Source organism: Ruegeria halocynthiae (assembly GCF_000743705.1).
Lineage (GTDB): Bacteria > Pseudomonadota > Alphaproteobacteria > Rhodobacterales > Rhodobacteraceae > Ruegeria > Ruegeria halocynthiae_B.
This window is the reverse complement of record NZ_JQEZ01000001.1, coordinates 457,688-571,047: the sequence shown is the minus strand read 5'-3', so window position 1 is coordinate 571,047 and position 113,360 is coordinate 457,688. Positions and strand designations below refer to the sequence as shown.

Sequence of the window (113,360 nt, the reverse complement as noted above, 5' to 3'; positions counted from 1 at the left end):
GATGCTGTCGAACAGATTGCCAAGGGGCACGTGCCCGATATTGACGCCGTACTGGCTGAGTTTGATCAGTCCGCGTTGCTGTGTGTTCGGCCCAGCTCTGAAGATCCTGACTGGGGTGGTCCCGGCGCAATCCTGAACATCGGTATGAATGACGCGCGCTATGTGGACTTGTCGGATTCGATGGGGGCCGAGGCCGCCGCCGCGCTGTATCTGCGTTTTGTGCAAAGCTATGCAGTTCATGTGGCGCGGCTGGATGCCGATGTTTTCGACGATATCGAAGCGGATGGCCAAGAAGGATTGCAGATTTCCTTGCGGGCCTATGAGGATGAAACCGACGAGGCCTTTCCACAGGATCGTGGCGAGCAGTTGATCGCCGTTCTGCGGTCGATGGCGCGTGCGTGGGACGGAACATCGGCCCGGCTGCTGCGGCAGGCCAAAGGCGCACCGGCGGATGCAGGGCTGGGACTGGTGGTTCAGGAAATGATCCCCGGTGTCGGGCAGGGCGAATGCGGGTCTGGCGTGTTGCAACTGATTGACCCCGCGACGGGGCTGCCGCAGCTGACCGGGCGTTATCTGAGCCAGAGCCAGGGACGTGACGCCCTGGGCGAGGGCGTGGCCGCACTGTATCTTGAGAAAGACCCGCGCGGAAAGTCGCTGGAAGACGTCGCGCCCGAGGCGTTTGAGGACCTCAAGACCCATGCCGCGCTGATGCGCGTCAAGCTGCGCGAGGAAATGCAGGTCGAATTCGTCATCGAAAACGGCCGCGTTCATATCCTGGACGGGGTGCGGGTGCAGCGCAGCGCGCGGGCCGCAATGCGCATCGCCGTACGCCTGGCCGAGGACGGGATCATCCCGGCACCGGATGCTGTGATGCGGGTCGATCCGCATTCCCTGAACGAATTGCTACACCGGCAGGTCCACCCCGAGGCACGCCGGGACGTGCTGACCACTGGTATTGCGGCCAGCCCGGGGGCCGCGACCGGCAAGATCGTGTTCACCGCCGCTGAAGCGCAAGCCAGCGCCGCGCGGGGGGAGCCTTGTATTCTGGTGCGGCGCGAGACGTCTCCGGAAGATGTGCGCGGGATGCATGCCGCGGTTGCCGTGCTGACGGAAAAGGGCGGCATGACCAGCCACGCCGCGGTGATCGGGCGCGGTCTGGGACTGCCTTGTATCGTTAGCGCGTCTGAAATGCGATTCCAGACCAAGAAAAGGATGCTGACTGCGGCGGATGGCCGTGTGTTCAAAACCGGTGACACGCTGACGATTGACGGGACATCCGGGCAAGTGCTGGCCGGGCAACCTGAGATGTTGGAGGCCACGCTGGACGATTGTTTCCAGACCCTGATGGGCTGGGCCGATGCCGAGCGTGACATTGCCATCCGCGCCAATGCCGATACACCGGCAGACGCGCAGACCGCACGCAATTTCCTGGCGCAGGGGATCGGCCTGTGCCGGACAGAGCATATGTTCTTTGACCCCGGCCGCCTGATCGTGATGCGCGAGATGATCTTTGCGCAAACGTCCTCGGGGCGCGCGGCGGTTCTGGAACGTCTTCTGCCGATGCAGCGAGAAGATTTCGTACAATTGTTCCGGATCATGGAAGGTCAGCCCGTCTGCATCCGTCTGTTTGATCCGCCGTTGCACGAATTCCTGCCCACCACGCGCAGTGGCCAACGCGAACTGGCCGAGGCGCTGGACCTGCCGGTCTCGGACGTAGAGCGCCGCGTGGCGGCGATGACCGAATACAACCCGATGCTGGGTCTGCGCGGTGTCCGTTTGGGCGTAACCGTGCCCGAGATCTATGACATGCAGGCACGCGCTATCTTTGAGGCGACGCTTGAGGCCAGCAAGGACGGCGCCCCCGTGGTGCCCGAGGTGATGATCCCGCTGGTTTCGGCAAAACGCGAAGTGGAGCTGGTCAAATCGCGCATCGATTCTGTCGCTGCCTCGGTCGCAGCCGAGCGCGGGGAAGAGTTTGAATATCGCCTGGGCGTCATGGTCGAAACACCGCGCGCTTGCCTGCGGGCGGCAGAAATTGCACCGCAGACTTCATTCCTGAGTTTTGGCACCAACGACCTGACCCAGATGACCTATGGGCTGTCGCGTGACGATGCGGGCCGGTTCATGTCGGCCTATGTGCGTCAGGGCGTCTTTGTCGAAGACCCGTTCCATGTGCTTGACCCCGACGGTGTTGGTGAATTGCTAAAGCTCGGCTCCGAACGGGGCAGGCAGGCGCAACCTGATGTGACGCTGTCAGTATGCGGTGAACATGGCGGAAATCCCGAATCAATCGCAATTTGCCGGGACCTGGGGTTCGATTATGTTTCGTGTTCGCCGTTCCGGGTGCCTGTCGCTCGGCTGGCTGCCGCTCAACTGGCAATTTTGTCCAGACTTGGGGGTTGACACTTATCTGTTCCGCTAGGATTAGTGGGTAGTGAAAGAAGCCGTCGTCAGTTTTTCCTGACGCTACGGCAATTTTCCACTTGCTTTTTCATCAGAACTGGACGTTCCGATTTGAATTCGGTATTAGCCTCGACGCGCCCGCCGGGGGAGGGTACGGCGCGTAATGTGCCTGTGCGAGGTTTATCTGATGCTAAGATACATACTGGCTGCTGCCACGATGGCAGCAACCATGCTGCCAAGTGCGTCCTTCGCTGAGAGGGAAGCAAACGATACTGCCAAGCGCGAACTGGTTGCGCGGAGCGAATTGCCCGGCCAGAATTTTCGCGACTACCTGAAACTGTTCAAGCCCCGCAAGGAGATTGAACCACTCAAGATGTCCTATTCGAAGGACTGGCTGGACCAACAGCCGGTGGCTTCTGGGGACGAGAACTTTAAATGTCTGGCCGAGGCGCTGTACTTTGAAGCGCGCGGTGAAAGTGTGCGCGGCCAGTTCGCAGTGGCCGAGGTTATCCTGAATCGCGTCAAAAGTGGACGCTTTCCGGGCTCGCTGTGCGGTGTGATCAAGCAGGGTACTGGCAAGAAATACCAGTGTCAGTTCACGTACACCTGTGACGGCCAAAAAGAAGTGATCCGCGAGAAAAAGGCCTATGAGCGGGTGTCCAAGGTTGCGCGTGCCGCCATCGATGGGGTTGCCAAGGACCTGACCGAAGGGGCCACCCATTATCACACCAACGCCGTGAACCCGTCCTGGTCGCGTGTCTACAAGGAAACGGCACGTATCGGCGTGCATATTTTCTACCGGCACAATTACCGGACTGCGAGCAACTGATAGAGACGCCCGCGCTGCCGTTTCGGCGGCGCGGGGCTTTCAACTCGCCCTCCACGCAAATTTCCACCCTGTATGTGGGGCGCTGGGTTTGCACCAGCGGACGCCGCATTCGATGACTGGAAAGGCGCTTGTTGCAGTGCTATACGCCCGCGCATCGTCTAATTTGGGCAGATCAGTCCACAAAGCCCGAAAAGGTCCGCCGTATGAGTTCTGAAATCCGCCTTGCTTTCGCGCACCCGTCCGAACGGTCCGAAGCGACTGCGACTCGGGGCCCGTTGGATCGTATTTCTTTGCGCGACCATATCGTCGAGGTTGAGATCGGGGCCTTTCAGGCCGAACGCGGCACAACACAGCGTATCTGTTTCAACATCGTGGTCGAGGTGCGCGCTCTGACCGACCCGATCGACGATGATGTGGATCGCATTCTGTCCTATGATCGCGTGACTGAATCCATCGCTTATGAGCTGGCCGCGGAACGGCTGAACTTGCTGGAAACTCTGGCGGATCGTGTGGCGGAACGTATCTTGCTTGAGCCTCAGGCTGTAAGAGCCTTTGTGCGAATAGAAAAACTGGATCGCGGCCCTGGTGCACTGGGGGTCGAGATCGTGCGCGGAAAAAGCAACGCCCACCACGACGTGATGGAAGAAGAACGTCCCCATCCGCGATTGGTGTTCCTGTCGAATGAGGCGATTGCATCGGACAATCTGACCGGGTGGATTGATCAGCTGGAAAGCCGTCAACGCCCGCTGATCCTGTGTGTTGGTGCGGCTGACACGGCGGTTTCGCAGACCGGTCATGCGATGACCCAGCGCCGGATCGACCTGCTTGCGATTGAACAAAACGCGTGGGTTCTGGCTGCCCGTGACCATCGCTGTGTTGTGGTGTCGACGCGGACCGAGTTGGATTGGGCGATGAAAAACGGCCAGATTTGCGTCTGGGCCCCATCAAAGATCGTTCTGGATGCTGTTGATGGCCCTTCGGCCGCGCCGTCGGACGCGGTTGCACTAGCGGCCTGGTTCGCCGCCACGTTTGAAGCCAGCGAGATGATGGTCATCGGCGGCGCGCTGCCGGATGCACCGAAAACGCCGCTGCGGGCTATTTCTGTGGATCAGGCGACACTGTGACCGAATACTACCGACCGCTGGTTCAGCATGGCCCAGTGCGCCCGGTTGGGGCAGTGCCTGTTGCCGGGCAAGCCCTGTGGTTCACCCATGCCGAGCGGATTTCCCGTGGCGACAAACCGGCCATCGTTGCGGTGCGCGATATTCCGGGTCAGGTGCTGGACCGTCTGACCAAACCCCGAACCCCAATCGCGGGGCTGTCTTTGGATCGCCCGCAGATCATGGGTATCCTCAATACGACGCCCGATAGTTTCTCGGACGGCGGTGTGCATAATTCGGCTGAGGCCGCGCAGATTGCCGCTGAACACATGGTGTCACATGGGGCCAGTATTCTGGATGTCGGCGGCGAGTCGACCCGCCCCGGTGCATCCTATGTTCCTGAGGATGAGGAAATCGCCCGGACCCAGCCCGTTATCGCGGCAATCCGCGCAAAGACGGACGCGCTGATATCCATCGACACACGCAAACGCAGCGTGGCCAAGGCTGCGTGGAATGCGGGGGCGGGGCTGATCAACGACGTCTCAGGGTTTACCTTTGACCCACAACTAGCGCCGTTTTGCGCCGAAATCGCGGCTCCGGTCTGTGTGATGCACATGCAGGGCGACCCGGCCTCGATGCAGGACGACCCGCAATATGATGACGTTATGCTGGACGTTTACGATTTTCTGGATGCGCAGATTGCGAACCTCGAACATCTGGGGCTGCGCCGCGACCGGATAATCGTTGACCCGGGCATCGGGTTTGGCAAGGCGCAGGACCACAATCTGACCCTTCTGCAAAACCTCAGCCTGTTTCATGGGTTGGGGTGCCCCATTTTGTTGGGCGTATCCCGCAAGGGTCTTATCGGCCAGATCGGCAAAGAGCCGCGCAAAGACGCCCGCGCGCCCGGGTCGATTGCCGTGGCATTGGCCGGAGTGTCACAAGGGGTGCAAATCCTTCGGGTGCATGACGTGGCCGAGACATCTCAGGCCTTGCGCCTTTGGGCCGCCGTCCGGTAATCCGGACGCAGGCAAGAATTTACGGAGTAACACCTATGCGCAAGCTGTTCGGAACTGACGGGGTGCGAGGCACCGCCAATACGCATCCGATAACGGCCGAGATGGCCCTGCGCATTGGGGCTGCCGTTGGCCGATATTTTCGCCGTGATGCGTCCAGCGTGCATCGGGTTGTGATCGGCAAGGACACGCGCCTGTCCGGCTATATGCTGGAAAACGCGCTGACGGCGGGGCTGACCTCGACCGGGATGAACGTCTTGCTGCTGGGGCCTGTGCCGACGCCCGCTGTGGGTTTGATGACGCGTTCGATGCGTGCGGATCTGGGGGTCATGATCTCGGCAAGCCACAATCCGGCCGACGACAACGGCATCAAGTTTTTCGGCCCCGACGGTTACAAGCTGTCCGATCAGGCAGAGATCGAAATCGAGCGCCTGATCGAAGAGGGGGTCAACCCAGCGCAGGCGCAAAACATCGGGCGCGCCCGCCGGGTGGATGACGCCCGTTTCCGGTACGGTGAACGCGTCAAATCATCCTTGTCCCGCGATCTGCGTCTGGATGGGCTGAAAGTGGTGGTCGATTGCGCAAACGGCGCAGCGCACCGCACAGCGCCCGAAGTTCTGTGGGAACTGGGGGCCGAGGTCATCCCGGTGGGGATCGCGCCCAACGGCAAGAACATCAACCTGAACTGCGGCTCGACCAAGCCGCAGCTGGCGGCCGAAACCGTCGTGGCCCATGGTGCTGACGTTGGGATTTGCCTGGACGGAGACGCCGACCGCGTCGTGATGGTTGATGAAAACGGGCAAGTCGCCGACGGTGATCAATTGATGGCGCTGCTGGCCACAAGCTGGGCCAAGGCGGATCGGCTGAAGGGCGGCGCTCTGGTCGCTACGGTGATGTCCAATCTTGGGCTGGAACGCCATCTGGCGGCGCAGGGGTTGCGTCTTGAAAGAACGGCTGTAGGCGATCGTTATGTTGTTGAGCGGATGCGCGAAGGCGGGTTCAATCTGGGCGGCGAACAATCAGGCCATATCGTCATGAGCGACTATGCCACCACTGGTGACGGGTTGATGGCCGGTTTGCATTTTCTTGCCGAAATGGTGCATTCAGAGCGCCGCGCATCCGAGCTGTCCAAACAATTCGAGACAGTTCCGCAGCTGTTGAAAAACGTCCGATACACAGACGGGCAACTGCCGCTTGAGGCCGCCAACGTTCAGGCCGCAATTGCGGACGCCCAGGCACGTTTGAACGGGCAGGGGCGCTTGCTGATCCGCAAGTCTGGGACAGAACCCCTGATCCGTGTGATGGCAGAATGCGAAGACGGTGCATTGTTGATGCAGGTTGTTGACGGCATCGTGGCCGAGGTCGAAGCAGTCGCCAGCTAGCGCCCGGTCAGCATCTTTCGAAGGCTGAACCACTGGCTGATCGCCAGGCCAGTCAGGATCATCGCCAAGGCCAGGAAAAACCGCAATGGCAGGGCTTCGGACAAAACCCACGCGCCGAAAACCATTGACCAAACCGGCACCTGATAGTTGACCAGGGTCATAAAGACGGAACCGGCGCTGCGGATGATGGAAACCCGCAGCAGGGTGGCAAAAGCTGTCGGCACAAGGCCCAGAAGAATAATGGCCAGGCCCGGGCGTGTGCCTTCCCATCTTGGGATGCCTTCGGTCACCAGCATGATCGGCAGCAGGATCACCGCACCCACCAAGAGGGATAATGCGGCCAGAACGACGGGGTCTATGGGCGGGCACCGCCGGGTGATGATCGACGCGCAGGAATAACACAGCGCCGCCCCGATACAGGCCAGTTGCGCCAATGGTTCCGCCCCTTGTCCCAATTGCATCAACCCCGGTCCGATCAGTACCAGCGCGCCGGAAAACCCCAGCGAAACACCCAGAAACCTGCGCGTGTTCAGCGGCTCGTCTGAAAAGAAATGGGCCAACGGCAGTACCATCAACGGAATCGCGGCCATCGACAGGCCTGCAAAGGCAGAGGGCACATATTGCTGCCCCCAACTCAGCAGAACAAAGGGCAGGGCGGATGACAGAACCCCGATCACGGCGATGGCCCACCAAAGTGCGGGGGATCGACCGGGCAGTTTCCGGTTGGTAAGCTGCATCAGACCTAGCAATGCCACGGCACCCAACGTGGTGCGCGCGGTGGCGACCGTGATTGGCCCGTATCCTTCCAACGCAATTGCGACAATCATGAAAGTGCCGCCCCAGATCAGGCCCAGGGTTACAACTCCGCTCCAGTCGCGGGACGTTGGTTGTTGAGTCATACGCGCCTCGGGTCCTCACGAAAAAGGGCGGCCATCGTGGCCGCCCCCGCGTTCATGCCTGTCAGGCTTAGTTCTTTTCCTGATCGACCAGCTTGCCAGCCGAAATCCACGGCATCATGTCGCGCAGTTTTTTACCAACCTGCTCGATCTGATGTTCGTCGTTGGCGCGGCGCGCAGCCTTGATGGTCGGCTGACCCACGGCATTTTCCAGCATGAAGTCACGCACGAATTTGCCGCTTTGAATGTCCGCCAGGCTTTCTTTCATCGCCTTCTTGGTCTGCTCATAGGGCAGGATGCGCGGGCCGGTTACATACTGGCCGTATTCCGCCGTGTTCGAGATCGAGTAATCCATGTTTGCGATGCCGCCTTCATAGATCAGGTCAACGATCAGCTTGGTTTCGTGCAGACACTCGAAATAGGCCATCTCGGGCGCATAACCTGCTTCGACCAGAGTTTCGAAACCGCAGCGGATCAGCTCGACGATACCGCCGCACAGAACCGCCTGCTCGCCGAACAGGTCGGTTTCGCATTCTTCGCGGAAGTTGGTTTCGATGATGCCCGAGCGGCCGCCGCCGATGGCCGAGCAATAGGACAGGCCAATTTCCAGCGCTTTGCCGGTGGCGTCTTTGTCCACAGCAACCAAGCAGGGCACGCCGCCGCCTTTGACGTATTCGCCGCGCACGGTGTGGCCGGGGCCTTTGGGCGCCATCATGATGACGTCGATGCCTTCTTTCGGCTCGATCAGGCCAAAGTGGACGTTCAGGCCGTGGGCGAACGCGATGGCTGCGCCCGGCTTGATGTTGTCATGCACGTATTTCTTATAGGTTTCAGCCTGCAGTTCGTCGGGCATGGTGAACATGATGACGTCGCACCATGCGGCCGCTTCGGCGATGCCCATGACCTGAAGACCTTCGGCTTCGGCTTTCTTGGCAGAGCCCGAGCCTTCGCGCAGAGCAACGACAAGGTTCTTCGCGCCCGAGTCGCGCAGGTTCAGCGCGTGGGCGTGACCCTGGCTGCCATAGCCCAGGATGGCTACTTTTTTGTCTTTGATCAGGTTGATGTCGCAATCGCGATCGTAATAGACGCGCATGTCGCTGGTCCTTTCAGTTTCGATTGACGAGCAGTTCTACTGCGGCCCGCAAAGGATGGCGATGGCATTTCCCTTGTAAATTTACCGCCACCCAGAGTATTCATTCGTGACTTTTCCAAAATCCGGATAAATCATGCTTGATGACATAGACCGGCGAATCCTGCGTCATTTTCAGGCCGATCCCAGCCTGTCGACATCTGAGTTGGCCGAGCTGTGCCGGATCAGTTCAAGCGTCTGTTGGCGCCGGATCGAGAAAATGCAGGAATCCGGTATCATTCAGGGGCAAGAGGCCATCATCGATTGGGCCGCCTTGGGATATGCGGTCGAGGTGTCGTTGCGCGTGACATTGGACAAGACACAGCCACGCGCCTTTGACGAATTCACTGCAGCGGCGCGACAGGTTCCCGAGGTGATCGAGCTGCAAACCTTTCTAGGCCGTGTGGACGTTCGCCTGTCCGTGTTGGCCAGGGACATGTCGCACTATCAACAACTTTACCGCGACCGCATTCTGACCCTGCCGCATATTGCGGACATCGAGGCGTTGATGCATATCGCGCGCGTCAAAAGTGACGAGGTCCTGCCCCTATGACCGAGCTGGATGAGATCGACCGCAAAATCCTGCGGGCCTTGGCGCAGGATGCCACCCAAAGCGCTGGGGCGCTGGGGCGCATTCTGGGACTGTCGCAACCGGCAACCTGGCGACGCATACGCCGGTTGCAGGACACCGGCGTCATCAAGGGTCGTCGTCTGCGTCTGAACGCCGAGGTTCTTGGGTTCGGCGTGACCGTATTTCTGGGGGTCAAACTGGCCCGGAAAGGGCAGATCAGCCTTGAGGATTTTGAGCGCGCCGTCAGCGCCATCCCCGAGGTTCAGACGGTCGAACATGTGCTGGGGCTGTATGACTACCGTTTGCGTGTCGTGGCCCGCGATCTGTCTGATTTCGAACGTGTCCTGCGACGGCGGATCATGACTTTGCCGGGGGCGGGGGATGTCGAAGCCAATGTTTTGCTCAGCGAAGAACGCTTACCAGGACCCATTGGCTAGGACAGATCAATATTTCGTGCGAATGCAATATCCGGGGTGATGCGTCATCCGCGCAAAAGCCATCGGTTCGCCATCCTTCCAGGTCGTACGCTCAAGCTGGATCATCGACGCCCCGGCCGTTGTGCCCATGAATTCGGCTAGCCGCCCATCGGCGGAAATCGCGCAAAAGGCGATCTCGGCCTCGGTAAAGGGGGCCGCCTGCAACAGCCATTCATGCGGGCCATGAGCGTTGAGGTCGGCGTGTTCCACGTCGGGCACCGCTTGGATGTTGATCCAGCGTTCTTCCAGTTGAAAAGGACGGTTATCGGCATAGTGCATGCAAATGACATGCATCACACGGGCATCGGATGAAACGCTAAGCTGCGAGGCAAGCCAACCCGGGCTTGAGACGATATTCCGTTCCACCAGTGAATAACGATAGATTGAATTTTGGCGTTCAACCGTTTGGCGTGTCAGCGAAAATTCAATTTTTGCGTGCTTGCTGGGTTCTTTCTTGACCCGTGTGCCGCTTTTTCTTTTCCGTTCAACAAATCCCTGGTCGGAAAGCTCTCGCAGGGCGCGGTTCACGGTCGCGCGGGCGCAATTGAATTCTTCGGCCAGCTGTGTTTCCGTCGGCAACAGGGAGCCCTGTGGCCAGATACGGCTTTCGATCCGTCGTTTTACTTCGTCGCGTACAACTTGAAAACTGGTCCGCTTTTGCGCAGTCACGTTGGAAAAAACCTTTTCTTCTACAAAGTGTATGCATGTGGTCAGAAACACGTCAGGGTGTAAAGGGCTGCTGACACTGTTTGGCGTCATTTATTGGTCGATTGAACCGCCCGCCAGTAAATATTGCATTTGGATTTTGGGTTCCGTCGGGTCAACTGGTGGCACGCGAAGGGGCTTTACCAATGTGGTCCCAGGCTGCAGTAATTCTGAGGACACAGGGAAAGGACATGTCATGCCGGCGCTTCTGGATACAATTGACCCTAACGGGCTCGAAGAATTCTCGGTCGTTTTTACGGATCGGTCATTGAATCATATGTCTGCGCAGTTTCAGCAGGTTATGCGTGATATCTCTGATCTGCTGCGCGAGGTCTACAATGCGGATGGCGTCGCGGTGATTCCCGGTGGCGGCACCTATGGGATGGAGGCCGTTGCCCGCCAGTTTGCACGCAACGCCAATGTGTTGGTCGTGCGCAACGGGTGGTTTTCCTACCGTTGGAGCCAGATCATCGAATCCGGGGGGCTGACGGCCTCGGCCACTGTGTTCAAGGCGCGTCAGACGGGCAATTTCAGCCCGTCCCCCTTTGTGCCGGCCGCGATTGATGAGGTCGTCGCAGCCATTCGCGACCAGCGCCCGGACGTCGTTTTCGCCCCGCATGTCGAAACATCCTCGGGCGTCATCCTGCCTGATGATTACCTGAACGCGATGGCCTCGGCGGCGCATGAGGTTGGCGCGCTGATGGTGTTGGATTGTATTGCGTCCGGCTGTGCCTGGGTCGATATGAAGGCCACTGGGGTGGATGTCCTGATCTCGGCCCCGCAGAAAGGGTGGAGCGCGTCACCCTGCGCCGGGCTGGTGATGCTGTCGGAACGGGCCGAGGCGCGGTTGGCGGAGACGTCATCGGACAGTTTCTCGGTCGATCTCAAGAAATGGCGCCAGATCATGCAGGCCTATGAAAATGGCGGACATGCCTATCATGCGACGATGCCAACAGATGCGCTGCGCGCCTTCCGTGACACGATGGTTGAAACCCGCGAATATGGCTTTGAAAAGCTGCGTGCGGCGCAATGGGCCTTGGGCGACGGGGTACGGGCGATGTTGCGGGACAAAGGTGTGGTGTCCGTGGCAGCTGACGGGTTTGGCGCGCCGGGGGTTGTGGTCAGCTATACTTCGGATCCCGACATTCAGAACGGTAAGAAATTCGCCGCTTTGGGTATGCAGATCGCAGCAGGTGTGCCGTTACAGTGCGATGAACCCGAAGGTTTCAGCACCTTCCGTCTGGGCTTGTTCGGGTTGGATAAACTGTATGACGTCGAGGGCACGATCACGCGGTTGAAACGCGTGCTGGATCAGGTTCTGTGAACGCAGGGCCTCAGCGTACGCCGAGGCCCATCTGCATCAATGTCTTGCGCACGGGCGGCATGGAATACAGCGCATTCAGCCCCATCGCCCGCGCATCCCGCAAGGGGCGCGCCTCGATCATCGAGGCGCGGTTCAGCAGGTCGATCCCTTTGACGCGCATCTCGATCTCGGCGTGGCGGGCTTTGTGATAGGCGTCCAGCATCTGCCTGTCACCCAACCCTTCGGGACGGGCCTGGGCCAAGTCCAGCAGGCTGCTCAAATCACCCAACGACATGTTCAACCCCTGCGCGCCGATGGGGGGGACAACATGTGCGGCCTCGGCCATCAAGGCGATCCGTTCGCCCGACAAGCGTTCAGCGGCCTGTGTGATGATCGGCCAGATCGTCCGGCGCGAGGCCAGCTTGAGCGGCCCGAACAACCCGCAGGAACGTTCGGTCATCCTATCCTCGAATGCCTCGGGGTCTGTGTTCAGCAGTTCAACCGCACGCGGACCACGTTCCATCCAGACAACCGCTGACGAAGGCTGACCCTGCCAGTCGGGCAGGGGGACCAGTGTAAACGGCCCGCCCGAGCGGTGAATCTCGGTCGAGACGTTGTCATGCGGGATCGGGTGGGTGACGGCGAAGGCCAGCGCCTTCTGGCCGTAGCGTTTGGTGCGTATGTTGATCCCTGCGGCCTCGCGCATGGGGGAATTCCGCCCGTCTGCGGCGATCACCAGTTTGCAGCGAATGCGGCTGCCATCGCTCAGACCCACGCGGGCCTCGGCAGTGCGCGTGAACAGGCTGAGAGTGCCGGTGCCGGGGCGGAAATCGACATTGGGCAGTTCGGACAGGCGTGCCACCATCTCGCGGCGCAACAGCCAGTTAGGGAGGTTCCAGCCAAAGGGCTGATCCGAGATGTCGGCGGCATTGAAATCGCGCACCACACGCGGTTCGGGCACATCGCCGCCTGCATCCACGATCCGCATGATCTGCAAGGGGGCCGCGTAATCATCCAGCCTCTGCCATAATCCACATTGGTCCAGCAGCCCGCGCGCCGGTTGCAGAAAGGCAGTGGTCCGCAGGTCCGATCCGTCCACATCACGCTGGGTGATGGGCGGGGTGGGATCGACGCAGATCACGTCGAACCCGGCCGATCCAAAGGCCGCCGCAGCGGTAAGCCCGGCGATTCCACCGCCGGAAATCAGGATGTCACAGCTGTCTGTCATGGCCTTGCTCTCAGAATTCTCGGGCGGACCCTAGATCGGTTCCACGGCACATGCCAAGTGACATCCTGTCCCGCTGTGTCAGCCGCGTGAGATCAGGATAAGGATCAGGAACATCACCGGCACCATCATGACGGCCGGGATATACAGGCCCGGCAGGCCAAACAGCAGGATCGAACATCCCCACATGCTGAAAATCGCGGCGGCGGTATAGCCCCAGTCTTCGGCCTCGCCGTTGGCAGCGTCACGGGCCAACCAGCCAAACAGGGGAATTGCAAACAACAGGCGCTGCCAGATGGGCAGGCGCCTGGGCATCTCGATTGCGCTCATGGGGGTCTCCGGTTCTGTTCATCGCTGCAGCGCATATAAGGATGATGCTGCGACTGCATAATGTGCAGATCGTCGCAGTGCGTCAGCCTATCGCAGGCGGCCCAGAAACGCGGTCAGATCGTCGGTGTGGTGGTGAATATGGCGGGCGTCATGCGGCTCGGGCGCAACGTGGACGGTGCGCATCCCCATCTCATGCGGGGCAGCCAGATTACGGGGGTCATCCTCGAACATGGCGGCCTTGGATGGGTCAATTCCATCCCGGTCAAAGATCGCCTGAAACGCGGCTTTTTCGGGCTTGGGCAGATATCCGGCATGTTCGACCCCATAGATCGCATCAAACAGACCGCTGAGACCGCGCGCCTCAAGAACCCGTTCCGCATAGGGCGCACTGCCGTTGGTATAGACGATGCGGCGACCGGGTAGCGACCGGATGTGGTCTGCCAACTGGGCGTCGGGGTCCATGTGGCGCAGGTCCACCTGATGGACCGCGTGCAGATAGGGATCGGGGTCCAGATCATGCTCGGCCATCAGCCCGGCCAGCGTGGTGCCATATTGCCGCCAGTATAGCGAGCGGAGGCGATCCGCCTCGGCCCGGTCAACGCCGATGGCCTGCACCACGTAATCCGTCATCAGCACCTCGATCTGATCGAACAGGCGCATATGCGGCGGGTACAGCGTGTTGTCGAGGTCGAACACCCATTGGGTGACGTGTGCAAAGGCAGGTTTGACCATGGCTTGGGTTTAGGATGATGTGGTGTGGTTTTCAATGCCGCACTTGATTGAAGGGGCAAGGGACGGATAGACATGTCCGAACGAGGAGACAAAAGACCCAATGGCCCAATCCCGACAGTCCAACAAAGACGCCTACAGCCTGATTCTCGAAGCGATTGATGTGGGCGTTTACAGGCCCGGCGATCGTCTGGTCGAAAGTGAGCTGGCGGAACGGTTCGGTGTGTCACGCACACCCATCCGCGAGGCGCTGCAACGGCTTGAAACGCAGTCTTTGCTGGAACGCGATGGGCGGTCGCTGATCGTGGCGTCGCTGGATCACAACCAGATGGCCGAACTGTATGTCGTACGCCGCGAATTAGAGGGGCTGGCCGCGAAGCTGGCCGCCAAACACGCCACCGAAGAAGAGATCAAAGTGCTGCAGGACATGGTCGCCGCCGACGATGCGCTGGTAGATGATCCGACGGCCCTGTCACGCGCCAACCGCCGTTTTCACGAGCAGATCCATCTGGCCTCGCACAACCGGTATCTGGTGCAGCAGCTGAACCTTGTGCATCGGACCATGGCGTTGATGGCAACCACGTCGCTGGCGGTTCAGGGGCGGGGCGAGATCGCCCAAAGCGAACATAAAGGCATTGTCGAGGCGATTGCCGCCCGTGACGAAGAGGCGGCGGCGCGTGCTCTCAAAGAACATATCTCGGTCGCGTTCATGACGCGGTTGAAACAGGATGCCGTCCGACGTGAAAAGTAAGCATCACGCCGGTTGGATTTCTTCGCTGGCCTGACCGTGTTGGGTCTTGTCCCAGAAGAAGGGGTCGATCACCAGCTCCCACAACGCTTTGTAGGCGGCCAGAACGCCCAATGGAAAGTATAGGGGCATCGTCGGCACCCATGGCAAAAGGAACCGACGTTCACGGGCGCAAACCGCAAGGATACCGACCGCGGCGCTTAAGGCCTCTGCCGCGATGAACAGGTAGATCAGCGTGATCGTCGTCTCGTTGGAAATGACCCGATCCAACGCGTTGGGAAAGCCGAAGGTCGAAAGCCAGAACATCCAAAGCACCGGGGCCAGCAGGAATTGCCCGAGCGTTCCCAGGAAAAACGCCTGCATCCCAAGAAAACGAAGGAGGCCCAGATCCGCCATCAGGCGCAATGGTGCCCGCATGTGCACCAGATAGGTAACCATGAACCCCTTGAGCCAGCGCGAACGCTGCCTCACCCAGGGCCAGGCTCGAAAATTCGCCTCTTCAAAGGTGGTCGTATCGACCATTTCGGTCCGATATCCCGCGCGGCTCAGCCGAACCCCAAGATCGGCGTCCTCGGTAACGTTATGCGCGTCCCACCCGCCCAATTCCAGCAGCTTGTCCCGGCGAAAAAAGAAGGTGGTTCCCCCTAATGGAACCACAAGCCCCAGCCGCGCGACGCCCTGAAGGACAACTCGGAACCAGCTGTTGTATTCAATCGTAAAGCAGCGCGACCGCCAGTTGGTGCGGGGATTGTAGTAATCGAGAACACCTTGCAGGCAGACAACCTTGTCGTCGGCCTGCGCAAATTGCTGGACAACGCGGCTGATTTGATCCGGTTGCGGTGCATCCTCGGCATCCCAGACCCCTAGGATATCGCCCCGGCAGAAATCCAGCGCGTAATTCATCGCGCGGGGTTTGGTCGTCAGGCCGTTCAGGTCGGGCACTTCGACAGTTCTGATCCAGCTTGGCAAATCAATTTCGGCCACTGTCGAACGCGTGACTTCGTCGGTTTCTTCCAACACCAGAATGATATCCAGCAGCGCCTTTGGATAGGTCAGCCGCGTCAACCGCTGGATCAAGGCATCCGCAATTTCCCTTTCTTTGTACAGGGGCACCATGATGGATACACATGGCAAGGTCTGCGAGGGAGCAGGCGCGGAGGTCTTGGGTTGGGAGGTTGCCGTTTGCCACAGATAGGCGAACAGACCAGCCAGACGCAGGATCATGAACATCACCAGTGACGCCACCGCAGCGCCTATCAGAACTGTCAGACCGCCAATTGGAAAAGCTATACTCAGGGTGGCCAGAGCGATCAGCGCGACGGCCGGTCCAATTCGCGATCTGGGTGTCCAGGATCGGCAGCTGTGATCGTTGTCCACGCGTGTCTCGGCGCGTTCGGCCAACGGATTGGAAAACACTTGGGCAATCGTCTCGTCAATCTGGTCCGTGGTGGCAAGAACAGGGGCAACGGTGTATCCCACATCCTCCATCCCGGTGCGAACCGCCGGGAAAAGGTCAGGCCGCGCCGTTGCGACCAGCAAGATTGGGCCAACGCGCATCCATGGGATGACGTTATGTGCCAGCCAGAAATCAACCGGTTTGAGACTGCACAGATCATAAGATGGGGACGAGCCGCACAGGTCAGCGATTTGTAGCCCGGATTGTTCTGAAAGCGCGCTCAGGACGTCTTGCTGGCTGATCCGGCCTTCGCCCACCAAAATCTCGCCCAAGGGGGCCTTTTGCCACGATTGCAGGCGCAGCGCATCGTCCAGTTGCGCGGTCGTGATCAGGCCGCGATCAATCAGGCACGCGCCCAACGGCTTTCGTTCCTGCGTATGAATCGGCGCGGCGCGCGCGAAATTCTGCAGGTTCAGTTCGACCATAAAGAAACAACCCTGACGCGTTTACTTGGCGTCAGGGTTGCTCAATTAGGGTTAACAGCCGGTTAACACTGTACGAACCGGGCGTTAAGCGCGCGCTTTCCTATCGGCCATCGCGTCGGCAAAGCGTTCAAACAGGTAAAAACTGTCCTGAGGTCCGGGCGACGCCTCGGGGTGGTGTTGCACGGAATAGACCGGGCGATCCGCGATGCGGATGCCGCAGTTTGAACCGTCAAACAGTGAGCGATGGGTTTCCACGACACCATCCGGCAGGGATTGCGCGTCAACAGCAAACCCGTGGTTCATCGAGGTGATTTCCACCTTGCCCGTTTCCAGATCTTTGACCGGGTGGTTCGCGCCATGGTGGCCGTGGTTCATCTTGACGGTCTGACCGCCCAAGGCCAGCGCCAGCATCTGGTGGCCGAGGCAGATGCCAAAGACGGGCAGGTTGGTGGTGTCCAGAACCTCTTTGATCATCGGAACGGCGTATTCGCCCGTGGCGGCCGGATCGCCGGGACCGTTCGACAGGAAGACACCGTCGGGATTATGGGCCAGCACCTCGGCCGCTGTGGCGGTCGCGGGCAGCACGGTCACGTCGCACCCGGCTGAGGCCAGACAGCGCAGGATGTTGCGTTTGGCGCCGAAATCCAAGGCAACAACCTTATGCGCGGGGGCCTGCTGACGGGCGTAACCGTCCGGCCAGGCCCACCGCATCTCATCCCAGCGATAGCTTTGGGCGCAGGTGACCTCTTTGGCCAGATCCATGCCTTCCAGTCCGGCAAAAGCACGCGCGGCGGCAACCAGTGCTTCGATGTCGAAGTTGCCATCAGGGTCATGCGCCAAGGCTACATGTGGTGCGCCCTGCTGACGGATGGCGCGGGTCAGGCGGCGTGTGTCCACTCCGCCGATGGCGATGCGACCGCGGCTGGCAAGCCACGTTTTCAGCTCATCCGTCGAACGCCAGTTAGAGGGCTCGGTCGGGTCCCATTTGACCACCATACCGGCCGCAACCGGATCACCGGTTTCGTCATCTTCGGGGTTCACGCCGACATTGCCGATATGGGGGAAGGTAAAGGTCACGATCTGCCCTGCATAAGAGGGATCGGTCATGATCTCCTGATAGCCGGTCATGGCTGTGTTAAAGCACAACTCGGCCACGGTTTGGCCGGTGGCGCCGAAACCCATCCCGTAGAACAAAGTTCCGTCGGCCAATGCCAGACATGCGGTGGGCTTGGACGTGGCGTTCTGGGCCATGGCGCGACTCTCCTGCTGGGTAAACCGGCGCATACCTAAGGGGGTTATTGCGCCGGGTCAAGTCTGTTCAATTTTTGGGCTATTGTGGAAAATCAATAACTTAGCAGCATTCGACCCCTGTTGTATCACGCTTTTTGTTTCGATATGGTCGGGGTTCCTTTTCCATGGGGATGGACAGAACATATGGATATGCGATCACGGGTTAACTCAGCCCTGAAGCAAGCAATGAAAGACAAAAATGCCGAGCGTCTGTCGACGCTGCGGTTGATCAATGCCGCAATCAAAGACCGCGATATCGCCACACGCGCGTCGGGCAACGAAGAAGCATCCGGCTGCGGCGATGCCGAGGTTCTTGAAATCCTTGGAAAAATGACCAAACAGCGCAAGGAAAGTGCGCGCGCCTATGAAGAAGGCGGACGGCTGGATCTGGCCGAGCGCGAACTGCGCGAAGTTGAGGTCATCGAAGAGTTCCTGCCCAAGCAACTGGACGAGGACGAAGTATCAAAGGCCATTCAAACCGCGATCACCGCCACCGGCGCAGGGTCGATCCGCGACATGGGCAAAGTGATGGGTGAGCTGAAGACCCGTTACACCGGCCAGATGGATTTCGGAAAAGTCGGCCCTATGGTCAAGGATCAGCTTTGCGGGGCCGCAAACGGCTGCTGAGGGTCTTTGATCCTGAAACACCCAATCACTGCGCGGCCTGTCCGCGCAGTTTTTTTGTGAGATCGTCGAACAGGGCGATCCGTTCATCCTCGGATAGAAACGCACCAATTTCAACTTTGCGCCCGTCTCCGGTCAGGGTCACATAGTTTGGAACCGGTCCACCGTGTTCGTGAATTTCGGGGCGGGCCCAATACCGGTTGCAGATCCATTCCTGCCGTCCCCTGCGCGGATCGTGATGCACAAGGCGGGCCTGCGTACCGGTCAGGGTCAAAACCTCTAGTACATTGCGGGCACGGTAGTTGGTTTGAATCGCCAGCCACAGGCCCAGAACGGTCAGCAGAAGGAAGGGCAGCAGCCCCCACAGAATGACCGAGCCCAACATCGCCAGCAGCGGGATCAGACCGAACAGGAACACCGACAGGATCACGATTATCGCCCCACGTGGCGGCAACGAGTTGTGTGGCCACAGGCGCAGCTCTTGTTCAGTGTCCGAGGTTTGATTCCATCTGTAAGGCATGGCTGAAAACTAGCGCAATGCTGTCGCGTGTCGAAGGGGGGGGTGATTACGCCACGTGGCCGACGCGTACCCATGACAGTGCGTCATCCAGCCGGTCGTCCCCCCAGAAAACCTCGCCGCGCACGACAAGGCTGGGCGCTCCGAACACCCCCAGTTTTGCGGCCTGTTCGGTTTCGATCTCAAGCGCGGCTATTGTGTCCGGGCTGCGGGCCCGGGCCAGTACCAGACGTGGGTCTTGCTGGCATCTGTGCAGCGCTTCGGTGATGGCGGTCTCGCTGCCGGCTTCGACATTTTCCTCGAACCAGATACGATAGAGCGCCAGGGTGAAGTTCTTGCCCCAGCCTTCACCCATGCCCAGCAAAGCGACCTGATTGGCCAGCGCTATGTCCGAGATCGGGTAGGGCGCGGGCAATCGGGCGTGAATGTGATATTTGGCTGCGCGTCTCTCGATGTCCCGCCACATATACGCGGATTTCTCTGGTTTGCCTGCGAATGGAATGTTCTGTTGGTCCGACATCACACTGCGTACGTTGAACGGTCGCCACGTGACCGCAACGCCGTGTTCATCGCACCAGTCGTCCAATCGCATGACGGTCAGGAAACTGTAAGTGCTGCCAATGGAATACCAAAAATCAATTTCAGGCATGTGAAACCCCCGGGTTGCCGGATGTGTAGCCTGTGACAGGATAGCCGATTTTGGCGGCTCTGGCGACTTTTTGACCGAAAGCCTGTCCTGCAACGAAAAAACCCCGCCGATTGGGCGGGGTTTTCTTTGGGTTTGGCGGGATCAGTGGGCGTGGCCTTTGTCCCAGTCTTCCTGCTTTGGCAGCTGCTCGAACGTGTGTTCAGGCGGCGGCGAGGGCAGGGTCCATTCCAGCGTATCCGCGTATTCGTTCCAATAGTTGTTCTCGGTCACTTTCGGACCACGGAACAGGGCGTAGAACACGATACCGAAGAACAGCAGGAACGAGGCGAAAGAGACGAACGCGCCGATCGACGAAACATAGTTCCACTGGGCGAAAGCTTCGGGGTAGTCGATATAGCGGCGCGGCATACCCTGACGGCCCAGGAAGTGCTGCGGGAAGAAGGTCAGGTTGGCGCCGATGAAGAACAGCCAGAAATGAACCTTGCCCCAGAACTCGGAGTAGTGGCGGCCCGTCATCTTGCCGAAGTAGAAGTACATACCGGCAAAGATGGCAAAGACAGCACCCAAGCTCATCACATAGTGGAAGTGAGCCACAACATAGTAGGTGTCGTGATAGGCGCGGTCGATACCGGCCTGCGACAGAACCACACCGGTCACACCGCCAACGGTGAACAGGAACAGGAAGCCGAAGGCAAACAACATCGGCGTCTTGAACTCGATCGAGCCGCCCCACATGGTCGCGATCCACGAAAAGACCTTAACCCCTGTGGGCACTGCGATGACCATCGTAGCCAGCATGAAATATGCCTGCTGACGCAGCGACAGGCCAACGGTGTACATGTGGTGCGCCCACACGACAAAGCCCAAAACACCAATCGCAATAATCGCCCAGACCATCGGCAGGTAACCGAAGATCGGCTTGCGCGAGAAGGTCGCGATGACGTGGCTGATGATGCCGAAACCGGGCAGGATCACAATGTACACTTCGGGGTGACCGAAGAACCACAGGATGTGCTGATACAGGATCGGATCGCCGCCACCGGCCGGGTCAAAGAAGGTGAAGCCAAAGTTGCGGTCCATCAGCAACATGGTGATCGCACCCGCCAAAACCGGCAAGGACAGAAGAATCAGCCACGAGGTGACGAAGATCGACCAGCTGAACAGCGGCACCTTGAACAGGGTCATGCCCGGGGCACGCATGTTCAGGAAGGTGGTGATCATGTTGATTGCGCCCAGGATCGAGGAGGCGCCCGATACGTGCACGGCAAAGATCGCAAGATCCATGGACATGCCGCCCTCGGTCGTGGACAGCGGCGGGTACAGAACCCAGCCCACGCCTGATCCAAGCTGGTCATTCCCGCCCGGGGATAGCAGCGAAGCCACACCCAGCGAGGTACCGGCGACGTACAGCCAGAAGGACAGGTTGTTCATCCGCGGGAACGCCATATCCGGCGCGCCGATCTGCAACGGCATGAAATAGTTGCCAAATCCGCCGAACAGGGCGGGGATGACGACGAAGAACATCATCAGAACACCGTGGTAGGTGATCATGACGTTCCACAGGTGTCCGTTCGGGGTGCAAAGCTCGGCGCCGCTGCCGAACAGACGGAACCCTTCCAGGCACATGTGCTGCACCCCTGGCTCCATCAATTCGATCCGCATGACAACGGTCATCAGAACCGAAATCAGACCGGCAAGTGCCGAGACGACCAGGTAAAGTATCCCGATGTCCTTGTGATTGGTCGACATGAACCAGCGCTGGAAAAAGCTGCGCTCGTCTTCATGGTCGTGACCATGAATGGCTGCGTCTGCCATTATAGGTGCCTCCTGTTGCAACTGCGCCGCGCAGTCGGACCTCTCCAACGCGCGGGATTCCTGCTGGTTTTAGATTGCACAGAGGGCACCTTCAATGGTCGAGTTTGATCTGGATCAAGATTAATTGTCGCGGGCAGGAGGGTAACCCGCGAAATTTCGACCGGTAACGCCCGTGATCTGGGTATTGGCCACTGGATTTCAAGGGGCGCGCAAACTGATGATTTCACGGCTTGACCCTCAACAAGGTGCGCCGCAGAACTGGGGTCAGCACCGAATACCGGAGAACTGACATGACTGCCTATGACCCCGACAACATCTTTGCCAAAATCCTGCGCGGGGAAATCCCGTCGACCCGGGTGTATGAGGATGACGAAACGCTGGCCTTCATGGATATTATGCCGCGCGCGGACGGGCACTTGTTGGTGATCCCCAAAACGCCGTGTAGAAATCTGTTGGACGCCTCGCCCCAGCAGCTAACCGCTGTGATTGGAACGGCTCAGAAGTTGGCGAAAGCGGTGGTTACGGCCTTTGACGCCGATGGGGTCACAGTGCAGCAGTTCAACGAGGCCGCGGGCGGGCAGGAGGTTTTTCACCTGCACTTTCACATTCTGCCGCGTCACGATGGTGTCGCCGTGCGTGCACCCGGCACCATGGGTGATTTCGAACTGATTGCCGAACATGCAGAAAAGATCAAAGCGGCGCTGGCCTGATCGTTATTTAATTGCGTTGTGCGGCCCCAGACATGCGCTGTGGTCGCTAAATGCGTGCAGCACAGCGCAAACATGGTCGTGCTTACCATCGCAGGCAGCAGTGATGCGGGTCAGCTCGGCCTCAAGCTTGCGCAGCTGAGTGATCCGCTCTCGCAGATCAACCAGTTGGCGCTCGGCAATGTCATGCGCGCGGTTCAGATCGGGTCCCTGGGCACCTTCCAACGACAACAAGGCTTCGACGTCGCTGAGTGGTAATCCAAGGTCTCGGCCATGGCGAATGAACCGCAATCGTTTCAGGGCGACGTCGTCATACCTGCGCTGGTTTCCCTCGGTTCGCTGCGGTTTCGGCAGCAGGCCCTTGTCTTCGTAGAACCGGATTGTGGGAACTTTGGTGCCGGTTCGGCGGGATAACTCTCCGATTGAGTACATTTTTGGTTTGCCCCCTTGAACCTCTAGTTACTAGAGGTGTTACGTCGTGCGCACAGCCAAAACAAGGACGATAGGGCGCAATGGGACATCACCACGATCACGGCGGGCATGGCCACCACCATATAGACCCCGATGCGGGCGACAAACGCGTGGCTGGCGCGATTGCTGTGAACATGCTGCTGACGCTGGCACAGGTTATCGGCGGTATCTTGTCCGGCTCACTGGCGTTGATCGCGGATGCGTTGCACAACTTCTCGGATGCCGTTGCCCTGATCATCGCCTTTTTTGCCCGCAAGATCGCCCGACGCCCCGCCGACCCACGCATGAGCTTTGGCTATGGCCGCGCCGAAGTGGTCGCGGCGCTGGTCAATTACACCACGTTGATCGTTTTGTCGGTTTACCTGTTTTACGAGGGTGTCATGCGGTTCTTTGAGCCAGAGCCCATTAATGGCTGGATGGTTGTCTGGATCGCCACGCTTGCTTTGATTGTTGACCTCATTACCGCTGCGCTGACCTATTCGATGGCAAAAGAAAGCATGAACATCCGTGCGGCTTTTATTCATAACGTAGCTGACGCATTGGGTTCGGTTGCCGTGATCATTGCGGGTACCGCTGTGATCGTGTTCGGCTGGACCTGGGTTGACCCTGCCGTCACGATCCTGATTTCGGTCTACATCCTGTGGCACGTCAAATCCGAGATCGGGGACACGATCCGTGTTCTGATGCTGGGTGCGCCGCCGGATCTGAACCCCGAGGACGTCGCGACCAGGATTGAAGAAACTGATGGTGTTGCGGGGGTTCACCATATCCACCTTTGGAGCATGCAAGAGCGTGAGCCTGCACTGACGGCGCATCTGGTGATCGAAACAACGGCTTGGGGTCGGGCGGACACCGTGGCGCTTGGGGTCAAAGAATCCCTCCGCTCAGAATTCGGTATCGGGCATGTGACGCTAGAGCTTGAACAGGTAGGGCACCTATGTGATACGCCATCCCGGTTTGGGCACAATGATAGCACGGTTTAAAAAGAAATTGCCGTTCCGATTTGGGGTCGGAACGGCAGACTCGTAAACAAACACTTGTCCGATTCTCAGGGGCAAGCCCGCAATCACCGGTTAACACACCACTCACTCTAGAACGGTTAGTTAACACTACGCGGTCATCAGCGTTTTGTATCCATCTGAGTGTATTTTCGCGATTTAGCTTAGTGATATGCCCGGTTAAGCGGTTGATTGTTGTGGTTAAGGGAAACAAAGGGTTTTGCGGGCAGGGATTGTTAATAGCGTGCCACTGGATGAGCGATTCGAAATTGCGAACCGGACCGGGTTTACGCGTCAATCTGCTCGAATACTTGTGAAAACGTCTTTTGCAGGGCTGTGTCAACATCCGTCATCGTCACAGGCAAGCCTAAATCAACCAACGAAGTCACCCCATATTCGGTGATGCCGCACGGGACGATGCCTGTGAAATGGTCAAGATCCGGTTCAACATTGATCGAAATACCGTGGAAGCTGACCCATTTGCGCAGCCGCAGGCCAATTGCGGCAACTTTGTCCTCTGCGGGTTGGCCAGACAGCGTTAGGGGTTTGTCATCCCTGCGCACCCAGACGCCGACGCGGCCGTCCCGGATTTCTCCGTCTACGTTGAACTCGGCCAATGCCGCGATCACCCATGCCTCAAGCTGTTGGACAAACCGGCGCACGTCTTTGCCGCGTTTGTTCAGATCAAGCATGACATAAGCAACGCGCTGGCCGGGGCCGTGATAGGTGTATTCGCCGCCGCGCTTTGCCTCATACACCGGAAAGCGGTTCGGGTCGGTCAGATCCTCGGGCCGGGCGGACGTGCCTGCGGTGTAAAGCGGCGGGTGTTCCAGCAACCAAACGCATTCCTCGGCCTCACCCGCAGCAATCGCTGCGACGCGCGCCTCCATAAAGGCGACGGCGTCGTCATAATCGGTCAGCCCGTCAGTGATCTTCCATTCCATGGCGATTTCTTAACGTGAGGGCGGGGTAAGGGGAAGGGGTCACGCGGCCTCGGCCAGACAGCGCTGAAGAACTTCGGCATAAGTGTCGATGCCCTGGGCGCCGGTCAGCAAGTATTTGCCGCCAAACACCATCGAAGGCACGCCGGAAATACCGCGACCGGACCAGAACTGTTGTTTTTCTCGTACGGGTCCGGCGTGGGCACCCAATGCAAGCGCGGCCTGTGCTGCCGTGCGATCCAATCCCGCAGCCTGTGCCGCATCCAGCAAGACGTCGATATCGGATACGTCCTGTTGGTCGGTGAAATAAGTCCCGAACAGGGCCATCTTCAACGGGTGCTGACGACCTTGGGATTCGGCCCAATCCAGCAACTGGTGTGCCGCAAAGGTGTTCACCATTCTGCTGTTTTCATCAAAATTGAAGGCGAATCCCAATTCGGTGCCGATCTGTGTCAGCCGATCACGCGCCTGTTGGCTTTGTTCAGCGCTCGAGCCGTATTTCTGCATGATATGTTCGCGCAGGTTTTGACCTTCGGGCGGCATGTCAGGATTCAATTCGAACGGATGCCATCTGAGGCGCGCCAACACATCGTGCTGCTGCAGGGCCTGATCAAGCTGTCGAAAGCCGACGATGCACCACGGACAAACCACATCTGATACGATGTCGACCTGAACGGTGGGGCGGGGATCGGGTGATGTCATATCTTGGCTCCTGGCAGGGTCTGCGGAAATACTGTCGTGCTATAGATATGAATGCTTAAAGGGAAATCAAACGAGCGTGTTTTTTGCCTCTTCACATCTTGATCTTCTACGTCTATACGCCGCTCTACCAAGTCACTGGCAGTGCGGTCGTGGCGGAATTGGTAGACGCGCAGCGTTGAGGTCGCTGTGGGGTAACACCCGTGGAAGTTCGAGTCTTCTCGACCGCACCAAATCTTGAAAACTCTGACGGATTCCGATTGCCTCCTCGGATGTAGAGTTGCACCAATTTGTCTTGGATTGCTGATACTTCCATTTCCGGTCTCGCCCGTGCTTGCGGGGTTGTGTATGACAAGGATCAACGCAATTCGGGAAGGTATAAATGTCTCAGGCCATTACCGTTTTCACGACGATGAAGAATGAAGGCCCCTATATGCTGGAGTGGGTCGCGTTCCATAAGTCTTTGGGCGTCGACCACTTTGTGATTTTTACCAACGATTGCGACGACGGGACTGATGATATTGCCCGCAGGCTGCAAGAGTTGGGAATCGCCACGCATGTTCCCAACGAAGTGAAAGAAGGTGGCAATCCGCAGCATCAAATGTTGCGGCGCGCGCGGCGTCAGCCCAAGGTCAAAGAAGCGGATTGGCTGCTTTGTCTGGATGTCGATGAATTCTGGAACATCCGTTGCGGCGACAATAGGTTTGCCGCTTTGATCGACGCGGTCGAGGATCGCGCAGGTCAGCCTGTGGATGCGATATCGTTTGCGTGGAAGCTGTTCGGAAGTGCGGGGAACATCAGTTTTGAAGACAAACCCGTGACCGAGGCGTTCTCGATGGCCGATCAGGAGTTTCCCTATCACTCAAGCCGTGCATTCGGGCTGAAGACGCTGTTTCGGAACAATGGTAAATTCACCCGCTTTGGGCCGCATCGCCCAAAGGGAGTGGAAGAAGGGAAAGAAGGTGAAATCGCCTGGTCCGATGCCAGTGGAAATCTGTTTCCCACAGAAAAAGTTGGCTGGCGGGCCTGGCGAGGGTTCGATCATTCCTTTGGGCGGCTGCACCATTATTCGGTCAGGTCGATGGATGGGTTTCTGGTCAAACGGGACCGAGGGCGCACCAACCATATCCGGGTGGACCAGGGGCAATCTTATTGGCAGGATATGAATGCCAACAAAGAGACCGATCAGTCCATCCTGCCCGCGGCCCGGCGTGCCGCGCCGATGTTGGAGGAACTGAAGGCGGATAGTGAACTGGGTCCGCTTCATACGCGGGCATGTGACTGGCACAGGGCCAAGATTGCCGAGATCAAAATGCGCCCGGAATGGGTGGACTTTCGGGTGTGGCTGGCGGACAATCTTATTTGATAACCATGGCAGACGATCTTTCAAAAGAGCAGTTGAAACCCGAACACCCTGATCGCAAGACCGGGTATGAAAGAATACTGACCGATCCAGCCCCGCCTTGGTTTGTCGAACTGTATCCCGGGGGGGACGGGGCCGGGTTTCTGCAAAAGCTGGAACGCCATTCTATTTTGTTTCACCAACGCTCAGCCTCGCAGTTGGTTGTTAGTTTTGACAATATCGCCAATGCGAATGACCTGTCCTTTGCGCGAGAGCCCTGGGGGTGGAAGTTTTTCCGTGATGAGGGCTGGTCGCATCTGGGTGTGTTTGCACGCACCAAGGCCTGGTACCGCGACCCCGAAATCATCACGTATTTTCAGGATCGGGCCGCTGAAGGATTTTTTGAGAAATTCGATCAGGTTGTCTTCGCAGGTGCCTCGATGGGTGGTTTCGGAGCGTTGACCTTTTCCGAACTTGTGCCGGGCGCAAATGTCATCGCGTTCAATCCGCAAACCTCCTTGGATGAACGTCTGGTGCCCTGGGAAACCCGGTACCGTTTCGGGCGGGTTCAGGATTGGGACCTGCCATTGGGGGACGCGGCGCAGACGGTTGAAAAGGCTGGAAAAGCCTATGTTTTTTATGACCCTTTCTTTGATCTGGATCGTCGTCAGGTCACGCGGCTGCAAGGTGAAAACGTATTTTTACTCAAGACATGGTTTTCCAACCATTTTGCAGCACCGATGTTGCGAAAGCTGGATATCCTGAAGCCGGTTATGCTGGGGGCCATGGATGGATCGCTTGAGCCGATTGACTTTTATCGGATGATGCGGGCGCGGCGCAGGTTGCCGATGGTCATGCGCGGCATTGATGCCCTTGCAAGTGAACGCCACACAAAGATGGTGCGTCACGCACGCCAAAGATTCCGAATGCTTCGACGTGCCGCAATACAAGAGGCCGGAGAAAACTCATGACACCTACGAAAGGGGTGTTTATCGGCCAGCGCAAGGACCGTATGGGCGCGCGGCTGCTGATGATGCTGACATGTATCCGCCTTGCCGAGGACTTCGACACTGATTACCGGGTGAACTGGTTCCCGCAAGGCGCGGATGCGCCCGAATTGGATCATCCAAAGGAGCTGTTTCAGAAAGCCTGGATGGACAGGCACTTTCTAAGCACCAAGGCGTTTGACAAGCTTCAAAAGGACGCCCTGCCGATCTGGTCATTTCAGAGCGATAAATCCCCAGACCGGCTGATTGCGCATCTCAAATCTGGCCGTTCGGTTCTGGTCGAGGAAGGGTTCGAGGTTCTGGCCTTTCCCTGGGAGGATATCGAATCGATCCGCCCAAGGTATCGCGATTTCATTCACCGGATCGGATTTACGGATGAAATTCGGGCCGTCATGGAGAAGGCGGACGCAAAGCTTTCGGGGCAGGGCGTGTCGGCCTATCACATACGGCGGGGGGATATTTTGAACGGGCTGCCGTGGAAGCACTCAACCTGGCCTGCCAAGATTGAACCCGAAGAGCTGTATGAAACGCATCTTGAGAAACACACCGGGACAGCTGCCATAATGTTCTCAGACCAGCCCGAACTGGTCAGCCGTTTTCAAAAGCGGTTTCCGCAGTTGATGCAGATGTCGGATATCGCGGATGTATCTGGCCTACCTCGGGCACAGCGCGATTTTCTTGAGCTATATACGATGTCACGTGCGGATCAGGTGATCGCGCCCTATATTTCTGCGTTTTCGATGGCTGCCGCGCGGATTTCTGGACAAAATCGCAAAGTCTTTCGCGATGTCCTGTCCGAGGATGAAATCAAGCAATCACAGGAGCGAACGATCGCACGGCTTCGGCGAGGCCCTCAGGAGTTTTTGAACCTGTCCGAGGCGACCCACATATTTGTAAAAGCCTCCTTCTATCTGCACGCCTGGGGCGCGGGTGATCGCGTTGAAGAAGCAGTGGAATTGGCGGCACCTCTATTAGAGGCCGGGTCTGATAATGCATTCTTGCCGTTGTTGCAGGCGCTCAACTGTTTTTATCTCAAACGGTGGCCCGAGGCGCTTGAACTGTCCGAACAAGCGTTGGCTGATCCGAACCTTTGGCCCGAAGATCACTCGGTGGCGACGGCTTTGTTGGCTGCGACTTTTGGGATCCTAAAAAAGCGATGGAAGGCGACCCAGACGTTTAGCCGGGCTTTCTGGGCAAAACCCCTACGTCCGGACGTCATAATTTTTGGGTCGAGGATGTTGTACCGAGAGCAGATTGCGTTTCGGGCGATGCCTCCTTTGGACTGGGCCATACAGCGGTCCGTCAGGCGCCCATGGTTCAACTACAACGCCCATGTTTCTCAGCGACGGGTATTAGGTCGATTGCCGTGCAATTTCGACTTGGTTTTGTTGGATTGGTCTCAATTGGCGGTCGATCAAAGAGCGCGCCGGCTGACAGCAAACTCATCACGGCTGACTATGTTGATAGAAGGTTTGCGCAATTCAACTCAGTTTCCCGAGGAAGCGCGGCTGTCACCGGACAGCCCGGGTTTTCAAAGCGCGGAATCTTTGCTGCAGATGCACCTGGGCGAAAAGCCGGCCCACCATGCGATTGACATAGCCCGGAAGGCGGTGAAGCTGCTGCCTGACAATCCAGTCTATTTGAAGCGGCTTGCCGAGCTTCACGAAAAAGAAGCCGATATTTCCAAGGGCAGGCTGGTCATGGCGGACGCGCTGGCATGTGATCCGGGAAATCCATTTCTGGTGTTTGCAATGGGTCAGTTCCTGGAAAGAAACGGTGCGGTCGAGCAGGGGCAGAACCAAATTATCCAGGCGGCGGATATAGATGAAAACACCGCGATTATTCAAGGCGAAGCGGGGCGGATACTATTGAAACGCGGCGACAAGAAAGAGGCCCGCAAGTATCTTCGGCAAGCCAGGGATCTTTGTCCAAAGCTAAAGCGGTTTTCAAATCAACTTAAACGCGCAGGTGGTTGAATGTTTTGGATTTACGCTTGGTGGCGCGATCAAAACCACGTAGTTTGTCCGCAAAACGGCAACGAAAGGTCCGGCTTTATCGGGCCAGAAATAGATCAACAGGGCAGCCAGTCATGACCGAACAGGACCCCCGCTATATCAGCGTAACCCCTATGAAGAACGAAGGCCCCTTTGTTCTTGAGTGGATCGCGCACAACCTGGCAATTGGCGTCGACCAGATCGTCGTGATGACCAACGACTGCACCGATGGCACGGATGCGTTGCTTCAGCGGTTGGATGACAGGGGGATCGTGACCCACGTTGACAACAATTCGCGCCGTCAGACCAGCCCGCAAAGGCGTGCGTATAACTCATTCATCAAGATGGGTGTTGCCCGGCCTCAGGATTGGGTTGTTGTCATTGACGCTGATGAACACATCAACGTCAAAACCGGCGATAACACCTTGCGCGCCCTGACCGAGGCCATCCCGGACGCAAAGACGATATCAATGACGTGGCGCCTGTTCGGAAATGCGGGGATTGAGCGGTATGAGGATCGGTTTCTGTCGGATCAATTTCGACGCGCCGCCCGCGAGCGGACAATTCGGCCTCCTCAGGCGTGGGGATTCAAAACCATGTTCCAGCCCGAGATCTGGGCTGGACTAGGTGTTCACAGACCTAAGCGCCCCACAGTCGAAACCATGGAAGAATGCCACTGGTACAATGGATCGGGTGAATTGATGCCGGATCGCTATTATTCCAGAAGCTGGCGTTCGGCACGGGATTCCGTTGGCTATGATCTGGTGCAGGTCAATCATTACGCTTTGAAATCCTGCGAAAGTTATCTGGTCAAGAAAATGCGGGGGCGGGCCCACCATCTGGGGGAAAGCCTGGGTATGGAATACTGGGATATGATGAACCAGAATGCCGACGCAGACAGTTCCATCGACGTGATCCTGGATCGCAAACGCGGCCATTACTATGATCTGCTGTCGGATCCGGAAACCGCCCGATTGCATCACATGTCATGCGACCTTCACCGACAGCAGATTTCGCAACTGCGCGAACAGCCCGAGATGCAGGACCTCATGCAGCAAATGACGGCAGAGACATCTGTCAAGACTCAGGAATGAAACGAAAATACGCTGAGTACGGAGAGGATTGATGCTTTGGTTGCATTTAGGAATGCCCAAAACCGGCTCGACCGCCCTTCAGGGATATGTGCGTAAAAACACTGCTGCGTTGGCAGAGGTCGGCTTGCGGTACATGGAAACCGGGCGCAGCAGGCCGGAACGGCCAACGCGCCTTGCGATCAGCCACAACATTATTGCGTTTCACCTGAATCAAGCCAAGTCGGCGGATGATCCGTTCCGCGAACCCATGTTTCGCGAGTATCAGGCACACAGCGATCAAACCTGTCTGGTCTCGTCCGAGATGTTCTATGGCTGTGATCTGCAAAAACTGGCGCAGATTTTTACCGAAATCCCCTCACGTGATCTGCGGATCACTTTCTATTGTCGGCGGTATTCTGACTTTTTCGAGGCCGACTACAAGCAGCGGGCCAAAAACGGGCGGCTTGCCCTAGGCGGGTCCACGTATATTTGCGATCTGTTGGACAGAATAAAGGCCAATCCCGAAATCTATAGTTTCTCAGCAAAAATGATGAAAATCCGGGCGGCTTTCCCTGGTGTAACCGTCGTTCCGCTGATGTATGAGCGCGCCGAAATGGTCCGTGGACATGTGGTCGATGATTTCATGTCGCGGATTGGTGTTAACCTGCCAGAGGGCAGCCCGCCTGATCAGCCATCGAACCAATCCCAGTCCCGCGCCGCAAGCGAGGCGTTTGGCGTTGTATCCCGCGCGATGGGGCGCAAGCAAAGCCGTCAGCTGCGCCGGCGCGTTATCGACGATCCGGTCATGGTTCGGCGGCACGATGTGTTGGAGCCGCAAGAACGCGCGTGGCTGGATGATTTCCTTGCCAAGCAGGATGTTGAGTTCCGTCAAGAGTTCTTTTCCGATCGGAAGGAATTGTTCAGCCCGGCGCGTCTCAGCGCCGAGGATCAGATGTTTCGCAGGGATACGCCCGAAGAATACGAAGCGCTGCGAAAGGCGTCAGAGGTCGTGTTTCGCATGGCGCTTGAGGGTTAATGCCCTACTCGACGGTGATTTCCTGACGCTGGCGGCCGGTGGTCTTGTCAAAAATCAGGATGCGATTGTCATCGGTGACCACCGCGTACCAGTTGTTCCCGATGGTCACGGCCTGCGCTTTTGCACCGTCGGGCAGTTCGACCTGATCGGGCAGGGTGGGGGTTCTGTCCGATAGTCGGATGACAATCAGTGCGAATGTAACTAGAACCCCGCCAATCATCACCGCGGTCAACAACATGACCATTCTGCGCAACAGGCGAAGTTGCGGGGTCTCCAGCGGTTCTTGGGGTTCGGAAGGGACAGTCATGGGCACCCGTCAGATTGAATTTCAGATCGCGGCCGATCCGCCGCCACGTCTTGATAAGGCGCTTTCGCGGGATGTGCCAGCCGGGGAAAACCTGTCGCGTACACGTTTGACCCGGTTGATAGATGAGGGTGCGATCCAGATCGACGGGGCCGTGGCGCATGACCCCAAGGCCAAGGTCGCCGAAGGCGCGCGTGTGACGATCATCGTTGCTGAGGCCGAGGACAGCCATATCGGCCCCGAAGATATCCCTTTGGACGTCGTATACGAAGACGCGGACCTGATTGTGGTCAACAAACCGGCGGGCATGGTGGTTCACCCCGCGCCGGGGTCGCCCAATGGAACGCTTGTGAATGCATTGCTGCACCACTGTGGTGCGGATCTGTCTGGCGTCGGTGGTGTCAAACGCCCCGGAATCGTGCATCGGATCGACAAGGAAACCAGCGGCTTGCTGGTCGTCGCCAAATCAGATGCCGCGCATCACGGGCTGGCCGCTCAGTTCGAGGCCCACAGTGTCGAGCGTTATTACCGCGCGATTTGTTACGGTGTGCCGGATGCAAATGACCCCCGTTTGCGCGGGGTCAAAGGGGTCAGCTTTGAGGCGGGCAATATCATGCGGCTGACCACCCAACTGGCACGTCACAAGACTGATCGGCAAAGGCAAGCGGTGTTGTTTCATGGCGGGCGCCATGCCGTCACGCGGGCCCGCGTGGTCGAGAGCTTTGGCAAGCCGGGCGTGCTGGCCTTGATCGAATGCTGGCTGGAAACAGGCCGAACGCACCAGATTCGCGTCCATTTGGCCCATGCGGGCCACGGGTTGGTCGGCGATCCGGTGTATGGCGGCAAACGCAAACTGGCCGCCAAGGCGTTCAGCGCGGCCACTGCCGAAGCTGTGCGCAGTTTCCCGCGTCAGGCGCTTCATGCCGCCGTTTTAGGGTTCGAACACCCTGTAACCGGCGAAAATTTGAGGTTCGAGGCCGAATTGCCCAATGATATGGAAAATTTGATTGAACACTTGGCTGCGCCGCTGACATAATGTGCAAAGTCACGTGAGTAACGCGTTCTTAGCTTTCCTTTATCAATCGTTAATTCCAGACTGTTAACAGTACCTCTTGAACGAGGTGATATGGACGCCCATATCCTATGTTAACGACTTAAACATTTGTCGGAGGGACATGAAACATGGCAAATTACGCAAATCTCCCCGCGCCGACGCCGGAAGGCGGACTGAACCGCTATATGCAGGAAATTCGCAAGTTTCCCCTGCTTGAGCCAGAAGAAGAGTACATGCTCGCCAAGCGTTGGGTGGAAGAGCAGGATACTAAATCAGCGCATAAAATGGTCACGTCGCATCTGCGGCTGGCGGCCAAGATCGCCATGGGCTATCGCGGCTATGGTCTGCCGCAGGCCGAGGTGATCTCTGAGGCGAATGTTGGCCTGATGCAGGCTGTCAAAAAGTTTGACCCGGAAAAAGGGTTCCGGCTGGCAACCTATGCCATGTGGTGGATTCGCGCCTCGATTCAGGAATACGTTCTGCGGTCGTGGTCGATGGTCAAATTGGGCACGACGTCGGCACAGAAAAAGCTGTTTTTCAACCTGCGCAAAGCCAAGGCGCGTATTGGTGCGCTGGAAGAAGGCGACCTGCGCCCTGAAAACGTTGCACAGATCGCCAATGATCTGGGTGTGACCGAAGCCGAAGTGATCAGCATGAACCGCCGGATGTCCGGTGGTGATGCCTCGCTGAACGCAACGGTCGGCTCCGAAGGCGAAGGCACCATGCAATGGCAGGACTGGCTTGAGGATGAAGACGCAGATCAGGCCGGCGACTATGAGGCGCGCGATGAATTGGACGCGCGGCGCGAGCTGTTGTCTGCTGCGCTGGATGTGCTGAACGATCGGGAAAAAGACATCCTGACCCAGCGTCGCCTGATGGACCAGCCTGTCACGCTGGAAGAGCTGAGCACGCAGTACAACGTCAGCCGCGAACGCATTCGTCAGATCGAAGTGCGCGCCTTTGAAAAGCTGCAGAAAAAGATGCGCGAACTTGCGCGTGAAAAGGGGATGCTGGGCGCCATGTAGGGCCGCCCGGATCAACCGATCAGGCCCGCCAGTTCTGGCGGGCTTTTTCTTTGGGCGCTGAAAAACCTGACTTTGTGTCGGCTGATTGATACAGAGAATCTGGTGACGAACCATTGCAACTGGAATTCTGGTTCGACGCGCGGTGCTGCCTGTGGGAGGACATGATGCACAAACCGGTTCAGTGGGGCGTTTTGGGGGCCGCCAAATTTGCCCGACAGTTCATGGCCCCCGCAATTCACGCCGCTGAAGGGGCCCGTCTGGCCGGATTGGCCACGTCAAGTGCAGCCAAGGCGGAACCATTTCAGGCATTCTGCCCCGATCTGACCGTTTATGACAGTTACGAAGCGCTGCTGGCCGACCCGCAGATCGAGGCTGTATATATTCCGTTACCCAATCACCTGCACGTTGAATGGAGCCTTAGGGCGCTGGATGCCGGAAAACATGTGCTGTGTGAAAAGCCCATGGCGATGACCGCGTCCGAGTTTGCGCCTTTGATTCAAAAACGTGATGAGACCGGGTTGCTGGCGGCCGAGGCGTACATGATTGTGCATCACCCGCAGTGGCAGTTGACGCGCAAGCTGATCGCGGATGGGGCTATCGGGAAATTGGCGCATGTGACCGGGGCGTTCAGTTTTGACAACCGCACCGACACGACCAACATCCGCAATCGCGCGGAAACTGGCGGGGGTGGCCTGCGCGACATCGGCGTCTATGTGATCGGCGGCGCGCGCTTTGCGACCGGGCAAGAACCGGTTTCGGTTGATGCGGCGATCCGGTGGGAGGACGGGATCGACACCTTTACGGAAATCCGCGCGCAATTCCCGGATTTCACCTACTCCAGCTATGTCTCGATCCGGATGCATCCGCATCAAGAAATGGTGTTTCACGGCGAAGGCGGGGTCATTCGCCTGACTGCGCCATTCAACGCGCGGGTCTTTGGTGAGGCGCGGGTAGAACTGCATCGTCCGGGGCTTGAGGAACAGGTCACGCGCTTTCCCGGCGATGATCACTATAAGCTGCAGGTCGAGGCCTTTTGCAGGTCTGTTCGCGAGGGGGCCGCGTATCCGTGTCCGCTGGAATTCTCGCGCGGGACGCAGGATATGATCGACCGGGTTCTGAACGGTGCCGTTTCTCTCTGACTTGCCAGCCGTTGTCCGGCTCGGCTAATCTGGCAGGCACCTGATCAGGAGAAGGCCAATGGCAGGCGGCTGGGCGCGTGACGGCGCGGTGAGTGAACAGATTGAGGCGTCCATCTCGGACGAGCTGGCCCGGATGCAGGCGCAAAAGCGGCCCGTAGGTCAAAGCCTGACCCATTGTGCCGAGTGTGAGGAGCCGATACCGGAAAAGCGCCGGGTGGCCGTTCCGGGCGTCAAACTGTGTCTTGAGTGTCAACAGGAACGCGACGGGGCCACTAAGTCCCGCGCCGGAATAAATCGGCGTGGCTCCAAAGACAGTCAGTTGAAGTAAGCGGGGCCAAGGTATGCCGGACGCCCCAACGAAACGGCCCTTGTTACAGAATGGCTTGTTTCTTGGGTTTCTGGCGGCATTCCTGTGGGGCACGCACAGCGTCATTGTCAGGTATCTGACCAGCGATCTGGGCGGGCTGCAGATCGCGGTGACGCGCCTGTTCATCGCGGCGCTTGCCATCTATGGCCTGTTGCGAGTGATGCGGGTTGCTATGTCGATCCGGCTGGGGGATTGGAACTTTCGGCTGGCTGTTCTGTCGACGGTGATCAACTATATCCTGTTCCACATTGGGCTGGAACATACCGGCGCGGCCAACGCCATGGTGCTTGAAAACACCGCGCCCTTCTTTGTGCTGATCTTCCTGTATTTCTTTGCCGATACGCCTGTCACACGCACGGATTTTCTGGCGACTGCACTGGCGATTACAGGCGTGTTCTTAACCGTTTACCGAGATTTCCAAGGGGGCGGAGAACCCCTGTTTGGCGATCTGTTGGAAATCGGGGCGGGCCTCAGCTGGGCGGTGTTCTTGATCTCCAGCAGCCGGGCGATGCGCAATTCGGAATCGACCGCTGAGCGCCTGAACTTTTTGTTTGGAATCTTCCTGTGTTCGGGCGTGCTGTTGCTTCCTATGGCCGCGTTTACCCTGCAAGTGCCCACGGCCAACGATGTGGTTTTCCTGATCCTGCTGGGCGTGTTGCCAACCGCGCTGGCCTATTACTTGTGGTACGAGGCCGCAGCGCGGGTGTCGACGCTGACGGCGACCTTGATGTTCGCCGCCTCCGTCGTGTTCACGTTCATCAACTCAGCGCTGTTTTTGGGGGCCACGATCACTCCGGTCGCGGCCCTTGGTGCGGTGTTGATCGTGGCTGCCGTGTTCCTGACAACCAAAAGCCAGAAGTGATCAGCCTTCCATCGCTTCCAGTTCATCAATGAAGCCCGAGATCATCGACAGGCCCTTGTCCCAGAACTTTGGATCGCTGGCATCCAGCCCAAAGGGGGCCAGCAGTTCCTTGTGGTGTTTGGACCCACCGGCGCGCAACATGTCGAAATACTTGTCCTCGAACCCCTCAGATCCGCTTTCGTATACGGAATAGAGCGCGTTCACCAAGCCATCACCAAACGCATAGGCATAGACGTAGAAGGGCGAGTGGACGAAATGCGGGATATAGGCCCAGAATGTCTCATACCCATCCATGTATTCAAACGCCGGGCCAAGGCTTTCGGCCTGAACGCTCATCCAAAGGGCATTGATGTCGTCGGGGGTCAGTTCACCCTCGCGACGGGCCGCGTGCAGTTTGCATTCGAAATCGTAAAAGGCGATCTGGCGGACGACCGTGTTGATCATGTCCTCGACCTTGCCCGCCAGCAGCACTTTGCGCTGTTCCGGCGTTTCTGCCTGATCCAGCATTTTGCGGAAGGTCAGCATCTCGCCAAAGACAGAGGCGGTTTCGGCCAGCGTCAGCGGGGTGGATGACAGCATTTCGCCCTGATCGGCGGCCAGAACCTGATGGACGCCGTGGCCCAGTTCATGCGCCAGTGTCATCACATCGCGCGGTTTGCCCAGATAGTTGAGCATCACATAGGGGTGCACATCGGTCACCGTGGGATGCGCAAATGCACCCGGTGCTTTGCCGGGCTTTACCGCCGCATCAATCCAGCCTTTGGTGAAGAATGGCGTCGCGATTTCCCCCATACGCGGATCAAAGGCGTTATAGGCATCCATCACGGTCTTTTCCGCCTCGGCCCAGTCGACGATGCGCGAGTCTTCCATCGGCAGGGGCGCGTTGCGGTCCCAGACCTGCATGACGTCCAACCCCAGCCACTTGCGCTTTAGCTCGTAATACCGGTGGCTCAGTTTGGGATAGGCGGCCACGACCGCCTCACGCAGGGCCTCAACCACTTCGGGTTCCACGTCGTTCGAAAGGTGGCGTCCCGTTTGCGCAGTCGGCATGTTGCGCCAGCGGTCGACGATTTCCTTTTCCTTGGCCTGTGTGTTGTGCACACGAGCAAAGGTTTTGACGTTGTCTTGAAACACCCGGGCCAGTTCGCGCGCGGCAGCCTCGCGTTTGCTGCGGTCCTGCTCGGTCAAAAAGCTCAGGGTGCCTTCGATGTTCAGCTCTTCGCCATCAACGGTAAAGGTCAGCCCGGCGATGGTCTCGTCGAACAGGCGTTCCCATGCGTCGCCGACAACGCCCAGATCGTGCAGGAATTTTTCCAGCTCATCCGACAGCTGGTAAGGCTTCATCGCGCGGATACGGCGGAAAACCGGTTCATAGCGTGCCAGATCGGTACTTGCATCGAAATGCGCCTTGAGCACGTCATCGTCGATGCGGTTGATCTCAAGCGTGAAGAACACCAGCGGAGTGGTGAAGATGGTGATCTTTTCCTGCATGTCCGACAGGAATTTGGCCCGGTCGGCATCTGTGGTCAGCTGGTAATAACGCAGACCGGCAAAGGACATGACGCGCCCCGCGACCGAGTTGATCTTTTCGTTGCGCAAAACGCAGGCCAGCAGGCCCGCAGCGTCCAGATCGGCCAGTTTGCCTTCGTAATCTGCGGCAAAGGATGCGCATTCCCCCTCAAGCCAGGTTAGATCACGGTCCAACTCGGGCGCGTCTTCCGAACTGTAAAGGTCGCTCAGGTCCCATTCCGGCAGGTTGCCGAGATTGCCGGTTCCTCCGGCTGCGTTTGCGTCACGGACGGGAAAGGGAAGGTCGCGCATGGTTCACCTCGGAATATCTGCTTTGGCAAACATTTAGGCGCGGGCGGTCTGGATCACAAGCCGCCTTTGCGCGCATATCGCATCAGCTTGACAGCGCGGGCTCGGGCTTTGGGTCGGATTGCGTCGCCATAAAAAGCGCCGCCAGTTGATCGAAAACGGGTCCGCGTACGTCCGCGGGTTCCATCAAGACCTCGTGTTCGCCTTCTGGAACTTCGATCAGGGTGCCGTTCGGCCAATTCGCCACGCGGGCACGAATGGCTTTGCGGTCCACGATCTGTTCGTGGCTGCCCAGAAACGTCAAACCCGGAGTTGTCGGCGCTGGTTGTTCCATCAGCCAGGCGCATTCATCCAGCGCCTCGCGCAACCAGATCGTCGACGGCGCGCCCAGCGCCAGCTCAGGATGTGCAAGCAATTGATCCTGCATCATCTTGTACATCGCCAGATCACGGGTCAGCGAGTTGCCTTCGAAAGGTTCCGACAGCACATAGCTTTCAAGCGTTGTCGTCGGAGGTGTCTTTTCCCCAAGGCCAACCCTTGGGCCCCAATAGGCCGTCAGCCGGCTGAGTGGTTTCATGATCGGGTTAAAGTAGATGCCCCACATCGGCCCGGTGAAGGCACAGGCTGAAAAACAGTCGTTTTCCAGAACCGCCCGCAGTCCGATTGCACCGCCCATTGAATGACCAATGACATACCAAGGCTTAGGCAACTGTAGTTCAGCTGCCAGATCCAGCGTCGCCCGCACATCTTTTTGGTAATCGGTGAACTGATCAACATGCCCAATACGTGGATCATCCAGCAGGCGATCAGCCAATCCCTGACCCCGCCAGTCAATGGATAGAAAGGCAAATCCCCGGTTAACGAATTCCGCCGCTGCGTCGCCGTATTTTTCGATATATTCCGTGCGGCCGGGATACATCATCACCGTGCCGCACGCATCGCCTTCGGGCAACCAATGGGCCGCCCGAATACGTGTATTGTCCGCCGTGTTCAGCCAATGGGCCTTACCACCGGCGGGACCGCCGGCCATGTCTTCAAACAAAGGGGCCGGCAGCAACGCCATCAGGCCAGAGCCGACGCAAGCTTCATGGCAACGCCCATGTCGCCATCAATGGTCAGCTTGCCGGACATGAATGCACCGGTTGGGTTCAGGTCGCCGCTCAGGATTTGTTCGAACGTGTCTGCGTCCGAGCTCATTGTGACGTCGGCGTCGTCATCGCTGACGCGTGCGCCGTTTGCGTCCAGAACGATCGAGCCAAGTTCTGCGATCGCAAATTTGGCCGACGCGTCAAAATTGCCGCCCGACAGTTTATCACTCAGCGCTGCTGCGGCTTTTTCCAGGGTGTCGCTCATGGTATTCCTCACTTAGTTTTGAGCGCAGGGAATGGACTTCCCTTGGCGCTACGCTACACTGAACACTGTTATGGCCATTGCAAGCTACAATCTCAAAGGTATCGTTGCGGCAACGCTGCTGCTAGTCACGTATTCCACCAGTGGTTTCGCCCAACAGGCGGACACGCGGGACGAGGCAGAGCTATTGCGGCAACTCGTGCAATCAACCCCGGATCAAGCGATTGGCATTGATCGCCAGCTCAAAGCGCTTTGGTCGCTTTCAGGCTCAGCCTCGGCTGATTTGCTTTTGGAACGCGGCCGCGAAGCACTGGATGACGGTGACACGGTGGCTGCTGTCGAACATCTGACAGCCCTGACAGATCATGCGCCTGCGTTCGCCGAAGGGTGGCATGTCCGGGCTTCGGTCTTTTTTGGGATGGAGAGGTTCGGGATGGCCGCCGCCGATCTGGAACACGCATTGACGCTGAACCCGAACAACTATGAGGCTATTTATGGTCTTGGCCTGATATTCGAGATCGTGGGCCAGCCTGACAAAGCGTACGGTGCCTATTCGCGCGCGTTGGCTATACATCCTCATCATGACGAAGTAACCAATGCCGTGAATCGACTGAAGCCTCAGATTGAAGGCGCAGCGCTGTAAAGTCCGGGGCAGGGGGCAAAGGTGAACGGGTCATCCCGAATCGTGGCCGTTCTAGGCCCGACAAACACAGGTAAAACCCATTACGCAATCGAGCGGATGCTGGGATACCGGACTGGTGTCATCGGCCTGCCGCTGCGCCTGCTTGCGCGCGAGGTCTATGACAAGATCGTCGCGATCCGGGGGCCATCCGTTGTAGCGCTGGTCACGGGTGAGGAACGGATCGTGCCGCCGCGCACCCAATATTGGGTCTGCACGGTCGAGGCGATGCCCGAAGGCATGGGCGCGGATTTCGTGGCCATTGATGAAATTCAGCTATGCGCCGATCCCGAACGCGGTCACGTTTTCACGGATCGCCTGTTGCGGTCGCGCGGCACCAATGAGACGCTTTTTCTGGGCTCTGACACCGTGCGCAGCGCAATCGCGGCGCTGGTGCCTCAGGCGCAGTTTATCCGCCGTGAACGGATGTCGCAGTTGGTGTATTCCGGATCAAAAAAGATCAGCCGGATGCCCGCGCGCAGTGCCATCGTCGGGTTCTCGGTCGAAAATGTTTATGCCATCGCCGAGTTGTTGCGCCGCCAAAAGGGTGGTGCTGCTGTGGTCATGGGCGCGCTCAGCCCGCGTACGCGAAACGCGCAGGTCGATCTCTATCAGAATGGCGAGGTTGATTATCTGGTCGCCACCGACGCCATCGGTATGGGTTTGAATTTGGACGTGAACCATGTGGCGTTTTCCTCTCTGTCCAAATTCGACGGTCGCCGGATGCGTCCGCTGGCCCCCAATGAACTGGCGCAGATTGCCGGCCGTGCCGGGCGGGGCATGTCTGACGGCACCTTTGGCGTGACGGGTGAGGCACCGCCGCTGGACGAAGGTATGGCGCAGGCGATCATGGACAGCCGTTTCACGCCGATGAAAAAGCTGAACTGGCGAAATGCTGCTTTGCGATTTGGCTCAATCGACGCGCTGATTGATGCGCTTGAGGTCAGCCCCGAGGACGAACATCTGATCAAAGCGCGGCCCGCCGATGATCTGAATGCGCTGAAATCGCTGTCGCAGGTGGCTGAGGTCGCAGCCCGCGCCAGCGATGGCCCGTCGATCCGTTTGCTGTGGGATGTGTGTCGAATTCCCGATTTTCGCGGCATCAGCCATGCCGAACACGCCAGCCTGCTAGAGGTGATCTATGGTCACTTGCACGAACGCAAGGCGATCCCCGATGATTTCTTGGCGCGGCAAATCCGCCAGATTGACCGGACGGACGGGGATATTGATGCGCTCTCCAAAAGGTTGGCATATATTCGGACCTGGACATATGTTGCGCAGCGAAAAGGCTGGGTGCGTGACGAATCACATTGGCGCGCCGAAACCCGCGCTGTAGAAGACAGAGTATCGGATGCGTTGCATGCGCGTTTGACGCAAAGATTTGTGGACCGGCGTACATCTGTTTTGTTGCGCCGGCTCAAACAGAAGGAGGCCCTTTTGGCCGAAGTAAATGACAAGGGTGAAGTGACCGTCGAAGGCGAATTCGTCGGTCGTTTGGAAGGGTTCCGGTTTACCCCGGACAAAAACGCGCAGGGGACCGAGGCGAAAGCTTTGAAATCGGCGTCCTTGCAAGCACTCGCGCCGCAATTCCATCTGCGCGCCGACCGCTTCTATAATGCGCCCGATACCGAGATTGATTTTACCGATCAGGGTGGCCTGATGTGGGGTGAATATGCTGTTGGTAAACTGGTTGCCGGGGCAGACCCTCTCAAGCCAATGGTCGAGGTTTTTGTGGATGAGGCCGCAGGCCCCGATGTTGAACAGAAAGTTCAGCGCCGTCTGCAGCATTTCATCGACCGCAAGGTTGCCGCTCTGTTCGAGCCGCTGCTGAACCTGTCGCGTGATGAAGAACTGTCCGGTCTGGCCAAGGGATTTGCCTTCCGTATGGTCGAGGCTATGGGCCTGCTGCCGCGTGCGCAGGTCGCGCAGGACGTCAAGGATCTGGATCAGGATGCCCGTGGTGCCCTGCGTAAGCATGGCATCCGGTTTGGTCAGTTCACCATCTTCATGCCGCTGCTGCTGAAACCCGCACCGACGCGTCTGCGTCTGGTTCTGTGGGCACTGGCTAACGGACTACAGGAATTCCCCGACGCTCCGCCTCCGGGACTGGTCACCGTACCGGTCGCCAAAGACGCGCCCGAGGGCTACGATACCATGTGCGGCTACCGCGATGCGGGGGAACGCTCGATCCGTATCGACATGCTGGAACGTCTGGCTGACATGTTGCGCGCCGAAGACAGTCGTGGCGGGTTCGAAGCCAAGCCCGACATGCTGTCGATCACCGGAATGACGCTGGAACAATTCGCCGACCTGATGCAGGGGCTGGGCTACAAGGCCGAGCGTGGTGAGCGCGAAAAGGTCAAAGCCGCACCGGCTGAGACCCCTTCGACCGAGGCGGCAGAGCAGCCTGCAGCCGAAGAACCTCCGGCTTCGGAAGCGGCACCCGAAGAAACCGCCACCCCCGCCGAGGCGTCAGCCGAGGCCACCGAAAGCACCGAGGCGGCAGCCGAGGCCTCTGCTTCTGATGAGCCAGAGGTCGAAGTGTTCTATACCTTCACCTGGGGGCGTCAGCGCCAGGCCAATCGCGGCCCGCGTCGCGAACAAGGGCAGGGCAAGGGTAAACCGCGCGGCAAGCCTCAGGGCGGTCGCGGCAAGCCAGCGGGCAAGAAGCCCGGCAAACCACAAGGCGCCAAGACCTTCTCGTCCCGGCCTCCGAAAAAGGAAAAGGCTATCGATCCGGACAACCCGTTCGCAGCAGCGCTGATGGGTTTGAAAGACGGTAACTGACCGCCAATGGCCGAGGCCAAGCTGCGGATCGACAAATGGCTATGGCAGGCGCGGTTCTTCAAGACCCGCAGCCTGTCCGCCAAACAGGTCAGCGGCGGCCATGTGCGTGTGAACGGCAACAAGGTCCTGAAACCGGCGCAGGCCGTGGGACCGGGCGACGTTCTTACATTTACTCAGGGGCGTCAGGTCCGGGTCGTTCGCGTTGAAAAACTTGGCGAAAGACGCGGTCCAGCCACTGAGGCGCAAACATTGTATTCAGACCTGACGGAAAAACAGGACACAGCGCCACGAAATCCGGGGTTTGAGGGAAAAGGTCGCCCATCCAAGAAAGATCGACGTGCGCTTGATCTTTCTCGCACACCTGACAGGTGATCATCCCTTGAAGAAACGGCGATACTGAATTAGCTACACGCCCAAACCGCAAACGGGAATCCCACTATGACCTATGTTGTGACCGAGAACTGTATCGCCTGCAAATACACCGACTGTGTCGAGGTATGCCCGGTCGATTGTTTCTATGAAGGTGAGAACACTCTGGTCATCCATCCTGATGAGTGCATTGATTGTGGTGTGTGTGAACCCGAATGCCCTGCGGATGCGATCCGTCCGGATACGGAACCGGGCATGGATCAATGGGTCGAATTCAACCGCAAGTTCTCGGAGCAGTGGCCTGTGATTGTCACCAAAAAAGATCCTCTGCCCGAGGCCGAGGAACGCGACGGTGAAGAAGGCAAGATGGAGAAGTATTTCTCTGAGGCTCCCGGCGAGGGCGGCTAGGCGATTCGCGGGCCAACGCGTCGAATTCAAAGCAGGTTTTTGCCTTAACTATCAGAGGTGAAACCATTTTATTCCGCACACCCTGCGGTAGCCTTTCGAGTGTCGCAATTTTGTGGTATACTCGTAAGCTGAATGATGAATGAGATGGGGATGTACTCCGTAAGTATGACTACTTTGGAGTTCTGATTTTTTGACAAACCAACCGCTCGACGGGGCCGAATGTGGCTCCGGCTTGGGTGTTTTGTCGTCTGTGTCTCGCGCAATAACCAAGGATGAACCTGTATGTCTAAGTCGAAAAAGCTTGAGTTCCGCCCGAATGACTATGTTGTTTACCCCGCGCATGGCGTGGGTCAGATCGTTTCGATCGAAGAACAGGAAGTCGCGGGATATTCGCTCGAGCTGTTCGTCATCTCATTTGAGAAGGATAAGATGACCCTGCGGGTGCCGACCAACAAGGTCACCGAATCCGGCCTGCGGTCTCTCAGCTCGCCGGATGTCATCAGCCAGGCGATGAAAACCCTGAAGGGTAAGGCCAAGGTGAAACGCGCCATGTGGTCGCGCCGGGCGCAGGAATATGAACAGAAAATCAACTCGGGCGACCTGATCTCGATCGCCGAAGTGGTTCGCGACCTGCACCGCACCGACGATCAGCGCGAGCAGAGCTATTCCGAGCGTCAGCTGTACGAAGCCGCGCTTGAACGCCTGACCCGCGAGGTTGCCGCAGTTTCCGGGGCTGGCGAGATTTCGGCTGCCAAACAGGTGGATGAGGTTCTGACCTCGCGCGCTGCTGCCGCCGCCGCCTGATCGCTTCTGACTGTTTTTTGGGGCCGCTCCTGCAAGGGGGCGGTCTTTTTCGTGGGTGGTCGCTTGAGTGGGCGGGCTGTTTGCGGCTAATTTTCTTTTGTACAAAAGCGGATACAGGGCCAGCATGAAGCAAACGGTAAAGTTCCTTTATATCGGGCACGACCCGATCTCGGTCCGGTTTCGTTATGGGCTGATCCTGTTTGATGCGGCAACGATCGTGTTTTTTGTCATGACGGCCAACAGCTCTCATGGCACGGGTATGACGATTGCCAGCATGTGCGTCGGGTTTCTGATCCTGCTGGATTTCTCGGCGCGGCTGTGGATTGCGAAGGACCGCTGGAAGCTGCTGCGCCAGATCTACACGCTGGCCGATATCGTGGTGATATTCTCTTTGCTGCTTGATCCATTCTTGACCGGAAATCTGGCATTCTTGCGGATTTTGCGCGCCCTGCGGCTGATCCATTCCTATCACCTTCTGCGGGACCTGCGCCGGGACAGCCACTTTTTTCGAACCCACGAAGACGCGGTCATCGCGGCGATCAACCTGTTGGTATTCGTATTCGTAACATCCACGGCCGTTTTGGTCTTTTTCATGCCGGAAAACAGCCAGACGGCCTATATAGACGCGCTGTATTTTACCATGGCCACGCTGACCACGACCGGGTTTGGTGACATCACTTTACCGACCCCCGGGGGCAAGCTGTTTTCGGTCTTTATCATGGTTGTCGGCGTGGCCTTGTTTGTTCGTCTGGCGCAGGCGGTATTCATGCCGCAAAAAGTACGCCACAAATGCCCCAATTGCGGCCTGTACCGCCATGACCCCGATGCCGTGCACTGCAAACACTGCGGTGAGGTTCTGAGGATCGAAACCGGCGGTGTGGCCTAAAGCGCCGCGGCGGCGGCAGTCAGAAATGAAAGCTCGACCAATTGTTGCGTTGCCCCCAGAACGTCGCCCGTCTGGCCGTTGATCTTGGTTTTTGCCAGCTGCGCAAATGCGGCAACGGTCAGTGCGGCAACCAATGTGGGGATGATGGCGGCCGATCCCATCAGAAATGCAGCGCAGGTAACGGCCACCCCAAGCCCGATTGCGGCGGTTCCGACCTTTGGCCCCCCGACAGAATGGCTCAGCCCGCTGTTTCGGGCGTTGGGAAGGGCAACCATCAGAACCGGCATGAAGGCGCGCGACAGGATGCAGGCTGCAAGGATTGCCGTGAATGCACCCGCTGACAGCAGGGTTGCAACGATTGCGATGCGCAAAAACTGCGACAGGATCAGGCCCAGAACACCATAAGCGCCGATATGGCTGTCCTTCATGATCTCAAGCCTGCGTTCGGGTGTGAAACCGCCCCAGAAACCGTCGATCGTATCGGCAAGACCGTCCTCGTGCATGGCGCCGGTGGTCAGGATCATCACTGCGATCAGACCGATTGCACAGGCCGTCGCGGGCAGGTGAAGGGCCACCGCCGCCCAGCCCACAGCGCAGGCCAGCGCCCCAATCACCAGCCCGACCACAGGAAACGCCCAGACCGCATCAGCTTGCCGCGCAAACACCTTTTCGGGCAAACGCGGGACCGGCAGACGCGTCAGCAAAACGATTGCAAGCGGAATATCCCACCGCGAAAAGAGTTTGGTGTCGTTTTTATGCACTCCTGCGCCTTTCGGGGTCTTGTTGGTTTGGACGCTTCGGTTAAACACACAGGACCACTCTGATGCAACGAGGCTTTGGATGCTGCCCGAACTTAATGATCTGAATACACTCCGCGATGCCCTGAGTCAGGCGCCGGGTCCGGACGAGAACGCCCTGCGGGACGCGACGGATCGAAATGGGCAACTGACCAAACCCCCGGGGGCGCTTGGCCGGCTTGAGGATATCGCCATCTGGTACGCTGGCTGGCGCGGCGACGCCCGGCCGCAGATCACGGCACCACAGGTCATCGTGTTCGCGGGCAATCATGGTGTCACGGCGCAGGGTGTATCGGCCTTTCCGCCCGAAGTGACGGTGCAAATGGTCATGAACTTTGAACACGGCGGCGCGGCGGTCAATCAACTGGCAAAGGCTGCGGGCGCGAAGATGGATGTGCACGCGCTGGACCTGGATCGGCCCACGGTAGACTTCACCACCGGTCCGGCCATGTCCGAGGATGATCTGCTGCAGGCCCTGCGCACCGGGTGGGACGCGGTTGATCCGCAGTCCGATCTGTTGGTGGTCGGCGAAATGGGCATTGGGAACACGACGCCTGCCGCTGCGATATCCTGCGCGTTGTTCGGCGGGGAGGCGGCGGATTGGACCGGGCGCGGAACCGGGGTGGACGATGCGGGGCTGGCCAACAAAACCCGCGTTGTGAGCGAAGGTGTCGCTTTGCATTCAGGTTCGGGCGATGGGTTGGAAATCCTGCGCCGTCTCGGCGGGCGAGAGATCGCCGCCATGGCCGGAGCCATCGCCGCCGCGCGCATTCTGCGCATTCCGGTTATTCTGGACGGTTTCATCTGCTCGGCTGCGGCGGCCTGTTTGGCGGATGTGACCAGCACTGCTTTGGATCACGCTGTCGCAGGCCATCAAAGTGCCGAAGGCGCCCATGCGGCGTTACTGTCCAAACTGGGCAAAGAGCCATTGCTGAACCTTGGCCTGCGCCTGGGCGAAGGCTCGGGCGGGGCGCTGGCCATCAATATCCTCAACAGCGCCGTGGCGTGCCATTCAGGCATGGCGACATTTGCCGAGGCCGGGGTTTCAGACGGGTAATCCACCTTGCGAATAAAAACGGCACGGGTGGGGGTGTTCTGGCACCCCCTTCCCACCGAAACTGATGCGGTGTTCCAACGCGCACCGCACCAGAACCTCGTAACCGATCCCTGTGCCTTACGCAGATTTCTTGGCGTGTTTCTCGGCCAGTTCCAAAAGCTCTGTTTCCAAGTCCTTTTCAAGCTTCCGGGCACGTTCGATATATTTCTTGTTTTCCGCCGTGGGCATTCCGGGAATCCAAAGTTCGGCCAATTCGCGAACGGATGATCTGTCATGGTGATAGAATGTCTGCTCGGCTTGGGCCGCCTCATATTCGCTGAGCCCGATGTTTTCGAGAACATAGCGACCCGCCCTGAGTGAGCTGTCGAACATCTCGCGTACGATGTCGTTCGCACCCGCCTGATACAGCTGGTACACGTGGGTCCGGTCATGGGCCCGGGCGACGATGTGCAGATCCGGACGCTGACGTCGCGCATAGCTGACCAGACGTGTCACATGTTTGGGGTCATCCATCGCCGCCACCAAAACCGAGGCTTTCTCAAGACCCGCCGCGCGCAGCAATTCGGGCCGGGTCGGGTCGCCCAGAAACCCCTTGACGCCAAAGCGGCGCATCAATTGAACGGTTTCGATGTCATGATCCAGAACGACGGTCTTGAACCCGCTGGCGCGCACAAGGCGGTTTACGATCTGACCAAAACGACCGATACCGGCGATGATGACCGGGCCTTTTTCGTCGATCTCATCCGGTTCGGGCGGTGGGGTGCCATCGCCGATCCGGCGCGACAGCTGGTCGTAGATAATGAACAAAAGCGGTGTGATCAGCATCGTCAGCGCGATGATCATCAACAGCTTTTGCGACAGATCCGGCGGGATGACGTTCTGCTGCGTTGAAAAGGCCAGCAGAACAAAACCGAACTCCCCCGCCTGCGCCAGCCCGAGGGTAAACAGCCAGTGATCGCGCCCGCGCAGATTAAACGCACGTCCGACCACAAACAGAATGACCCCTTTCGCCAATATGACCAGCAGGGCCAATCCGATCAGGTCGAACGGGTCATCGAAGAAATACGCGACGTCGATCCCGGCACCAACGGTTATGAAGAACAGGCCAAGAAACAGGCCTTTGAACGGCTCAAGATCGCTTTCCATCTCATGCCGGAATTCCGAGCTGGCCAGTACGACACCCGCCAGAAAAGCTCCCAGAGCGGGGGACAGGCCCACCAAGGTCATCAGAAAGGAAATCCCTACGACGATCATCAGGGCCAGCGCCGTATACATCTCGCGCAGGCGGGTTGCGTGGATGAAACGGAACAGGGGGCGGGTCAGATAGATGCCCGCAAAAATGACGAATGCAATCGCGCCAAAGGTGACCAGCGTGACGGCCCAACCGGGCAGACCTTCGACCAGAGACAGGCTGTGGTGACCGGCATCATGCAGATCCAGCGCCGCGCGCTCGATCGATCCATCGCTTTCGATGTGCGGCGTCGCAGGCAGCGCCAGCAGCGGCAGAAGGGCCAGAATTGGAATAACCGCGATATCCTGCGTCAACAGCACGGAAAAGGTGGCCCGACCGCCGTTGGTCCGCATCAAGCCTTTTTCCGAAAGGGTTTGCAGCACAATCGCGGTGGAAGACAGGGACAGGGTCAAACCAACGGCCAGGGCGATGGACCACGCGTGGTTCGCATACATGGCGACACCTGCGATCACCGCCGTCGACAATGCGACCTGTAGCCCGCCCAGCCCCAAAAGCCTGTCCCGCATATCCCACAAAGCACGCGGTTCAAGTTCGAGCCCGATCAGGAACAGCATCATGACCACGCCGAATTCGGCCACATGTTGCAGGCTTTCGGTTTCGGCCCCGACCAGACCTAAGATCGGGCCGATGACGATACCGGCGGCCAGATACCCCAGAACAGATCCCAAACCCAGACGCGCCGACAAGGGCACCGCGATCACGGCAGCAGCCAGATAGATCGAGGCCTGGTAAAGGAAATCGTCCATGTTGGTCCTTTCGGTTGGTTCAGGTCGGCAGCGGCGCGTCGCGTTTAAGCTGATCCATCACAATCTGGCTTTGAACCCGTGCCACCGCAGGATGCGGCAGTATCACCTGATGAAGCAAGCGATTGAGGGCGGATAGATCGTCGCAATAGACCCGCAGCAGGTAATCTGCCTCTCCGGTCATCGTCCAGGCGCTGGTGATTTCGGGGCGACTGTCCACCATACGGGAAAAGCTTTTGGATTGTTCCGGCCCATGGGTGCCAAGATGCACCTGGATAAAGCCCTGAACCTGCAGCCCAAGTTTCAAAGGGTCCAACCGTGCGGCATAGCCGGTAATATAGCCTTCGGCCTCAAGCCGTTGACGGCGGCGGCCTGCCTGGCTGGGCGACAGGTTCAACATTTCCCCCAACTGATGCGCGGTTAGGTGGGCGTTTTTCTGCAATGCGGACAGCAGCTGTGTGTCAGTGGAATCCAGCATATGCGCAAATTCTCCGAAAAAATTTAAATACATGCGTTGTTTGCGCATATGAGGGGAAGTTACACGAAAACAATGCGCAGAAACAGCGTTGCTTAAGGCATATTTTGGAATCAGCAAAGAAATTCCTGTTTATACGGAGACGCGCCATGGGACCCTTCCCGCACAACGCCCCGAAATCTGTCATCAGCAAAGAAAACCCCGCCGGAACCGATGGGTTCGAATTCGTCGAATTCGCGCATCCCGATCCGCAGGAATTGCGCGATCTGTTCGCAAGGATGGGGTATGAACTGGTTGGCCACCATAAAAACGAACCTGCCGTCGAACTGTGGCAGCAGGGTGATGTGACCTATATTCTCAACGCTGACCCCAACAGCTTTGCGGCGCGGTTCGTCGAAGAACACGGACCCTGCGCACCTGCGATGGGCTGGCGTGTTGTCGATGCGCAAAAAGCATATGAGCACGCGATTGCCCAAGGTGCCGAGCCTTACGAGGCCGCGGACAAAACACTGGACGTTCCGGCAATCAAGGGGATCGGCGGGTCGCTGATCTATTTCATTGATCAATATTACGACACGTCGCCATACAATACCGAGTTCAAATGGATCAAACAGTCCAAACCGGGCGGGGATGGGTTCTATTACCTCGATCACCTGACGCACAATGTCTACAAAGGCAATATGGACAAGTGGTTCCGGTTTTACGAAGACCTGTTCAACTTTCGCGAAATTCGGTTCTTTGACATTCAGGGCAAGTTTACCGGCCTGTACAGCCGCGCCCTGACATCGCCGTGTGGGCGTATCCGTATTCCAATCAACGAAGACCGTGGGGAAACCGGGCAGATCGTCTCTTACCTAAAGAAATACAAAGGCGAGGGGATTCAGCACATCGCGGTCGGAAGCGAGGATATCTATGCCTCGACCGATGCAATTGCTGAAAAGGGTCTGAAGTTTATGCCCGGCCCGAATGAAGCTTACTATAACTTGTCCAAGGATCGCGTTGCCGATCACGCAGAGCCGCTGGATCAGATGATGAAGCACGGCATTCTGATTGATGGTGAGGGCGTTCTTGACGGTGGCGAGACCAGAATTCTGCTGCAAATCTTCTCAAAAGCGGTGGTCGGGCCGATCTTTTTCGAGTTCATCCAGCGCAAAGGGGATGATGGGTTCGGCGAGGGGAATTTTCAGGCGCTCTTTGAATCCATCGAACGTGAACAGATTGAAAGTGGTGAAATATCAGCGGCTTGAATGCGTGTATTGAAGTGTAAGGTGAAATTCCGAGGGGCAGGGGTCCCCTCGGTCACAACGGTGAAAACCCTTTAGCTGCGCGGCATTTTCAGCGTCAGGTTTCGGCCTTTCTTTTGGTAACGCAGTTCGCTATCGCTGATTGCGATGACCTTGCCGCCATCAATCCTGTCCCCGATTTTCAGCTTTTTGTACCGCCCGCTGGGCAAGCGCACCAGAGCCCGCCGGTTGGCTGGGGTGCCATATACGCCGATCAGGTTAAGTTTACGCAGATTAAGGGCATTGTCGATCGTTGCCCGCCGCGCAACCGAAGCTGAGGATGGTATCTTGGGCGCAACGGCTTTCGGTTTGAAAGTCCCGGCCTCAGCACCTTGCGGAGCAATTGCGGCGGTCGAGCCCAGATTGGCGGTCTTCGTCCCCGAGGTTCGCACCAGACCCGCCGGGCGAATTCTGGGGCGGGGTACGCGCACAACAGCCAACGCAGTCGGGGTTTCATCGACCTGTGGCTGTTCCTGCAAGGATTTGGGGCGCAGTTTGGGGCGCAAAACGGCCAGTTCACCGCGTGTGCGCCCGCCCAGTTGTTGGCGCTCAAAGCGTTCAATCAGATCGCCGGGGCGGAGTTTAGGGCGCTTTTCAGCCAGCCGATTGTTTGTGTCTTCCTGAATTGGCTCCTGCTCGAACCGGACCGGAACTTCTGGCGGAACTTTCGACGGACGTCCCAGAAAGACGATGATACCGTCCGGGTTCAGCGCGCCTTCGGGTGTGGGGATAACCAAACCGCGTTCATCAAGATCAAAGCGCGTCCCGGCGATGCTGGGCAATGCGACCTGATCGAATGGCTCATCGGTTTCAAGGCTTTGCACCGGGGGCAGGGCAATGGCATCGCGCGAAAGGTTAGAGTTGTCGACCGACGCCAGATACAGCTCAACTGGTTGCGACAATGGCGGCGAAATCAGCGGTTCGGGCGTTGTGATGATCTGACCGGTTTGCGTTAGGGTAAGTTGCGTTTGCGCGTCGCGGGCAACCTCATCAACCTGCGTCGGTGCCACTTTCAGCGCCTCAAGGATCGCCGCATCGGTGGCGGATACATCCGGCGGGGTTTCACTGGTCGGATCGGGCACGATTGGGTCGGATTCTGTGGCACCAGGTGCCACCTCAGCCGACTGCGACGATGTTGTCTCTGGTTCAGCCGGGGTGCCGTTTGCTGACGCTTCGGACGTTGATGGGGGGCTTTCGATCTGTGCCAGTTCGGTGTCGGACGTTTCGCTGCTGTCCGACCCGGTCAAAGCCCACAACCCCAGTGCGGCACCAAAAACAGCCGCAGCGGCAGCGGCTGGTACGGCATAGCGCTTTGTCAGTGGTTCGGGGGTCGCCTTTGGGGTTACATTGGAGCCCATGACCGGGGCCGAGCGAAACTCTGGCGGGGCCGTTTCATCGGCAACGGGATGAACCGTGGGCGCGTCGGGCGTCGCGTTTGTGGCATCCTCAGACACCGTTGTATCGCTTGCCGGGGGCAGGGTGTCCGCGGCAGGCCGGTCCTGCGGCGGTGCAGAAAACAGTACGTCTGTGGGGAAGTCCTGAGGGTCGGGTTCGGTGCTGAACTGAACCGGGATAAACCCGTGCTCGATCGCAAAATCGCGGGCTTCGTCCAGCGTCTGCCTGGTAACTGCCGCAGCATAGGTGGTCGAACCGGCTGTGGAAGTGGCGAACACCAGGTCTTGGACCGAATAGGGCGTGGAATCGGCCAGTGCGACCCGCACATTTTGGTCGGCTTCATCCGTGGGCGGGCCATCGGCTGTGACCGACAGAAACCGTACCTGATCCAAGGGGATCATGACCTTGCAACTCAGATCGTTTTCAAGGGCAAAGCCCTTGTCCCGCAGGTCCCGCAACTGATCGCTCAGGTCCGACGCGGCCAGATCGACCTCGCCCACACGGAACCAGTCATCATCCGAATGGTGGTGCAGAGAAATTCCGGTAGTAGAAAAAGACAGCGCAAAGGCAGGTTTCATAATCCGGAAGAACCATAATTGTCAGCATCAATGCAAACGACATCTCGTCCGCAGGCTGATATTAAAGCAGGATCCCGCCGAGGGAAAGAAAAAGCCGGAGGTTCCCCTTGTTCGGGTGACCCCCGCCATCCCATGTTGGGGATGAAGAAGTCGGAGGGAAGACCTTGAAGAAAATCGCTTTTCTGGCCGCGATGCTGGCCATCACCGCCGCAGGTATGGCCTATGCGGAAGAACGTCGCATCACGGTTGATGCGGCCGGCACCGTGCAAGCCACGCCCGATATGGCAACCATCACGCTGGGCGTGACCAACGAAGATCCGCAGGCATCAAATGCGATGCAGGCGACATCCGACGCGGTGGCGCAGATTCTGAAGCGGTTGGACGAAATGGGGGTCAAAGCCCGCGACGTTCAAACCCGCGATTTGTCGCTGTCTCCGGTATGGTCCAGCCGCAATAATCCCAACGGTGACCGCCCCGAGATTTCGGGCTTTGTCGCCTCGAACAACGTGCAGGTTCGTGTGCGCGACCTGACGCAGCTGGGCACGATCATGGATGCCGTCATCCAGGACGGTGCCAATGATTTCGGCGGGCTTAGCTTTGGGGTGCAGGACCCGGCGCCGTTGCAGGCGCAGGCGCGTGCCAATGCCGTGGCCGAAGCCACCGCAAAGGCGCAACAGCTGGCACAGGCGGCAAACGTAACGCTGGGCCCTGTTCAGCAGATCAGCGAGCAGCTTGGCGGCATCCGCCCAGCCCCACAGTTGCGCGCAATGAACCTGTCAGAGGCCGGCAGCGTACCGGTTGCGGGGGGCGAGGTTTCAATCTCGGTCAACGTGTCGATGGAATTCGGTATTGCCGAGTGACCCTTGTTCCTGACTGCGGGCCATCAACGGTTGTCGTTGCTGGCCCGTCTGGTCAAAGTTATCTGGCGAAAGCCAGGCCTCGAACGCGGAACGGATGCGCGGCCATTCGCTGTCGAGGATCGAATACCACGCGGTATCCCGGTTGCGGCCCTTATAGTGGGTCGCCTGCCGGAAAATGCCTTCGAAGGTAAAGCCCAGCCGCTCGGCCGTCCGGCGGGACGGTGCATTCAGCGCATCGCATTTCCATTCGTACCGGCGATAACCCAGCTCATCGAAAACGCGGCGCATCATCAGGTACATGACCTCGGTCGATTGCGGTTTGCGCTGCAACAGGGGCGAGAAATGGATATGCCCCACCTCGATGACACCCGCCGCAGGTTCGATCCGCAAGAACGAGGCCATGCCAACCGGCGTTTCGTCACCGGTCAGCACGGTGTGAAACATCGGGTCGGCGTCCATGCAGGTCGCGCGGACCCACGTGTCAAAACCCTGTTCGTTGTCGAACGGCCCATGGGGTAGATAGGTCCAGTTGCGACCGTCTGTGTCGGTGGCAAACGCCCGGTACAATCCGGGCGTGTGACGGTTCACATCCAATGGCACGACTGAACAATAGTGGCCTTCCATCGGGGTATAGGGCGGCGTCGGGCGAGGGAACTCGCCTGACACCGGCAGGCCGATGGGTTGACCCAGATCATTTGTGTCGTGCCCGCTCATCGGTCAGGCCGTGGCTTTGGACAGCGCCTGATCCAGATCGGCGATCAGGTCGTTGGCGTCTTCGATGCCGATGGACACGCGGACCACTCCTGGCCCGGCACCTGCGGCCTCTTGCTGTTCCGGTGTCAGCTGACGGTGCGTGGTCGAGGCCGAATGGATGATCAGCGACCGCGCGTCGCCCAGGTTGGCAACATGGCTGAAAATCTCAAGCGAATTCACCAGTTTGACGCAGGCGTCATAACCGCCCTTGACCGCAAAGGTGAACAGCGCGCCAGCGCCTTTCTTGTAATGCGCCTTGACCCGGTCGTGATAGGGTGAAGACGGCAGGCCCGCATAGGTCACGTAATCCACACGGTCGTCAGCTTCCAACCAGGCGGCGACCTTCTGCGCGTTTTCAACGTGACGCTCCATCCGCAGGGACAGGGTCTCGATCCCCATCAGCGTATAATGCGCGGCCTGTGGGTTCATCGTCATACCCAGATCGCGCAGGCCAATGGCGATGCCGTGGAAGGTAAAGGCAAGCGGGCCAAAGGTCTCGTGAAACTTGAGCCCGTGATAGGCTTGTTCCGGTTCGCTGAGCGAGGGGAACTTGTCATTTGCCGACCAGTCGAATTTGCCCGAATCCACGATGCAGCCGCCGGTGACAGTGCCGTTGCCGGTCAGGTATTTGGTGGTGGAATGCACCACCAGCGTCGCGCCCTGTTCGATCGGGCGGCACAGGTATGGCGTGGCCGAGGTGTTGTCGACAATCAGCGGAATGCCCGCCGCATCCGCCACATCCGCCAGCGCGCGGATGTCGGTGACATAGCCGCCTGGGTTGGCGATGGATTCACAGAACACCGCGCGGGTGTTTTCGTCGATGGCGTCTTTCACGGCGTCCAGATCATCGGTATCGACAAATTTGGCCGACCAGCCGAACCGTTTGATGGTCTGGCTGAACTGGGTGACCGTGCCGCCATACAGGCGGGTCGACGCGATCACATTGCACCCGGGTCCCATCAGCGGGAACAGCGCCATGATCTGCGCCGCATGACCTGAGGAACAGCACACCGCGCCAACGCCACCTTCCAGCGTTGCAACCCGTTCCTGCAGGACGGCCACGGTCGGGTTGGTCAGGCGCGAATAGATGAACCCGACCTCTTGCAGATTGAACAGGGCTGCCGCGTGATCTGCGTCGCGGAACACGTAAGCCGTTGTTTGATAAATAGGTGTCTGACGGGCACCCGTGGCCGGATCGGGCCGTGCGCCCGCGTGAATTTGCAGCGTGTCAAAACCGTAGGTGGGGCCGTCTGACATCGTTTAAATCTCCTGTTGGAATGTGTGTTGCTGAATCTCTAGGCGATTGAGCGCGTTCACACAACAATCCTGTCAGCGCATCCACAGGCCCTTGCTTTTGATCTTGTTGCGCAGAGCCTGCTCGCGCTGGGGCAGGTTGTCACGGTCAAACATATCGCGGATTTTATGGCCCTTGCGCTGGATCACCAGCTTTTTGATCGGGTCATACGCCTTGAGCACCTTCTTGACCCGGTTCGGCATGGCCACAGTTTCCAGCACTTCGATCACATGATCGCTTTCGCGGGCGTAAAGCAGCGGGAACAAGCGATAGTGGCAACTGACCGAGCCGTCCAGCAATCCCGATGGCAGGACATCCCGCCCCCCACCAAAGGAATGTATGACCAGCGGCAGCGCAGCCTGATCCAACCAGGGGTTCAGGTTCTGGCCGGCCAACTCCAGGATTTCCGCTTCCTTGATGGTGCGGGCATAGTCCAGAAACCGCTCACCGAATTGTCGTGGGCATTTGTAGAAGAAATATCCAGCGTTAAAATAAAGATACCGCCGCCAGTAGTCGAACGGCTGATTGGTATCCAGCGAGCTGTCGAAATCCAGCCCGAACTGATTGTAAAGCGCGCTCCAGATGCCATCAAAGCCGGGGCCGTAAAGTGTGGGCTTTGGCCACGTGCCTTCGACCTTTTGCGATGCGCCGGGACGGTCAAAATCGAAGGGCACATTTGTCAGGTCGCCCGTGATCAAAGTGTCGCTGTCGAAAAACACAAAGGGTTCGCCTTCGGGCAATGCCAGCAGTGCCTCGATCTTGTTGCCGTAAGGATAGCTTTCGCCGAAGACGCGGTTTTCAAACGGCAGTATTTCCACGTCCAACTGCTGCAGGGCCTTCAGGACGTCCTCATCCCGGATGCTGGGGTCCTGTGACCAGCGCGGCCCGGCTTGTGGCACCGCCACAAACAGGCGGCCCGAAAAGTTGGCAGAGCTGTGCCGAAGCGACGCCGCGAACAGCAGGGCCTCATACTGAAGGCGGTTGTTTTGTCCGATGATGACGATGTTGAACTTGGCGGGTGTGGCCTGCATCGGGTGACTTTCGGGTTCGTGGCCGTTGTCCGGCGCTGCTCGGTTGCTTTGCGCTTACAGTACGCAGCGGTAGTCGTAATAACCAGATGTGACGGTTTTTCAAAAGCGTGAAATTTGAAAACGAAGATTTCGCGCCCATCTAATGTTCAGATGCTGAAACAGGAGAATCCCATGAGGGTCAACGCAGATTTCACCCAGCGTGTTGCGGTCCATTTCGATCAGAATGAGTGGGTCGCGTCGCCAGCGGCCGGTGTTGAACGCAAAATGCTGGATCGCATCGGCGAGGAAGTGGCCCGCGCCACCACCATTGTCCGCTTTGCCCCCGGCAGTGCATTCGCCGCGCATACCCATGACGGAGGCGAAGAGTACCTGGTTCTGGACGGTGTGTTTCAGGATGAAACCGGCGATTTTCCTGTCGGCAGCTATGTGCGAAACCCGCCAACCTCATCACATACACCCTCGGCCAAAGAGGGGGCGACCATTCTGGTCAAACTGCACCAGTTTGATCCCGACGACAGAATCGAGGTGCGCCGTTCGATCAACGGGGCGGGCAACGTTCAATTGTTCAAGGATGCGCAAGAAGAGGTGCGCGTGATAAGTTTGGCACCCGGAGAGGTGTTGGATTTGGACGCCGCGCAGGGTCTGGAGCTGTTTGTGATCGAAGGCGGGCTACAGGAATCCGGTGAGGAATTTTCCCCTTGGGATTGGCTCAGATTGCCGCCCGGATCACAGTCAAGCGCCACCGCTGGTGCATCGGGCGCGCGGATCTGGGTGAAAATTGGGCACCTGTCTCAGATGCTCTGATCTTATTTCACACCTAAAAACGGACGATTATGATGGAAAACCGGGCTATCTGGCCCGGTTTTTAGATTTTTTGACCTCATTATAAATTTTACCAATTGATAAAAAATCAGATTGTGGCAAGCTGAGGTCATAACGAACATATCTACAGGGAGTAGAGCGATGGCACAGGGCCAGATGGTCCCCGGCATTGTCTCCGGGCGGCTTTCCAGCGATGAACTGACATCGAATTTTACCGATCTGCATCCACCCTTGGCTGGGCATGAGGCCGCCGTGGCCGCGGACCGGTGCTATTTTTGCTATGACGCGCCATGTGTGACGGCCTGTCCGACGGACATCGATATTCCGCTGTTCATGCGCCAGATTCAGGCCGGGCAGCCGGAAGCGGCGGGTGAGACCATTCTGACCCAGAACATTCTGGGCGGCATGTGCGCCCGCGTTTGCCCGACCGAGACATTGTGCGAAGAGGCCTGCGTGCGCGAAACCGCCGAGGGTGCCCCGGTCGAGATTGGCCGCCTGCAGCGTTATGCAACCGACAGTGTGATGACCGCCGGGGATCACCCGTTTGAGCGGGCCGCACCGACGGGCAAAACCGTCGCTGTGATCGGGGCAGGGCCTGCGGGTCTGGCCTGTGCGCACCGGCTGGCGATGCTGGGGCATGACGTTGTGATCCACGAAAGCAAACCCAAACCTGGCGGGCTGAACGAATACGGCATCGCCGCCTATAAATCGACCAATGACTTTGCTCAGGTCGAAGTCGACTGGCTGCTGAAAATCGGTGGGATCACCATCGAAACAGGCTCGGTTCTGGGGGAAAGCATCTCACTGGACGGTCTGGTCGAGGCGTATGACGCCGTCTTCCTGTCCATAGGGCTGGCCGGGGTGAACGCCCTGCGCACGCAAGGGGCCGATCTGGATGGGGTGCGTCATGCTGTCGATTTCATCTCTGACGTGCGTCAGGCGGATGATTTGGCACATCTGCCTGTTGGGCGGAACGTGGTCGTCATCGGCGGTGGCATGACCGCCGTGGACGCCGCGGTGAAATCCAAGCTGCTTGGGGCCGAGCATGTGACCATTGCCTATCGTCGTGGTCGGGATGCGATGGGGGCCAGCCGGTACGAACAGGATCTGGCCGCATCGCATGGCGTAAAGATCATGACCAATGTGCAGCCGGTCATGGTGCATGGCGACGGCGCAGCGGCAGAGATCGAATTGGAGTATACTGCCAGTCACGATGGTAAGCTGACCGGAACCGGAGAGGTGATCCGTATTGCGGCTGATCAGGTTTTAAAAGCGATCGGTCAAACGTTGGAAGGCGCACCAGAAGGATTGGCGCTGGACGGAAGCAAGATCGCTGTCGACGATGCGGGGCGCACTTCGATGACCGGAATCTGGGCCGGGGGGGACTGCGCCACCGGTGGTGATGACCTGACCGTCACAGCCGTGGCCGAAGGGCGCGACGCCGCGATGGATATCCACGCGAAACTGACCGCGTGAAACACGTAAGATAAAGATGCTTCACTGCATCAGGGAGGCCGGAAAATGGCTGATTTAAAGACAAACTTTCTGGGAATCGAAAGCCCAAATCCCTACTGGTTGGCTTCGGCGCCGCCGACAGATAAGGAATACAATGTCCGCCGTGCCTTTGAGGCCGGATGGGGTGGCGTGGTCTGGAAAACGCTGGGGTCCGAGGGCCCCCCGGTCGTGAATGTAAACGGGCCTCGATACGGTGCGATTTATGGCGCAGATCGGCGCTTGCTGGGTCTGAACAATATCGAATTGATCACCGACCGGCCATTGGAGGTGAACCTTGAAGAGATGGCGCGGGTCAAGGCCGACTACCCGGATCGTGCGCTGATCGCCTCGATCATGGTGCCGTGCGAAGAAGAGGCTTGGAAGGCCATCCTGCCACGCGTTGAGGAGACCGGGGCAGATGGAATCGAGCTGAACTTTGGCTGCCCCCACGGGATGAGCGAACGGGGGATGGGTTCGGCCGTCGGGCAGGTTCCGGAATATATCGAAATGGTCACCCGCTGGTGCAAGAAATACTATGACCGGCCAGTCATTGTAAAGCTGACGCCGAATATCACAGATGTTCGCAAACCCGCCGAAGCGGCGAAAAATGGTGGCGCAGACGCGGTGTCGCTGATCAATACCATTAACTCGATCACCAGCGTCAATCTGGACACACTTAGCCCCGAACCCTCGATTGATGGCAAGGGTAGCCATGGGGGGTATTGCGGTCCGGCGGTGAAGCCGATTGCCCTTTCGATGGTGTCCGAAATCGCGCGTGCCGAGGCCACACATGGCCTGCCGATCTCGGGTATTGGTGGCGTGACCACATGGCGCGATGCGGCCGAGTTCATGGCGCTGGGATGTGGTACCGTTCAGGTCTGCACAGCCGCGATGACCTATGGGTTCAAGATCATTGATGAACTGACTGCGGGCCTGTCCAAATGGATGGACGAAAAGGGATATACGGACGTGTCGCAGGTTGTCGGCCTTGCGGTGCCGAACGTGACGGACTGGAAGTATCTGAACCTGAACTATGTGGCCAAGGCTAAGATTGATCAGGACCAGTGTATCAAGTGCGGTCGCTGCTATGCTGCGTGCGAAGACACCAGCCATCAGGCAATCTCGATGTCTGCGGATCGGGTGTTCGAGGTCATGGACGACGAATGCGTCGCCTGCAACCTGTGCGTGGATGTCTGCCCAGTGGACGGATGTATCTCGATGGTGCCGATGGCGGCGGGTGAGGTTGATCCGCGCACTGGTCAAGAGGTGCAGCCAGAATATGCCAACTGGACGACACACCCGAATAACCCCATGTCAAAGGCGGCTGAGTAGGTAAGATTTTTCGACGAAAAATCCTGGGCGAGAAAACTCGGCGAATTTTCTTAGAACAGAATGTCGATGGGGCCGTTGTGGCAAATAACGATGTACTGGTTGGCAGTGCGGATCAAATGATATCCGCGCTGCTTGACTTCGTTTTGGAACCGGGCATGACCCACCTCGCGTTCAACCCAGGCAACTGACCTGCGCACCACTGCTCCACGTTTGGCGGATTGGGTTGAAAACAATTGGGCAATCCAGGGGTCTGGTGTGTGTCGGGTCGGCAGCATGTCGTTAGCCTGACCAATCAGAGTTAATTTGCCCTTAAGGTCTCAGCAGTTTGCGATAGAGCGTGTCGACAAACGGTTCAGCACCTTCATAGGGATCTTCGTCGCCCAAAATCACCCGGACCTGAATATCGAAGTCGGCGTAATGTTGCGTCAGCGCCCAGATCGAGAAAATCAGATGATAGGGGTGCAGTTTCGCGATTTTACCCTGATCCATCCAATCGGTCAGGATCGCTGTTTTCTCGTCCACCAGAACCTTCAGGTCATGTGACAGGGCCGAGTGAATGCGGGGTGCGCCCTGTACGAGTTCGTTAGCGAACAGTCGGCTTTCACGTGGAAATTCGCGGCTCATCTGCAGTTTGCGGCGGATGTAAGAAAGAATTTCCTCCATCGGGTCACCGGTCGCGTCGAGATCGTGCAATGGGGCAAGCCATGTTTCCAACAGGCCCGACAGCAGGGCGGTGTGGATCGCCTCTTTCGACGGGAAGTAATACAGCAAGTTGGGTTTGCTCAGCCCGGCCTCGGTCGCGATCTGGTCCACGGTCGCACCACGAAATCCATGTGCAGAAAACACGTTCAGAGCGGCTTCAAGAATCGCGGCGCGGTTCTTTTTCTGAATTCGGGTCGGAGCGCGATCCTTGGGCATGTTTACTGCGTGTCTCTTTTTTCATCGTGCAGGGGCTAAAGATACCGAATTAAGTGACGGCTCCATGCAATTTCTTGACTGATTTCGAACCCGTGATAGCGTGAGTTTGACCAGATGGTCAAATCAACACACCAAAAGCGAGCCAAATCGCAAGCAACAGGGAATTTAGAATGGCAGCTCCGGCGCAGAACCTCAGGATCAATGGCGACAGGCTGTGGGACAGCCTGATGGAGATGGCCAAGATAGGCCCGGGTATTGCTGGTGGCAACAACCGACAGACGCTGACGGATGAGGATGCCGAGGGCCGCGCGTTGTTCCAGGAATGGTGCGAGGATGCAGGTTGTTCCATGGGGTTGGACCAGATGGGCAATATGTTTGCCCGCCGCGAAGGCACCGACCCCGATGCGTTGCCGGTCTATGTTGGTTCGCATCTGGATACGCAGCCCACAGGCGGAAAATATGACGGGGTGCTGGGCGTATTGGGCGGGTTGGAGATCATTCGCACGCTCAACGATCTGGGCATCAGGACCAAGCACCCGATTATCGCGACCAATTGGACCAACGAAGAGGGCACGCGATATGCTCCGGCGATGCTGTCCTCGGGCGTGTTTGCTGGGATGCATACGCAGGATTGGGCCTATGACCGAGAGGATGCCGAAGGGAAGAAGTTCGGTGAGGAGCTTGAACGTATCGGCTGGCGCGGTGATGAGGACGTTGGCACACGCAAGATGCATGCCTTTTTTGAACTTCACATTGAGCAGGGTCCGATCCTTGAGGCTGAAGGTAAGGATATCGGCGTCGTGACCCATGGGCAGGGTTTGAGTTGGACCCAGGTCACCATCACCGGCAAGGATGCGCATACCGGCTCGACCCCGATGCCGATGCGCAAGAATGCGGGTCTGGCGATGGCGCGGGTTCTTGAAAAGGTCGATGAGATCGCATGGTCGCATGCACCCCATGCAGTGGGCGCGGCGGGGCATATCGAGGTCTTTCCCAACTCTCGCAATGTGATCCCCGGCAAGGTGGTGTTTACGGTCGATCTTCGGTCACCCGATCTGGCCGTCATAACAGACATGGAGAACCGTCTGAGGGTCGCGGCCGAGGATATCGTCGAAGACATGGGTCTTCAGATCGAATTCGAGAAAGTTGGTGGGTTTGATCCGGTGACGTTCGACGAGGATTGCGTGGCTGCGGTACGGAGTGCCGCCGAACGGTTGGGGCTTTCGCACACCGACATCATTTCTGGCGCAGGGCATGACGCGTGCTGGATCAACCGGGTGGCGCCAACCGCGATGGTGATGTGCCCCTGTGTGGATGGGTTAAGCCACAATGAGGCCGAGGAGATCAGCAAGGACTGGGCGGCAGCCGGGGCCGATGTTCTGTTCCACGCGGTCGTCGAGACGGCACAGATTGTGGAATAGGGGGGCGCTGCCCCCGTCGCCCGCCGGGCGACTCCCCCGGGATATTTTTGGCCAGATGAAGCAAGCGGCGCAGACCGCATCAGGGAGATTAAAATGAACACTGTGATCAAGAACGGGACCGTCGTAACCGCCGATCTTTCCTATAAGGCGGATGTGATGGTCGAGGGTGGCGTCATCACCGAGATCGGCTTGGATTTGAAGGGTGACAAGGAGTTGGATGCGACGGGGTGCTATGTGATGCCAGGCGGGATTGATCCCCATACGCATCTTGAGATGCCGTTCATGGGGACCTATTCCAGCGATGATTTCGAAAGTGGAACGCGGGCAGCGTTGGCCGGCGGTACCACGATGGTGGTGGATTTTGCCCTGCCGAACCCGGGCGAAAGCCTGCTGGATGCGTTGAAGCGGTGGGACAACAAGTCGACCCGTGCGAATTGCGATTATTCGTTCCACATGGCCGTGACCTGGTGGGGTGAGCAGGTGTTTGATGACATCAAAACGGTGATCGAGACACGCGGCATCAACACGTTCAAGCATTTCATGGCTTATAAGGGTGCGTTGATGGTGAATGACGATGAACTGTATTCGTCATTCAAACGCCTGGCAGAGTTGGGCGGTATCGCCATGGTACATGCCGAGAATGGCGATGTTGTGGCTGAACTGAGCGCCAAGCTGCTGGCCGAGGGCAACACGGGCCCCGAGGCGCATGCCTATTCTCGGCCGCCGCAGGTTGAGGGCGAGGCCACCAACCGTGCGATCATGATTGCCGACATGGCGGGCGTGCCGCTTTATGTGGTGCATACGTCCTGCGAAGAGGCGCATGAAGCCATCCGGCGCGCCAAAATGCAGGGCAAGCGGGTGTGGGGGGAACCCCTGATCCAGCATCTGACGTTGGATGAGAGCGAGTATTTCAACCAGGATTGGGACCACGCGGCACGGCGGGTTATGAGCCCCCCATTTCGGAACAAGCAGCATCAGGATAGCCTATGGAATGGTCTGCATTCTGGCACGTTGAGTGTTGTGGCGACGGACCATTGCGCCTTTACGACCGAGCAAAAACGCAACGGTGTTGGTGACTTTACCAAGATTCCCAACGGCACCGGCGGATTGGAAGATCGGATGCCAATGCTTTGGACCCATGGTGTGAACACGGGGCGTCTGACGCCGAATGAATTTGTTGCGGTGACGTCAACAAACATCGCCAAGATATTGAATTGCTATCCGAAAAAAGGTGCGATTCTTGTTGGGGCGGATGCGGATATCGTTGTTTGGGATCCGGAGAAATCCAAGACGATCAGCGCCGATACGCAGCAATCTTCAATCGATTACAACGTGTTCGAGGGCAAAGAGGTCAAAGGCCTGCCGCGCTTTACTATGACACGGGGGCAACTGGCGGTGCATGACGGTGAAATTCGCACGCAGGAGGGCCACGGTGACTTTGTCGCACGCCAGGCCAATGGTCATGTGAACACGGCGTTGAGCACCTGGAAAGAACTGACCGCGCCGCGGCCGATCAAACGCACGGGAATTCCGGCGACGGGGGTTTGATGGGGCAGGAGGTCTGGAAAATCGGGCGACCGTCGTTTGCGCGCTACGCGGGGTTTGCAGCGGTGACCATATTGTTCACCTTGCTGCTAATGATGTTCTCGGCAATTGTCCCTAATCTCTCGGGCGAGGCCATCGTCAATATTCTTTTTGGGATAGCATTTCTCTTTTTTTGGGGGAGCCCAATTTGGGTTCCGGTAATGCTATTCTCGCTGGTTCCGGGGTTCTTTGTTTATCGCTGGATGGTCGGAAAGTTACTGCCCTCCAAGATATTGCCGATGCTATCTGTTTCCACCGCAGCGCTTGTTGTGAGCATCCAGAGTTCAATAGGCATACCTGTAGGGCTTCGCATCTTATCACCGGAAAGAAGCTTCTTTGAGTTTTTTTCAGCGGCTCAGTTCTGGCCCCTGATTTTCGGCGCTCCTGCAGCAGTACTGTCAGCTCTTCTAGTCCTCTACAAACGAGATACTCAATGACGACCCAAGGCACTACGACAGTCATAGAGGCCAAGGCTCTCGACCTTACCTTCCAGACCAATGACGGACCGATCCACGCGCTCAAGGATGTGAACCTGACGGTCGACAAGGGTGAATTCGTAAGCTTTATCGGCCCCTCGGGCTGTGGCAAGACCACCTTTTTGCGCTGCGTTGCAGCGCTTGAGGCGCCGACCGGGGGAACGCTGACCGTTAACGGCATGACCCCGGATGAGGCACGGCGCAACCGGGCTTATGGCTATGTGTTTCAGGCCGCAGGTCTGTATCCCTGGCGGACTATTGCCAAGAATATCAAGCTGCCGCTTGAGATCATGGGCTATTCGGCGGCGGAACAGGACGAACGGGTCAGGAATGTTCTGGAACTGGTCGACCTTGAAGGGTTCGGTGGCAAGTTTCCCTGGCAATTGTCCGGCGGGATGCAGCAGCGCGCCAGTATTGCGCGGGCGCTGGCGTTTGACGCCGACATTCTGCTGATGGACGAACCATTCGGAGCGCTGGACGAGATTGTGCGCGATCACCTGAACGAGCAGCTATTGGCGCTGTGGGCGCGCACGGAAAAGACCATCGGTTTTGTAACCCACTCGATCCCCGAGGCGGTGTATCTGTCCACCAAGATCGTGGTGATGAGCCCGCGCCCGGGGCGGATAACAGATGTGATCGACAGCCCTCTGCCAAAAGAGCGGCCATTGGACATCCGCGACTCGCAGGAGTTCATCGAAGTCGCCCATCGTGTACGCGAGGGGTTGCGGGCGGGTCATGCGGATGAGTAACGGTGCGTTCAAAGCCTTCTGGGCCGTTCTGACGGTTCTCGCGATCATCGTCGCGTTCTGGTACGCGGCCTGCATCCCGATGAACATCAAGGGCGTGTTGACTGAACAGGAGCGGGCAGGGGCCGTGGTGCAGCCGCCTTCGGCCAAGGATCGGCGCGACTTGTCGGAATTTGGACTGGTACTGACGAATAGTTTCGCCATTCCGGCCACGTGGGATCAGGATCGGCCCCGCTTACCCGCCCCGCATCAGGTCGCGGTCGAGATGTGGGAAACCACGGTTCAGAAAAAGATCACCTCGAAACGGTCGCTGGTCTATCACGCCTGGGTTACGCTAAGCGCGACGATGTTGGGGTTTGCGATTGGCACCGGGCTGGGCATCGTGCTGGCTGTGGGCATCGTGCATAGCCGGGTCATGGACCTGTCGGTGATGCCTTGGGCCATCGTCAGTCAGACAATCCCGATCATCGCGCTGGCCCCGATGATCATCGTGGTGCTGTATTCGGTTGGGATTCAGGGGATTATTCCCAAGGCTGTGATCTCGGCCTATCTGAGTTTCTTTCCGGTGGTCGTTGGCATGGTCAAGGGCCTGCGCAGCCCTGATGCGATGCAGTTGGATCTTTTGCGCACGTACAATGCAAGCCGCGCGCAGGGGTTCTGGAAACTGCGCTTGCCTGCGTCGCTGCCATACCTGTTCACATCGCTGAAGATCGGTATCGCGGCCTCACTGGTCGGCGCGATTGTCGGGGAACTGCCGACGGGGGCTGTTGCTGGTTTGGGCGCGCGGTTGTTGGCGGGCAGCTATTATGGGCAGACGGTACAGATTTGGTCGGCCCTGTTTGCAGCGGCCCTTCTGGCGGCCAGCCTTGTGGGGCTGTTGGGACTGGTTGAGAGGAAAGTTCTGAAACGGATGGGGGTAGCGCAATGATACTGGTGTTGTTTGCATTCCTCCTGTGGCTGCTTGGTTGGTGGGTGAACGGCCGCCTGGCCAGCGGACCCTACGCGGATACCCGCATGGTGCGATTTCTCGCGCCGCTGATTTTTGGTCTGACAATCATCGGCATCTGGGAACTTGTGGTGCGGGGGTTAGAGGTTTCATTGGTCATTCTGCCAGCCCCTTCGTTGATCGCCGTGCGTTTTGCCGACAGCCTGTCTGTTCTTTGGGCAGACTTTGTTCAGACCATCATCAAAGGCGCGTTCAGCGGATACATCATCGGATGCGGCGCGGCATTTTTGACGGCGATCGCCGTGGACCGATGGGAGTTTCTGCGCCTTGGGTTGCTGCCGGTCGGCAACTTTGTGGCCGCCTTGCCGATTGTGGGCACTGCGCCCATTCTGGTGATGTGGTTCGGGTTCGACTGGCATTCGAAGGCGGCGGTAGTCGTGGTGATGGTATTCTTTCCCATGCTGGTGAATACTGTGGCCGGTCTGCGCGAGGCGACAGCCATGCAACGGGATTTGATGGAAACCTACGCGGCCTCTTATTGGCAAAGCTTCCTGAAACTGCGTCTGCCTGCCGCAATGCCTTTCATTTTCAATGGCCTGAAGATTTCCACTACACTGGCTCTGATCGGCGCTATCGTGGCCGAGTTCTTTGGCTCGCCCACATTGGGTATGGGCTTTCGGATATCGACCAGCGTGGGGCAATTGTCGCTGGATATGGTCTGGGCTGAAATCGTTGTGGCGGCGCTGGCCGGAACGGCCTTTTATGGCCTTGTGGCGATGGTCGAAAAAGCGGTGACCTTTTGGCACCCGTCGCAACGCGGATAACGACAGAAATTCAACAGACCCCGAAAACGGGGCATCAACAGCAACTAGGAGATATGAAGATGAAAAAGCTACTCAGCGGGGCGGTTACCGCCTTTAGCCTGGCAGCCAGCGCTGCACTGGCGGCGGATGAGGTGACATTGCAATTGAAATGGGTGACGCAGGCGCAGTTCGCAGGCTATTACGTCGCCAAGGACAAAGGGTTTTACGAGGAAGAGGGGCTGGATGTCACCATCCTGCCCGGTGGCCCGGATATTGCGCCGACCCAGGTGATCGCAGGCGGCGGTGCCGATGTGACCGTGGAATGGATGCCCGCCGCGCTGGCTGCACGCGAAAAGGGGCTGCCGCTGGTGAATATTGCCCAGCCATTCAAAAGCTCTGGCATGATGCTGACCTGTTGGAAGGACGCGGGGATTTCCTCGCCCGAGGACCTCAAGAATCGCACTTTGGGCGTTTGGTTCTTTGGGAATGAGTTCCCGTTCATGAGCTGGATGAGCCAATTGGGCATCGACACGGGTGGCAAAGGCGAAAGCGGTGTCGAAGTTCTGAAACAGGGTTTCAACGTCGACCCCTTGCTGCAGCGTCAGGCTGATTGCATCAGCACCATGACCTACAACGAATACTGGCAGGTCATTGATGCGGGCGTAAACCCGGATGAGCTGGTGACATTCAAATACGAAGATCAGGGCGTCGCCACGCTGGAAGATGGTCTGTATGTGCTTGAGGAAAACCTCAGCGACGCGGCATTTACCGACAAGATGGAGCGGTTTGTCCGCGCCTCGATGAAGGGATGGAAATACGCCGAAGAACATCCGGATGAGGCGGCCGAAATCGTGCTTGAGAATGACGCGACCGGTGCCCAGACCGAAGAGCATCAGAAACGCATGATGGGTGAAATCGCCAAGTTGACATCCGGTTCCAACGGCGCGCTGGACCCCGCGGATTTTGAACGCACCGTAGGCACTTTGCTGGCGGGCGGTTCTGATCCGGTGATTACCAAGCAGCCCGATGGTGCCTGGACCCATCAGATCACGGATGCGGCCCTGAACTGAACCCTGTGTCTTACCTGACAACGCGCGGTCCCAATCGGGGCCGCGTTTCTGTTTGGGCATGTCGGAAACGTGTCTGTACTTGAAGGGCAAAAGCATTAGTATTCCGGTGCATATCAACGCATTTCATACGAAATGCCAGCCACACGGAAAATTATGCAAGGTTTTGCATCAGAATTCAGTTCGGCAATTGCTCTGATCCTGAATGGGGATGCAGAGCTTTGGGCGATTGTTCTGTTGTCCCTGAAAGTTTCCATCTTTGCCGTCCTGATTTCTGCGGTGATCGGGATGCCCGTAGGGGCCGCGCTGGCGGTTGCCCGCTTTCCGGGGCGGCGCATGTTGATTGTGCTGATGAACGCCCTGATGGGGTTTCCGCCGGTTGTTGTCGGGTTGCTGGTCTATCTGATGTTGTCGCGCTCGGGGCCGCTGGGTGTTCTTGAGTTGCTGTATACGCCGACCGCGATGATCATTGCGCAGGTGGTGTTGGTCACGCCCATCGTGGCGGCGCTGACCCGGCAAGTGATCGAAATGCTGGCCGAGGAGTATTCGGAACAACTGCGGTCGCTGGGCGTGTCGCGTCTGGCGTCGGTGCCGGTGCTGTTGTGGGACGCGCGGCTGGCGCTGGTCACGGCTTTGCTGGCCGGGTTTGGCCGGGCCATTGCCGAGGTGGGCGCGGTGATCATCGTCGGCGGCAATATCAACCACGTTACACGGGTGATGACCACGACCATCGCGCTTGAGACATCCAAAGGTAATCTGGCGCTGGCCTTGGCCCTGGGGGCAATTCTGATCGGGATTGCCGTGGCCGTGAACGCGATGGTCAGCACGCTCAGCCTGCGGGCCGAGAGGGAGGGGTTGCGCCATGCGTGATCTGGTCCCGGATAGGGCAGGTTGCCTTTCGGTGGATGGGGTGGGGATCACCCGCAAGGGCAAGGCGTTGCTGGATGTGTCGCGGCTTTCGCTTGATGGGCCTGGTCCGACGTTGATCCTTGGGCCGAACGGGGCGGGCAAAAGCCTGCTGCTGCGGTGCCTGCACGGTTTGATCGTGCCGGATCAGGGGCAGGTCAGGCAGGACGGTGCGATCCTGAACGCCGAACACAAGGCGCGGCAGGCCATGGTGTTTCAGCAGCCCGTTTTGCTGCGGCGGTCGGTTGCGGCCAATCTGGACTTTGTGCTGAAACGACAGGGTTTGCCCCGGGCCACACGCAAGATCCGTATCGAGGAACTACTGGCCGAAGGCGGGTTGGATGGAAAAACCCGTCAATCGGCGCGGTCACTGTCCGGGGGCGAGGCACAGCGGCTTGCCATCCTGCGCGCCCTTGCGCTGGAACCCGAGACGCTGTTTCTGGACGAACCCACCAGCGCATTGGACCCCAGTGCCACACAGATGATCGAGCGGATGATCCTGCGCGCCTCGACCCGTGGTGTGCGCATCGTCATGGTCACACATGACATCGGTCAGGCGCGGCGGCTGGCGGCAGATATCGTGATGATGCAGGGCGGTCATGTGGTTGAACATGGGGCGGCCAAACAGGTATTGGATGCCCCCGAAAGCGATGCCGCCCGCCGGTATCTGGCAGGTGGGCTGGTCACATAATCAATAACAGGAGATCTGAATGATCCGGAATTTCCTTCGGGCAGCCGTTGTGACTCTTGGCCTGACAGCGGCACCTGCCAGTGCCGAAGCGCCGTTTATCGTGGTGCAATCAACGACATCGACCCAGAATTCGGGCTTGCTGGATTACATCCTGCCGGGGTTTGAGGCCGAAACCGGCATCGACGTGCGTGTGGTCGCCGTCGGCACCGGGCAGGCCATCCGGAACGCGATCAACGGCGATGGCGACGTTCTGCTGGTCCACGCCAAACAGGCCGAGGAACAATTCGTCACCGAGGGCTGGGGTGTTGAGCGGTTTGACGTGATGTACAACGATTTCGTGCTGGTCGGGCCAAAGTCCGATCCGGCCAAGGTGAGAGGCGGTACAGATATCGTGGCGGCGCTGGCGGCGGTGGCCGGTGCCGAGGCCACCTTTGCCTCGCGCGGGGATGACAGCGGTACCCATAAGGCGGAAATGCGCTTGTGGGATACGGTGGACACCGACCCGACCGCAGCGTCGGGCACATGGTACCGCGAGACAGGTTCGGGCATGGGGGCGACGCTGAATGTGGCCAGCGGGATGGACGCTTATACGCTGACGGACCGGGCCACGTGGCAATCGTTTGGGAACCAAGGCAACCTTGAGGTTCTGGTCCAAGGCGATCCCCGCCTGTTCAATCAGTATGGCGTTATTCTTGTGAACCCCGAAAAGCACCCGCGCGCGCGGGCAGCAGCTGGGCAGAGGTTCATCGACTGGCTGATCGGCCCGGATGGCCAATCGGCGATTGCGTCTTACAAGCTGGACGGTCAGCAGCTGTTCTTTCCCAATGCGGATTGAGGTACCTCAGCCGCTGGACCCGTTGTGGTGGATCGTGCCCAGACCGGACAAGTCATAGCCGCCGAATTCGGCCGCGCGCGCGCTGAACCGGTCTGATTGCAAAAAGCTGAGAAGTCTGAGCATCGGGTCGTCGAAATACGCGCGTCGCCAGATCGCCAGATCCAGCCGTTCGGAATGCGTCGGCGCAAAGCCCAGATCATAAAGCCCCGCCAAGGCGCCCAATCCAAACCCGGCCTCGGCCTTGTTGTCGTGCAGGGCGATGGCCAGTTCTTCTTCGGTACGGGCGCAAACGGGCAGGGTGTCCAGATCGTTGCGCGTCAGGCCGTGGGCCTCAAGCTGTGTGTCGAACAGCCGCTGGCTGGCGGCACTGATTTGCCGCAGGATCACCCGGCGCCCTTTCAGATCGGCAAACCCTGTGATGTCCGTGACGCCGGGTGCCAGCAGAAGCCCGCGCTGCCGTTGCGCAATCTCAAAAAGGACCACAGGTGCCTCGCCCAAATTGGCGCGCAGGGTTTGGGTGTTGAACCCCTGTTCTTCATGGATGTGCAGCGCAGCGGCCTGCGCGCTGCGCTCCTTCAGGCGGATCATCCCGTCGAACGATCCGTCATAATAAGTCGCCAGACCCGACCCGCTTTCGCGCAGCGCCCAATCCAGTAGCGGGTCGTGGCTGCCTGCCACGATTGGCGGCAGGGGCGGTTCGGCCACTTGCGGCCCGGTCCGCGACGCATTGAGCCAGGCGATGATCTCGGCGCGTGGAAACAGCAGCTTGCCCATGGCGCGCACGCAGGGCACCTGGCCGGACGAGGCCAGATCATAAGCCTTCCGTTCGCCAATACGCAGCAGATCGGCCAGTTCCTTGGTGGTCAGGAATTCGGACATTCAGTCGAGACGCACGGCCGACCCGGTTCCCGCATCAGCGGCGCTGAACCCGATCTGACCAAGAGTATAGGGCGCGGCAACGGTGATCACGACCATCGCGGCGACAGCGGCAAGAAAGGCTTTCATGTTTTCCTCCGGTTCAGTTTTCCGGTGCCGTTGCGCGGCGCAGAAAGGCAATCAGGTCGTCCCGGTCGCTGGCCTGCGTGATCCGTTGCATCGGCATCTTAGAGCCCGGAATGTAGTGGTCTGGCCCTTCGTCGAAAAGGGCATTAATCGTTTTGTCATTCCAAATGATATCAGAGTCTTGCAACGTGTCCGAGTAGAAATACCCCGGCAAGGTGCCCGCTGGTCGTCCGAAGATACCGTGCAGTGTGGGGCCAGCGCGTCTTTCGCCATCCGGCGTCAGGCTGTGACAGATTGAGCATTTGCGGGTGAACTGGCGCTCTCCATTGCTCATCTCGGCGGGATTTTTCAGAAAACCGGGTTGGGTTGCGGCCATCTGTTCCTGTTCGTCCAGCGCGGAAACCGGCCAGCTATACATGGCCTCGTCCATGCCGCCGGCGTGAAGGTTTTCCCCATCCGGCGAAAATGCCAAGGCCCAGACCGGGCCGCGCAAGGTTGCGCGAAAATCCTGTGCGATACGCCAGTCGACTGTGTCGATGACCATGATGTAACCCTCACCATCGCCAACGGCCAAAAGATTGCGGTCCGGGCTGATGGCCAAAGCCAGGATGGGGCGGCGACCCAGAGTGAAATCGCGCTCTGATCCGGTGGTGAGATCAAGAATACGCGTGACACCATCCACAGCGCCATAGGCGATCCAGTTGTCCTGCGCGTTCAGTATCAGTTCGTTGATACCGAACCCGTGTTCGATCAATCTGCTTGTTTCCTGTCCGCTGGACACATCCCAAATACGCAGCGACCCGTCCATTCCCGCGGAATAAAGCTGTGTGCCATCCGGTGAAAACACCACTGAATTCACGCCGCTGCCGGTAGGGCCCAGTGTCATGGGGGCCGTTCCGTCAACCGGCCACAGGCCAATAGTTCCATCCCAACTGGCAGTGGCCACATGGGTTTTGGATGCCGCCAGGCCGACGATCTTGCCTTTGTGTTGTCCGACAATTTCGCCACCCGGCCAGCGGCGCAATGTAAAATCATCCCCGGCGGAATAGATTGCAGTGCCGTTGAAAGCGACCGAGTTCACGGCGGCCTCGTGGCCTTCCAGCCATTGCGGCGTCTGTTCGGTCCACAGCCCCACAGAATTGTCGAAGCTTGCCGTTGCAATGCGCCCATCGGGCGCGGTGGCAATGCCCATGATCGGCCCGCCATGACCTTTCAGCGTATAGAACTCTGCCCACGCAGGCAGAGGCAGCATAGCCAACGCCAACGCCAGCCGCCGCATCTATTCAGCAGGCGAGGCCGCTGCTTTGCCAGCCTCTTTTTCCTGCACCTCTTCCAGCCACAGTGAATGGTGCTCGCGCGCCCATTGTTCCTCGACCTCGCCGGTGCCCATGGCATCGAACGCGCCTTCCATGCCGACCGAACCAAGGTAGATATGGGCGATAATGATCGCGATGAAGACATAAGCGATCATGACGTGCCAGACCTGCGCGTACTGCATCTCCTCTTGTGGGGACATCTGCACCGGCAGGTTCAGGCCCAGCATCTGCGGGATGCCGGTGGCATTGGCGATCGAAAAGGTCTTGGCAAAGAGCGGCATCTCAAACGGGAACAGCAGCGACAAGCCGGACAGGCTGATCGAAACACCCAACAGAATGCAGGCCCAGAAGACGATCTTTTGGCCCGCGTTGAATTTCTTGGCAGGCGGGTGGCTGTTTTTGGTGAACAGACCACCGCCAGCGGCCAGCCACTTCAGATCTGTGCGGTTCGGGATATTGTGTGCGATCCAGTTCACGGTGACGATGATCAGCCCCAACATGAAAGCCCATGCCAGATTGTTGTGCAGCCATTTGCACCCCTGAGCAATCGCAGCGAACCCTTCTTTCCCAAAGATCGGGATCAGGAAGTCACGGCCATAAAGCGTCAGCAGGCCAGTCAGACCGAGCACCAGAAAAGACCCGGCAAACAGCCAGTGACCGAAACGTTCGATGCCGTTGAAACGGGTCACGGTTCGCCCCGTCTTTTCACCATCAATCCGGATTTTCCCCCGGATCAGGAAAAAGAGCAGCAGAACAGCCAGCATTCCGCCCAGAATATAGGTGCCATATTCCCGCAATGGCCCGGTGCGGAAGTTCAGCCACCACATGCCGCCGTCCTGAATCAGAACACTGGCCGCGGGTCCCTTGGACGACACGGTTACATCCGCCGACCCGTAGCGCAGCGCGCGGTAGACATCGCTGTCCGAGGCTACGCCACGCGTGCCCAGCTGACCCAGCAAGCCTTCGGCGTTGCTTTGTCCTGTGTTGTCCGAGCGATAGCTGTTATCGACCTTTTCGCCGCGTTGACGGGCAAGAATGTCTTCGAGGGTCGTTGCCCCGCCAGTTTCGGCGCGACCTGGTTCCGGTACGGCAACGCCGTCCTCGGTCGTTTGCGCGGCAGCAGCTTGCGCGACGCCAATAGCGAACAGAAATGCGATGAGTAAGCGGAACATCTGAACCTCGGTGAAAATCCCAGATCAGACGACCCGCAAAAGCGGGTCGTCTGTGTGGTTCATGCAGACGGACTAGCCGTCTTTCTGGTCGTAGGCCGTGCCCCAACCCCAAGCGCCCGAGCCAAACCCGCGCGCCACGACGCGTTCGCGGTAGATGGCCGAGACCACGTCGCCGTCACCGGCAAGCAGGGCCTTGGTGGAACACATCTCGGCGCAGATGGGCAGTTTGCCCTCGGCGATCCGATTGCGACCGTATTTGGCGAACTCTGCGGTCGAATGGGTTTCTTCGGGTCCACCGGCGCAGAAGGTACATTTGTCCATCTTGCCGCGTGATCCGAAGTTGCCCGCCTGCGGGTATTGCGGCGCGCCGAACGGGCACGCATAGAAGCAATAGCCGCAGCCGATGCACAGGTCCTTGGAGTGCAGGACGACCCCTTCTTCGTTCTGATAGAAGCAGTCGACCGGGCACACCGCCATACAGGGCGCATCCGAGCAATGCATACAGGCCACCGAGATCGAGCGTTCGCCCGGGTTGCCGTCATTGATCGTCACCACCCTGCGGCGGTTGATGCCCCAGGGCACCTCGTGCTCGTTCTTACACGCGGTTACGCAGGCGTTGCACTCGATGCAGCGTTCAGCGTCGCAGAGAAACTTTGCTCTAGCCATTTATCGTCCTCCTTACGCTGCCGAGATCTTGCAGAGAGTACACTTGCTCTCTTGCATCTGGGTCACTGAATCATAGCCATAGGTCTGGGCGGTGTTGGAACTTTCACCCAGGACATAGGGGTCAGCGCCTGCGGGGTATTTGTGCCGCAGATCCTCACCCTGGAAATGGCCGCCGAAGTGGAACGGCATAAACGCCACACCGGCACCGACCCTGTTGGTCAGCATCGCCATCACCTTGACCTTGCCGCCCTCGGGGCCTTCGACCCAGACCTGCGCCCCGTCGCGGATGCCAAGGTTGTTGGCGTCGCGGGGGTTGATCTCGACGAACATGTCTTGCTGAAGCTCAGCCAGCCACGGGTTCGACCGGCTTTCCTCGCCACCGCCTTCATATTCGACCAGCCGACCAGACGTCAGGATTATCGGGTAATCCTTTGAAAAGTCGTTCTTTTGGATCGATGCATAAAGGGTCGGCAGACGATAGGCCTGACGGTCCTCGTAGGTTGGATAATCCTCGACCAGATCGCGCCGGTTGGTATACAGCGGCTCGCGGTGGATCGGGATCGGGTCCGGGAAGGTCCAGACGACCGCACGGGCTTTGGCGTTCCCGAAGGGCGCACAGCCATGCTTGATCGCAACCCGCTGGATACCGCCCGACAGGTCGGTCTTCCAGTTGGTTTCCGGCCCTGCAACGGCGTCGATAGCTGCCCGCTCTTCAGCGGTCAGATCGCCGTCCCAGCCAAGGTCCATCAGCATCTGCATCGTGAATTCGGGATACCCATCCTGAATCTCCGACCCAACGCTATAGACCCCTTCGGCCAGCAGGTTGTCGCCATCGCGTTCCACCCCGAAACGAGCGCGGAAGGTCAGGCCGCCTTCGGCCACCGGCTTGGACATGTCATAGAGGTTGGGTGTCCCCGTATGACCCATCTCAGCCGTTCCCCAGCAGGGCCAGGGCAGACCGTAGTATTCGCCGTCGTTCGGACCGCCAATAGCCTGCAGCGTGGTTCTGTCGAACGTGTGCTGGTTGGCCATATGGCTTTTCAGACGCTCCGGCGACTGGCCGGTATAGCCAATGGTCCAAAGGCCGCCGTTGAACTCACGCGTGATGCTTTCAACATTGGGGGTTTCGGCATCTTCCATCTCGATATTGCGGAAGAGGCGATCCGCCCAGCCGAACTTGTTGGCGAATTTGGCCATGATGACCTCGTCCGGCAGGCTTTCGAACAGCGGATCGACCACCTTGTCGCGCCACTGCAACGACCGGTTCGATGCCGTGACAGAGCCACGGGTTTCGAACTGCGTACAGGCCGGCAGCAGGTAAACGCCATCCGTCCGGTCATGCAGAACGGCGGAAACGGTGGGATACGGGTCGACCACGACCAGCATGTCCAGCTTTTCCATCGCCGTCTTCATTTCCGGCCCGCGTGTTTGCGAGTTGGGCGCGTGTCCCCACAGAACCATGGCGCGGACGTTGTTGTCCTGATCCATGTTCTCGGGATCTTCCAGAACACCGTCGATCCAGCGCGAGACAGGGATGCCACGCTCGTTCATCAGCGGTTTGTCCTTGCCGTCCTTGTCCTTGATCGTGGCGAACTGCCCTTTCAGCCAGTCGACATCTTCACCCCAGACGCGGGACCAGTGACCCCATGCGCCGTTGGACAGGCCGTAATAGCCGGGCAGGGTATGGGACAGAACACCAAGGTCCGTCGCGCCCTGCACGTTGTCATGGCCACGGAAGATGTTGGTGCCGCCACCGCTTGTGCCCATGTTGCCAAGGGCCAGCTGCAACACGCAGTAGGCGCGGGTGTTGTTGTTGCCGTTGGTGTGCTGTGTACCACCCATGCACCAGACGACCGTGCCGGGACGGTTGTTGGCCATGGTGCGCGCAACGCGGCGCAATTGCGAACCGGGGGTGCCGGTCACACGTTCGACCTCTTCCGGGGTCCATTGCGCGACTTCTTCGCGGATCTGGTCCATGCCCCAGACACGGGTGCGGATGAACTCTTTGTCCTCCCAACCGTTGTCGAAGATGTGCCACAGGATACCCCAGACCAGCGCCACGTCCGTACCCGGACGGAAGCGGACATATTCATCCGCATGGGCCGCGGTGCGTGTGAAACGCGGGTCGCAGACGATCAGCGGGGCATTGTTCTGCTCTTTCGCGCGCAGAATATGCAGCAGCGAGACGGGGTGCGCCTCGGCCGGGTTGCCGCCGATGATGAAGATCGCCTTGCTGTTGTGCATGTCGTTGTACGAATTGGTCATGGCACCGTAGCCCCATGTATTCGCAACGCCCGCAACAGTGGTCGAGTGGCAGATACGGGCCTGATGGTCCACGTTGTTCGTGCCCCAATAGGCGGCGAACTTGCGGAACAGATAGGCCTGTTCGTTGTTGTGCTTCGCAGACCCCAGCCAGTACACGCTGTCCGGCCCGGATTCTTCGCGGATGCTCATCATGCCGTCGCCGATCTCGTCGATCGCCTGTTCCCAGCTGATGCGCTTCCACTCGCCGCCTTCCTTTTTCATCGGATATTTCAGGCGGCGTTCACCATGGGCGTGCTCGCGAACCGAGGCCCCCTTGGCGCAATGTGCACCCAGGTTGAACGGGCTGTCCCAGCCGGGTTCCTGCCCGACCCAGACACCGTTCTGTACTTCGGCGACGACGGTACAGCCGACCGAGCAGTGGGTGCATACGGATTTGATATTTTCGACGGCCTGATTGGCCGCTGTCTGGGCACTGGCTGGCGTCACGGTTCCACCCGTGGCGCTGATCGCGGCCAATCCGCCGATCGTCAGGCCCGATCCACGCAAAAATGCGCGGCGATCGACGGTTTTCTCGCCGACCTGGGACAGGATACTTGTCCGCTGGGGGCGTCTCGCAACCCCGTTGGTCTTTTTCCTAAGCATTTCTTTCCTCCCTTGCGCGCCGTGTGAGCCACGGCTGGCTTGGTACTTCTCGAAGCCGACGTCAGGGCCAATCGCAACCGTCAGTCGGGTGGTAACGACGTCCGGTTTAGAACCGGGCGCTGTCCAGATAGGCGCGGGTATGCGCGGTGTCCTGAATGCGGGTTTCATCCGTGGGCAGCTCGGCTGCTTCGGCTGTTCCGCTCAGGCTGGCGGCGGCGACGGCAGCGGGCGCTGCGGTTCCGGCCAGTTTAAGGAAATCGCGGCGCGTGGCGCCTTCTTCCTTGGACTTGCTCATGGGATCCTCCTCTCCCAATTGCGATTTAGTGCCCGGCTGGGCACTGGCGAGGGGCAGCGGATCACGCTGCCGTCATTCGGAAGGCTTCGCGCTCGATCTCCATGAACACCCGTCCGGCTGAACCGACCGAGGCATAGAGAACCGAGTTTTCAGCGGCTTCCAAATCCGAATAGAAATGCGTGGCCCAGGGGCCGATGTGTTTGTTCCAAAAGGCGCGTTGATCTTCCAGCGATGCAGGCGTGCCAAAGCGCCCAACGATCATGCCTGCCATCATCTCCATCAGTGAGGCGATGTTGTCTTCTGGTTCGAACACGTTTTGTGCGCGTGTGATCCCGCGAGCGGCCATGTCGTTGCGCAGCTGCGCCAAGGGTTTCTCGTTCAGGAAACCGGTCAGGTAAAAGCTGGCATATGGCAGCAACTCACCACGCCCCAGACCGATGAACAAGGCGTTGAATTCGCGTTCCGCCGCCGCTGGCTTGGTAACCTTGGCAACCCGTGCCATGGCCTGAATGGCCCGACCCAGATCGGTTTCGTCGCCTGTCAGGCCCGCCACCTGATCCAGCAGCATCTGATCCGGCGGCGCGGCCAGAAGCAGCCCGAGAAAGTTGTAGAAATCCGCGCGCAGGCGATCCTCGGTCGACACATCCAAATGTTGCGCACTGCTTGCGGTCATGGGGTTATCCTTCAAACTCGAATTTCATACGGCGTGGGGCCGGGGGCAGCTCGACCTCATCAAGGTCTGCGGTGTCTGTAACCAGGATCGGCTCCGGTTCTTTGACCGGCACGGGATCCGGCTCGGTGTTTTCCGGTGCGGGTTCGGGTCCGTGTTCTGACTCCGGGGCGGCCTCGATCTCAACGCCGCTTTCTTCTGTTTCCGCAGCCAACGCCTCGACATGGGCCAGCATGCCTTTGCCCACCTGATAGGCGGTCTGGATGTTTTCGATTACGCAGGCGGCGTCGGTGTAATCCTCGCCATAATCAACCAGCCCGTCCACATTCGCCAATACCGGATTCAACCGCCACAAGCGGCGCAGCGCGCGACGACGCAGGCGGTCGGGCACGGCTTTGGCCATAAAGCCCGAAACATCATCACCCGCCTGCAATTGGTCGGGGTCGGGCAGGTTAAGCTCAGCCAGTATTTCCGCGTCGCTTTTCTGTTCCAACTCGGCGTGCCGAGCGGCAATGACCTGTTCCTCTGTCGCGGTAACTTCAGCTTCGGCCTCGGCCTGAACGGCGGCTTTGCGGCGGGACCAGAAATCGCGGGATGCGGTCATTGGACGATCCTTCGCGGTGCGCGGTAGACGTCCGAATCCTGCCGGATGCGCGCATCGCCTTTGCCGTCTTCAACCAGATCCGTCCGCTTTTTGTCCCGGCGGCGTTTGACGAACACCTCTTCGCGGTGATGTTCCATCGCAAAATCCCGAACCCAGGCGATCAGCCCTTCGGTCATCGGGATTTTCTCGACAATCTCTTCGCCAGTGTCCGCATAATCCTGCCCTTCGAACGGGGACGCGGTAACAAGCAAGGCGTCCATGGGACGTTCACCGTTCAGCGCGTCGCGCAGCACAAGGTAGATCGAAGGCTGCCCGTCAGACAGGTTCACCATATAGGCCTCGGTCTCATCAGCCCATAGGGTCAGGGGCAGGGTGGCCGCGTGATATTCCACGGCCTCACCTTCACGACGCATTTCCTGCCAGTCCGCCGAAGCGGCACCAGGCAATACTGCGACGGCGCGCCAGTTCCATTTCGCCCAGCGAGTGACACCGGGTGTTTTGCGAACGACGACGCCGATTGGCATTTGAATTTGGCTTGCGGCCTTGGCCACTGGCTCCTCCCCGAAAGGCTCTCCCCTGCCTTTCCCAAGGTCGACTATGGTACACAATCGGGCCACGTGCCAAGTCTGTATTGTCATTGAATCGGGGTAATCACCATTTGTTTATGACCACGGACCATCAGCCTGACGCCTTGTCGAAAGCAGATATGAACTCTGCGGATCGCAGGTTCTGGCAAGCAATATTTCCGAGTTTGCATTGCCACCGACGGGATACAGCCTAATCTGCAAGGGAAGGCAATATATCCAGGGGAGGGGATATGGGCACGAAACTTTTACTATGCGATTGCGCGGGAACACAGGATGTGGATGCCGAGAAGATTGCGTGCGCCAGTGGTTCTGCCTGCTCGCGGGTTCACACTGCGCTGTGTACGCGGGAACTGGATGCTGCGACCTCTCTTATGCAGGACGGCGACACTGTCATAGCCTGCGGGCAGGAACAGGATGTGTTCAGGACGCTTGCGGACGAGCTGAATATCGAAAGCCCCGGGTTTGTTGATTTGCGCGACCGCGCGGGCTGGTCCGAACAGGGGCAGGACGCGACGCCGAAGATGGCGGCGCTGACTGCCGAAGCGTTGTTGCCGCAGCCCGTTTCCTCGAGTGTCGATGTCATCAGCGAAGGCACCTGTTTCATTATAGGCCCCGGCGCGGTGGCCTTTGAACTGGCAGGGCGCCTGTCCGGTGCGCTGGCGGTAACGGTATTGGTCACGGATGAGGCCGAGCCGTTGTCGCGGGCCTTTGACGTGATCCGGGGGCAGGTTCAATCGCTCAGCGGTGCGCTGGGCGGGTTTTCGTTGAAGTTGAAGGCATTGCAACAGCTTGAACCCGGCGGGCGCGGCGCGTTTGGATGGTCTGAACCGCGCGACGGTGCGCAATCGGCTTGCGATATTGTCGTGGACCTGACAGGCGGCACTTCGTTTGTTCAGGCCCCCGCCAAGCGCGAGGGGTATTTGCGCGCCGATCCCAAAGATGTGGTCGCTGTCGAACGTCTGGCGTTCGAGGCGGTGCAACTGGTCGGCACGTTCGAAAAGCCGCTGTATGTTCGGCTGGAGGAGACGCTCTGCGCCCATTCCCGGGCAGAGCAGGTCGCGTGCAGCAATTGCCTGGATATCTGTCCCACGGGTGCAATCATCCCGGCCGGAGAGCATGTGTCCATCGACCCGATGATCTGCGCGGGTTGCGGCGAATGCGCAGCAGTTTGCCCTTCGACCGCGATCACCTACGAAGATCCACCAGTGTCGGCCTTGCTGTCACGGATGCATATTCTGGCGCGTACTTATCGGCGGGCCGGGGGGCAAGCGCCGCGACTGTTGGTCCATGATTCCCATGGGGTCGAGATGATCCGGCTGTCCGCCCGCTTTGGGCGCGGCCTGCCCGCGGATGTCATCCCGCTGGAACTGAGCGTGATTTCGGGCTTTGGCCATGCCGAGATGCTGGCGGCGCTGGCGCATGGGTTTGCGCGGGTGGATGTCCTGCTGGCCCCGACCACGGAACGCGACGCTTTGGACCGCGAACTGCACCTTGCGCAGGCGATTGCGGGACCGGAGGGTATTGGATTGATTGACGAGGCCGACCCTGATGCGATGGCCGATCTGCTTTATGCGCAACAGGTACCCGCGCCGCTGGCCGATCCGGTTCTGCCGCTGGGCAACCGCAGGCAAATCGCGCGCCTGTCGGCACAGGCGTTGAACCCGCAGACCGAGACACCTTTGCCCTTGCCCGAAAACGCCCCATATGGGGCTGTCGCGGTGAATACCGACGCCTGTACGCTGTGCCTCAGCTGTGTATCGCTGTGCCCCTCTGGTGCGCTGGTCGACAACCCGGATAAACCGCAGTTGAACTTTCAGCAGGACGCCTGCCTGCAATGCGGCTTGTGCAAGGGTATCTGCCCCGAGAATGCCATCACCCTGGTTCCGCAACTGGATCTGAGCGATGCGGCCCTGTCGCAGCAGGTGTTGAACGAGGAAGAGCCTTTTGCCTGTGTCGAATGCGGTGCCTTGTTCGGTGTGAAGTCCACGGTCGAACGCATAATGGAGAAGCTTTCCGGTACACATCCGATGTTTGCGACCTCGGACAAAGCCCGGATGATCCAGATGTGTGATAATTGCCGTGTGAACGCGCAGTTTCAGCAGCAGGACAATCCGTTTCAGTCAAAGCCAAGGCCCAAGGTCGTGACAACTGACGACTATTTCTCACAGCGAAAGGATCACTGAAACTGCAGCGGCGCACCCAGATCGGCGGCGCTGATGGCCGAGACAAAAGCCAGAATTGCCTCCAAGTCGTCTAACGTCATTTCAACCGGGTGAATGGGCGATGGGCGTTCTGGGTCGAACGGAAGGGTAAGGCCATCAATCTGTGTGAACGCGGGATGGGGGTTCAGGGCAAAGAATGCCTCGAACCGCTCGGACCAATCGGGCATGGCGCGCAGTACGGCGAAAGACGGGGTCGAACCCAGGCCGTTCATACGGTTTTGCGGGCCGATCACATGGCATCGTCCGCAGTGGGTCATCGACAATTCCGCGCCCAATGCGGCATCACCGTCGACCACCGTATCCTCGGGTGCGGTGGCCGTTTCGAACCGGGCAGAGAAGGGTGCCCCCTGATCGGGTGCAAAGCTTTCGACCGTGTTCTTGCCGATATCCGACAGCAGCCAGTCGCGGAACCGTTCGTGCCGGGCATCGTCTTGGATACGCAGGTGATAGATGACACCGTTGCGTGTGAACACCGGATCACCCGGTGGTGAGGTTTCCAGCACTAAAACGCCCGTATCACTCGCAATAACTCGAATCCCGGTCTTGAGAGAAAAGCGCGGAAGAATATGTTGCAACAGACCAGAGTCTTCAACCTCGGCCGGGGCGGCAAGCCCCAATGCCTCTTGTGACCAAGAGGGGGTGGCAGAGAGAGCGAAGCTCAGGCACAAAAGGACAAAGCGCATGGCCCAACCTAACGGCCCGGTCCTGAATGCGTCAAATAAACTGAAAGAGACGGAGACACATGCAATGAACAGCAACCACATCGTGGGGCATATCAAGGGAGTAGTGGCATGAGTGTTCGTGACGCGGTTCTGGTGAACCTGAAAAAGATCACTGATCCTGTATCAGGTCAGGATATTGTCAGCGCAGGCGTTGTCCGCGCGCTGAACGTTGAAGGCGATACCGTGCGATTCGTGCTTGAGGTCGACCCGAAACAGGCCGAGCGGATGGAGCCGGTACGTGCCGCCGCCGAAAAAGCCGCGCAGATGGTGGATGGTGTCGCCAATGTCTCGGCCCTGCTGACCGCGCATTCCGACAAGGCACCGCCAGACCTTAAGCCTAAACCAAAACCGTCAGAGACCGGACCGCAGGCCGTGCCGGGGGTTGATCGCATCATTGCCGTGGCCTCGGGCAAGGGCGGCGTGGGTAAATCCACCGTTTCAGCCAATCTGGCCTGTGCGCTGGCCGCCGAAGGGCGTCGCGTCGGTCTGCTGGATGCGGATGTCTATGGTCCGTCGCAGCCCCGAATGCTGGGCGTATCCGGTCGCCCGGCCAGCCCGGATGGCAAGACCATCCTACCGCTGCGCAATCACGGTGTCACCATGATGTCGATGGGGCTGATGACCAACGAAGGGCAGGCGGTTGTCTGGCGCGGACCGATGCTGATGGGTGCATTGCAACAGATGATGAATCAGGTGCAATGGGGCGCGCTGGACGTGCTGATCGTCGACCTGCCGCCCGGCACCGGTGATGTACAACTGACGCTGAGTCAGAAATTCAAGGTGGATGGCGCCATTGTCGTCTCCACCCCGCAGGATGTGGCCCTGATCGACGCCCGCAAGGGTATCGACATGTTCAATCAGCTCAAGACCCCGATCCTTGGCATGATCGAGAACATGTCGACCCATATCTGCTCGAACTGCGGGCATGAGGAGCACGTCTTTGGCCATGGCGGCGTTGCCTCCGAGGCCAAGGCGATGGACATTCCGCTGCTGGGTGAAATCCCGCTGCATCTGGATATCCGGGTGGCAGCCGATGGTGGCGCGCCTATCGTGGTTAGTAAGCCAGACAGCCAACAGGCCGATGCGTTCCGCAAGATTGCCCGCGATTTGATCGCCAAGGGGAACGCATGAACGAACCGGTCTTTCCGCCCTTGCTGACAGGCCATTCGGTTCAGGGTGGTGAGGATCCGTTTGACCGGGCCAAAGCCATGGCTGCGCTGGGTTGTGATGCGGGGACGGTGGTTTACAACATTCAGGCTGACCGCCTGCGTGTCGCCATCGTCTTTGCACCCGAAGTACCCTTGCAGGATGCCATGGCGATGCTGCCGCTGTGCGCCGTGGGATTTCAGAACGCGCTGGGCGCACTGGCCCCGCCCGAGGTTGCCGTGCATCTGGGCTGGGACGGGCTGATCTGTGTGAACGGGGCCAAATGCGGGATGTTCCATGCCGCGGCCTCGGCCATCGAACCGGACAAGGAACCGAATTGGCTGGTTGTCGGGTGGGAACTGGCCCTGCTGCAAACAAGCGGCGCACCGGGAGAGACGCCTGATATTACAGCACTTTACGACGAAGGCTGTGCCGAGGTGTCACCAACGCAGCTGGTTGAAAGCTGGTCCCGGCACATGCTGACCTGGCTCAACCGCTGGCAAGAAGATGGCAATTCCCCCCTGCATGGCGAGTGGTTGGGGTTGCTGCGCGGCGTTGGCGAGCCATATGGGGAAACAGGCGTGTTTCTGGGCACGGATGAGCGGTTCGGGATGCTGATCCGCGACGGTGCGGACACACAGTTACGCCCCCTGACCGAGTTGTTGGAGAACTGATGATGAAACTGGCCCGCGCGATCCATTTCGATGAAAGCGACATGAACGTGTTCCATTCCCCGGCACGAACCGGCGAATGGTGCATCTCGGGCGGGTTCGAGTTTTCGAACTGGGGGCAGGGCGATCTGGAAGGCAAGGCGCGTCAGGCCTTTTCAAACGGCTGGCTGGGTGTGGAAACTTTCGGGCGGGTGACCTTTGTTGCCGTCACGCGGGTCGAACAGGCCGAGCTGGATCAGATTGCGCAGAACCTTGCCGAACATTTTGTGCAAATCTACGGCGCGCCCTCGGTCGAGGCCGCGCTGGGCGTTGCGCAGGCTGAGATTAACCATATGGCCGAACTGTGCGAGGAACATGCGCCAAACATCTTGCTGACGGTCGCCCGGGAGCTTTCTGAGACCGGCGTGCACGAATCCTTTCGCATCATCACCCCGCAGGAAACGCAGCTTGAGGCGCTGGCCGTTCACGGCACGCTTGACGACTGAAGATTACAGCAGGTCGGCAAATCCGCCGAACTGACCGCGTTTAAAGATCAGGCCCTGACCGGTGCGGTACATCACCTGTTCAACCTCACCAAGTAGGATCAGGTGATCCCCTGCTTCATGCTTTGCATGAAGCTGACAGTCGAACCGTGCCAGACACTTGGCCAGTTGAGGGCGACCTTTGTGATCGCTCACCCATTCAGCATGTGAGAAATCCAGCCCGTCGCGGGCAAACCGCAAGGCCTGATCCTGCTGTTCCTGCGCCATGACATGGATCGAATAGTGCTGGCAGGCGTCGAAGGCATTGAACCGGTTCGAATCCTTGGCCAGACACCACAGAACCAACGGTGGGTCCAACGATACTGACGAAAACGAATTGACAGTGATCGCCCGCGGCCCTTTTGCGGTGTTCGTCGTGACGACGGTGACTCCGGTTCCGAAACACCCCAATGCTTCACGAAAGGCGATGCTATGATCCGGGGTGGGGGTGAAGGTATTTTCCGACATTGTCCGCTCGTGCAGTGGCCGCGCATCAGGTGCCACGGCCCGCCGGGATTGTCCATGAAAAGCTGAGTTTTGATTGAATATTTTGGCGCTTAGTTCAGATCTTCCAGCAAGCGGCCGTGCTGACGGGTCGCCTCGATGACTGCGCCAAAGGTGGTCATGCCACGTGCGTGCAGCATCGGCAGCATCTTGACCAACGCCTGCGCCGTGGCCATCGCATCGCCCAGGGCCGTGTGCCGCAGGTCATGGGGAATGGCAATCTCCAGTCGTTCACACAGCGCATCCAGCGTGTGTTGGTCGCTGGCACCAAACAGGACGGCGGACAATAGAACAGTGTCCAGAATGGGATGATCCCAGTCAACGCCCATACGGTTGGCATGGCGTCGCAGAAACGCCATATCGAAGGGCGCGTTATGGGCCACGATTACCGCATGTTGCGCGAATTGATGAAAAATGCGCCCGGCCTGGGTAATATCCGGGGCACCCTGAACCATGTTGTCGCTGATCTTATGCACCCTGGTCGAGGCCGGGGGGATTGGCACACCGGGGTCAACCAGCATGTTAAGCTGTTCGCCATCGACAATGCGCCCATTCACGACACGAACAGCGCCGATCTGAACGATTTCATCCTTGTGCGGCAGCAGCCCGGTGGTTTCGGTGTCAAAGACAACAAAGCACAAATCCTGCAACGCAAGGGTTTCGAACCGGCCACTGGTGGTGCTGCTCAGAAGGTCAAAATCATAAACCAACGGCCGCGCGGCCTCGGGCGCGATGTTGGCGGTGCTATCATCAAAGACCAGCAGATAACCGGGTGCATCGCCCAGAGGTTTCATGCGGGCCGAATAGGTTTGCGCGCCGTCGATGCTGGTCAGGGTGCAGGCGATCTCTAGCCCGGATTTCGAAAGCTTTTCATAGGCTTGTTCCAATGGTCCAGCTTGCAGGTATTCAAACAACGTGGCGTTCAGGCGGGGATGCGCGATCTGCGCCAGCACTCCGGCGGCCTGTCCGTCATATAGAACGATCTTATGGGTTGGGCTGGCAAGGATCATCGCCACTGGAATTTCGGTTAACAGCGCGGTCAACCGTTGCTTTTCGGCGGCCAGATGCGTGGTTTCGGCGGCAACGGCCTGGGCGATATCCATCGTTTTGCCCGACAGTTGACTGGCTAAACCAGCCGCAGCCGGGGCCAGATCACCCAGATACCGCGCGGCCTGAGTATCGACATCCGTGGTGACGCCCGCATGGGCACGGGTACGCAGCTGGGCCGACAATCGCTCAATCGGTTTGGCGACATTGTCGTCAAACAACAGCCATACAGTCACGATCAGCGCAACAAAGCCAAAGCTGATAAGGATTTGCGCAAAAACAAAGGCATTCGCCAGCGCCAGGTCATCCACACGCCGATAGCTGATCCAAAGCGCCAGAGAGCTGACGGCCAATCCACCCACCGCCAGCAAGCAGAAGAACAGAAAGATACGCAGGCGCAGGCTTAACCGGGTCAGCATGTTACACTCCGCAGGTTGCCCTGACGATTGGATCCTTGGCGCTGACGGTCAACCAATCGGCGTTCAGCACCTGCCCGTCGTCGCCGAATTCGGCCCCGTCGGCCAGGCTGGCGCGGCTGTTGGCGGCGCAATCGACAGCCACCGGCAGTTTCGAAACCGGCGACCAGCGGCCAAAGAAATACATATCGACCAACCGTTGTTCAGGCACCTGTTGATTGGTCCGGACCGAGGCGGTGTCGACTGCGGCGAACCGGTTGACGAAGGGCACCGCATAGGTCCAGGGACGATAAAAGGCGCGGCTTTCGACCTCTTGCACGATTGCCATTCCTTCGGGAAGCGTTTCAGCCGTGCGGCCATACCAGGAGTATTCGCTGGCGATTGTCATTGCGATCATGCCCAGACCGGCCGCGACCGGCGCCGCCCAGCGGGGCAGGCGTCCGCCCGTGAATTTGTTCGCTACCATCACCACACCCGCAAAGGCGATGCCTGCAAAGATGGTGCCGATCAGTTCCAGGAACATGTTGTCTCTCCGAGTATTCGCCGGGTCACCCCAGCATTCCTTTTCCGTGACCCACCGCTGATTGCATCGTCTTTACCACGACAAAAGCGTCGCGCAGATGGCTCCTCTCAAAGTCTGACAGGTCCGATGGCGGCAGGAAATTGTCCGGTTTTTCACCGGCCTTCACAAGCCGAACCTGATGGTCCAGCCGGGTTTCGGCGATCAGGTCATAGGCGTCCAACAGATCCCGCGCGCCCGAGGGGCTGAGGACACCCGCCGACCCGGCGGCTTTCAGACGCGCGCGAGTGTTGGCGTCGGTCAATTGGCCCTGAAGGCAATATATGCGGGCAAGATCAACAACGGGAACAACGCCATTATGCTTCAAGTCCAGGGTGTTACGGTGCTCTCCTGATCTGATCGTCGCGATGCCGCGCAGCAGGCCCAGCGGGGGCGTATGCTTTAGTGAATTCGAGATCATATGGGCCACAAAGATCGAGTTCCCCTGCGCGGCTGCCAGCGTCTCGGCCTGTAGGTCGGCGAACAGGTCGAAGGCACCGCCGATCGGGCGCAGGTCGAACATGACAGAGGCGAGCATCTGCGCCTCGGGGTTCGGTTGGGCAATCCAGCCGTTGAAATAGTCGCGCCAGACACGCAGCGGCTGGCACCAGCGGGGGTTGGTCGCCATCATCTCGCCGGGGCAGTAAAAGTATCCGCAGGTGTTCAGCCCGTCCGAGACGAATTTGGCCAGTTCTGCGAAGTAAACCATGTCGGCATCAGACACGCTGTCATCCAGTATCAGGCAATTGTCCTGATCCGACACGCCGGTCTGCTCTTGCCGCCCTTGCGATCCGCAGGCCAGCCACAGATAGGGCACCGGCGGCGGGCCAAGTTTCTGTTCCGCCAGCGTCAGCAGGCGGCGAGTGGCTGTGTCGGCGATGTCGGTGATCAGACGGGTGACAATCTCGTGCCGGTTACCGCCTGCTACCAATTGCACCAGCAGTTGCGGGATGTCTGCCGTGACCAGCGCCATATCGTTGGCCGAACGCGCCTGCGCGATCCGGCGGACAAGCTCGGCGGAATTGACCGCCTGATAGTGGGTCAGGTCGGTCTGCGTGACGATACCGACCAGCTTGCCGCCTTGGGAAATCGGGATGTGACCGATCCCACGCTCCATCATCACGTGCAAAACATCCGATCCGATGTCAGAGGGCGACAGGGTGATCGGATCCGCCGTCATGATCTGGGAAACCGTAGTCGTTGTGGGCATTCCATCCGCCACATACTTCCCCGAAATGTCGCGCAGCGTCGCGATGCCCAGCAATGTGTCGCCTTCGGTCACACAAAGAGATGAGATATGCCGGTCTCGCATCACTTGCGCTGCTTGTTGAACCAGTGTGCCCGGCGAGCATGTGGCCAGGGCCTGGGCCATCAGCACGTCGATGGAACTGGTCGCCAGACTTTGCGGCCCAACCCGGTCGCCGCGCGAGCGGTTAAAGAATTTCGACACCACATCATGGCCGTCGATCAACTGGCGCACCAGATCGGGCGGCAGTACAATCAGAACGGATGGCGTATGGGCGCGTGCTTTGGTGGCGGCTTTGCCGTCCTTGAACAAGCCACGCTCGCCAAACGAATTGCGCAGCCCCAGATGAGAAACGACAGCGCCGTTTTCATCCGTTATTTCAATCTGTCCTTCGTAGATCACAAAGACACCGGGCAGGGTGGTGCCCAGCTCATAGACCGGGGCGTCGGCTTCGAAGGTTCTGACCTCAAGCTGCTGGGCCAATTCATCCAACGCATCGGGCGGCAGCGCGTCATAGGGGTGCACGGATTTCAGAAACCGGGTGATCTGGTCATGGGACAGGGGCATCATGTGATCCTGGGTTTCTGGTTGAAAAATCCCGCCCGGTGGTGTGCCGGGCGGGAACAGTCGGCCGAAAGACGCGGCATACGGAGGTTACCCACACGCCGCGTCATGCTCAATGATCCTGAGCTGTGCCTGCGCCACGGGGAATGCGCACGCTTTCGACCAGTTCCTTGATCTCCTGCGGAGTCTCTTTGGTCATACCGGCGACCACATAGGCTACGCCAAAGTTGACCATGGCACCGATGGCCCCGAACGACGTCGACTTGATCGGACCCAGCAGCGGGTCAGCATCGGTGAACGAGTTGGTGTCCGGAATGAACAGCCAGCCCTTGTGCAGGAAGATATAGACCAGGGTCACGGTCAGACCGGCCAGCATACCGGCAACCGCGCCGACGTTGTTGATGCGGGTCGAAAAGATCCCCATCATCAGCGCCGGGAAGATCGAGGCCGCCGCCAGACCGAACGCCAAGGCAACCGTTTGCGCAGCAAAACCGGGTGGGTTCAGACCCAGGTATGTTGCAACCAAGATGGCAACGCCCATAGCGATCCGCGCCGACAGAAGTTCGCCTTTTTCCGAAATCTGCGGGTTGATCGCGCCCTTGATCAGGTCGTGGGACACAGCTGACGAGATTGCCAGCAGCAGACCCGCAGCCGTGGATAGCGCCGCCGCCAGACCACCGGCCGCGACCAGACCGATCACCCAACCCGGCAGGTTGGCAATCTCGGGGTTGGCCAGAACCAGGATGTCGCGGTTGAACTTGGTCAGCTCGTTCCCGACCCAGCCTTTTTCTGAGGCCAGCGCCTGCATGTCGGCGTTCTGATCGTTGTAGTACTGGATTTTGCCGTCGCCGTTCTTGTCTTCCCAATCCAACAGACCGGTTTTCTGCCACGTGGCCATCCAGTCGTAACGCGCGTCGGTGTCGATATCTTCGACCGACACGGCGCCACCTTCGATGCCACCATTGGGCCACATCATGTCGGTGATGTTCAGGCGGGCCATTGCGCCAACCGCAGGGGCGGTCAGATACAGCAGCGCGATGAACACCAGCGCCCAGCCAGCGGACCAGCGTGCGTCAGCCACTTTCGGTACGGTGAAAAAGCGCATGATGACATGCGGCAAACCAGCAGTACCGATCATCAGCGACAGGGTGAACAGCACCATGTTCAGCGTGTCCGAATGGTGGGCGGTATAGTCGTTAAAGCCCAGCTCGGTCACGATAGCATCCAGCTTGGTCAGCAGCGGCTCACCACTGGCGGTGTCGCCAAACAGACCCAGCGCCGGAACCGGATTGCCGGTCAGCTGCAGCGAGATGAAGATCGCCGGAATGGTATAGGCGGTGATCAGCACGCAGTACTGAGCGACCTGAGTGTAGGTCACGCCTTTCATCCCGCCAAACACTGCATAGGCAAACACAACACATGCGCCGATTATCAGGCCCCAGAAGTTGGACACCTCAAGAAATCGACCAAAGGCCACGCCCACGCCGGTCATCTGACCGATCACATAGGTCACCGACGCCACGATCAGGCAGATCACCGCAACGATGCGCGCGGTCTGGCTGTAAAAACGGTCACCGATGAATTCCGACACAGTGTATTTGCCGAACTTACGCAGGTAGGGCGCAAGCAGAAGCGCCAGCAGCACATAACCGCCGGTCCACCCCATCAGGAAGGTCGAGTTGTCGTAACCCGTAAAGGCAATCAGGCCCGCCATTGAGATGAACGAGGCCGCCGACATCCAGTCAGCCGCTGTCGCCATACCGTTGGTGACCGGGTGAATGCCGCGACCCGCAGCATAGAATTCGGACGTAGACCCGGCACGGGCCCAGATCGCGATGCCGATGTAAAGCGCGAAAGAAGCGCCCACAAACAGCAGGTTGATGGTAAACTGGTCCATGGGGGTTACTCCTCCTCAACGCCGTATTCGGCGTCCAGCTTGTTCATGCGCCAGGCGTAGTTGAAGATCAGCACCAGAAAGACCAGAATTGATCCCTGCTGAGCGAACCAAAAGCCCAGGTCGGTGCCGCCAACGGCAATGCCTGACAGCAACGGACGCAGCAGAATGCCGAATCCAAACGACACCAGCGCCCAGATGACGAGGCTGATGTAAATGAGACGCAGGTTGGCCTGCCAATAGCCTTTGTCGGCCTCGGCAACCTGCGCGGAGTTTGTTGATTGATCCGCCATTGCGGGTTCCTCCTTCGCTACTTCGTTGGGCGGCCCATTGCCCGACTCCTCCAGTGCGTTGGGCCGCTTTTCGAATGCGCCGAACGCCGGTGTGACGTCAGGCAAAACTTCTCTGGTCCGCCAGGGCGGGTCCTTTGAAGTATTCTTTTAGGAATCAGGCCCTTATTCAGGGCGGGCCTTATCCCCTAGTTCATCGCGTCACTGACGATCCTTTCCAGATTGCCTGCGATGTCGTCGATATTGCCCATGGCGTTCAGACCTTTCAGAACGCTTTGGTCTTGGTAATAGGTGATCAGCGGCGCGGTCTGCGCGTGATACGCCGTCAGGCGCGATGCGACGGTTTCCGCATTGTCATCGGCGCGGCGCTTGAATTCGATGTGTCCGCACTTGTCACATTTGCCTTCGACCGCAGGAACCTTGAACGTGTCGTGGTAACCTTCGCCACACCCGGCGCAGGTGTAGCGGCCTGAAATGCGGATCACCATTTCGGCGTCCTCGACCTCAAGGCTGATGGCGGCGTTGATCTTTTGCCCGGTTTCCGACAGCAATCCGTCCAGCGCCTGGGCCTGAACCGTGGTACGGGGGAAACCGTCCAGAATGACGCCTTTGGCGCAATCCGGTTCGGCCAGCCGATCGCGCAGGATGGCGATGACGATCTCGTCGCTGACCAGATCGCCTGCTTCCATGACGGCTTTCGCAGCTTTGCCGGCCTCGGTTCCGGCGGAAACAGCGGCCCGCAGCAGATCGCCGGTGCTGAGTTGCACCAGACCGAACTTGTCTTCCAGCATCCGCGCCTGTGTACCCTTCCCGGCGCCCGGAGGGCCGAGAAGGACCAGAACAGCAGGTGTGTTGATCGTGGCAGCGTCCATCACGTCCTCACTTGCTTGCGCGGTTTGCGATCAGGTCTTCGACCACCGACGGATCGGCCAGGGTCGAAGTGTCGCCCAGCGCGCCAAAGTCGTTCTCGGCGATCTTGCGCAGGATACGGCGCATGATCTTGCCGGACCGGGTCTTGGGCAGGCCGGGGGCCCATTGGATCACATCCGGTGACGCAATCGGGCCGATTTCCGTCCGAACCCACGCGCGCAGTTCCTTCAGCAGGTCATCGCTGGGGCTCCGGTCATTCATCAGGGTGACATAGCAATAAATGCCCTGACCCTTGATGTCGTGCGGGTACCCAACCACGGCGGCCTCTGCCACAGCGGCATGGGCGACCAGCGCGCTTTCAACCTCGGCCGTCCCCATACGGTGACCCGAGACATTGATCACGTCATCCACACGGCCGGTGATCCAGTAGTCGCCATCCGCGTCGCGGCGGCAGCCGTCGCCGGTGAAGTAATAGCCTTTGTAGTCCGAGAAATAGGTCTTCTCGAACCGCTCATGATCGCCCCAGACGGTGCGCATCTGGCCCGGCCAGCTGTCCTTGATGCACAGAACGCCCTCGACACCGTTGCCATCGATCTCAACGCCGGACTGAGGGTCCAGAACCACCGGTTCGATGCCAAAGAACGGTTTCATCGCCGAGCCGGGCTTCATCGCGTGCGCGCCGGGCAGGGGGGTCATCAAATGCCCACCGGTTTCGGTCTGCCACCACGTGTCCACGATGGGGCAGCGACCGCCGCCGACGACCTCGTTATACCAATTCCATGCCTCGGGGTTGATCGGCTCACCCACGGTACCCAGGATGCGCAGATCGCTTAGATCGCATTTCTCGACCCACTCATTGCCTTGCCCCATCAGGGCGCGCAGGGCAGTGGGAGCGGTGTAGAACTGATTGACCTTGTGCTTTTCGCAGACCTGCCAGAACCGGCTGGCGTCAGGATAGGTCGGCACGCCTTCGAACATCAGCGTCGTCGCGCCATTGGCCAGCGGGCCATAGACGATATAGCTGTGGCCCGTGACCCAACCCACATCGGCGGTACACCAATAGATATCGCCCTCGTGATAGTCGAAGGTGATCTCATGCGTCATCGCGGCATAGACCAGATAGCCACCGGTTGTGTGCACGACGCCCTTGGGCTGCCCGGTCGAGCCCGAGGTGTAAAGGATGAACAGCGGGTCTTCGGCGTTCATCTCGGCGGGCGCGCAATAGTCATCCGCCTCAAGCGCCATTTCGTTGTAGTCATAGTCGCGCCCGTCAATCCATGTGGTTTGGCCACCGGTGCGCTTGACCACCAGACATTTAACCGTGTCCTTGCAATGCAGCAGCGCCGCATCCGCGTTGGATTTCAGCGGAGTTTTCCGACCCCCGCGCGGCGCTTCGTCGGCGGTGATCAGCACCTTGGCATCACACCCGTTGACCCGGGCGGACAGCGCATCGGGTGAGAATCCCGCGAATACGATAGAGTGAATTGCCCCGATCCGCGCGCAGGCCAGCATGGCAAAGGCGGCCTCGGGGATCATCGGCATATAGATCACCACCCGATCGCCTTTGCGTACGCCCATGGATTCCAGAATATTGGCCATCCGGCAGGTGCGGCGGTGCAGTTCGGCATAGGTGATGTGTTGCGCCTGATCGTTAGGATCATCCGGTTCCCAGATGATGGCCGTCTGATCGCCGCGCGTTTTCAGGTGGCGATCCAGACAGTTGGCGGACACGTTCAGCGTGCCATCGGCATACCAATTGATTCCGACCGAACCGAAATCATAATTGACGTCCTTGACTTGCGTATAGGGCTTGATCCAGTCGATCCGCTTGCCGTGTTCACCCCAGAACGCATCGGGATCATTGACCGAGTCCGCATACATCTTGTTGTACTTGTCGGCATCGACATGCGCACGCGCAACGGTTTCTGCGGATGGCGGATAAACGTTGGCATCTGCCTGGGCAGCGGTTGTCATTCTGAGGCTCCTCCCTCTGGACTGAAATTCACTGAGCCGATTTTGCCCGCTGTACAGGCAATGTCGACCCGTTTCCTCCCTTGTCGGGATAATACGAAGAACTGAAAACAATGAAATAAATTACCGAAATCTATGAGTTTGTTTGTAAAGAAATTTTTACATAGCTCTAAGATTTGTAAACGAATAGAGTTGTGTGCCTGAAAATTTAAAGGAAACAATGAGGTGTCTGTAACGATTTTTCGCAAGATGAAACACATGTCTGGCTGTGAATTGCTGTATCTTGAACTCATCTTTCAGTTGTTCGCGTATTACGTCGCCTGCGTGTGCTGCTTTGCAATGCGGTACGGGGGTTGGCACTTTCCGATGTTGGCGCTAGCTTTATCGCCAAGCGCCCGGACAGAGGGCGCAACAAAGGGAGAATTCATGATGAAAAAGATGTTGAGCGGTGCCGCTGTCGCCGCCTTGGGTGTTGCGTTCGTTTCCGAAGCCGCCGCAACCGAATGGAACGCCTCTGTCTGGGGTAAGCGCCGGGCATTTACCGAACACGTTGAAAAGCTGGCCGAGCTGGTCAATGAAAAAACCGGCGGCGATTTCACCATCAACGTCAGTTACGGCGGGCTGTCCAAGCCCAAAGAGAACCTGGATGGCATCGAAATCGGAGCCTTTGAAATGGCGCAGTTCTGCGCCGGGTACCACCGCGACAAGAACCGTGCGATCACAGTTCTGGAACTGCCGTTCCTGGGTGTGAACAATTTGGCCGAAGAGGTTGCCGTCAGCCATGCGGTTTATGATCACCCGGCGGTCAAGGATGAGATGGCGCAATGGAATGCGCGCATTATCATGACCTCGCCCATGCCGCAGTACAACATCGTCGGCACCGGTGAGCCCCGCGATGAACTGGCCGAATTCGATGGAATGCGCGTGCGCGCGACCGGTGGTTTGGGTAAGGCATTCGAGGCCGTCGGAGGGGTTCCGACCTCGGTGCCCGCAACTGAGGCGTTCAACGCAATGGAATCCGGCGTTGTTGATACCGTCGCTTTTGCCCAGCACGCGCATTTGTCCTTTGGCACAATCAACGAGGCGGACTGGTGGACGGCGAACCTGAACCCCGGCACGGTGAACTGCCCGGTCGTGGTAAACATCGACGCGTATGAGGCGCTGCCGGCTGAACACCGCGAAGCCCTGAACAGCTCAATCGACGAGGCAATTGATCACTATCTTGCTAATTACGGCGGTTTGCTGGAGCAGTGGGATGGTGTTCTGAGCGAAAAAGGCGTCGAGAAGGTGATGATCGACGATGCCGTGCTTGAGGAGTTCCGCACCACAGCGGCCGATCCGATCCGCGAGCAGTGGATCGCAGACATGTCCGCTCAGGGTCTTCCGGCGCAGGATCTCTATGATCTGGTCCAGACGACCCTCAAGCAACAACGCGGCGGTAACTGATCGCGTCATCCGGGTGCCCAACAGGGCGCCCGGACACCAATCATAAAAACAGGGGATCACCGGAATGGCAGGACAGGCCACGGTGCTTGAGGATGGCAGCCGCCTCAGTCGGCTGGACACTCATCTATTGGCGGCAGAACGGTTTCTTGCGCTAATCAGCGGCCTTGCCGTGTTTGCGTTGATGGTTCTGGCCGTTGTTTCAGTTGGCGGGCGCAATGCCTTCAATGCGCCATTGCCGGGCTATGTGGACTGGATCGAGCAAGCCATGCCGCTGATTGCGTTTCTGGGCATTTCATTCGTACAGCGCGACGGTGGGCATATCCGAATGGACATCGTCATCTCACGTTTGCACGGGCGGGCGCTGTGGCTGTTCGAGCTGATTTCGGTCGTGCTGATCCTTGTGCTGATGCTGGCACTGGTTTGGGGCAGCTGGTCCCATTTTGACCGGTCCTTTGATTTTGGCGCACCGCTGTGGAGCCGGGACAGCTCGATTGATATCGGCATCCCGCTCTGGCCAGCAAAGTTGCTGGCACCTGTTGCCTTTTCGGTGCTGTGCGCGCGGCTGGTGCTACAGATTTGGGGCTATGGGCGCGCCTTTGTGCTGGGGCTTGAGAACCCGGTCGCGGTGCCCTTGATACAGGATGCCGCCGCGCAAGCCGCCGCCGAGGCTGAGCAATTCGAAGGGCAGGACTAGCACATGGACACAATAGACATTGGCCTGTGGGTCACGGGTGGCCTGCTGGTCCTGGTGTTCACGGGAATGCGGGTGGCCTTTGCGGCAGGTCTGGCCGGACTTGTGGGGCTGGTCTGGATATTCTGGGCCAAGTTTGGCTATGATCCCGATCGGTTCGGCAAAGCGTTGACAATTGCGGTCAAGACAGCGGGGCAGGTGCCGCATTCGAAGGTGGCGTCTCATACGCTCAGCCTGATCCCCACCTTCATCCTGATCGGCTATCTGGCCTATTATGCGGGCCTCACGCGCGCGCTGTTTGAGGCAGCCAAACGCTGGGTGGCCTGGGTGCCGGGCGGGCTGGCGGTTTCCACCGTATTTGCAACCGCAGGATTTGCCGCCGTGTCGGGCGCGTCGGTTGCCACATCCGCCGTGTTTGCCCGGATCGCCATCCCTGAGATGCTGAAGGTTGGCTACAACAAGCAATTCGCCGCCGGAGTCGTCGCTGCTGGCGGGACATTAGCCTCACTGATCCCGCCTTCGGCTATCCTTGTTATCTATGCCATCATCGTTGAACAGGACGTGGGTAAGCTGCTGCTGGCCGGGTTCATCCCGGGGGCGTTTTCAGCAGTGATCTACGGGCTGTTGATCGTCGGCATCGCGGTCATCTTCAAATCAGTCGGGCCACCTGTCACGGGCTTTACCTGGAAGCAACGCTTTGCCGCCTTGCCCGGGGCTTTTCCGATCGTGGCGGTGATCCTGATCATCATCTGCTTTGTCTACAATCCGTTTGGTGAAAAGGCATGGGGCACCCCGACCGAGGGGGGCGCAATCGGGGCCTTCATAGTGTTCTGCTTTGCCTTGTTCCATGGGATGCGCTGGACCGAGTTGAAATCCGCGCTGCTGGAAACTGCCAAGCTGACTGCGATGATCTTTTCGATCATCTGGGGCGTGCTGATTTATGTGCGATTTCTTGGCTTCGCAGACCTGCCGGGCGTATTCTCGGACTGGATCACCTCGCTTGAAATGTCGCCGATGCTGATCTTGATCTGTATTCTGCTGGCCTATGCGGTCTTGGGCATGTTCATGGATGCCATCGGGATGCTGTTGCTGACATTACCTGTGGTCTACCCGGCCGTGATGGCCCTGAATGGCGGCGAGACGGTCAGCGCCGCAGAAAGCGCCTTTGGCATGTCGGGTCCGATGTGCGCAATCTGGTTTGGTATTCTGGTGGTCAAGATGGCCGAGTTCTGTCTGATCACCCCTCCCATCGGGTTGAATTGCTTTGTGGTCGCAGGTGTCCGCCCTGATCTAAGCGTTCAGGACGTGTTCAAAGGTGTGACCCCGTTCTTCATCGCGGACGCCGTTACCATCGCGTTGCTGGTGGCTTTCCCTGGTATCGTACTCTACCTCCCGTCCCTGGCGGGTTAGAGCGGGACAATATGCGAGGCTCTGCCTCGCGCTCCGGGATATTTAGGGCCAGATGAAGACGGGGACCCGTGCTTCATCTGGCTGAAAATATCCCGGGGGAGACGCCCGCAGGGCGGCGGGGGCAGAGCCCCCATGCGCGACGTCACCCGGCGCGCATCAGCATCCCATAAAGATCTCGTGGATCGTCCGGATCAGTCAGCATATCCAGAGGCTCATAAAAATCAGTCCCTTCGATGGCGGACTTGATGTAGCGTAGGGCTGAAAAATCCTCGATCGCAAAGCCGACGCTGTCGAACAGGGTGACCTGACGGTCATCTTGGCGCCCCTTTGCCTGACCGGTCATGACCTGCCAGATTTCGGTCACTGTGTGATCCGCGGGCAGGGCCTGAATCTCGCCCTCGATACGGGTTTGTTCGGGGTATTCGACGAAGATGTCGGACCGAAGCAGGATATCTTTGTGCAATTCGGTTTTGCCGGGGCAGTCACCTCCGATTGCGTTGATATGTATGCCGGGGCCGATCATGTTATCGGTCAGGATCGTGGCGTTCTTCTTGTCTGCGGTGCAGGTTGTGATGATATGCGCACCTTCGATGGCATCTTCAGCGGTTGTGCACTGTACCACGGTCAAACCGGAGTTCTTCAGGTTGGCGGCGCATTTCCTGGTTGCGTTCGGGTCGGTATCATACAGCCGAACGGTGTCGATGTCGCACATTGCCCGGAATGCCAGGCACTGGAATTCGGATTGTGCTCCGTTTCCGATCATGGCCATGGTTTTTGCCGCTTTGGGCGCCAGATAGCTGCCAACCAGGGCCGAGGTTGCCGCCGTCCGAAGGGCGGTCAGCAGTGTCATCTCGGTCAGCAGGGTGGGATAGCCGGTGTAGACATCGGCCAGCAGCCCAAAGGCAGTCACGGTCTGCAACCCCTCAGACGTATTCTTGGGGTGGCCGTTGACGTATTTGAACCCATAAGCCTCGCCGTCCGAGGTTGGCATCAGCTCAATCACGCCATGCGGGGAATGGGCCGGGATGCGGGGCGTTTTGTCAAAGCTTTCCCAGCGTTTGAAATCGGATTCGATCTGTGCCGCGATCTGAGTGATTATCTGCTCGACCCCGATGTGATGCACAAGCCGCATCATGTTGTCGACGGATACGAACGGCACAAGCGCCTTGTCGGAAGGTTGGGTCATCAGAAACTCCGGGTGGGTCGGTCGAAGATGCGGCGCCCAAGGAGAGAGGCGGCCAGATCGACCATCAGTTTTGCGGTACGGCCGCGCTCGTCCAGAAACGGGTTCAATTCTACCAGATCCAGTGAACACACAAGGCCACTTTCGTGCAGCAGTTCCATGGCAAGATGGGCCTCGCGCTCGGTTGCGCCACCGGGGACGGTGGTGCCGACTGCGGGCGCGATGGACGGGTCAAGGAAATCCACATCCAACGAGACGTGAAGAATGCCGTTTGCGGCCCGAACCCCGTCGAGAAAGGCCATCAAGGGTGTCTTGATGCCATGTTCGTCTATGCCGCGCATATCCACCAGCATTGCCTGATCCTGTTCCAGCCGGGCACGTTCGGCGGGGTCAACGGATCGCAGCCCGATCATTCCGACGCGATCCGTGGGAACAGGGGCTGGCAGGGGCGGGAAGGCGTCAAAGCCAGATTGCCCCGTGAAATAGGCCACCGGCGTGCCATGCAAGTTGCCGCTGTCGGTGCTGCTTGGCGTGTGAAAGTCGCTGTGGGCATCCAGCCAAAGAACGAACAGCGGGCGGTCTATCTTTTGCGCATGTGCGGCCATGCCTGCGACGGTTCCCATAGACAGGGCGTGATCGCCGCCCATGAAAATCGGCAGGCCCATCGGGGCGGCCTCCTGCGCAACACGACAAAGGGCATTCGTCCAGCCGATACACTCGGGCAACGCAAACAGATGTGCGTGATCGGCCACGTCCGTCTTGTCCGGGCTGACATCCCCGATATCGGATACCCTGTGGCCCAAGTCTGTCAAAGCTTGTTCCAAACCGGCAACCCGATAGGCATCGGGACCCATACGGCACCCCTGACGACGCTTACCTGCGTCCATCGGGGCACCCACCAATATTACATTCTTATTGTTCATGTGTTTATCTAAACCTGCATGATGGCTTGCGGGAAGGAGCCAAAATGCTCAAAAAGAAAGCCGAAAGTACAAAGTGGAAAGAAACCATGGACGATTTGGATAGCAGGTTGCTGAGCGCCCTGCACCGAGACGCGCGCGCATCACTGTCCGAGCTTGCGGAAACACTGGGGGTAACGCGGACCACTGTCCGCAGCCGGTTGCAACGTCTCAAGCAATCCGGCGAAATCGTCGGGTTCACGGTGCTGACGCGCAGGGATGTCGCGCAAAGCCCGGTGCGTGGTCTTATGATGCTTGAGATCGAAGGCCGCGGAACCGAACGCACCATGACGCGAATTTCGGCCATGCGTCAGGTGCGTGCGGTACATTCCACGAACGGAAGCTGGGATCTGATTGCCGAAATCGGCACTGATACCCTGGCCGAGTTGGATGAGGTGTTGTTCCAGATACGCCGCATGGAAGGCGTGACCCGGTCCGAGACCAATTTGTTGCTTTCAACGCGCAAGGGGCGGTTTTGACATTTTACCCGTAGTGCTTTGAGGTTTAATGAAAATGTGTAAGAGTTACGTGGCATGAGCTGTCCGTGTCAGGACATTTGCAAGGCCTGAGAGCAGGGAAGAATCATGACCACGCATGAGACGGGCAAAGAACTCTGGGCAGTTCGTTTGGCGGAAAAGGTTACCGGGGTATTGGAAAAGCCCTGGGTTCGGATTGCGGTTCCGATTCTGGTCACCCTTATCGCGTTGATCGTGTTGCACGAGCTGTCCTCGCACGTGAAATGGGGGGACGTGCAGACGGATGTCGCCAATACCTCGTGGAAGCTGATGTTCTTTGCCCTGTGCTGGACATGTTTCAGCTTTTTGTCCCTCTCCATGTATGACGTACTCGCCGTACAAAGCGTGGCGGACGGAGAGGTGCCCTTGCCCGTTGCGGGCATGGCCGGGGCCAGTGGTTATGCGGTGTCGAACTGCCTTGGGTTTTCCTACATCACCGGGACGGCGATCCGCTATCGCATCTATGCCTCGCTTGGGCTGGACCTAAGCCGGGTTGCCGGGGTCATTGCGACATCGTGGATCGCGTTCTGGTCCGGTCTGGTGCTGCTGCTGGGTGTATTGTTTACCCTGCATCCTGACGGGATCTCAAAGGTTCTGCCGATCAGTGACACCGCAGAGACAGTGATCGGGCTGTGCCTGATTGCGGGGCTTGTGACGCTTTTCATCTGGCTGGCAAAAGGGGGGCGCAGGCTGGCCTATGGTGGGGTGGGGTTCAATCTGCCCGGTGGCAAGCTGGCGGGCCTGCTGACACTGGCCGCAATCGGAGATCTGTTTGGCGCCTCGATGGTGCTTTATGTGCTGATGCCCGACGATCTGGGACTGGGCTACCCTTATTTCTTTACGATCTATATCGGCGCGATTGCTGTTGGTATCCTCAGCCACGCACCGGGCGGCATCGGTGCGTTCGAGGCGACGTTGATCGCCGGTCTGGGGGCGTCGGGTCGTTCGGATGTGATCGCGGCCTTGCTGTTGTATCGGCTGGTCTACACTTTCCTGCCGTTTGCCATCGCCACCTTGTCCATCGCGGTCGCCTCGGCGTTGACGCATCGTCGCCACATCAGCGGTGCGGCCACCTGGGCATATCGTGCGATCCGCCCAATTGTGCCGATGGTGGCTGCAGGGGTGGCCGCCGTGGCCGGAGTTGTCTTGCTGGTGTCAGGGGCCTTGCCCGCCAGCAGTCAGAATCTGGGTGTGCTGCGCGACGTTCTGCCGTTGTCCTTTGTCGAAGCCTCACATCTTGCCGGCAGCGCCGTTGGGGTTCTGCTGATCCTTGTGTCGCGGGGATTGTTCCGAAAACTCTATCGCGCGTGGATCGTGGCCATGCTGCTGATGGTGGCGGGGTTTGTGGCATCGCTGGCAAAGGGGTTGGATACGCATGAGGCGCTGTGCATGTTGGGCACCATCGCCTTGCTGGCCATGTTCAAGGGGGCGTTCTATCGCGTGAGCGGGGCCTCAATCTTTCGTCTGAACATCCCGTGGCTGGTCAGTGTGATCGCCTTGCTGGCTGTCATTTTCTGGATCGGGCTGTTCGCCTATTCCCATGTGGAATATCAGAATGCGCTGTGGTGGGATTTTGCGTGGAATGGCGATGCCTCGCGCTTTTTGCGTTCAAGCCTGGTGGTGGCCGTCATCCTTGGCATCGTGGCGGTGAACTCTTTGTTCGGGCGGCAAATCCCGACCCCGGTGCGCACCGAAATCCCGAAGGTGGTCGAGCGTCTGGTGATGGAGTGCGAGGATACCGAATCCCAGATTTCCCTGACCGGCGACAAGCAATTCCTGATCTCGCCCGATGAAACCGCGTTTCTGGCCTATGCCGATACCGGCAATGCGCTGATCACCAAGGGCGAACCGGTAGGCGATGAAAAAGCCGGGCAACAATTGATCTGGCAACTGCGTGAACGGGCCGACCGCGAAGGCAAACTGTGTGCGTTCTACAGTGTCTCAACCAAATATCTGCCAACTTTTCTGGATCTGGGCCTGTCGATCCTGAAAATCGGCGAGGTGGCACGGGTGCCGCTGAAGGATTTCTCGCTGGACGGTAAGTCCCGCAAACGATTCCGGCAGGCCAAGAACCGGGCCGCACGCGAGGGTTATGTCTTCGAGATCATCCCGAAAGAAAATCTGGCCCCGGTCTTACCAGAACTGCGCAAGGTCTCAGACCACTGGCTGGCCAGCAAAGCGGGCGAGGAAAAGGGCTTTGCCCTTGGTGGTTTTGACGATGATTATCTATCGTATTTTGACCATGCCGTGCTGCGCAATGGGGACACCGGCCAAATCGTTGCGTTTGCCAACCTGTTTCAGGGGGGGCAGAAATCCGAATTGTCGCTGGACCTGATGCGGTATGTGACCGACAGCCCCAGCTTTGTCATGGACGCGCTGTTTGCCGAGATGATGACCTGGGGGGCAGAGCAGGGGTTCCAATGGTTTTCACTGGGGGCCGCACCGTTTTCAGGGATCGAGAACCGACAGCTGGCCTCGTTCTGGAACCGCGTTGGCGGCTTTGTTTATGAGCATGGCGAGCAGTTCTATCACTTTGAAGGTCTGCGGTCGTTCAAGCAGAAGTTCGACCCGGAATGGAGCCCGAACTATCTAGCCAGCCCCGGCGGGCTGGCGGCCCCGCGCATTCTGTACGAGGTGAATATCCTGATCTCGGGCGGGCTGCGTGGCCTGACAAAGTAAGGGTCAGTTCAGGCTGGCCTGCGTCGGCGTCTTTTGCAGCAGATCGCCCCAATCGGTGCGATAGGCCATCTCGGCCAATACCGTTTCGGGCAGGAATTCCTGATTCTGCCGAATTTGCCAACCGCCACCCAGCCCTTTGTAGACAGCGACCAAATTGCTGGAGACCTGCTGCCTTGCGTCGATCAAATTGACCTGAGACCGCAGCAGCGCGGTCTGGGTGTTCAGGATGCGGGAATAGTCGGCGATCCCGTCGCGGTATTGGTTCACCGCAATCTCGGCCGCTTTGCGCGATGCGGTGACGCTGTTTTCATAGAACCCCACCTGCTTGCGCGACTGGGCATAGGCGACCATGGCGCTTTCGACCTCGGAATAGGCGGTCAGAACGGTGTTCTGGTAATTGGCGATCAGCGCCTGATAAGCGGCGTCCTGCGCGCGCACGTTGTTCTTGATCCGACCGTAATTCAGCACATTCCAGACGACGCCAGCATTCGCCAAACCTGTGGTGCTGTTGGTCGAGAACAAGTTCCGGCCACCCGAAGCCTGCAACCCGATTGAGCCAGACAGGATAAATTGCGGATACAGATCCGCCAGTGCGATCCCAACCTCAGCCGATTGCGTGGCCGCTGCCAGTTCGGCCGCGCGCACGTCCGGACGGCGGCGCAGCAACTCGGCCGGGACGCCGACAGCCACGTTGGAGCGGGCATGAGGAATCCGACCGGAATTACCCAGCAGGCTGGTCATGCGTGATGGTGTCGTGCCAAGCAGAACGGCCAGCGCATTCTTAGCTTGTTGAAGGTCGCTCTCGACCTCGGGGACCAGTGCCTTGGTGTTGTTCAAAAGGGCGGTGGATTCCTGAACGTCCAGTTCGGTTGTCACGCCGTTATTGAACCGCAACTGGGTCAAATCAGCGGATTCCTGTTGAATCTTGATATTCTCACGCGCGACGGCCAGTGATTCCTGCAAGGCGCGGATGTTGACGTACAAGGCCGCCACATCGCCGGTTAGCGTGACCAGCGCGTCGTCGTAATTGGCCACTTGCAGGGCCAGATTCGACCGGGCCGCCTGAACACCGCGGCGCTGTTGCCCCCAAACGTCCAACTCCCATTGCGCATCGAACCCAACTTGCGAGGTCGAGAATTGGGTATCCAGAGGGATGATCCGGTTGATATCTGAGACCGGCCCTAGGTTGTCGCTGATCTGTCGCCGTTGCAGTGAACCACCGATTGCCTGCGATTGCGGGTACAACTCGCCAAAGGCGATCCCCAGCTGCGCGCGGGCTTGCAAAACACGGGCACCGGCCACCTGTAGGGTCAGGTTTTGCGCGTAAGCTTCGGCAACCAGTTTGTTCAGGGTCGGGTCGTTGAAGGTTTGCCACCATTTCACCACCGGCGCGCTGCGCGAGGTCAGGCCGCTTTGACCGACGCTTGGGCTGTTCACTTCAACCCATTGTTTCACAACCGGAGAGTTCGGCCGCACGAAATCGGGGCCAACCGGCGCGCAGCCGACCAGCAAGGCTGCGCAAAGGGCGGTGCCGATCAGTCTGCGATTAAGTCTGGCCCGGGTCATGTGATGCGTCCTCAGATATCCAGTGGTCGGATGAAGTTGGCGAAGGAATACAGGCGGGTGTTGATACGCCGCAGGAATTCAAAGCTTTTGCCTTGGCCGGTATAGATCGCCACCGCCGCGTGCCCACCTGCGGGAAAGGTGTGGTTGTCAGGGATATCAACCGAAATCTGTACCGCGATGCGCCCGGGCAGCTTTGGCAACTCAAAACCCGGCAGGCGGCCCGAGGGCAGGTATTGCCCCTGACGCGTGGCCCACCAGATTGCCTCGACCTTGCCGGTCAGGATTTCACCGGGGTAAAGGTCAAGCGCAACCTCAACTTCTTGGCCGGGTTCGACGAATTTCAGGTTTTGCTGGCGGTAGGTGGCCAGAATATAGGGGTTCTCTTTGGTCACAAAGCTGGCGATTGCCCCCAGCCGAATATCACCCACCACCAGGCCCGGCCGGGCCTGTTGCGAAACGATCATGCCATCTTCGGGAGCGTAGATCGTTGTATTGTCAAGGAAGTACTGCGCCTTTTCCAACTGCGCCTGCGCCTGAAGGATGCCTGTGTTCACACCGTCAATCTGGGAATCCAGCGCCAATTGCGCCTTTTCAAAATTGGCCTCGGCCTCTTTGACCAGCGCCTGATCTTCGGTCACCTGTTCGTCCCAGCGGTCCAGTTCGTCCTGACGCGCGCCCCCGGCGGGCACGAGGTTTTCGTACCGCGCCTGCTGCGTCAGCGCATAGGCCAGTTGCGCATTGGCGCGCTCGATGGCCTCGGACGCGGCGATCACGTCCTGTTCCAGGATTTTGGCGTTCTGCTCGGCCGCGACCAGCTGTGCGGTGGCTTCTTCGACCTCAAGCGCGAACACCGTGTCGTCAAAACGATAGAGCGGATCGCCTTTTTTGACCTGCGTGTTGGGCTTGACTAATACCTCGGACAGGATTGTCGGTTCGGTCAGTCGCGGCACGATCTGAATGGTCGAGCGGACGACATGGGCGTCCAGGGAAAATGGCTGAAAGAACCGCAGCGCGACCAGAAAGATCAAAAGCAGATGCGCGCCGACCCAAAAGGATACGATGCCCCAAGTGATATTGAACTTCAGCAACTTGGCTTTGAAGAAAATGAACCAGACGAAAATGATGTAGAACAGCGTAATGCCGAGGGCGACGAACATATTGAGTGGTTTCCTTTGGCCTTAGCTTTTCTGTGTTTCGTCGGGATCAAGCGGGTCGCGATATTCCTCGTTCAGGGTGCCGCCCAATCGTTTGATTTCCTTGCGGACCGCGTCACGCTCATCTTCGGGCATACGGCGGATATCGACGGTGGTGCCGTCGTGGAACGCCCAGATAAAGGCGTGCACCCATGGAACAATCGCCAGAAATCCCATCCAGCCCATGATCTTGACGGCCTCGGCATGGGGATGGTTGCGTTTGATCGCGATACGCCCCGGCAGCCCCATGATGAAAAGGAACAGGCCCATCACCGCAGCCAGCAGCAATATCAACGCCACGAATGTCAGATAGTCATAGTAGCCTAGCGGCTGCCCAAGTAGTCCCATGCTCGCGCCTCCTGATGGGAAGGTTGACCCATCCTCAGTTGTTGGTGCCCAGTTCGTCAATCAATTTGTAGCTGGTCGGTGGATCAGCACAGATTCCCGGCCCACATTCCAACAGGGTCGATACCGCGTTCAAAGCGGCCAGACCGAGCATGATGAAGAACGCGATCCTGGCTAAGATGCTGCCGCCGAAACGTGGTTGCTGGGTGTTTGCGGCGTATTGCCGATCAAACAGCAGCATGATCGCGGTGCCCAGCAGGATCAGAAAAAAGCAGATCGCCGCCCAGGTGTAATAGTGCAGCCCCAACACGGGCGAGCCATAGTGACCCGTGCCCGGAACGATATGCAGCAATATCTGACGTACCGATACACTGCCGCCGTATAGCGCAGCGATCAACATCAGGGCGTAATGCGCGGGCCGCGCCCCATACAGCAGATTCAGGCCCAGACCGACGCCCACAGCAACCAAACCGACCCTTTGCAACAAGCACAAAGGGCAGGGCAGTTCATAAAGCGTCAGTTGGTAAATATATGCCAGCACCAGCACCAGGCTTACGGCCAGCATACCCAATGCGTTCAGATTTCGGGACAGATCGGGTGTCATCTTTGCCCCTATAGCTGGATTGTCAGCGGGCTGGTGGCGTGGAATTTCAACCAATAGATCCCAAGCGCCAGCGTGAAAAAGAACAGCACATTGGCCGCTGTATTCCGTCGAAAGTAATTCAGCCCCATGGTGGCTGTGAGCAACGCAAACAACAATGCAATCACGGCGCGGACCTCTCCCTCCCGTGCAACGATTTCAATATGTTGTGATAGTGTCAGGTCAATTCGCCCCTGACAAGAACCGTATTCGGAAATTCGCGTTAAATGGGAAAGATACGCGGAGTCATGGGCACAGGGTCAGCTGCGTGTTCCATTCGGCGCATTTTAGGGTCAGGTCGTGTGGCGGGGGTTGGTCGGAATAGAAAACGTCGATCGAAGACAGGGATGCAATCCGGGCTGGGGCCGTCCGCTGAAACTTGGATTGATCGGCAACCAGAAAGGTCTGTCGCGCCTGTGCGATGATGGTCTGGCTGACCCGGACCTCTTGAAAATCGAAGTCCAGCAGGTCTCCCTCTGCGTCCAGCGCCGAACACCCGATGATTGCATAGTCGAACTTGAACTGTTCGATGGTTGAAATCGTCAGATTGCCAATCAACCCCCCGTCTGAACGGCGCAACACACCGCCCGCCACAACAATCTGACAGTTGGTGTTTTCAATCAGAATGTTGGCGACATTCATATTGTTGGTCACCACCATCAGGTCTTTGTGGTTTAGCAATTGCCGCGCCACCGCCTCAGTCGAGGTGCCGATGTTCATGAAGACAGAGGCCCCATCGGGGATGTCATCGGCACATGTTCGGGCAATGCGCGTTTTGGCATCCTCGTTCAATGCGCGGCGATCTTCGTACCCAATGTTGGAAACACCGGACCGAAGCACTGCACCGCCATGGACGCGGTCAAGCTTGCCCATCTCGGACAGTTCGGACAGGTCGCGGCGAATGGTCTGGACCGTAACGCCAAATCGCACGGCCAGTTCTTCTACCATCACGCGGCCGTCCTGCTTGGCGATGTCCAGAATATCTGACTGTCGAAACGAAAGGGACATGTCCAACTCCAGTTAAATCAATGAATTCGTTTTTGTTCCATTTTTGTGGATTTGCAAGTGGAAGATACACGATCTTGTTCATGTGATGACAGTTTTGGGCGGAAAGCTGTGAATTACAGTTTATAGGGTGACTTTCTTGCGCAGCTAAAGAGCGAACAAAAACGAAAACTAACGTTGACGAAGCGAGTACTCACCGGGTTAATGAGCGCAAGTTTTCCAACATGGGGAATCATCCGGAATGGAACGTCAAAACGGCCACATCGCTGACCTTTTCATCATCGGCGGCGGGATAAACGGGTGCGGGATCGCGCGGGATGCGGCCGGGCGCGGCCTGTCGGTGACTTTGGCCGAGATGAACGACCTGGCATCGGCGACTTCATCGTCTTCGACCAAACTGTTTCACGGTGGTCTGCGGTATCTTGAGTATTTTGAGTTCCGGCTGGTTCGCGAAGCTCTGATCGAACGTGAAACCCTGTTGCGGGCAATGCCGCATATCAGTTGGCCGATGCGCTTTGTGTTGCCCTATCACGCGGATATGCGATTTGATTCCGAAACGCCCACCTCGCGACTGCTCAGCACCGTTATGCCGTGGATGCGCGGGCGACGGCCGGCCTGGCTGATCCGGCTTGGGCTGTTCATGTATGACCATCTGGGAGGGCGGAAAATCCTGCCGGGAACGGCATCTCTGAACCTGAAAACAGCCCCCGAAGGGCGGCCATTGCAGGACAAATTCGAAACCGCCTATGAATATTCGGATTGCTGGGTCGAGGATTCGCGTCTGGTTATACTGAACGCCCGCGATGCCGAGGCGCGCGGGGCAGAAATTTTGGTTCGTACCGAAGTTCTGGCAGCGAAACGCGTCGATGACATTTGGCATGTAACGGTTCGCGACCGGGACAATGATGAAACCCGAACCGTGCAGGCCAGAATGCTGATTAATGCTGGCGGTCCCTGGGTCGGCGATATCATTCAGACCAAAATCCACGTGAATTCGCGTGAAGGCGTCCGGCTGGTGCGCGGCAGCCATATCGTGACCCGCAGGCTGTTTGATCACGACAAATGCTATTTCTTTCAGGGCGAAGATGGGCGCATCATCTTCGCCATCCCGTATGAGCGTGATTTTACCCTGATCGGCACCACGGATCAGGATCATCCAGACCCGTCCGAACTTCCGGTCTGTACTGAGGCAGAACAGGACTATCTGTGCGCCTTTGCTTCGAAGTACTTGGATAAACCGGTCACGCGCAAGGACATCGTGTGGACTTACTCCGGTGTACGCCCTTTGTATGACGATGGGGCGAGCAGCGCGACGGCTGCGACGCGGGACTATACGCTGAAAGTGGACGCTCAGGGCGGGGCGCCGGTTCTGAACGTCTTTGGCGGCAAGATCACAACCTACCGGCGGCTGGCTGAACACGCGTTGGAAAAGGTGGCAGATCATTTCCCCAACCTGTCCGGTCCGTGGACTGCAGGCGTGGCCTTGCCCGGCGGCGACTTTCCCGTTGATGGGGTGCAAGAGCTTGTGGCGGGGCTGGAGGCCGATTTTGCCTTTTTGAACCGCGCCTGGGCCGAACGCCTTGTTCGGGCCTACGGGACCGAGGCCCGCGTGATGCTGAGTGATGCGATCACGGCCGAGGATCTGGGCGAGGATTTTGGGGCCACCCTGACCGCGCGGGAACTGGAATGGCTGATGGACAAGGAATACGCGCGCAAGGCCGAGGATGTCGTCTGGCGGCGAAACAAGCTGGGGCTGCGGCTAAGCGCTGACCAGGTCGCCCGCATTCAGGTCTGGATGGCTCAACGGAATGCCCAGACGGTCGCCGCCTGAGGTCAAGTAAAAAGTCCCGCCAATCTGGCGGGGCTTTTCGTATGTATCAGGCGGTTTCCTCTGCCGGATCTGGATCGTCCTTTGTGCCCTTGATCCATTCCCTGAGGCTTTGCATCAGTGCATAGAGGACGGGCACCAGAATAACCCCGACCAGCGTGGCCGCCAGCATCCCACCAAAGACGGCGACACCGATGGCCTTCTGGCTTGCTGCGCCCGCGCCACTGGCAGCAAGCAGCGGCACAACGCCCAACAGGAAGGACAGCGCCGTCATCATCACCGCGCGGAAACGCTGAAAGGCGGCCTCGGCGGCGGCGTCCTTGATCGACAGGCCCTTTGCCCTTTGCTCCATCGCGAATTCGACGATCAGAATGCCGTTCTTGGATGCCAGCCCCACAAGCATGATCATCCCGATCTGCGTGTACAGGTTGATGTCACTGCCCACGATGGCCACAGCGGCCACCGCGCCGAACAGTGCCACGACCACTGATAGCAAGATGGATACCGGCATCGACCAGCTTTCATACTGCCCTACAAGGAACAGGTACCCAAACAGGATCGCCAGCCCCAGGATGACAACGACAAGACCGCCAGTTGCCAGCTGCTGCTGTGCCGTCCCGGTCCATTCAAACGCATAGCCAGGGGGCAGGGCAGTGGCCGATTCCTCGGTCATGACGGTGATTGCGTCGCCACTGGACAGGCCCGGTGCCGGAACGGCGGTGACGGTCGCGGATCGGAACAGGTTATGGCGCTTCAACAGGACCGGCCCCAACACGTTTTCCACGTCGATCAGGGTTCCCAGCGGAACCATCTCACCCTTTTCGGAACGCACGTAGAGGTTCGATATGTCGTCGACGTTGTCGCGGTATGACCCGTCGGCCTGGATCATCACGCGGTAGACCCGACCAAACAGGTTGAAGTCATTCACGTAGTATGACCCCAATTGCGCCTGCATGGTTTGGAAAACCTCGGCCACTGACACTTGCAGCGTCTTGGCCTTTTCCCGGTCCAGATCGACAAACAACTGCGGCACATTTGCGCGGAAGGTCGTATAGGCCTGCCCGATTTCCGGACGCTGATTTGCCGCATAAACAAAGGAACCCACAGCGGATGCCAGGTCTTGCGGCGTGCCGCCCCCGGTTTGCTGCACCTCCATCTCGACACCAGCGGACATACCCAGGCCCTGAATAGGTGGCGGGTTGAAGGCCACGATCGAGGCTGCAGACTCGCCGTTTGCAATGGCCAGAACCTGCCCCAGAATCGCGTTCGCGCTCAGGCTTTCTTCCTGACGTTCTTCCCAATTGTCCAGGTTCACAAAGATCGCGGCGCCGTTGGTGATGGTCCCGTTCAGCAACGAGAAGCCGTTGATCAGGACTGTACTTGCCACACCAGGGATAGCTTGAATCTGTTTGTCCACTCGGCCAGAGACCGCCTCGGTCCGTTCCAGTGTGGCGGCGTCCGGCAATTGGATGTCAACGAACAGATACCCGTTATCTTCAAGGGGGATAAACCCGCTGGATGTGTTGCTCATGATTGTACCGGTGCCCATGGCCAGCGCGACAATCACGCCAAGCGCAATTACGGGCAGGATCAGAAGCTTGCGCACAATCACAACATAGCCGGACCGAACTGTTCCGATCAGCCCCTCAAACAGTGCCAATACACCCTTGGGCGGGCCGGAACGGGCCCGCAGTACCAGACCGCACAAGGCCGGAGACAAGGTCAAAGCGTTGATCGAAGAAATAACCACGGCAGTTGAGATCGTGACCGCGAACTGGGAATACAGCCGCCCCGAAATGCCGGGCATAAAGGTCACCGGCACAAACACGGCCAGCAAAACCAGCGTGGTCGCAATGACCGGCCCGGTAATCTGCCCCATGGCTTTGCGGGTTGCTTCGGCGGGGGGCAGCCCCTCATCCGCGATGATCCGTTCAACGTTTTCAACGACCACGATGGCGTCATCCACCACAATCCCGATGGCCAGCACCAGCGCGAACAAAGAGATCGTGTTCAGCGACATCCCAAAAGCCAGCAAAAAGGCGAACGTACCGATCAGGGATACCGGAATTGCCACCGCCGGAATGATTGTCGCGCGCCAACTGCCCAGAAAGACAAACACGACCGAGATCACCAGAATGAACGTCAGGATCAGGGTCGAGACAACATCGTTCAAAGATTGTTCGACGAAATCCGTGGTGTTGAACGGCACTTGAAATTCGACATCCGTCGGGAAGGAACGGGACAGGCGTTCCAGTTCTGCTTCGACTCGGTCGGACACAGCCAGCGCGTTGGCCCCAGGGGCCTGATAGATACCAAGGACGGTTGCCGGAACGCTTTGGAAATAGCCGGAGGCAGAATAGAACTGAGCCCCCAGTTCTACGCGCGCCACATCTTTGACCCGGACGATCGAACCCGCGTCACCGGTGCGGATGACGATATCGCCGAATTCCGCAGCCGAGGTGAGGCGGCCCTTGGTTTTGATGGTGTACTGGAATGTCTGCCCCTCGGGCACAGGCGGTGAGCCAATCGAACCGGCGGACACTTCGATATTCTGTTCGCGGATGGCGTTGATCACGTCACCCGGCGTGATCGACAGCGCGGCCATTTGATCCGGGTCCATCCAGACGCGCATGGCGTATTCCAGATTGGTCAACACGTCGGCCTTACCAACACCCTGAACCCGCGCCAACGCATCTTTCAGGTTGATCGAGGCATAGTTGGACAGAAACACACTGTCATAG

At 58.6% G+C, this 113,360-nt stretch carries 109 protein-coding genes and 1 tRNA gene (2 of these 110 running past the window's edge); 55 read left to right on the top strand and 55 right to left on the bottom strand.

Annotation, left to right across the window (positions count from 1 at the left end; genetic code table 11):
• The 5 genes from JT51_RS02710 to glmM form a co-directional block, all read left to right on the top strand.
• On the top strand, positions 1-2,403 hold the 3' portion of the coding sequence (locus tag JT51_RS02710) for a putative PEP-binding protein (RefSeq protein ID WP_152563284.1). Its footprint begins 159 nt before the window's first position; the window shows 2,403 of its 2,562 coding nt (coding positions 160-2,562); the start codon falls outside the window, past its left edge; the stop codon is at positions 2,401-2,403.
• A 217-nt stretch (positions 2,404-2,620) separates the two neighbouring features.
• Positions 2,621-3,232, top strand: a complete 612-nt coding sequence (locus tag JT51_RS02705; protein WP_081894581.1) for a cell wall hydrolase — start codon at positions 2,621-2,623, stop codon at positions 3,230-3,232.
• A gap of 203 nt (positions 3,233-3,435) precedes the next feature.
• Positions 3,436-4,356: a dihydroneopterin aldolase gene (locus JT51_RS02700; protein ID WP_037307498.1), complete on the top strand. Its 921-nt coding sequence runs from the start codon at positions 3,436-3,438 to the stop codon at positions 4,354-4,356.
• Positions 4,353-5,351, top strand: coding sequence for a dihydropteroate synthase (folP, locus tag JT51_RS02695; RefSeq protein WP_037307495.1), 999 nt, complete (start codon positions 4,353-4,355; stop codon positions 5,349-5,351). The genes JT51_RS02700 and folP overlap by 4 nt, the downstream gene beginning before the upstream one ends.
• Positions 5,352-5,386: 35 nt before the next feature.
• A complete protein-coding gene (glmM, locus tag JT51_RS02690) occupies positions 5,387-6,730 on the top strand; it encodes a phosphoglucosamine mutase (protein ID WP_037307492.1) in 1,344 nt (447 codons plus the stop codon).
• Here the strand turns inward: glmM and JT51_RS02685 are convergent.
• Together JT51_RS02685 and ilvC are read right to left on the bottom strand one after the other, a co-directional pair.
• Entirely contained in the window at positions 6,727-7,629 is a 903-nt protein-coding gene (locus tag JT51_RS02685) for a DMT family transporter (protein WP_037307489.1), read from the bottom strand. The two genes, glmM and JT51_RS02685, sit on opposite strands and share 4 nt — an antisense overlap.
• Before the next feature lie 67 nt (positions 7,630-7,696).
• Positions 7,697-8,719: a ketol-acid reductoisomerase gene (gene ilvC / locus JT51_RS02680; RefSeq protein ID WP_037307487.1), complete on the bottom strand. Its 1,023-nt coding sequence runs from the start codon at positions 8,717-8,719 to the stop codon at positions 7,697-7,699.
• 133 nt (positions 8,720-8,852) lie between these two features.
• Between ilvC and JT51_RS02675 the strand changes: the two genes are divergently transcribed.
• Positions 8,853-9,308 carry an Lrp/AsnC family transcriptional regulator gene (locus tag JT51_RS02675; RefSeq protein ID WP_037307485.1) on the top strand — a complete coding sequence of 152 codons (456 nt, stop codon included), beginning with the start codon at positions 8,853-8,855 and terminating at the stop codon, positions 9,306-9,308.
• Positions 9,305-9,763 carry an Lrp/AsnC family transcriptional regulator gene (locus JT51_RS02670; protein ID WP_037307483.1) on the top strand — a complete coding sequence of 153 codons (459 nt, stop codon included), beginning with the start codon at positions 9,305-9,307 and terminating at the stop codon, positions 9,761-9,763. Before JT51_RS02675 ends, JT51_RS02670 begins: the two co-directional genes overlap by 4 nt.
• A gap of 6 nt (positions 9,764-9,769) precedes the next feature.
• Here JT51_RS02670 and JT51_RS02665 read toward each other — a convergent pair whose 3' ends face one another.
• Positions 9,770-10,471 (bottom strand): GntR family transcriptional regulator, encoded by a 702-nt coding sequence (locus tag JT51_RS02665; RefSeq protein WP_235216103.1) that lies wholly within the window; start codon positions 10,469-10,471, stop codon positions 9,770-9,772.
• A gap of 232 nt (positions 10,472-10,703) precedes the next feature.
• Between JT51_RS02665 and JT51_RS02660 the strand changes: the two genes are divergently transcribed.
• Positions 10,704-11,831 carry an aminotransferase class V-fold PLP-dependent enzyme gene (locus tag JT51_RS02660; RefSeq protein WP_037307481.1) on the top strand — a complete coding sequence of 376 codons (1,128 nt, stop codon included), beginning with the start codon at positions 10,704-10,706 and terminating at the stop codon, positions 11,829-11,831.
• A gap of 10 nt (positions 11,832-11,841) precedes the next feature.
• Here JT51_RS02660 and JT51_RS02655 read toward each other — a convergent pair whose 3' ends face one another.
• The 3 genes from JT51_RS02655 to JT51_RS02645 form a co-directional block, all read right to left on the bottom strand.
• Positions 11,842-13,038 (bottom strand): UbiH/UbiF family hydroxylase, encoded by a 1,197-nt coding sequence (locus JT51_RS02655; RefSeq protein WP_037307478.1) that lies wholly within the window; start codon positions 13,036-13,038, stop codon positions 11,842-11,844.
• A 78-nt stretch (positions 13,039-13,116) separates the two neighbouring features.
• Complete coding sequence (locus tag JT51_RS02650; protein ID WP_037307475.1) at positions 13,117-13,365, bottom strand: hypothetical protein; 249 nt, start codon at positions 13,363-13,365, stop codon at positions 13,117-13,119.
• 87 nt (positions 13,366-13,452) lie between these two features.
• Positions 13,453-14,097 (bottom strand): pyrimidine 5'-nucleotidase, encoded by a 645-nt coding sequence (locus JT51_RS02645; RefSeq protein ID WP_037307472.1) that lies wholly within the window; start codon positions 14,095-14,097, stop codon positions 13,453-13,455.
• A 100-nt stretch (positions 14,098-14,197) separates the two neighbouring features.
• On the opposite strand from JT51_RS02645, the gene JT51_RS02640 reads away from it, so the two are divergent.
• Positions 14,198-14,845 carry a GntR family transcriptional regulator gene (locus JT51_RS02640; RefSeq protein WP_037307469.1) on the top strand — a complete coding sequence of 216 codons (648 nt, stop codon included), beginning with the start codon at positions 14,198-14,200 and terminating at the stop codon, positions 14,843-14,845.
• A gap of 3 nt (positions 14,846-14,848) precedes the next feature.
• Here JT51_RS02640 and JT51_RS02635 read toward each other — a convergent pair whose 3' ends face one another.
• Both JT51_RS02635 and carA read right to left on the bottom strand, forming a co-directional pair.
• Positions 14,849-16,723, bottom strand: coding sequence for a glycosyltransferase (locus tag JT51_RS02635; protein WP_037307467.1), 1,875 nt, complete (start codon positions 16,721-16,723; stop codon positions 14,849-14,851).
• An 84-nt stretch (positions 16,724-16,807) separates the two neighbouring features.
• The gene (gene carA / locus JT51_RS02630; protein WP_037309334.1) at positions 16,808-17,974 is read right to left on the bottom strand and encodes a glutamine-hydrolyzing carbamoyl-phosphate synthase small subunit; all 1,167 of its coding nucleotides are present in this window, start codon (positions 17,972-17,974) and stop codon (positions 16,808-16,810) included.
• Positions 17,975-18,157: 183 nt separating this feature from the next.
• Between carA and JT51_RS02625 the strand changes: the two genes are divergently transcribed.
• Positions 18,158-18,640, top strand: a complete 483-nt coding sequence (locus tag JT51_RS02625; RefSeq protein WP_037307465.1) for a GatB/YqeY domain-containing protein — start codon at positions 18,158-18,160, stop codon at positions 18,638-18,640.
• 25 nt (positions 18,641-18,665) lie between these two features.
• On the opposite strand, the gene JT51_RS02620 is transcribed toward JT51_RS02625, so the two are convergent.
• From JT51_RS02620 to ctaD, 3 genes are all read right to left on the bottom strand, one after another.
• Positions 18,666-19,157, bottom strand: a complete 492-nt coding sequence (locus JT51_RS02620; protein WP_037307463.1) for a DUF2244 domain-containing protein — start codon at positions 19,155-19,157, stop codon at positions 18,666-18,668.
• A 46-nt stretch (positions 19,158-19,203) separates the two neighbouring features.
• A complete protein-coding gene (locus JT51_RS02615) occupies positions 19,204-19,803 on the bottom strand; it encodes a 2-hydroxychromene-2-carboxylate isomerase (protein ID WP_037307460.1) in 600 nt (199 codons plus the stop codon).
• A 141-nt stretch (positions 19,804-19,944) separates the two neighbouring features.
• Complete coding sequence (gene ctaD / locus JT51_RS02610) at positions 19,945-21,618, bottom strand: cytochrome c oxidase subunit I (RefSeq protein ID WP_037307456.1); 1,674 nt, start codon at positions 21,616-21,618, stop codon at positions 19,945-19,947.
• A 290-nt stretch (positions 21,619-21,908) separates the two neighbouring features.
• Here ctaD and JT51_RS02605 point away from each other — a divergent pair, with 290 nt between their 5' ends.
• Positions 21,909-22,328 (top strand): HIT family protein, encoded by a 420-nt coding sequence (locus tag JT51_RS02605; RefSeq protein ID WP_037309331.1) that lies wholly within the window; start codon positions 21,909-21,911, stop codon positions 22,326-22,328.
• Positions 22,329-22,331: 3 nt separating this feature from the next.
• Here JT51_RS02605 and JT51_RS02600 read toward each other — a convergent pair whose 3' ends face one another.
• On the bottom strand, positions 22,332-22,757 hold the full coding sequence (locus JT51_RS02600; protein ID WP_037307453.1) for a MerR family transcriptional regulator: 426 nt from the start codon (positions 22,755-22,757) through the stop codon (positions 22,332-22,334).
• 80 nt (positions 22,758-22,837) lie between these two features.
• Here JT51_RS02600 and JT51_RS02595 point away from each other — a divergent pair, with 80 nt between their 5' ends.
• A complete protein-coding gene (locus JT51_RS02595) occupies positions 22,838-23,779 on the top strand; it encodes a cation diffusion facilitator family transporter (protein ID WP_037307450.1) in 942 nt (313 codons plus the stop codon).
• 302 nt (positions 23,780-24,081) lie between these two features.
• Here JT51_RS02595 and lipB read toward each other — a convergent pair whose 3' ends face one another.
• The gene (gene lipB, locus JT51_RS02590) at positions 24,082-24,738 is read right to left on the bottom strand and encodes a lipoyl(octanoyl) transferase LipB (RefSeq protein ID WP_037307447.1); all 657 of its coding nucleotides are present in this window, start codon (positions 24,736-24,738) and stop codon (positions 24,082-24,084) included.
• Positions 24,739-24,777: 39 nt separating this feature from the next.
• Positions 24,778-25,437: a DsbA family oxidoreductase gene (locus JT51_RS02585; RefSeq protein ID WP_037307444.1), complete on the bottom strand. Its 660-nt coding sequence runs from the start codon at positions 25,435-25,437 to the stop codon at positions 24,778-24,780.
• A gap of 143 nt (positions 25,438-25,580) precedes the next feature.
• Here JT51_RS02585 and JT51_RS02580 point away from each other — a divergent pair.
• From JT51_RS02580 to JT51_RS02555, 6 genes are all read left to right on the top strand, one after another.
• Positions 25,581-25,667 (top strand) — tRNA-Leu (locus JT51_RS02580).
• Between the two features lie 149 nt (positions 25,668-25,816).
• Positions 25,817-26,800: a glycosyltransferase family 2 protein gene (locus tag JT51_RS02575; RefSeq protein WP_037307441.1), complete on the top strand. Its 984-nt coding sequence runs from the start codon at positions 25,817-25,819 to the stop codon at positions 26,798-26,800.
• A gap of 5 nt (positions 26,801-26,805) precedes the next feature.
• Positions 26,806-27,747, top strand: coding sequence for a hypothetical protein (locus JT51_RS02570; protein WP_051927390.1), 942 nt, complete (start codon positions 26,806-26,808; stop codon positions 27,745-27,747).
• Positions 27,744-29,759: a hypothetical protein gene (locus tag JT51_RS02565; RefSeq protein ID WP_037307438.1), complete on the top strand. Its 2,016-nt coding sequence runs from the start codon at positions 27,744-27,746 to the stop codon at positions 29,757-29,759. The genes JT51_RS02570 and JT51_RS02565 overlap by 4 nt, the downstream gene beginning before the upstream one ends.
• A gap of 113 nt (positions 29,760-29,872) precedes the next feature.
• Positions 29,873-30,871: a glycosyltransferase family 2 protein gene (locus JT51_RS02560; RefSeq protein WP_037307434.1), complete on the top strand. Its 999-nt coding sequence runs from the start codon at positions 29,873-29,875 to the stop codon at positions 30,869-30,871.
• Positions 30,872-30,902: 31 nt separating this feature from the next.
• Positions 30,903-31,886 (top strand): hypothetical protein, encoded by a 984-nt coding sequence (locus JT51_RS02555; RefSeq protein ID WP_152563283.1) that lies wholly within the window; start codon positions 30,903-30,905, stop codon positions 31,884-31,886.
• A 4-nt stretch (positions 31,887-31,890) separates the two neighbouring features.
• On the opposite strand, the gene JT51_RS02550 is transcribed toward JT51_RS02555, so the two are convergent.
• Positions 31,891-32,193, bottom strand: coding sequence for a DUF6476 family protein (locus JT51_RS02550; RefSeq protein ID WP_037307429.1), 303 nt, complete (start codon positions 32,191-32,193; stop codon positions 31,891-31,893).
• Here JT51_RS02550 and JT51_RS02545 point away from each other — a divergent pair.
• The 5 genes from JT51_RS02545 (at position 32,192) to JT51_RS02525 (ending at position 36,637) form a co-directional block, all read left to right on the top strand.
• Complete coding sequence (locus tag JT51_RS02545) at positions 32,192-33,226, top strand: RluA family pseudouridine synthase (RefSeq protein WP_037307427.1); 1,035 nt, start codon at positions 32,192-32,194, stop codon at positions 33,224-33,226. The genes JT51_RS02550 and JT51_RS02545 overlap by 2 nt on opposite strands.
• Before the next feature lie 146 nt (positions 33,227-33,372).
• Positions 33,373-34,269 (top strand): RNA polymerase sigma factor RpoH, encoded by an 897-nt coding sequence (rpoH, locus tag JT51_RS02540; protein WP_037307425.1) that lies wholly within the window; start codon positions 33,373-33,375, stop codon positions 34,267-34,269.
• A 164-nt stretch (positions 34,270-34,433) separates the two neighbouring features.
• Entirely contained in the window at positions 34,434-35,408 is a 975-nt protein-coding gene (locus JT51_RS02535) for a Gfo/Idh/MocA family protein (protein WP_037309326.1), read from the top strand.
• Positions 35,409-35,466: 58 nt separating this feature from the next.
• Positions 35,467-35,736 carry a DksA/TraR family C4-type zinc finger protein gene (locus JT51_RS02530; RefSeq protein WP_037307420.1) on the top strand — a complete coding sequence of 90 codons (270 nt, stop codon included), beginning with the start codon at positions 35,467-35,469 and terminating at the stop codon, positions 35,734-35,736.
• A 13-nt stretch (positions 35,737-35,749) separates the two neighbouring features.
• Positions 35,750-36,637 carry a DMT family transporter gene (locus tag JT51_RS02525; protein WP_037307418.1) on the top strand — a complete coding sequence of 296 codons (888 nt, stop codon included), beginning with the start codon at positions 35,750-35,752 and terminating at the stop codon, positions 36,635-36,637.
• On the opposite strand, the gene JT51_RS02520 is transcribed toward JT51_RS02525, so the two are convergent.
• From JT51_RS02520 to JT51_RS02510, 3 genes are all read right to left on the bottom strand, one after another.
• Positions 36,638-38,458: a M3 family oligoendopeptidase gene (locus JT51_RS02520; RefSeq protein ID WP_037307416.1), complete on the bottom strand. Its 1,821-nt coding sequence runs from the start codon at positions 38,456-38,458 to the stop codon at positions 36,638-36,640.
• Positions 38,459-38,540: 82 nt separating this feature from the next.
• Positions 38,541-39,518, bottom strand: coding sequence for an alpha/beta fold hydrolase (locus tag JT51_RS02515; protein WP_037307414.1), 978 nt, complete (start codon positions 39,516-39,518; stop codon positions 38,541-38,543).
• The gene (locus JT51_RS02510) at positions 39,518-39,808 is read right to left on the bottom strand and encodes an SCP2 sterol-binding domain-containing protein (RefSeq protein WP_037307412.1); all 291 of its coding nucleotides are present in this window, start codon (positions 39,806-39,808) and stop codon (positions 39,518-39,520) included. Before JT51_RS02510 ends, JT51_RS02515 begins: the two co-directional genes overlap by 1 nt.
• A gap of 31 nt (positions 39,809-39,839) precedes the next feature.
• Here JT51_RS02510 and JT51_RS02505 point away from each other — a divergent pair, with 31 nt between their 5' ends.
• From JT51_RS02505 to JT51_RS02480, 6 genes are all read left to right on the top strand, one after another.
• Positions 39,840-40,448: a tetratricopeptide repeat protein gene (locus JT51_RS02505; RefSeq protein ID WP_037307410.1), complete on the top strand. Its 609-nt coding sequence runs from the start codon at positions 39,840-39,842 to the stop codon at positions 40,446-40,448.
• Positions 40,449-40,469: 21 nt separating this feature from the next.
• A complete protein-coding gene (locus JT51_RS02500; protein ID WP_037307408.1) occupies positions 40,470-43,271 on the top strand; it encodes a helicase-related protein in 2,802 nt (933 codons plus the stop codon).
• Positions 43,272-43,277: 6 nt separating this feature from the next.
• Positions 43,278-43,643 (top strand): RNA-binding S4 domain-containing protein, encoded by a 366-nt coding sequence (locus JT51_RS02495; RefSeq protein ID WP_037307406.1) that lies wholly within the window; start codon positions 43,278-43,280, stop codon positions 43,641-43,643.
• A gap of 66 nt (positions 43,644-43,709) precedes the next feature.
• Positions 43,710-44,048, top strand: a complete 339-nt coding sequence (gene fdxA, locus JT51_RS02490) for a ferredoxin FdxA (protein WP_037307404.1) — start codon at positions 43,710-43,712, stop codon at positions 44,046-44,048.
• A gap of 282 nt (positions 44,049-44,330) precedes the next feature.
• Positions 44,331-44,852: a CarD family transcriptional regulator gene (locus tag JT51_RS02485; protein ID WP_037307402.1), complete on the top strand. Its 522-nt coding sequence runs from the start codon at positions 44,331-44,333 to the stop codon at positions 44,850-44,852.
• A gap of 124 nt (positions 44,853-44,976) precedes the next feature.
• Positions 44,977-45,738 (top strand): ion channel, encoded by a 762-nt coding sequence (locus JT51_RS02480; RefSeq protein WP_037307400.1) that lies wholly within the window; start codon positions 44,977-44,979, stop codon positions 45,736-45,738.
• Here JT51_RS02480 and cobS read toward each other — a convergent pair.
• Entirely contained in the window at positions 45,735-46,499 is a 765-nt protein-coding gene (gene cobS, locus JT51_RS02475) for an adenosylcobinamide-GDP ribazoletransferase (protein ID WP_037309322.1), read from the bottom strand. The genes JT51_RS02480 and cobS overlap by 4 nt on opposite strands.
• A gap of 79 nt (positions 46,500-46,578) precedes the next feature.
• Here cobS and cobT point away from each other — a divergent pair, with 79 nt between their 5' ends.
• On the top strand, positions 46,579-47,592 hold the full coding sequence (gene cobT / locus JT51_RS02470; protein ID WP_037307398.1) for a nicotinate-nucleotide--dimethylbenzimidazole phosphoribosyltransferase: 1,014 nt from the start codon (positions 46,579-46,581) through the stop codon (positions 47,590-47,592).
• 117 nt (positions 47,593-47,709) lie between these two features.
• Here cobT and JT51_RS02465 read toward each other — a convergent pair whose 3' ends face one another.
• Both JT51_RS02465 and JT51_RS02460 read right to left on the bottom strand, forming a co-directional pair.
• The gene (locus tag JT51_RS02465; protein ID WP_037307395.1) at positions 47,710-49,590 is read right to left on the bottom strand and encodes a monovalent cation:proton antiporter-2 (CPA2) family protein; all 1,881 of its coding nucleotides are present in this window, start codon (positions 49,588-49,590) and stop codon (positions 47,710-47,712) included.
• Between the two features lie 19 nt (positions 49,591-49,609).
• Entirely contained in the window at positions 49,610-50,065 is a 456-nt protein-coding gene (locus JT51_RS02460; protein WP_037309318.1) for an Lrp/AsnC family transcriptional regulator, read from the bottom strand.
• 146 nt (positions 50,066-50,211) lie between these two features.
• Here JT51_RS02460 and hppD point away from each other — a divergent pair, with 146 nt between their 5' ends.
• The gene (gene hppD / locus JT51_RS02455) at positions 50,212-51,309 is read left to right on the top strand and encodes a 4-hydroxyphenylpyruvate dioxygenase (protein WP_037307393.1); all 1,098 of its coding nucleotides are present in this window, start codon (positions 50,212-50,214) and stop codon (positions 51,307-51,309) included.
• A 71-nt stretch (positions 51,310-51,380) separates the two neighbouring features.
• On the opposite strand, the gene JT51_RS02450 is transcribed toward hppD, so the two are convergent.
• Entirely contained in the window at positions 51,381-53,318 is a 1,938-nt protein-coding gene (locus JT51_RS02450; RefSeq protein ID WP_037307391.1) for a hypothetical protein, read from the bottom strand.
• 164 nt (positions 53,319-53,482) lie between these two features.
• Between JT51_RS02450 and JT51_RS02445 the strand changes: the two genes are divergently transcribed.
• A complete protein-coding gene (locus tag JT51_RS02445; protein WP_037307388.1) occupies positions 53,483-54,178 on the top strand; it encodes an SIMPL domain-containing protein in 696 nt (231 codons plus the stop codon).
• On the opposite strand, the gene JT51_RS02440 is transcribed toward JT51_RS02445, so the two are convergent.
• From JT51_RS02440 to JT51_RS02430, 3 genes are all read right to left on the bottom strand, one after another.
• A complete protein-coding gene (locus JT51_RS02440; protein ID WP_051927389.1) occupies positions 54,134-54,892 on the bottom strand; it encodes a GNAT family N-acetyltransferase in 759 nt (252 codons plus the stop codon). The genes JT51_RS02445 and JT51_RS02440 overlap by 45 nt on opposite strands.
• 3 nt (positions 54,893-54,895) lie before the next feature.
• Positions 54,896-56,188, bottom strand: a complete 1,293-nt coding sequence (locus JT51_RS02435; RefSeq protein ID WP_037307385.1) for an O-acetylhomoserine aminocarboxypropyltransferase/cysteine synthase family protein — start codon at positions 56,186-56,188, stop codon at positions 54,896-54,898.
• Between the two features lie 72 nt (positions 56,189-56,260).
• Positions 56,261-57,256, bottom strand: coding sequence for a hypothetical protein (locus tag JT51_RS02430; RefSeq protein WP_037307383.1), 996 nt, complete (start codon positions 57,254-57,256; stop codon positions 56,261-56,263).
• A gap of 171 nt (positions 57,257-57,427) precedes the next feature.
• Here JT51_RS02430 and JT51_RS02425 point away from each other — a divergent pair, with 171 nt between their 5' ends.
• The 3 genes from JT51_RS02425 to preA all read left to right on the top strand — a co-directional run bounded on the left by JT51_RS02425 (position 57,428) and on the right by preA (position 60,904).
• Positions 57,428-58,060 carry a cupin domain-containing protein gene (locus tag JT51_RS02425; protein WP_037309311.1) on the top strand — a complete coding sequence of 211 codons (633 nt, stop codon included), beginning with the start codon at positions 57,428-57,430 and terminating at the stop codon, positions 58,058-58,060.
• Positions 58,061-58,219: 159 nt separating this feature from the next.
• On the top strand, positions 58,220-59,554 hold the full coding sequence (locus JT51_RS02420) for an NAD(P)-dependent oxidoreductase (RefSeq protein ID WP_037307380.1): 1,335 nt from the start codon (positions 58,220-58,222) through the stop codon (positions 59,552-59,554).
• A 45-nt stretch (positions 59,555-59,599) separates the two neighbouring features.
• Positions 59,600-60,904: an NAD-dependent dihydropyrimidine dehydrogenase subunit PreA gene (gene preA, locus JT51_RS02415; protein WP_037307378.1), complete on the top strand. Its 1,305-nt coding sequence runs from the start codon at positions 59,600-59,602 to the stop codon at positions 60,902-60,904.
• A 50-nt stretch (positions 60,905-60,954) separates the two neighbouring features.
• Here the strand turns inward: preA and JT51_RS02410 are convergent, their stop codons facing one another.
• Both JT51_RS02410 and JT51_RS02405 read right to left on the bottom strand, forming a co-directional pair.
• On the bottom strand, positions 60,955-61,179 hold the full coding sequence (locus tag JT51_RS02410; protein ID WP_037307375.1) for a hypothetical protein: 225 nt from the start codon (positions 61,177-61,179) through the stop codon (positions 60,955-60,957).
• A gap of 34 nt (positions 61,180-61,213) precedes the next feature.
• Positions 61,214-61,822, bottom strand: coding sequence for a TetR family transcriptional regulator C-terminal domain-containing protein (locus tag JT51_RS02405; RefSeq protein ID WP_037307373.1), 609 nt, complete (start codon positions 61,820-61,822; stop codon positions 61,214-61,216).
• Positions 61,823-61,992: 170 nt separating this feature from the next.
• On the opposite strand from JT51_RS02405, the gene JT51_RS02400 reads away from it, so the two are divergent.
• From JT51_RS02400 to JT51_RS02355, 10 genes are all read left to right on the top strand, one after another.
• Entirely contained in the window at positions 61,993-63,243 is a 1,251-nt protein-coding gene (locus tag JT51_RS02400; protein WP_037307371.1) for a Zn-dependent hydrolase, read from the top strand.
• A gap of 93 nt (positions 63,244-63,336) precedes the next feature.
• Positions 63,337-64,791: a dihydropyrimidinase gene (gene hydA / locus JT51_RS02395; RefSeq protein WP_037307368.1), complete on the top strand. Its 1,455-nt coding sequence runs from the start codon at positions 63,337-63,339 to the stop codon at positions 64,789-64,791.
• Entirely contained in the window at positions 64,791-65,264 is a 474-nt protein-coding gene (locus JT51_RS02390) for a hypothetical protein (protein ID WP_037307364.1), read from the top strand. Before hydA ends, JT51_RS02390 begins: the two co-directional genes overlap by 1 nt.
• Positions 65,261-66,052, top strand: a complete 792-nt coding sequence (locus tag JT51_RS02385) for an ABC transporter ATP-binding protein (protein ID WP_037307362.1) — start codon at positions 65,261-65,263, stop codon at positions 66,050-66,052. The genes JT51_RS02390 and JT51_RS02385 overlap by 4 nt, the downstream gene beginning before the upstream one ends.
• A complete protein-coding gene (locus JT51_RS02380) occupies positions 66,045-66,977 on the top strand; it encodes an ABC transporter permease (protein ID WP_037307360.1) in 933 nt (310 codons plus the stop codon). Before JT51_RS02385 ends, JT51_RS02380 begins: the two co-directional genes overlap by 8 nt.
• The gene (locus tag JT51_RS02375; RefSeq protein ID WP_037307356.1) at positions 66,974-67,819 is read left to right on the top strand and encodes an ABC transporter permease; all 846 of its coding nucleotides are present in this window, start codon (positions 66,974-66,976) and stop codon (positions 67,817-67,819) included. Before JT51_RS02380 ends, JT51_RS02375 begins: the two co-directional genes overlap by 4 nt.
• Positions 67,820-67,878: 59 nt before the next feature.
• A complete protein-coding gene (locus JT51_RS02370) occupies positions 67,879-68,868 on the top strand; it encodes an ABC transporter substrate-binding protein (protein WP_037309308.1) in 990 nt (329 codons plus the stop codon).
• Between the two features lie 153 nt (positions 68,869-69,021).
• Positions 69,022-69,735, top strand: coding sequence for an ABC transporter permease (locus JT51_RS02365; RefSeq protein WP_037307353.1), 714 nt, complete (start codon positions 69,022-69,024; stop codon positions 69,733-69,735).
• Positions 69,728-70,462: an ATP-binding cassette domain-containing protein gene (locus tag JT51_RS02360; RefSeq protein WP_037307351.1), complete on the top strand. Its 735-nt coding sequence runs from the start codon at positions 69,728-69,730 to the stop codon at positions 70,460-70,462. The genes JT51_RS02365 and JT51_RS02360 overlap by 8 nt, the downstream gene beginning before the upstream one ends.
• Before the next feature lie 19 nt (positions 70,463-70,481).
• A complete protein-coding gene (locus tag JT51_RS02355) occupies positions 70,482-71,297 on the top strand; it encodes an extracellular solute-binding protein (RefSeq protein WP_037307348.1) in 816 nt (271 codons plus the stop codon).
• 6 nt (positions 71,298-71,303) lie between these two features.
• Here the strand turns inward: JT51_RS02355 and JT51_RS02350 are convergent, their stop codons facing one another.
• The 10 genes from JT51_RS02350 to JT51_RS02310 form a co-directional block, all read right to left on the bottom strand.
• The gene (locus JT51_RS02350; protein WP_037307346.1) at positions 71,304-72,176 is read right to left on the bottom strand and encodes a helix-turn-helix transcriptional regulator; all 873 of its coding nucleotides are present in this window, start codon (positions 72,174-72,176) and stop codon (positions 71,304-71,306) included.
• Positions 72,177-72,302 (bottom strand): hypothetical protein, encoded by a 126-nt coding sequence (locus JT51_RS22330; RefSeq protein WP_268745976.1) that lies wholly within the window; start codon positions 72,300-72,302, stop codon positions 72,177-72,179.
• 13 nt (positions 72,303-72,315) lie between these two features.
• The gene (locus tag JT51_RS02345) at positions 72,316-73,578 is read right to left on the bottom strand and encodes a c-type cytochrome (protein WP_037307344.1); all 1,263 of its coding nucleotides are present in this window, start codon (positions 73,576-73,578) and stop codon (positions 72,316-72,318) included.
• Entirely contained in the window at positions 73,579-74,787 is a 1,209-nt protein-coding gene (locus tag JT51_RS02340) for a formate dehydrogenase subunit gamma (protein WP_037307342.1), read from the bottom strand.
• Between the two features lie 72 nt (positions 74,788-74,859).
• A complete protein-coding gene (fdh3B, locus tag JT51_RS02335; RefSeq protein WP_037307340.1) occupies positions 74,860-75,453 on the bottom strand; it encodes a formate dehydrogenase FDH3 subunit beta in 594 nt (197 codons plus the stop codon).
• A gap of 12 nt (positions 75,454-75,465) precedes the next feature.
• The gene (locus JT51_RS02330) at positions 75,466-78,360 is read right to left on the bottom strand and encodes a formate dehydrogenase subunit alpha (protein WP_037307338.1); all 2,895 of its coding nucleotides are present in this window, start codon (positions 78,358-78,360) and stop codon (positions 75,466-75,468) included.
• Positions 78,361-78,466: 106 nt separating this feature from the next.
• Positions 78,467-78,655: a ubiquinol-cytochrome c reductase iron-sulfur subunit N-terminal domain-containing protein gene (locus JT51_RS02325; protein WP_037307336.1), complete on the bottom strand. Its 189-nt coding sequence runs from the start codon at positions 78,653-78,655 to the stop codon at positions 78,467-78,469.
• Between the two features lie 61 nt (positions 78,656-78,716).
• Positions 78,717-79,328 carry a TorD/DmsD family molecular chaperone gene (locus JT51_RS02320; RefSeq protein ID WP_037307333.1) on the bottom strand — a complete coding sequence of 204 codons (612 nt, stop codon included), beginning with the start codon at positions 79,326-79,328 and terminating at the stop codon, positions 78,717-78,719.
• 4 nt (positions 79,329-79,332) lie between these two features.
• The gene (locus tag JT51_RS02315) at positions 79,333-79,929 is read right to left on the bottom strand and encodes a DUF3306 domain-containing protein (protein ID WP_037307331.1); all 597 of its coding nucleotides are present in this window, start codon (positions 79,927-79,929) and stop codon (positions 79,333-79,335) included.
• Positions 79,926-80,480 (bottom strand): DUF3305 domain-containing protein, encoded by a 555-nt coding sequence (locus tag JT51_RS02310; RefSeq protein ID WP_081894578.1) that lies wholly within the window; start codon positions 80,478-80,480, stop codon positions 79,926-79,928. Before JT51_RS02310 ends, JT51_RS02315 begins: the two co-directional genes overlap by 4 nt.
• Before the next feature lie 266 nt (positions 80,481-80,746).
• Here JT51_RS02310 and JT51_RS02305 point away from each other — a divergent pair, with 266 nt between their 5' ends.
• Positions 80,747-82,699 carry a 4Fe-4S binding protein gene (locus JT51_RS02305; RefSeq protein WP_037307326.1) on the top strand — a complete coding sequence of 651 codons (1,953 nt, stop codon included), beginning with the start codon at positions 80,747-80,749 and terminating at the stop codon, positions 82,697-82,699.
• Here the strand turns inward: JT51_RS02305 and JT51_RS02300 are convergent.
• Positions 82,693-83,421, bottom strand: a complete 729-nt coding sequence (locus tag JT51_RS02300) for a hypothetical protein (RefSeq protein WP_037307324.1) — start codon at positions 83,419-83,421, stop codon at positions 82,693-82,695. The genes JT51_RS02305 and JT51_RS02300 overlap by 7 nt on opposite strands.
• Before the next feature lie 108 nt (positions 83,422-83,529).
• Between JT51_RS02300 and JT51_RS02295 the strand changes: the two genes are divergently transcribed.
• The 3 genes from JT51_RS02295 to JT51_RS02285 are packed head-to-tail and all read left to right on the top strand — an operon-like array spanning position 83,530 to position 85,762.
• The gene (locus JT51_RS02295; protein WP_037307322.1) at positions 83,530-84,591 is read left to right on the top strand and encodes an Mrp/NBP35 family ATP-binding protein; all 1,062 of its coding nucleotides are present in this window, start codon (positions 83,530-83,532) and stop codon (positions 84,589-84,591) included.
• The gene (locus JT51_RS02290) at positions 84,588-85,280 is read left to right on the top strand and encodes a biotin/lipoate--protein ligase family protein (protein ID WP_037307320.1); all 693 of its coding nucleotides are present in this window, start codon (positions 84,588-84,590) and stop codon (positions 85,278-85,280) included. The genes JT51_RS02295 and JT51_RS02290 overlap by 4 nt, the downstream gene beginning before the upstream one ends.
• Before the next feature lie 2 nt (positions 85,281-85,282).
• A complete protein-coding gene (locus JT51_RS02285; RefSeq protein ID WP_037309305.1) occupies positions 85,283-85,762 on the top strand; it encodes a DUF6505 family protein in 480 nt (159 codons plus the stop codon).
• Between the two features lie 3 nt (positions 85,763-85,765).
• Here the strand turns inward: JT51_RS02285 and JT51_RS02280 are convergent, their stop codons facing one another.
• From JT51_RS02280 to acs, 8 genes are all read right to left on the bottom strand, one after another.
• On the bottom strand, positions 85,766-86,266 hold the full coding sequence (locus JT51_RS02280) for a flavin reductase family protein (RefSeq protein WP_037307319.1): 501 nt from the start codon (positions 86,264-86,266) through the stop codon (positions 85,766-85,768).
• An 89-nt stretch (positions 86,267-86,355) separates the two neighbouring features.
• Entirely contained in the window at positions 86,356-87,768 is a 1,413-nt protein-coding gene (locus tag JT51_RS02275) for a 3'-5' exonuclease (protein WP_037307318.1), read from the bottom strand.
• A gap of 1 nt (position 87,769) precedes the next feature.
• Positions 87,770-88,288: a hypothetical protein gene (locus tag JT51_RS02270; protein ID WP_037307317.1), complete on the bottom strand. Its 519-nt coding sequence runs from the start codon at positions 88,286-88,288 to the stop codon at positions 87,770-87,772.
• Positions 88,289-88,313: 25 nt separating this feature from the next.
• Positions 88,314-90,137 (bottom strand): DUF294 nucleotidyltransferase-like domain-containing protein, encoded by a 1,824-nt coding sequence (locus JT51_RS02265; RefSeq protein WP_037309302.1) that lies wholly within the window; start codon positions 90,135-90,137, stop codon positions 88,314-88,316.
• 109 nt (positions 90,138-90,246) lie between these two features.
• Positions 90,247-92,031 (bottom strand): sodium:solute symporter family protein, encoded by a 1,785-nt coding sequence (locus JT51_RS02260; protein WP_037307315.1) that lies wholly within the window; start codon positions 92,029-92,031, stop codon positions 90,247-90,249.
• A gap of 5 nt (positions 92,032-92,036) precedes the next feature.
• Positions 92,037-92,321: a DUF4212 domain-containing protein gene (locus tag JT51_RS02255; protein WP_037309297.1), complete on the bottom strand. Its 285-nt coding sequence runs from the start codon at positions 92,319-92,321 to the stop codon at positions 92,037-92,039.
• Between the two features lie 185 nt (positions 92,322-92,506).
• The gene (locus tag JT51_RS02250; RefSeq protein WP_037307313.1) at positions 92,507-93,190 is read right to left on the bottom strand and encodes an adenylate kinase; all 684 of its coding nucleotides are present in this window, start codon (positions 93,188-93,190) and stop codon (positions 92,507-92,509) included.
• Between the two features lie 7 nt (positions 93,191-93,197).
• Positions 93,198-95,162, bottom strand: a complete 1,965-nt coding sequence (acs, locus tag JT51_RS02245; RefSeq protein WP_037307312.1) for an acetate--CoA ligase — start codon at positions 95,160-95,162, stop codon at positions 93,198-93,200.
• A 426-nt stretch (positions 95,163-95,588) separates the two neighbouring features.
• Between acs and JT51_RS02240 the strand changes: the two genes are divergently transcribed.
• The 3 genes from JT51_RS02240 (at position 95,589) to JT51_RS02230 (ending at position 98,706) form a co-directional block, all read left to right on the top strand.
• Positions 95,589-96,605, top strand: a complete 1,017-nt coding sequence (locus tag JT51_RS02240; RefSeq protein WP_037309294.1) for a C4-dicarboxylate TRAP transporter substrate-binding protein — start codon at positions 95,589-95,591, stop codon at positions 96,603-96,605.
• Between the two features lie 64 nt (positions 96,606-96,669).
• On the top strand, positions 96,670-97,299 hold the full coding sequence (locus JT51_RS02235) for a TRAP transporter small permease subunit (protein WP_037307310.1): 630 nt from the start codon (positions 96,670-96,672) through the stop codon (positions 97,297-97,299).
• 3 nt (positions 97,300-97,302) lie between these two features.
• Entirely contained in the window at positions 97,303-98,706 is a 1,404-nt protein-coding gene (locus JT51_RS02230) for a TRAP transporter large permease (RefSeq protein ID WP_037307308.1), read from the top strand.
• A gap of 142 nt (positions 98,707-98,848) precedes the next feature.
• Here the strand turns inward: JT51_RS02230 and JT51_RS02225 are convergent, their stop codons facing one another.
• Both JT51_RS02225 and rocF read right to left on the bottom strand, forming a co-directional pair.
• A complete protein-coding gene (locus tag JT51_RS02225; RefSeq protein WP_037307306.1) occupies positions 98,849-99,892 on the bottom strand; it encodes an ornithine cyclodeaminase in 1,044 nt (347 codons plus the stop codon).
• On the bottom strand, positions 99,892-100,812 hold the full coding sequence (gene rocF, locus JT51_RS02220) for an arginase (RefSeq protein WP_037307304.1): 921 nt from the start codon (positions 100,810-100,812) through the stop codon (positions 99,892-99,894). Before rocF ends, JT51_RS02225 begins: the two co-directional genes overlap by 1 nt.
• Before the next feature lie 86 nt (positions 100,813-100,898).
• Here rocF and JT51_RS02215 point away from each other — a divergent pair, with 86 nt between their 5' ends.
• Positions 100,899-101,327, top strand: coding sequence for an Lrp/AsnC family transcriptional regulator (locus JT51_RS02215; RefSeq protein ID WP_037309291.1), 429 nt, complete (start codon positions 100,899-100,901; stop codon positions 101,325-101,327).
• A 105-nt stretch (positions 101,328-101,432) separates the two neighbouring features.
• Positions 101,433-104,042 (top strand): bifunctional lysylphosphatidylglycerol flippase/synthetase MprF, encoded by a 2,610-nt coding sequence (mprF, locus tag JT51_RS02210; RefSeq protein WP_037307302.1) that lies wholly within the window; start codon positions 101,433-101,435, stop codon positions 104,040-104,042.
• 3 nt (positions 104,043-104,045) lie between these two features.
• Here mprF and JT51_RS02205 read toward each other — a convergent pair whose 3' ends face one another.
• The 6 genes from JT51_RS02205 to JT51_RS02185 form a co-directional block, all read right to left on the bottom strand.
• Positions 104,046-105,608 carry an efflux transporter outer membrane subunit gene (locus JT51_RS02205; protein ID WP_037307300.1) on the bottom strand — a complete coding sequence of 521 codons (1,563 nt, stop codon included), beginning with the start codon at positions 105,606-105,608 and terminating at the stop codon, positions 104,046-104,048.
• An 11-nt stretch (positions 105,609-105,619) separates the two neighbouring features.
• A complete protein-coding gene (locus JT51_RS02200; protein WP_037307298.1) occupies positions 105,620-106,765 on the bottom strand; it encodes an HlyD family secretion protein in 1,146 nt (381 codons plus the stop codon).
• A 21-nt stretch (positions 106,766-106,786) separates the two neighbouring features.
• A complete protein-coding gene (locus tag JT51_RS02195; RefSeq protein ID WP_037307296.1) occupies positions 106,787-107,149 on the bottom strand; it encodes a DUF3302 domain-containing protein in 363 nt (120 codons plus the stop codon).
• A gap of 34 nt (positions 107,150-107,183) precedes the next feature.
• Positions 107,184-107,750 carry a disulfide bond formation protein B gene (locus JT51_RS02190; protein WP_051927388.1) on the bottom strand — a complete coding sequence of 189 codons (567 nt, stop codon included), beginning with the start codon at positions 107,748-107,750 and terminating at the stop codon, positions 107,184-107,186.
• 8 nt (positions 107,751-107,758) lie between these two features.
• Entirely contained in the window at positions 107,759-107,914 is a 156-nt protein-coding gene (locus JT51_RS22050; RefSeq protein WP_200876056.1) for a DUF5993 family protein, read from the bottom strand.
• Between the two features lie 118 nt (positions 107,915-108,032).
• Positions 108,033-108,794, bottom strand: a complete 762-nt coding sequence (locus JT51_RS02185; RefSeq protein WP_037307294.1) for a DeoR/GlpR family DNA-binding transcription regulator — start codon at positions 108,792-108,794, stop codon at positions 108,033-108,035.
• A 238-nt stretch (positions 108,795-109,032) separates the two neighbouring features.
• Between JT51_RS02185 and glpD the strand changes: the two genes are divergently transcribed.
• The gene (gene glpD, locus JT51_RS02180) at positions 109,033-110,622 is read left to right on the top strand and encodes a glycerol-3-phosphate dehydrogenase (RefSeq protein ID WP_037307292.1); all 1,590 of its coding nucleotides are present in this window, start codon (positions 109,033-109,035) and stop codon (positions 110,620-110,622) included.
• Between the two features lie 46 nt (positions 110,623-110,668).
• Here glpD and JT51_RS02175 read toward each other — a convergent pair whose 3' ends face one another.
• A protein-coding gene (locus tag JT51_RS02175; RefSeq protein WP_037307291.1) for an efflux RND transporter permease subunit crosses the window boundary here: on the bottom strand, positions 110,669-113,360 show its 3' portion. It continues 446 nt past the right edge of the window; 2,692 of the gene's 3,138 nt are visible here — the last part of the coding sequence; its start codon lies off the right edge, out of view; its stop codon occupies positions 110,669-110,671.

What these genes read in the sequence shown, in the direction of transcription:
- JT51_RS02350 (WP_037307346.1), bottom strand. Translation starts at nt 72,176, where the DNA reads ATGTCCGAATTCCTGACCACCAAGGAACTGGCCGATCTGCTGCGTATT.
- JT51_RS02525 (WP_037307418.1), top strand. Translation starts at nt 35,750, where the DNA reads ATGCCGGACGCCCCAACGAAACGGCCCTTGTTACAGAATGGCTTGTTT.
- JT51_RS02355 (WP_037307348.1), top strand. Translation starts at nt 70,482, where the DNA reads ATGATCCGGAATTTCCTTCGGGCAGCCGTTGTGACTCTTGGCCTGACA.
- JT51_RS02390 (WP_037307364.1), top strand. Translation starts at nt 64,791, where the DNA reads ATGGGGCAGGAGGTCTGGAAAATCGGGCGACCGTCGTTTGCGCGCTAC.
- JT51_RS02535 (WP_037309326.1), top strand. Translation starts at nt 34,434, where the DNA reads ATGCACAAACCGGTTCAGTGGGGCGTTTTGGGGGCCGCCAAATTTGCC.
- JT51_RS02515 (WP_037307414.1), bottom strand. Translation starts at nt 39,518, where the DNA reads ATGGCGTTGCTGCCGGCCCCTTTGTTTGAAGACATGGCCGGCGGTCCC.
- preA (WP_037307378.1), top strand. Translation starts at nt 59,600, where the DNA reads ATGGCTGATTTAAAGACAAACTTTCTGGGAATCGAAAGCCCAAATCCC.
- JT51_RS02410 (WP_037307375.1), bottom strand. Translation starts at nt 61,179, where the DNA reads ATGCTGCCGACCCGACACACACCAGACCCCTGGATTGCCCAATTGTTT.
- JT51_RS02225 (WP_037307306.1), bottom strand. Translation starts at nt 99,892, where the DNA reads ATGACCCAACCTTCCGACAAGGCGCTTGTGCCGTTCGTATCCGTCGAC.
- mprF (WP_037307302.1), top strand. Translation starts at nt 101,433, where the DNA reads ATGACCACGCATGAGACGGGCAAAGAACTCTGGGCAGTTCGTTTGGCG.
- JT51_RS02290 (WP_037307320.1), top strand. Translation starts at nt 84,588, where the DNA reads ATGAACGAACCGGTCTTTCCGCCCTTGCTGACAGGCCATTCGGTTCAG.
- JT51_RS02705 (WP_081894581.1), top strand. Translation starts at nt 2,621, where the DNA reads ATGGCAGCAACCATGCTGCCAAGTGCGTCCTTCGCTGAGAGGGAAGCA.
- JT51_RS02435 (WP_037307385.1), bottom strand. Translation starts at nt 56,188, where the DNA reads ATGTCAGACGGCCCCACCTACGGTTTTGACACGCTGCAAATTCACGCG.
- JT51_RS02270 (WP_037307317.1), bottom strand. Translation starts at nt 88,288, where the DNA reads ATGTTCCTGGAACTGATCGGCACCATCTTTGCAGGCATCGCCTTTGCG.
- JT51_RS02605 (WP_037309331.1), top strand. Translation starts at nt 21,909, where the DNA reads ATGACTGCCTATGACCCCGACAACATCTTTGCCAAAATCCTGCGCGGG.
- rpoH (WP_037307425.1), top strand. Translation starts at nt 33,373, where the DNA reads ATGGCAAATTACGCAAATCTCCCCGCGCCGACGCCGGAAGGCGGACTG.
- JT51_RS02400 (WP_037307371.1), top strand. Translation starts at nt 61,993, where the DNA reads ATGGCAGCTCCGGCGCAGAACCTCAGGATCAATGGCGACAGGCTGTGG.
- JT51_RS02575 (WP_037307441.1), top strand. Translation starts at nt 25,817, where the DNA reads ATGTCTCAGGCCATTACCGTTTTCACGACGATGAAGAATGAAGGCCCC.
- JT51_RS02645 (WP_037307472.1), bottom strand. Translation starts at nt 14,097, where the DNA reads ATGGTCAAACCTGCCTTTGCACACGTCACCCAATGGGTGTTCGACCTC.
- hppD (WP_037307393.1), top strand. Translation starts at nt 50,212, where the DNA reads ATGGGACCCTTCCCGCACAACGCCCCGAAATCTGTCATCAGCAAAGAA.
- JT51_RS02420 (WP_037307380.1), top strand. Translation starts at nt 58,220, where the DNA reads ATGGCACAGGGCCAGATGGTCCCCGGCATTGTCTCCGGGCGGCTTTCC.
- JT51_RS02185 (WP_037307294.1), bottom strand. Translation starts at nt 108,794, where the DNA reads ATGTCCCTTTCGTTTCGACAGTCAGATATTCTGGACATCGCCAAGCAG.
- carA (WP_037309334.1), bottom strand. Translation starts at nt 17,974, where the DNA reads ATGGCCCAGAACGCCACGTCCAAGCCCACCGCATGTCTGGCATTGGCC.
- JT51_RS02660 (WP_037307481.1), top strand. Translation starts at nt 10,704, where the DNA reads ATGCCGGCGCTTCTGGATACAATTGACCCTAACGGGCTCGAAGAATTC.
- JT51_RS02345 (WP_037307344.1), bottom strand. Translation starts at nt 73,578, where the DNA reads ATGCGGCGGCTGGCGTTGGCGTTGGCTATGCTGCCTCTGCCTGCGTGG.
- JT51_RS02330 (WP_037307338.1), bottom strand. Translation starts at nt 78,360, where the DNA reads ATGCTTAGGAAAAAGACCAACGGGGTTGCGAGACGCCCCCAGCGGACA.
- hydA (WP_037307368.1), top strand. Translation starts at nt 63,337, where the DNA reads ATGAACACTGTGATCAAGAACGGGACCGTCGTAACCGCCGATCTTTCC.
- cobT (WP_037307398.1), top strand. Translation starts at nt 46,579, where the DNA reads ATGCTGCCCGAACTTAATGATCTGAATACACTCCGCGATGCCCTGAGT.
- JT51_RS02650 (WP_037307475.1), bottom strand. Translation starts at nt 13,365, where the DNA reads ATGAGCGCAATCGAGATGCCCAGGCGCCTGCCCATCTGGCAGCGCCTG.
- JT51_RS02545 (WP_037307427.1), top strand. Translation starts at nt 32,192, where the DNA reads ATGGGCACCCGTCAGATTGAATTTCAGATCGCGGCCGATCCGCCGCCA.
- JT51_RS02555 (WP_152563283.1), top strand. Translation starts at nt 30,903, where the DNA reads ATGCTTTGGTTGCATTTAGGAATGCCCAAAACCGGCTCGACCGCCCTT.
- JT51_RS02585 (WP_037307444.1), bottom strand. Translation starts at nt 25,437, where the DNA reads ATGACATCACCCGATCCCCGCCCCACCGTTCAGGTCGACATCGTATCA.
- JT51_RS02615 (WP_037307460.1), bottom strand. Translation starts at nt 19,803, where the DNA reads ATGCCTGAAATTGATTTTTGGTATTCCATTGGCAGCACTTACAGTTTC.
- JT51_RS02430 (WP_037307383.1), bottom strand. Translation starts at nt 57,256, where the DNA reads ATGCAGGCCACACCCGCCAAGTTCAACATCGTCATCATCGGACAAAAC.
- JT51_RS02295 (WP_037307322.1), top strand. Translation starts at nt 83,530, where the DNA reads ATGAGTGTTCGTGACGCGGTTCTGGTGAACCTGAAAAAGATCACTGAT.
- JT51_RS02365 (WP_037307353.1), top strand. Translation starts at nt 69,022, where the DNA reads ATGCAAGGTTTTGCATCAGAATTCAGTTCGGCAATTGCTCTGATCCTG.
- JT51_RS02360 (WP_037307351.1), top strand. Translation starts at nt 69,728, where the DNA reads ATGCGTGATCTGGTCCCGGATAGGGCAGGTTGCCTTTCGGTGGATGGG.
- JT51_RS02325 (WP_037307336.1), bottom strand. Translation starts at nt 78,655, where the DNA reads ATGAGCAAGTCCAAGGAAGAAGGCGCCACGCGCCGCGATTTCCTTAAA.
- JT51_RS02485 (WP_037307402.1), top strand. Translation starts at nt 44,331, where the DNA reads ATGTCTAAGTCGAAAAAGCTTGAGTTCCGCCCGAATGACTATGTTGTT.
- glpD (WP_037307292.1), top strand. Translation starts at nt 109,033, where the DNA reads ATGGAACGTCAAAACGGCCACATCGCTGACCTTTTCATCATCGGCGGC.
- ilvC (WP_037307487.1), bottom strand. Translation starts at nt 8,719, where the DNA reads ATGCGCGTCTATTACGATCGCGATTGCGACATCAACCTGATCAAAGAC.
- JT51_RS02305 (WP_037307326.1), top strand. Translation starts at nt 80,747, where the DNA reads ATGGGCACGAAACTTTTACTATGCGATTGCGCGGGAACACAGGATGTG.
- JT51_RS02250 (WP_037307313.1), bottom strand. Translation starts at nt 93,190, where the DNA reads ATGGACGCTGCCACGATCAACACACCTGCTGTTCTGGTCCTTCTCGGC.
- JT51_RS02620 (WP_037307463.1), bottom strand. Translation starts at nt 19,157, where the DNA reads ATGCCTTACAGATGGAATCAAACCTCGGACACTGAACAAGAGCTGCGC.
- JT51_RS02505 (WP_037307410.1), top strand. Translation starts at nt 39,840, where the DNA reads ATGGACTTCCCTTGGCGCTACGCTACACTGAACACTGTTATGGCCATT.
- JT51_RS02385 (WP_037307362.1), top strand. Translation starts at nt 65,261, where the DNA reads ATGACGACCCAAGGCACTACGACAGTCATAGAGGCCAAGGCTCTCGAC.
- JT51_RS02530 (WP_037307420.1), top strand. Translation starts at nt 35,467, where the DNA reads ATGGCAGGCGGCTGGGCGCGTGACGGCGCGGTGAGTGAACAGATTGAG.
- JT51_RS02440 (WP_051927389.1), bottom strand. Translation starts at nt 54,892, where the DNA reads ATGAGCGGGCACGACACAAATGATCTGGGTCAACCCATCGGCCTGCCG.
- fdxA (WP_037307404.1), top strand. Translation starts at nt 43,710, where the DNA reads ATGACCTATGTTGTGACCGAGAACTGTATCGCCTGCAAATACACCGAC.
- JT51_RS02560 (WP_037307434.1), top strand. Translation starts at nt 29,873, where the DNA reads ATGACCGAACAGGACCCCCGCTATATCAGCGTAACCCCTATGAAGAAC.
- JT51_RS02520 (WP_037307416.1), bottom strand. Translation starts at nt 38,458, where the DNA reads ATGCGCGACCTTCCCTTTCCCGTCCGTGACGCAAACGCAGCCGGAGGA.
- JT51_RS02285 (WP_037309305.1), top strand. Translation starts at nt 85,283, where the DNA reads ATGAAACTGGCCCGCGCGATCCATTTCGATGAAAGCGACATGAACGTG.
- JT51_RS02595 (WP_037307450.1), top strand. Translation starts at nt 22,838, where the DNA reads ATGGGACATCACCACGATCACGGCGGGCATGGCCACCACCATATAGAC.
- JT51_RS02465 (WP_037307395.1), bottom strand. Translation starts at nt 49,590, where the DNA reads ATGGACGATTTCCTTTACCAGGCCTCGATCTATCTGGCTGCTGCCGTG.
- JT51_RS02510 (WP_037307412.1), bottom strand. Translation starts at nt 39,808, where the DNA reads ATGAGCGACACCCTGGAAAAAGCCGCAGCAGCGCTGAGTGATAAACTG.
- JT51_RS02700 (WP_037307498.1), top strand. Translation starts at nt 3,436, where the DNA reads ATGAGTTCTGAAATCCGCCTTGCTTTCGCGCACCCGTCCGAACGGTCC.
- JT51_RS02635 (WP_037307467.1), bottom strand. Translation starts at nt 16,723, where the DNA reads ATGGTCGAACTGAACCTGCAGAATTTCGCGCGCGCCGCGCCGATTCAT.
- JT51_RS02275 (WP_037307318.1), bottom strand. Translation starts at nt 87,768, where the DNA reads ATGCTGACCCGGTTAAGCCTGCGCCTGCGTATCTTTCTGTTCTTCTGC.
- JT51_RS02215 (WP_037309291.1), top strand. Translation starts at nt 100,899, where the DNA reads ATGGACGATTTGGATAGCAGGTTGCTGAGCGCCCTGCACCGAGACGCG.
- JT51_RS02235 (WP_037307310.1), top strand. Translation starts at nt 96,670, where the DNA reads ATGGCAGGACAGGCCACGGTGCTTGAGGATGGCAGCCGCCTCAGTCGG.
- JT51_RS02570 (WP_051927390.1), top strand. Translation starts at nt 26,806, where the DNA reads ATGGCAGACGATCTTTCAAAAGAGCAGTTGAAACCCGAACACCCTGAT.
- JT51_RS02255 (WP_037309297.1), bottom strand. Translation starts at nt 92,321, where the DNA reads ATGGCGGATCAATCAACAAACTCCGCGCAGGTTGCCGAGGCCGACAAA.
- JT51_RS02670 (WP_037307483.1), top strand. Translation starts at nt 9,305, where the DNA reads ATGACCGAGCTGGATGAGATCGACCGCAAAATCCTGCGGGCCTTGGCG.
- JT51_RS02370 (WP_037309308.1), top strand. Translation starts at nt 67,879, where the DNA reads ATGAAAAAGCTACTCAGCGGGGCGGTTACCGCCTTTAGCCTGGCAGCC.
- JT51_RS02200 (WP_037307298.1), bottom strand. Translation starts at nt 106,765, where the DNA reads ATGTTCGTCGCCCTCGGCATTACGCTGTTCTACATCATTTTCGTCTGG.
- JT51_RS02550 (WP_037307429.1), bottom strand. Translation starts at nt 32,193, where the DNA reads ATGACTGTCCCTTCCGAACCCCAAGAACCGCTGGAGACCCCGCAACTT.
- JT51_RS02240 (WP_037309294.1), top strand. Translation starts at nt 95,589, where the DNA reads ATGAAAAAGATGTTGAGCGGTGCCGCTGTCGCCGCCTTGGGTGTTGCG.
- JT51_RS02600 (WP_037307453.1), bottom strand. Translation starts at nt 22,757, where the DNA reads ATGTACTCAATCGGAGAGTTATCCCGCCGAACCGGCACCAAAGTTCCC.
- JT51_RS02675 (WP_037307485.1), top strand. Translation starts at nt 8,853, where the DNA reads ATGCTTGATGACATAGACCGGCGAATCCTGCGTCATTTTCAGGCCGAT.
- acs (WP_037307312.1), bottom strand. Translation starts at nt 95,162, where the DNA reads ATGACAACCGCTGCCCAGGCAGATGCCAACGTTTATCCGCCATCCGCA.
- JT51_RS02450 (WP_037307391.1), bottom strand. Translation starts at nt 53,318, where the DNA reads ATGAAACCTGCCTTTGCGCTGTCTTTTTCTACTACCGGAATTTCTCTG.
- JT51_RS02460 (WP_037309318.1), bottom strand. Translation starts at nt 50,065, where the DNA reads ATGCTGGATTCCACTGACACACAGCTGCTGTCCGCATTGCAGAAAAAC.
- JT51_RS02260 (WP_037307315.1), bottom strand. Translation starts at nt 92,031, where the DNA reads ATGGACCAGTTTACCATCAACCTGCTGTTTGTGGGCGCTTCTTTCGCG.
- JT51_RS02495 (WP_037307406.1), top strand. Translation starts at nt 43,278, where the DNA reads ATGGCCGAGGCCAAGCTGCGGATCGACAAATGGCTATGGCAGGCGCGG.
- JT51_RS02195 (WP_037307296.1), bottom strand. Translation starts at nt 107,149, where the DNA reads ATGGGACTACTTGGGCAGCCGCTAGGCTACTATGACTATCTGACATTC.
- JT51_RS02625 (WP_037307465.1), top strand. Translation starts at nt 18,158, where the DNA reads ATGGATATGCGATCACGGGTTAACTCAGCCCTGAAGCAAGCAATGAAA.
- JT51_RS02230 (WP_037307308.1), top strand. Translation starts at nt 97,303, where the DNA reads ATGGACACAATAGACATTGGCCTGTGGGTCACGGGTGGCCTGCTGGTC.
- JT51_RS02375 (WP_037307356.1), top strand. Translation starts at nt 66,974, where the DNA reads ATGATACTGGTGTTGTTTGCATTCCTCCTGTGGCTGCTTGGTTGGTGG.
- JT51_RS02320 (WP_037307333.1), bottom strand. Translation starts at nt 79,328, where the DNA reads ATGACCGCAAGCAGTGCGCAACATTTGGATGTGTCGACCGAGGATCGC.
- JT51_RS02315 (WP_037307331.1), bottom strand. Translation starts at nt 79,929, where the DNA reads ATGACCGCATCCCGCGATTTCTGGTCCCGCCGCAAAGCCGCCGTTCAG.
- JT51_RS02405 (WP_037307373.1), bottom strand. Translation starts at nt 61,822, where the DNA reads ATGCCCAAGGATCGCGCTCCGACCCGAATTCAGAAAAAGAACCGCGCC.
- JT51_RS02190 (WP_051927388.1), bottom strand. Translation starts at nt 107,750, where the DNA reads ATGACACCCGATCTGTCCCGAAATCTGAACGCATTGGGTATGCTGGCC.
- JT51_RS02340 (WP_037307342.1), bottom strand. Translation starts at nt 74,787, where the DNA reads ATGTTCCGCTTACTCATCGCATTTCTGTTCGCTATTGGCGTCGCGCAA.
- JT51_RS02280 (WP_037307319.1), bottom strand. Translation starts at nt 86,266, where the DNA reads ATGTCGGAAAATACCTTCACCCCCACCCCGGATCATAGCATCGCCTTT.
- JT51_RS02640 (WP_037307469.1), top strand. Translation starts at nt 14,198, where the DNA reads ATGGCCCAATCCCGACAGTCCAACAAAGACGCCTACAGCCTGATTCTC.
- JT51_RS02265 (WP_037309302.1), bottom strand. Translation starts at nt 90,137, where the DNA reads ATGCCCCTGTCCCATGACCAGATCACCCGGTTTCTGAAATCCGTGCAC.
- ctaD (WP_037307456.1), bottom strand. Translation starts at nt 21,618, where the DNA reads ATGGCAGACGCAGCCATTCATGGTCACGACCATGAAGACGAGCGCAGC.
- JT51_RS22330 (WP_268745976.1), bottom strand. Translation starts at nt 72,302, where the DNA reads ATGAAAGCCTTTCTTGCCGCTGTCGCCGCGATGGTCGTGATCACCGTT.
- glmM (WP_037307492.1), top strand. Translation starts at nt 5,387, where the DNA reads ATGCGCAAGCTGTTCGGAACTGACGGGGTGCGAGGCACCGCCAATACG.
- fdh3B (WP_037307340.1), bottom strand. Translation starts at nt 75,453, where the DNA reads ATGGCTAGAGCAAAGTTTCTCTGCGACGCTGAACGCTGCATCGAGTGC.
- JT51_RS02425 (WP_037309311.1), top strand. Translation starts at nt 57,428, where the DNA reads ATGAGGGTCAACGCAGATTTCACCCAGCGTGTTGCGGTCCATTTCGAT.
- JT51_RS02655 (WP_037307478.1), bottom strand. Translation starts at nt 13,038, where the DNA reads ATGACAGACAGCTGTGACATCCTGATTTCCGGCGGTGGAATCGCCGGG.
- lipB (WP_037307447.1), bottom strand. Translation starts at nt 24,738, where the DNA reads ATGGAATGGAAGATCACTGACGGGCTGACCGATTATGACGACGCCGTC.
- JT51_RS02565 (WP_037307438.1), top strand. Translation starts at nt 27,744, where the DNA reads ATGACACCTACGAAAGGGGTGTTTATCGGCCAGCGCAAGGACCGTATG.
- rocF (WP_037307304.1), bottom strand. Translation starts at nt 100,812, where the DNA reads ATGAACAATAAGAATGTAATATTGGTGGGTGCCCCGATGGACGCAGGT.
- JT51_RS02205 (WP_037307300.1), bottom strand. Translation starts at nt 105,608, where the DNA reads ATGACCCGGGCCAGACTTAATCGCAGACTGATCGGCACCGCCCTTTGC.
- JT51_RS02685 (WP_037307489.1), bottom strand. Translation starts at nt 7,629, where the DNA reads ATGACTCAACAACCAACGTCCCGCGACTGGAGCGGAGTTGTAACCCTG.
- JT51_RS02480 (WP_037307400.1), top strand. Translation starts at nt 44,977, where the DNA reads ATGAAGCAAACGGTAAAGTTCCTTTATATCGGGCACGACCCGATCTCG.
- JT51_RS02300 (WP_037307324.1), bottom strand. Translation starts at nt 83,421, where the DNA reads ATGCGCTTTGTCCTTTTGTGCCTGAGCTTCGCTCTCTCTGCCACCCCC.
- JT51_RS02380 (WP_037307360.1), top strand. Translation starts at nt 66,045, where the DNA reads ATGAGTAACGGTGCGTTCAAAGCCTTCTGGGCCGTTCTGACGGTTCTC.